This window comes from Pelagibius sp. (assembly GCF_028281305.1).
Classification (GTDB): Bacteria; Pseudomonadota; Alphaproteobacteria; order Kiloniellales; family Kiloniellaceae; genus Pelagibius.
Genome location: NZ_JANQKD010000096.1, coordinates 1 through 113,427 on the forward strand (window position 1 = coordinate 1; position 113,427 = coordinate 113,427).

Here is a 113,427-nt window from a genome sequence, read left to right on the forward strand (position 1 = left end):
GCCGCCGTAGCTCAGGGGTAGAGCACACCCTTGGTAAGGGTGGGGTCGGGTGTTCAATTCACCCCGGCGGCACCATTCTCCTTCAAAGCATCGCGCTCAGACAGCACCCGCAGCGGCCGGGCCGACTGACGGCATTGCGCGCCCATCGACCCGGCCCGGCAACTCGTTTGAGCCTTTAGCGGTTGAACTCGATCTCCACGCGGCGGTTGCGGATCTCGGGTGTTTCGACCGGCACCACGGGATCGGCCTTGCCGAAACCCTGGCCGAAGATCTTCTCCCGTTCGACTCCGCTTTCGACCAGGAAGTCGATCACCGCGTTGGCCCGCTGTTCGGACAGCACTTCGTTGTAGGCATCACCGCCGACCAGATCGGTGAAGCCGCTGACGTTGATCATGTCATAGTCCGACTTGTTGGCGGCTGAGATCATGTCCGCCAGCACCGTGCGCGCATCGACTGTCAGATCAGACTTGTCGAAGTCGAAGAGCACCGTGACCGGCCCCGGCACGGGGTCCGGCGCCGCCGGAGGCGGCGGGGCCGCTGCGACCGGGGGCTGTTCCTCCAGCGCGGCCATCGCCGTCATGAAGCGATCCCGGCAGCCGGCGATATCGTTCGGCTGGCGGTTTTCTTCCTGCTCCTGCATCCAACAGTCAAAGGCGATCTGCGCTGCGACCGCGTCCTGCGGCTTGCGCGCGGTGGCTCCGGTTGCCTGGGCCGCGACCAGACGGTCGCGCGCGGCAGAGAGCTCAGGCACCGACTCGTCCGGCAGGTTGCGGGCGCTGATCAGTTCCGGCTCGACGCCGTCGCCCTGGGCAGCCTCCATTGCCCGCATGGCGAAGGTGTCGGAATCCCTGTAGTCGCCCTCTTCGTACTCGTTCTGCGAAAGACCGACGTAACCGGCGTAGAGATCGCGGTCGTAAGCCGTGCCCCCCGGCGTTGTCCGCTCGGCCTGGTCCAGCTGGGTACCCGCGCAGGCCGCCAGCACCATCAGCCCCAACGACGACATGGCAATGCGCAACGTTCCTCTCATGGCCTCATACTCCCTTGTGTCTCGGGTTCTCGGCCGGGCTTCGGCCATTCCTGTCACCGACCACGGCGCCCGGCCACTTGTTGCGAGAAGCGAAGGGCCCTTCCCGGCCAGTCGCCGCCCAAGCTCGAAAACTTGCCAGCAATCCAAGAGCAAAAACCTTCAGGCAGCCGGCCCCTGTGTCTGGCCGCTGCCCTGCAACTTTGTCGAGAAGACAATTCTCTGCCAACCGGTAACACTGCTGCCCTCCCAGCCCTGAGGTGCTGGATCGGCGCGAGCATCTGCGGTTCTCGTTTTCGCTATGCCGAGATGCTCTCTCGCCTGCTGACTGACCGTTTTATCTATTCAATTTCAAATTATTATAGGAACTCTTTCACTCAGCCAGGGGTTCATTATGTGCCTAGGACAGCAGTCTGCAAGGGACGAAAAAAGGACACGGCAGGCTTCGGGAGGCCACACCCGCCCACCTTGCTCACTTCCCCTCATGATTGAGCATAAGATCTCTACCAGGGGGCGGGCGGAAGCACGGCAGGTTGTCGTTTGACGTTGGGTCGTCAGGCATCCGTCGGTCAAGCGGGGTGTACCTAGGCCGACAGCCGCGGCCACCAGCGGCCGGCGGCGCGGAAGACGCGGCGGCGCAGCACCAGATCCGGACGGCTGCGCAGGAAGGCCCGGTCCGGCGGATTGAAGGGCAGGCTCAGCAGGGCCGGCAGCGCCGTGGCGATGAGGTCCCGCTGCAGCTCTGAGCCCCGGCGCGCGGCCACATCGATGCCAAGGATGAGGGCGTAAAGCCGGGCAGAGTTGAGAATGGGAAAGCGCTCCACCGCGTTCAGGTCCGACACCTGCTCCTTGGCGGCCAGCCATCCGGCCTGGCGCTGCTCCAGGTAGAGGCGGTCGCGCCAGTCGAGGTGGGGCTGCGGCGTTTCCCGGATCCAGGCCAGCCACCCGGCGAGGCCGGCCGCGGCCGGCGATCCGGCGGGCTCGCCGGCACGCTGCAGAAACGCCTCCACGGCTGCGGCTGCAGGGACAGGTTCCGCCGGCAGCGCCCGCCAGTCGGCAAAGCCGCCGGCGATGGCGAAGCCATGGCCGCCGATGCTGATGCCGGTGAGGTCGTCGCGCTCGCCGCTGAGAACGGGGCGGGCGTCGCCCTTGGACACATGGTCTGCTGCATGGCGGCGCAGCAGGGCGCGCCGGTCCTCCCGCACCGCTGCCGGAAAGGTCAGACGGTGCGGATAGCCGGCGATCCGCGCCAGCGCCGGCGGGAGCACGCGGTCGGCCACCGTCATGCGCGGCGTTACCCGGGTGAAGGGTTGCAGCGGCAGGCCGGCCTGCGCTGCCAGGGCCAGCATAAGGCGCGAGTCGTAGCCGCCGGTAAGACCAAGCCAGGGCGGCTCCCCCGTCTCCGCTGCCAAGCGCCGCAGCACGGCCACCAGGCGTCGCGCAAGCTCGGCCCTGGCCGCCTCAGGTGGCCAGGCCGGATCGATCGGCGGCATCAGCGCGCGGGCTTCGACACGCCCCTCCAGCAAGCGCAGGGCCTGGCTCGGAAGCAGCCGGTGCATCGCGGCAAAGCGGGCCCGCGGCGGCGGGTACCACGACACACCGCGGTTGTAGGTCAGTGTCCGCGGGTCGCCCAGCGCCTGAGCCACGCCCGCCGCGTGCTCGGCCAGCAGCGCCGGGCTGCTCGACACCCAAAGCGCCCCCTCGGCGTCGCGGCAGTAGAGGCAGCCGAGCAGCGCCGAGGCATCGGGGAAGATCCGCCCGCCCTGACCCACCAGGGGACCGATCAGCAGCCAGCGCCCGGCCCAGTCATGGCTCAGCGCGGGAACCGCGGTGCTGGGAACTGCTGCCAGCGATGCCAGAGGCGCAGGGCGGTCAGGGTCGGTTTCGATAGCGCGGCCGAGCAGGAGCCAGCCGCGGCCCTCCGCGTCCGCGGTCCGTTCGACGCGCAGCTCCGGGCAGCGGTGGAGATGGAGCCCCGGGCCGAGCGCCTCGCTGACCCAGCCCTCGGCGACGGCGATTGGCCGCGGGGCCAGAAGGAACTGGCGCCTGTGAAGGCGCAGCGGGGTTTGGCGGGGGGGAGACGGCATGGCGCGCCGGGTTCCCTGCTCTGGAATGGATCTCGTAGGGAGTGGGCCTGCCGGCTGCGCGAAACGCCAGGGGCATTTGCCGGGCACGCGCGCCGTGCACACCCCGGTGCGCCACCAGCCCGCCGCCAGAAGCAGGGCAGCCCAGACGATTGAGCATCCCTCCCCCTGCAGGAGGGTGCTATGTCAGAGTCCCATGTCCGTCGCTTCCCTCTTCTCCTCTTGACCGGCACGGGCCGACCGCGACCGCCATGGCAAGCCTGCTGTCGTTCACCGCGCTGTTCCTGTCGATCTTCCTGGTTCAGATGGGCTCCGGTTCGCTCGGGCCGCTGGACGCGCTCTCCGGCGCGGCGATCGGCTTCAGTACCGAGGAAATCGGCCTGCTGGGCTCGGCGCACTTCCTGGGCTTTTTCTTCGGCTGCTATGTCACGCCACGGCTGATCGGCGATATCGGCCATTCCCGTACCTTCGCGGCGGCCGCCGCCATCGGCGCCATCGGCGCGCTTCTGCATCCGGTGCTGGAGGGGCCGCTTTACTGGGCGATGCTGCGGGTGCTGACCGGCTTTGCCATCGCCGGCGCCTACACGGTGGTGGAGAGCTGGCTCCAGGCCAAGACCGAAAACCAGTATCGCGGCCGCGTCTACGGCGTCTTCCGCGTGGTCGACCTGGTCGGCGCCATCACCGCCCAGGGGCTGATCGCCGTTCTCGAGCCGGGCAGCTACGTGGCCTACAACATCGTCGCCATGTTCTGCTGCATCTGTTTGCTGCCCCTGGCCCTGACCCAGCGCGCCGCCCCGCCGACGCCGGAGGCGCCGAGGCTGCAGCCCCTGAAGGCCTTCCGCCTTTCACCGACGGCAATCACCGGCATCCTGGTCGCCGGCGTCACCAGTGCCGGCTTCCGCATGGTGGGGCCGGTCTACGGCGTCGAAAACGACCTGACGCAAGGGCAGATCGCGGTCTTCCTCGCCTCCGGCATGCTGGGCGGCATCGCCGCGCAGTATCCCATCGGCTGGATCGCCGACAAGACCGACCGGCGCATGGTGCTGCTCGGCCTGTCCGTCATCGCCGCAGCCAGCTGCCTGGGGATCGCCTACTGGATCACGCCGGGCGCGGTCATGGCCATCTACCTGGCCGCCTTCGTCTTCGGGGTCACGGCCTTTCCGATCTATTCGGTCTCCGCCGCCTACGCCAACGACTTCGCCGATCCGGATTTCATTGTCGAGCTCAGCGCGGCGCTGATCTTCTTCTTCTCGCTGGGCGCCATCGTCAGCCCGCTGATCTCCGCCTGGCTGATTGCGCTGGCCGGCGCCAATGCCATGTTCGTCTTCATGGCGGTGGTGCACCTGGCGCTGGTCGCCTTCACCCTCTTCCGCATGACCCGCCGCCAGAGCGCCGAGCCGCGCGAGCCCTATCAGTACCTGCCCCGCACCTCGATGATCCTCGCCCGCCTGCGCCGCGCCGCCAACGGCGGCGACAGGGCGTAAAGAGACGGCAAGCGGTTGCGCCGATACGGTCAATCTGGCGGCACAGCGATTTCAGGTTCGCCCGCCCGGCCTTGCCGCTCTGCTCCCCGCATGGCAGCTTGCTGCGCCGTGCCGTCTCCGGCCCCCTGGACCCTTCGATGATCTCTGCCTCCCCCACGACCAAAGCGATTGCCTGGATGATGGGCGCCCTCACCTCCTTTGCGGTGATGACGGTCTCGGTGCGCGAACTGACCGGGGAGATGCATGCCTTCCAGATGCTGTTCATCCGCAGCGCCATCGGCATCCTGATCCTGCTGCCGTTTCTGCAGCGCGGCGGCTGGGGGCAGATCCGCCTGACCTACCTTGCCGGCCATACGGCGCGCAACGTCATCCACTTCACCGGCCAGGTCCTGTGGATCTTCGGCATCGGGCTGCTGCCGCTGGCCACGGTCTCGGCCCTGGAGTTCACCTCGCCGCTCTGGGGCGGGCTGCTGGCGGTGCTGTTCCTCGGCGAGAAGATGAACCGCGGACGCTGGACCGCCTTCGGGCTCGGCTTCCTCGGTGTCCTGGTGATCGTCCGGCCGGGCTTCGTCGAGGTCAGCGAGGGTATCCTTATCATGCTGGCCTGCGCCTTCTTCTTCGGCGCCACCGGTGTCGCGACGAAATGGCTGACCCGCCGCGAAAGCGCGCTTGCCATCGTTTTCATGATGGTGGTCATGCAGACCGTCTTCGGGGCCGTGGCCTCAAGTTTCGTCTGGGCGCCCCTGGCCTGGCACCAGACGCCCTGGCTGATCTTGCTGGCCGTCACCGGCCTGACCGCCCACTACAGCCTCACCCGGGCGCTGGCCGCCGCCGATGCCACCTTCATCATGCCGATGGAGTTCCTGCGGCTGCCCATCGTCGCCGTCGTCGGCTTCCTGCTCTACCAGGAAACCTTCGAGGCCATGACCCTGCTCGGCGCGGCCATCATCTTCTCCGGCAACTACGCCTCGATCCGCCACGAGACGCGCACGGTCGTGCGCTGAGGCCTGGTTGCATCGAAAACCGTCTTAAGGCTCAATCGGGCTCCCGGCCGAAGCGGAGGAGCAGCCCTTGACCTACGAGACCCTCACCTACGACGTCCGCGACGCCGTTGCCTGGATCACCTTCAACAGGCCGGAACGCTTCAATGCCATGAGCCCGCTGCTGGTGCGCGAGCTCTGCGACGTCGCCACCCGCTGCTCCAGCGACAAGACCGTGCGCGCCGCCGTTCTGACCGGTGCCGGCGACCAGGCTTTCTGCGCCGGGGGCGATGTTTCGGAATTCGCCAAGCGCCTCGACGACGTCGATCTTCTGGTGAAGGAGATGACGACCTACCTCCATGCCGCCGTCTCGCGCTTTGCCTGGATGCGCGCACCGCTGATCGGTGCCGTCAACGGCGTGGCCGCCGGCGCCGGCCTCAGCGCCGTCGCCTTCTGCGATCTCGTGATCGCCGCCGAGACCGCGACCTTCACATCCGCCTACACCCAGATTGGCCTGACGCCGGACGGCAGCTCGACCTTTTTCCTCAGCCGCATCCTCGGTCCGCGCCGTGCGATGGAACTCTATCTTACCAACCGTGTCCTCAGCGCGCAGGAGGCTCTGGACTGGGGCCTCGTGAACAGGGTGGTGCCCGCCGACCAGGTGCTGACGGAGGCGGAAGCCCTGGCCACGACCCTCGCCCAGGGCCCGACCGAGGCCCACGGCGGCGTCAAGAAGCTGCTCCAGACCGCGGCCACGGAAAGCCTGGAAAGCCAGATGGAGCGGGAAACCCGCTTCATCGCCCGGGCCGGCGCCAGCGCCGACGGCCAGGAGGGCATCCGGGCCTTTCTGGAGAAGCGGAGGCCGACCTTCTCCGGGACCTGAGAGACCGGCAAACCGGTCCCGCTGGGTTCCAGCCGGAGTCCCCGGTCAGGCGCTTCACCAGCCTCCCCAAAAGAACACGCACAAAAACTGTGGGCGTTCTTGACTGTTCAGAGAATGCGAGTCATTCTCATTCGCATCACGATCCGTCCCCGCCCTCGGCCGAAACCTCAGTGGATCTTCCCATGCAGCCTCTTCCCGACCAGCGGCACCGGTCCCATCGCCTGCCGCGTATCGTCGCCACCCTGACCTTTCCCGAGATCATCGTCATCTGGGCGCTGCGCCACGCCACGGCGGACGCCGGGGGAGGAGCCGACGCCTCCGGGCGCATTGCCAAGGAGTTCGCCCGCGCCCTGGGCCTCGCCCGGCTCGAGGACGCGCTGGCGGCGCTTGCAACGATGGTTGCCGCCCTCGCCGACGCCAGCCGCCTGCCCCAGGCGATGCCACCACTGGACGACGACCGCGTGTCGGCCCGGGAGGAAGCGCTCCTGGCGCTGCTGGGTGCGGCTCAGCGCAGCGATCCGAGCCTTTCGAAGCGGCTCGTCGAGTGGCTCGTTCTGCCCTCGGCACAGCGGGACTTTGCCGAAGCCGCCGCCAGCCTCGCGCGCATCATGAGTGAAGCCGGCCAGACCATTCCGCTGGATTCGCAGCGCCACCGGCCCCGGCTGCGCCTTGCCGCATGCTATGACGATGACGCTGCGCCTCACAAAGACCGGCTGCCCCCTGCGGCGGACTGGCAGACCCTCTCGCCGCCGGAACGCCATCTCACCGGCGGCGTCAGGCTCTGGGTTCAGGCCTTCCGCAGCGACCAGGACCCGCTGGCCGCCGTGCGGCTGCACTTCGGGAGCCGGGCCTCGGCCGATGCGGGCCTCAGTCTCCATGCCGTTTTGCGCAACACCACCCTGGCGGCAACGCGCGCCGTCGATGTCCGCTGCCTGCGCTGCCCCGGTCTCTCCCCTGACGAAGCCCGGCTTCTGGATGCGATCGCCTGGCTGCAGCGCGAGCAGACCGAGGCGGCCGCAGCGGCGCTTGCACACTGGCTGCCGGGAGCGGCCCTGCGCCTCTCGCTCGACGCGGCGCGGGGTCTCGGCGCCGCCCTGGCGCAGGACGGCTACATCCTGCCTTTGCGGGATTGGGATTACGCCGCGCTCGAAGCTGCGAGCCGGAGGCCCCATCGGCCCCATGCCAAAGAAGCGGCGCAGCAGGGCGCAGCCGGCCCCAACACCGATCCCCTGGAAAGCGCCTTTGCCGTTACCGGAGGCGACCGGACGGCCTCTCCCACTGTGCATTGAGCTCTTGGTAACACCTGCAAATAGATACGGAGGACAGCGATGCGGAGCGTCGGCGATTTGGTTCCCGAGGTCACGTTCAAACTTCGCACGGATGGAGAGTGGCGGGAGAAGACCAGCCGTGACTTCTTCAAGGGACGGCGCGTCATCGTCTTCGCACTGCCGGGCGCCTTCACGCCGACCTGTTCGTCCACCCACCTTCCCGGTTACATGACCCTGTCAAGGAGTCTGAAGACCATGGGGGTCGACGAGATCTTCTGTCTGTCCGTGAACGACGCCTTCGTCATGAACGCCTGGGCGAAAGACCAGGGCGTCGACGACGAGGTCACCATGCTGCCCGATGGCAGCGCGCACTTCACCCGGCAGATGGGCATGCTGGTGGATAAAGATGCGTTGGGCTTCGGGGAGCGTTCCTGGCGCTATGCCATGGTCGTCGACGACGGTGTCATCGAGAAGATCTTCGCCGAAGACCGCGCCGTTGCCGGCGACCCCTTTGCGGTCAGCGATGCGGTGACCATGTTGAGCTATCTCAGCGAGGCTGCCGCGAAAAAGGCGAGCGCGTAAGCCGCTCCAAAAAAGGGGGGCCGACGAAGGAAAACCGTCAGACGCGCTGGTTCTGCTGCATCACCGCCAGCATCTCCTGCAGCATGGCGTCCCGGCGCTTCCGAAGCGCCTCCCCGGCGTCCGGGCCGTTCGTGACCGCCACTTCCTCGAGGTGGCCCAGGCGCTCTTCAAGCTCGCAATACGCCCGGCAGAGCGCGCTGAAGGCGGTGTTCGAGGCGTAGAGTCGCTGCACCTCCTTCTCGCGGCCCGGAAAGCGCTCGTACACGGGCTGCAAGAGGTCGCTCATGGCAGCAGGTCGTTCATAAGGACATCTCCCATTAGGGCAGCTTTGGGTCACAGAGTTGTCATGATGGCGGCCCGGGCCTGCCGGGACATTGATCTGACCCCACCCCGGCGGCGCCGGGTCAGCCGGGTTGAGCCATCTCAATGCACCGGGGTACGGGCGGGCTAGGCTCACCCGGAACTTGGCCGGGTCAGGAGCGAGCGTTCCCCGCAATGACTGCTGCAGAGACGGCGGATTCCGCACCGCCCCAGGGCCCCGCGGCCGATCCACAGGAGGCCGCGCAAGGCTTCCTCGGCAATCCCCGCAGCTTCGGCCCGGGGGTTGCCGAGGTGCAGCGCATCGATACCCACGGCGCCATCGTCTTCCTGGCCGGCGATCGCGCCTACAAGATCAAGCGGGCGGTGCGCTATCCCTATATGGACTTCTCGACCCTGGAGAAGCGGCGCCGCGCCCTGGAGCGCGAACTCTCCCTCAACGTCCGAACCGCACCCTGCCTCTATCTCCGGGTCTCTCCGCTGACGCGGGAGGCGGACGGCCACCTGGCGCTCGACGGCACGGGCACGGTGGTGGAGTGGGTGCTGGTGATGAAACGTTTCTCGCAAGGCCAGCTCTTCGACCGCCTGGCCGAAGCCGGCGAGTTGAGCGACGCCACCATGCTGGCCTTGGCCGATGCGGTCGCTGTCTTCCACGATGCGGCCCCTGCCGTCGACACCCTCAGTGCTGCGAAGCTGCTGCGCGGAGCGGAGGCCATGGAGTGGGTCGTCGAAGAGAACAACGAAGAGATCCTGGCCCGGCCCGACCTCTTCGCCCCCGCGGAGGCGGCTCTGCTCGCCGAGCGCTCCCGCGCCGCGCTGGAACGCAGCCGTGGGCTGCTGGACCGGCGGAGCAGCGAAGGCCGGCAGCGGCTCTGTCACGGCGACCTTCACCTGCGCAACGTCGTGCTGCTGAACGGACGGCCGACCTTGTTCGACGCCATCGAGTTCAACGACTCCCTCGCCTGCATCGACGTTCTCTACGATCTCGCCTTTCTGTTGATGGACCTGGAGGAGCGCGGGTTCAAACCCTTCGCCAACCTGGTCCTGAACCGCTACCTCCAACGGCGCGGGGACCTGGACGCTCTCGCGTTGCTGCCGCTGTTTCTTTCCGCCCGCGCCGCGGTCAGGGCCAAGGTCGCCGCCAGTCTGGAGGGCGTCGAGCAATCACCGGAGGCCAAGGCCCGGCGGCGCGCGGAGGCTGCGGCCTACTTCGCCCAGGCGCTCCGGTTTCTGAAGCCGCCGGCGCCGCGCCTCGTCGCCGTGGGCGGTCTCTCCGGCACCGGCAAGACAAGCCTGGCCCGCCGGCTTGCGGTGGACCTGGGCCCTTCCCCCGGTGCGGTCCACCTGCGCAGCGACGTTCTGCGCAAAGCCCTTGCGGGCGTGGAGGAGCACGAGCGCCTTCCGCCGGACGCCTACGACCAGGCCTCAAACGACGCGGTCTACCGCCAGCTGCTGGACCGGGCACAGCGTGTTTTGACGGCCGGGCATGCGGTTGTCGTCGACGCCGTCTTCGCACAGCCCGCAGAGCGTGCAGCGGTCCGGGCCCTCGCCGAGACCTGCGGCGTCGCTTTCTGCGGGCTCTGGCTACAGGCGCAGCCGGCGACAATGATGACGCGCGTGGACCAGCGCCACGGCGACGCCTCGGATGCCACGGCTGCCGTGGTCCAGCGGCAACTCTCTTACGACATCGGTGTTGTCGACTGGCAGGTCGTCGAGACGGACGGGCCGCTCGACAGGATCACCGACAACGCCCGCATCGCCCTCGGGATCACAGCGTAAGCGCTGGCAATTCATTAACCTCTCCGCTTTGCCGCCCGTTAAGCAGCCCTGTGATAAATCCCGCATCACTTTGGGGCGGTTTCGCCATGATTGGACGCAGGCCACCTGAATCCTTTGCGCTTTTTCTTTGAACCCTGAAGCTTCCGGGCGCGACAGAACTGTATATCCCCAAGACGGGCGGAATAAGCGGCTCGCCGGAGCGTTCTTAGACTAGAACAGCACCGCTGACGCCCCGGAAGACAGGGCCGAGACAGATACGGAGGCCTGAGTACGATGACCGCAACCACAGTTGATCCCCGCAATGCCGTGACCATCCAGCGCGACCTTGCCGACCTGGCGCTGGAACTGGTCGACCGCGTCGGCGTCGAGGGCGCCATTCGCTACTGCCACAGCCTGGGGTGGGGCGGTGTCGCAGCCCAGATCGAGACCATGCGCGCCCGCCGCGAATTCCAAGACTGACGCCTTGCCCCTGACGTGAGGCGAACCTCCCGCCGGGCGACAGCCGCCCGCGACTTTACGAGGTGATTCAAAGCCTTCCCTCTCCCGGCCCGCCTGACCGGCGTTTACGCTAAATCCTAAGCGCCTGTTAAGGCCTCTCCGCCAGACTGATGCCCGGAACCTGAGCCGCGCTCTCCCCGCAGAGCGCGGCCCATTGGTCTTTGAGGAGCATGGACGATGGCGGACACGATTGGCCCGGATGGCAGCCGAAATGCCCCTGCCGCGCAGGAAAACGGCAATCAGGGCGGCGATCAGGGTGGCCAGGTGGTGAGCGTGGATGCACCGCCGGCCGGAGAAACAGTCACGCTGCCGGTCGGGACCGCCACACGGATTGAACTGCGGTTCGATCCGCAGGCCGTTCAGGTGGCCGCGCGGGACGGCGACCTCGTTCTCGAGTTTCCCAACGGCGGCCAGCTCGCCCTCAAGGACTTTGACGAAGACGACGGCGAAGCGCCGCAACTGCTGCTGCCCGACGGCAGCGCCGTTCCGGGCGAGGCTCTGCTGGGCCAGCTTGATTCGCTCCTCCCGCCCCCGCTGGAGACCACTGCCGGGCCGCAGCAGTCCGGACCGCAGCAGTCAGGCGGCGGGACTTCCGTCTATCAGAGCGATCTGGGCAGCCTGATTGCCGGCCTGCGCACGGCCGCAGCCGAAGGCGGCGCCGGCGGCGGTCCCGAAGGGATCGGCGACGGGGGCGTCACCACGCCCGGCTTCGGGCCGGCAACTCTGGGATTGGCGCCTCTCGGCGATGACGACGACCTGCCCGAACTGCCGCTTCAGACCGTGTCGACGCAGCCGGCCCAAACCCAGGCCGCTGTCTTCGTGCCGCCGGAAAACCCCGTCGGCCCCGGCGCCGATCAGGCGCTGTTCACGAAGAAAGCGGATAGCGTCGATCTGAACGCCATCGATGTCGGCGGCTACAGCGACGGCACGCAGTACGATGCCGGCAAGGGCAATGACGTGGTGATTCTTCCGGAAACCGCCCGCGAAGCTCTGGAGGCCGGCTTCACGGAAGGCAGCGCCTTCGACGCCGGCAAGGGCAACGACCAGGTGACCGGCGGCAGCCTCGCCGACCTGGTGGACGGCGCCCAGGGCCGTGACACCCTGCTGGGCGGCGCCGGCGACGACAGCCTGTTCGGCGCCCAGGGCAACGACAGCCTGGACGGCGGTGCCGACAACGACCTCCTGAACGGCGGCAGCGGCAACGACATGCTGGTCGGCGGCGAGGGCGACGACAGCCTGACCGGTGCCGGCGGCCGCGACACCCTGGAGGGCGGCGACGGCCTCGACCTGCTGATCGGCGGCAGCGGCAACGACAGCCTGCTGGGCGGCGGCGACAATGACCAACTGCTAGGCGAGCACGGCCGCGACACGCTGGACGGCGGCCTCGGCAACGATCTGCTGAACGGTGGCGGAAGCAACGATCTGCTGCTGGGCGGAATCGGCGACGACACGCTCACCGGCGGCTCCGGCCGCGACACGCTGGACGGCGGGCTGGGCGACGACGTGATGACCGGCGGCAACGGACGCGACGTCTTCACCTTCTCCCTGGCCGCTGATCAGGGCGACGACATGATCCTCGACTTCAAGACCGGCAACGGCGGCGACCGGCTCGAACTCACCGACCTGCTGGACGAGAACGGCGACAACAGCATCGACATCGCCGATCTCGATGCCGGCGGCCACACGGTGAGCGGCGGTGCCGATTCGGTCGTCATCACCTTTGCGCAGGGCGGCAGCCTGACCCTGGAGGGCATCGACGGCAGCGGCGTTGACTCCTTCGCCGACCTCCTGGACATCAAGGTGAACGTCGACATTTCCTAGGTTTTCTGAGGGTCGTCAGGGGTTCTTCAGAGAACGCCGAGCACGCTCTTTTTCGCTGCCTCAGTCAAAAGGGGCTACCCCCTCTGTACGCCTTGTGGCCGGCGCGCCCTGCAGGCAGTCTCTGCCCTGCGCCGAACATCGATGCAGCCATCGAACTCCCCCTTCGGCGCGTCCGATTTTTGCCTGACACTCCCTGTTTCAAACTCCCCCGGCGTTCTGCGCCGGGGGTTTTCTTTTGTGCGGCCAACGAACGAACTTCACCGCAGCAGAAATCCTTCTCCCAGCGGATCGTCGGGCTCCAGGGTAAAGCGGGCTTCGCCGGTGTAGTGGGCCTTGCCGGAAACCTCGACGACGACGGCGCGGTGACGGCCGGCGGCGGTCTCCTCCACCACGACCCCGGTGAAGACGGCACCGGTGACGCTTTCGAAGCGGCGCGCCTGGCCAAGGGCGATCTCGCCGCGAGCCCACTGCAAGGCGACACGCGCGGTGACGCCGGAACCGGTGGGGCTGCGGTCCACCTGGCGGCCGGCGAAGACGCAGAGGTTGCGCGTCGGCGCTTCTTCGAAGCGGTCGGCGCCGTCGGTGAAGATCGTGCCGTAGAGAAAGCCCAGGTCCGGATCGTCCGGATGCTGCAGGGCGATCTGTTCGGCGGCAGCGGCGGTGATCGCCTCTCCTGCGTCGGTCAGCGCCCTGACCGAGGCCGGCGAGAGATCGAGCCCGATGGAGGCCGCCGGCAAAACCGCATAGAAGGCCCCGCCGTAAGCGATGTCGAGTTCCAGCGGCCCCCAGTCCCGCGTCTCCACCATCGCCTGGCGCGCGAAAGCGAAGGCCGGCACGGAGCGGAAGCGGACCGCGCCTGCCCGGCCGTCCCGAACCTCGACCACCGTGCGCACCAGGCCACAGGGGCACTGGATGGCGACCGGCGTTTCCGGCTCGCGCGCCACGACCCGACCGTTGTCGACTGCCCAGCGGCCCAGCGCGATCACCGCATGGCCGCACATGGTGGAGTAGCCTTCGTTGTGCAGAAAGAGCACGGCCAGGTCCGCCTCCGGATGGTCGGGCTCCACCAGAACGGCGCCGTACATCTCCGCGTGGCCGCGCGGCTCGAACATCAACAGGCGGCGCAGGGCATCGTGACGCTCCCGCGCCTCGCGGCGCTTGTCCAGCAGCGTGGCGCCGGCGAGCGCGGGATAGCCCGATGTGACGATCCGCACCGGCTCGCCGCCAGTGTGCATCTCGACGGTGTGGATCTCCATGGTGTCGATATCGATGGAGGAAGCTGCGCCGGTCACTGGAACAGACTGAGCGGCCATGCCTTCCTCTGTTCCACCTTCACCGGTTGGTCATAAAAATCCACACGCCGGTTCTCTTCGCCCGGAAGCGGTGCGGCATGGCAGTCGACCTCAGCCAACGTGCGGTAACAGGGCCGCTCCGCGTAAGTCAGGCGCGGCAAGGGATCGGCCGCGCAGGCCGCGAGCACCAGCGGCAGCGCGAAGCCGAGGAGACAGCCGGTCCCACCCAGAAATCGCCGTTGCATCCCTTTATCTCCCTTGTTACCTCCATCCGGACGCCCAGTTTCTTCCGCAGGGCTCTTCGAGCATAGCCCTGTCCCCTCCCCCTCACAAAGCCGCAAAGGACGGGCAGCCATGGTCGATCGCCTGTTAACCAACATCATGGTGCAGAATCTGAAGGCTAGCAGAGACTTCTACGTCGGCCTTCTGGACCTGAAGGTCCATTTCGACAGCGACTGGTACGTGATCTTGACCGACCCGGCGGCAGAACGCTTCGAATTGGGGCTGATCGAAGAGAGCAACGACCTGATCCCCCCCGCTCTGCGGGGCCGCCCCTCGGGCCTCTATCTGACCTTTGTGGTGGCGGACGCCGATGCCGCCTTTGAGCGCGCCCGCGCGCAGGGCTGCCGCATCGTCCAGGAGCCTCAGGACACCTTCTACGGCCAGCGGCGCTTCATCACGGTCGACCCGGACGGCCTGATGGTCGACATCTCTGCGCCGACCGCGCCGCCGCCGCAATAAGGTTCAAACCCATGGCCGACGAGACCAAAGCCGCGCTGACGCGTTCGACGCCCGTGCTCAAGACCGGCGACTATCCGCGCGCGCGGGCGTTCTATGTCGAGACCCTGGGCTTTCGCATTCTCGAGGAAGGCGGCGACCCGGCCCGCTTCGGCATTTTCGAGCGGGACCGCGCGGTGGTCTTCGTCGATGCCTGGCACGGCCCCCCGCCGACCAGTCCCGGGGGTTGGGATGCCTACCTGCACTGCGCGGACGTCGATGTCCTCTGCCGCGAATTCGAAGCGGCCGGCGCCAGGATCACCCGCCCGCTGGAAAACGCGGTCTACGGCATGCGCGAGTTCGAGGTGACCGACCCCGACGGCAACGTCCTCTGCTTCGGCACCGACATGGACACGCTCCCCAAGTCCTAGCAGCCCTCCTCAGAAGCCGGTGAAGGGCGCCAGAGCAGCGATCGCGTTGGTGCCTGTCTTGCCGTTCCGGCCTTTGTCTGCACCGGAAGTTTCCGGCAGCCCGAGCCGCAGGTTGGCCGGAAGCGCGACATCCATCATCTTGGGCGGTGCCAGGTTGAGCTTGCCCATGAGGTTCACATAGTCGTCCCGCGTGGGCGCCTGCAGGCGCGGATTCAGGGCTTTCTCTTCACCGAGGCTGCTGACCCAGCGGCCCTTGTAGTCGTGGCCGGGATAGACCAGCGTTTCGTCCGGCATGGTCAGGATTCGCCCGAAGAGCGCGTCGTACTGAGCACCGGCATCGCCACCCTGAAAGTCGGTGCGCCCGGTGCCGCCGATCAGCAGGGTGTCGCCGGTGAAGACCCGGTCGGTCATGACCACACAGAGAGAGTCGGGCGTGTGGCCCGGCGTGTGGATCGCCCGCAGGACAAGCTCGTCGGCCCGCAGCAGGTCGCCGTCACGCAACCGGATGTCGACCATCTCGCAGCGGGTCTCCGCGCTCATCGCCGTCAGGCAGCCTGTCGTCCGTTTCAGCGCGCCAAGCCCGGTCACGTGGTCGGCGTGAAGATGCGTGTCGACCGCCTGTACAAGCTGCAGGTCCAGGCTGATCAGCAGCCGCAGGTAACGCGGCACCAGATCGTTGACGGGGTCGATCAGGATCGCCTCGCCGCCGCGCCGGCTGGCGACCAGGTAGGTGAAGCTGCAGGACCGCGGATCGAAAAGCTGGCGGAAGATCATGAATCGCTCCTGTACGCTCGACGCTGGAAACCAGGCGACCTCCCCAGAGCAGGACTTGGGGACACCGTGACATCGGGAGAAGCCGCCTGGCCTCCGAGCGGTCAGCCGCCCAACTCGGCAGCAGACTTCGGCAGATCGTCGGCCTTGCCCCACTCCGCCCAGGAGCGGTCGTAGCTGCGCACCCGCGGATAGCCCAGCACCCGCAGCGTCAGGTAGGTATGCGCAGCAGCCTTACCCACCTGACAGTGCACCGCGACGTTCCTGTCCGGCGTCACGCCGTGGCTGGCGAAGTGCTTCAGCAGCTCCGCAGCGGGCTTCAAGGTGCCGTCCTCGGCCAGATTCTGTTTCCAGGGGATCGACTGCGCCCAGGGAATGTGGCCGTCGTTGTAGAGCTTGGACGGGCGCACATCGATCACCACCACCGAGTCGTCACCCTGGCGGTCCAGAAGCCAGTCCGCGGTGGCGTGGCGGCGCGGCGTCCGCGTATAGGCAAAGGAAGTCTCCTTCACCTTCGGTGCCCGGGTGCTGACCTTGCGGTCTTCTGCAACCCATTTCGGAAAGCCGCCGTTCAGAACGCTCGCCTGGCGATGGCCGAAGTACTCCACCATCCAGAACAGCCGCGCCGCGTGGAAGCCGCCCTTGTCGTCATAGAAAACGACGGGCGTGTCCTTGTCGATGCCGCGCTCGCCGAGCATCCGCACCAGGGTTGCGTGCGGCAGCAGATCGCCATCGACGTGGGCATCGGGGTCGACAACATCGTCGGCCCCAAGGTGTACCGCGCCCGGAATATGGCCCTTGTCGTAAGCCTCCTTCGGGCGGACGTCGACGATGTTCACCGGCCCGGTTTCGATCATCACATGAAGGGTTTCGGTATCTGTCAGAAGCTGCTTATTGGCATAGCCGTCATCAGCAGCGTGGCTGGCGCAGGCCGTGAGCCCGATCAGGGCAAGCGGCGCCAGAAAGCGGCTGATCCCTTGACTGAGTCCTATCATCTTTCGTTCCTTCTCTTCGCTTTGGCTTGGCGGCCCCACGCCGCCGGTTGGTTTTCTGATTGGCCGTCCTGGCCGCTGCCTGACGTACGCCCCCGCTTCCGCCCCTGATTCCAAGGTCTTGGCCTGTGCCCGTCATGCCTGAGGCTTGCGGGCCCTGGCGTAGAGAACGCTGGTGTCGAAGGAGGCGACGGCGCTGTCGCGCACCCACTTCACATTTGCCTGGTAAAGGGCCCGAGCCTCGTCCGGCGCCATCTGGTCGACGGTCCAGCACAGTCCGGAGCCCAGCACCACGGTCCACCAGTCTTCTGGACTGGCGAGGTGCTGGCGGTCCTGGTGTTCTTCGACCTCGATGTTGGAAAGACCGGCGGCCTGGAGCATCTGCAGTAGGCTGCCCCGGCTGTCGATACGCTCCCAGGGATTGAAGGCGCGGTGCAGGTCCGGACGCAGGGTTTCCACTTCGTCCCAGAAAGACTCCACACAGGGTTTCAGGAAACTGGAGCCCCAGGAGGTGATGGCAAGCTGACCGCCGGGCCGCACCATGCGCCAGAGCTCCGCTGTCAGCCGCTCCATATCCGGAACGAAGAAGACCGCGAACACGCAGACCACGGCATCGAAGTGCATATCCGGAAAGCCGAGGTCGGACATATCGCCACGGCGGAAATCGATGTTGGTCAGTCCGCGGCTCGCCGCCCGGGCGCGGCCCTGACCCAGCATGTTTTCGGCCAGGTCGACGGCAACGACGGTGCCGCGCGGGCCCACGCGCTCGGCTGCCGGAATGGCGGAAGCGCCGGTCCCGCAACCGGCGTCCAGCACCGTGGCACCGGGCAGAAGGTCGAGCCGTTCGACGGTTCCCTGCCCGTGCCGTGACCAGAAGGCGTTTGAACCCGCGTCGAAGAGGTCTGCGGCTGAGTTATAGGTCGCCTCGGCCTTCGCCTTGGCCGCTTCCAAGTCGTTCTGCATAGCAGCGCTTTCTTCGTTTGCGGCTCCGGGCCGGGACGGGAGAAGCCCGGCCCGGAACCAGCGCGGCGAGATGGGTGTTCTGCGTCTTCGCGCCCGATACTTCTGCTTGATCCCGGGCAACCTCAGTCGGGCTGGGCAACGATCCGCAGGTAAGGACGGGGCGCGCGCCAGCCGTCGGGAAACTTCTTGCGCGCTTCCTCATCGGCCAGGGCCGGAACGATGATCACATCCTCGCCCTGCTTCCAGTTCACCGGCGTCGCCACAGAGTGGTTGGCGGTAAGCTGCAGGGAGTCGATCACCCGGAGGATCTCGTCGAAGTTCCGCCCGGTGCTCATGGGATAGACCACCATCAGCTTGATCTTCTTGTCCGGGCCGACGACGTAGACCGTGCGAACGGTCGCATTGTCCATCGCGGTACGGCCGTTCGACGTATCGCCGGCAGTGGCCGGCAGCATGCCGTACAGCTTGGCGACCTTCAGTTCGGAGTCGCCGATGATGGGGAAGTTCGGGGCGTGGCCTTGCGTCTCCTCGATGTCCGAAGCCCAGCGCGCGTGGTCCTCGATGGGGTCGACGCTGAGGCCGACGACCTTGACGTTGCGCTTCTCGAACTCGGGCTTCATCTTGGCCATGTAGCCCAGCTCGGTGGTGCAGACCGGCGTGAAGTCCTTGGGGTGGGAAAACAGGACCGCCCAGCCGTCGCCGATCCAGTCGTGAAAGCTGATGGCTCCCTCGGTCGTCTGGGCCGTAAAGTCCGGGGCAGTATCGTTCAATTGCAGCGCCATGGTTCTACCTCTTCCTTGCTTCGTTCAGGTCATCGAAATGTCTTTGTGAGGCTCGACCAAGAGTTGCCGTCGCCAGCAGCGACCGTGGGACCGGCGCCTCCTATGGCTGCGGAGGTAGCGTCTCGGCTGGGGCAAAGACCTGAAGAAAAGAAAAGAAATATGTGAAAGATGCAGCTGGACGCCCCGCCTAGCCGGCCTGGACCGCAATGCCTAAGGCCCGCAGCCGCGAGGGTTCACGAACTTGTGATCCCCGGGCCGGGATCCGCTTTCAGGGGAAATGCAACTGAAACAAAGCCTCACCATGATCCCTGCCCCATTGAGGGACTTGGGAGAGTTCAGTGGGAGTATGTGTGGGAGACAGACCGAGTCTGCCTAAGGTAAGGGCTAAGGTAAGGGCCAAGCTAAGGGCGTCGGCGGCAGCGTTTCAGATCGGTGACTGGAGCATCGACCCGGCCTCACGGCGGATAACGCAGGGCGAGAAGACGCAGCGGATTTCACCGAAATCCGCCCTGGTCCTGACGGCTCTGGCGGAAGCCGAAGGCGAAGTGGTGTCGCGCGGAGACCTGCTCGACAGGGTCTGGCCCGAGGTGACGGTCGGCGAAGAGGTGCTCACCCAGGCCATCGCCGAGCTTCGCCGTGCCTTTCGCGACAGCGCCCGGGCGCCGCGTTACATCGAGACCGTGCCCAAGGCGGGCTATCGTCTGCTCGCGGAGGTGCGGACGCCTGCGCTCAGCGAAGGCGCACCCGAGGACGCCGACCCCGCTGCCGCAGCGACCCCATCAGAAGAAGGCCATAGCGAAGGAAACCCGGCCGAACAGCCGGCGATCTTCGTTCTCGGCCGCGAGCACAAACAGGTCACGGTGCTGGACTGTGCTCTTAACGATGCCGCCGCCCTCGCAGCCGAGGTCGATGCCGAAACCATCGCCGAAACGATCGACTTCCTTCATCAGATCGCACAGGAAGTGGTGACCCGGTACGACGGTACGATCGCCCAATGGCAGGGCGACGGCCTGGTGGCGCTTTTCGGCGCGCCGCAGGCGCTCGAGGATCATCCGCGCTGCGCTATCGGCGCAGCCCGGGAGCTCATGCGGCGCTTCGTGGGGGAGTGCCTGCGCCTCGGTGACGATCGCAAGGTGCCGCAGCTCAGTGTCGGCATTCACACAGGGCCTGCAGTGGTCGGCTTCCGCGGACCGGGCTCGCGCGAAATCTTCACGGCAATCGGCGTAACCACAGAGACCGCCAAACACCATCGTCTTGCGGCACCGGCCGGCGTGCTTCTGGCCAGCGCAGATACCTGCAGGATCGTCGGCTCGGAACTGATCACCTCGGTCTTCGAACCGAAGAGCGCGCCCGTCGGCGGGAACAAGGCGAAGGTATATCAGGTGCATGCCTTCACCAACCGGCGCTCCGGCGTGCCCCGCCGCGGACAGCCCTTTCTCAGCCGCTTCGTCGGGCGCGACCGGGAACTGGACATGCTGCTCGACCGCATCGACTCGCTGCGCACCGCCGGCGGGCAGGTCATCACGGTGACCGGCGACCCGGGAATCGGCAAATCCCGCCTGACCGCCGAGTTGGAAGCACGCCTCACCGACAGCGGGACACGGTTCCTGCGCGCCCACTGTCTGCCGCACGGCCGCAGCAGCCCCTACCTGCCGCTCGCCCGCCTGCTGCAAGAGCTGTGCAGCCTGGACCACGCCCCCGAGGAAGCCGATCCTGCTGAGGCGCTGGCGGACCGGCTTTGGAAGGCCGGTCTCGACAACGACGAAACCGCAGCGCTCTTCCAGCAGCTTCTCGGCCTGCCGTTCGACAGCGCCGTTCTGGAGCCACTGTCCGCGGACCAGAAGAAGCAACGCATCTTCGACGGTCTGCATCGCCTTGTCGCAGACGCGGCGAAACGGGCGCCGCTCGTCATCCTGATCGAAGACCTGCACTGGATCGACGCGACCTCTGAGGCCTGGCTGGCCCAACAGGCGATGCGTCTGACCGGCATCGCCGCGCTGCTCCTGGTCACACACCGGCCCGGCTACCGCGCACCCTGGCAGAGCCAATCCTCTGCGACGCAGATTGCTTTGCCGGCCCTGGGCGCCGGCGACAGCGGCGCCCTGATTCGTTCGGTGCCACGCAGGTCCGCGCTCACGCAGGATGCCATGGATCACGTTGTCCGGCGGGCGCAAGGCAACCCCTTCTTCCTCGAGGAACTGGCCTTCACCTACCCCGGCGATGGGCGCCACGTCGTTGCCATCCCGGACACCGTCCAGGCGGTGATCGCGGCGCGCGTCGACCGTTTGCCGGCCCGCGAGAAGCGGCTGTTGCAGATTGCAGCAGTTGTCGGGGCACGCATCCCGCTCGGCCTGCTGGAAAGGATCGATGGGCTGGATACGGCGGCGCGGCGCGACAGCCTGATGCATCTGCAGCAGACCGAGCTGCTCTATGAACGGCACGGCGCCCCGGATCACGTTTTCGCTTTCAAACACGCGCTGACACAAGACGTCGCCTATCTCGGCCTTGTCGCCAAAGCCCGGCGCACGATCCATCAGGATATCGCCGATGTGCTGGCGCGGGACTTCGCGAAGCTTGTCGATCAGCGCCCGGAGATCCTGGCCCGGCATCTGACGGAGGCCGGCCGCAAGCGCGAGGCCATCGCCCATTGGCGGGCCGCCGGCCGCCAGGCTGCAGCGCGGGCCACGGGCATCGAGGCGGTGGCGCACTACGAAACGGCCCTCAGCCTGATCGATAGCGAACCCGCCGAAGACGCCCTTGCCGAGATCAAGCTGGCCGTGCTGGTCGACCTCGGCGTCATTCTCCAGGCTCTCAAGGGCGCCGGCGCCGCCGAGGCCGGCGAGGTCTATCGCCAGGCCTGCGCGCTCAGCCGGCGCATTGCCCGATCGCGCAACGGCTTCGTGGCGCTCTGGGGCCTGTGGCGCTACACCGTCATGAACGCGCGCTTCGAAGCATCGGAAGCCCTTGCCGAGGACCTGCTGGCCCTCTCCAAGCAGGAGCCGGATGCGGAGCTGGATCTGCAGGCCCACCATGCGATCTGGACGACAGCGCGCTTCACAGGATCGCTGACCCGGGCGATCGAGCATGCCGAAGCCGGCCTGGCCCTGGACGATCCGCGCTTTCGCACCGCCCCCCACTACCCCTTCGGCGGCCACGACCCCATCTGCTGCGCGCGGGGGACGCGGGCCATTGCCCTGGGTCTGCAGGGAAAACCAGAGTCGGCAAACCACGAGATGGAGGCCGCCATCGCCCTGGCGGAAAACATCGGCCACCGCCCGACCATCGCCGGCGTCTTCCTCAATGCCACCGATCTTTATCTGGCGGGGCGGGACCGCGCGGCCCTCGGCCCGGCGGCCACCCGGCTGCGGCAATTGGGCGAAGACCTCGGCTTTGCCATGCACGCCAACATCGGCAGCTTTGCCCTCGCATGGTGCCGCTTCAAGGAACACCGGGATCCCCAGGCGCTGAACGACATGCGCCAGGTGCTCGACCGCGCGAAGCGCGCCGGAGGCACCGCCCGCGAACCCTATCATTACGCGCTCTTCGCGGACTGTCTGGCCGAGGCCGGGCAGTTCAACGAGGCGCGCTGCGTCATCAACGAAGTCTTCGAGGAAATCAGCGAGAAGCGCCAGAATCACTGGGCCAAGAGCGAGGCCCATCGGATGCTGGGGGAGATCCAGTTGCGCGCGCGCGGCGACCAGCACCGTGTTGCCGAGCACCACTTCAAACAGGCGCGCCGCGTTGCCGGCGAACAAGGCGCCCTGGCGCTGGAACTGCGCGCGACCTGCAGTCTTGCGCGCCTCTGGCAACGCCAGGGCCGGTCGGATGAAGCGACCACGCTGCTGCAGGCGGTTTGTAACCGCTTCACGGAAGGATTTGAGAGCACTGATCTGGTCTTCGCCCGCAACGTGATGGCTCAGAAGCCATAAGGGTTCAGTCGGAAACAGGGTCGATGCCGACCGCGCGGATCCGGATCAGCAGGCGACCGCAAAAGGGAGGGAGACTTGGGACCGTTTTGTCTGGGAGGTTGGGCTGTCAACCCCGCAACGCGGCAAATCAGCCAGGGCGAACGCTCGCGGCGGCTGTCGCCGAAAGCCCTTCATGTGCTGACGGTTCTGGTGGAGGCGCAGGGCAGCGTCCTTACCCGGGAAACGCTGCTGGATCGGGTCTGGCCGGAGGTGACCGTCGGCGAGGAGGTTCTGACCCAGGCGATTGCGGAACTGCGCCGTGCGTTCGGCGACGACGCGCGCAAACCGCAGTTCTTCGACACGGTGCACAAAGCAGGCTACCGCATACTGCAACCGGCACAGCCTCGTAGCGGAGCAGAGGCCCGTCAAGGCGTATCACCGACTGCCCCGGATTCGCGCGCAGAAGGTCGACCCATCGAACTGGATGCCTATGCCCGATTCCTGGAAGCAAGCCAGGCCTTCACCCACGGCGGTGCCCGCAACACCCAGGCCGCAATAGCCATGTTCGCCGAGGTGGTCGACTCTCATCCGGACTATGCGCCTGCCTATGCCGGCCTGGCCAGGGCCGAGGCCTTTGCCGACATGTACTACAGCGCCGGCGGCGATCATCTCTTCCGCGCCTACGACGCCTGCGAGCGCGGCCTGAACATCGACCCTCAGAGCCCAGAGCTGCACTCGGCGTTGGGGATCGTCTACTCCGCCTCCGGCGACGTAGAGCGCAGCTATGGCAGTTTCCAAACGGCCCTGCGGGGCCGCCCGGACTGCAGCCTCACGCACTACCTTCTGGGACGGGCCTGCTTTGCGGCAGGCGACTTCTCGCCGGCCGCTGCCATGCTGGAACAGGCGGCGCGACTGGATCCGGAAGACTTCCATTCGCTCCTGCTTGCGGGCAAGGCGCGGCGGCGGATTGGCGATCCGGCGCGTGCCCGAGCAAATCTCGCCCGCGCCAAGGTGCGAATCGAGCACTACCTGCTCGCCTATCCCGGCGACTTCCGGGCGCTCTGCGATCAGGTTTCCTGTCTGCTGGAGTTTGGCGAGAGGGACGAAGCCCTAGAGCAGGCGGACGCGCTGTTCGAACACAGCGATCCGATGTCTTACTATCTTGTCTGCTTCCTTGCGCGCGCCGGGGAGGTTACGCCAGCCTTGGCGCTGCTCGAGCGGGCTGTCGAGGAAGGCTGGTCCCATCTGCCGGTGCTCCAGCGCGATCCGGACATAGACCCACTGCGCGGCGAGGCCCTTTATCGCCGCATCGAACAGACCTTGGAAGCCAGATCAGCGAGCGGGGCTGCGCGCTAGAGCAGATCCGGATCTGATGGAATCGCGAGAGCGATTCATCACATCCGGTGAATCTGCTCTGAGTCTTGAGTGTAGAACGGATTCACATGTTTAGGCGCAAACACAAAGGCGTTTGCGCCTAAACATGATCCGCTCTAGAGCAGCTTCCACTCGCCCGCAGCCGTCTTGCAGCGGTCGAAGATGTAGCGGAATGTATTATCGACGTCGTTGACCTTGATGTCGTGCTGCAGGCGCCGGCAGGTCAGGCCCTGATGTTCAAAGATCTGGACCAGTTGAACAGCGCCGGTATTTCCGCTGGCCGCGTTCGACCATGTTTCCACCGTGCCCACCTCGGCCGTCTCTCCTTCGTAAAGGCGGGCGGCAGCGGTCTGCAGCAGTTGGATGTCTTCCGGCGTCAACTCAAAGCCGGACCGCTTGAAGGGATTGAGCTGGGCCTGGGCCGGCAGTGCCAGACCGGCAACAGTAACAGCGGCCACGAAAGCAACGGCGATTTTCCTAACCACGCAATTCCCCCTCGGTTGATAGCCCAGATCAGCGGCGGACGATGGAAATGCCTCACAGATCTACAACATAGCGTGGCATCAGCCGCCGGTCTATCCGCGCGGTCCCGCAAACAGCCAGATGATCAGGCCGATGAGCGGCAGAACCAGGATCAGGACGATCCAGAACACCTTGGCGCCCGTCGAGGCGCCGCTTTGTACGGTCTTGACGATCGCCCAGACATTGGCGATCAGCAGCAGCAGGCCGAAAAACCCGCCAACTTCGATTCCCATCTCCACACCTTTCGCAGTTCGCCTTGGTGCGGCCCTTATGGCATGCCCCGGGCCGCGCGGAAAGGCGGAGGAGCAGCCCGCCTCAGCCTCGTGCGCTGAAGAGGGCGACCCGGCCGTGCATGCTCAGTTCCACGTCCGTGAAGTGGTCAGACAAAGCTTGGCGCAGGCTCTCCGCATCGTCCTCCGCGTTGCCGAAGATGCCCTTAGCGTTGTAGAGCGCCATCACCCGGCGCCCCAGCGCATTGTGGGTCACGCCGCACCCCAGGACGGTCGCCCCGAAGAAGCGGCCTCCCGGCGCCAAGTGGGCCTTCAGATACCCGAAAGCCGCGGCCTTGCGGGCCATCGGTCCCGGCAGGCAGTGGAGCAGGTACATCATCGCGATAGATTGAAAGGGCGGCGCCTCGATGGGGATCGGCTGCAGCACATTGGCACGGTAGATCTCAGGGCTGAGGCGGGCCACTCGCCGCGCCGCCGTATCCAGGCAAGTCTGATTGAGATCCAGCAGGGCAAGCCGCGGCTGCGCGACCGGAAAACGGCAACGGTCCAGAAAGAAGCCGGTCGCAACCCCGACATCCAGATGGCTGGCGCTGACGTTGCCGTCGTAGAGTTTCAACAGTTCCCCTGTCGGGCAGCCCCAGAGAAAGCGGTTGGAAAACCCCAGCACCATGAGGTCGTAGATCCGCAGGCTGACTCTGGTGTAGGCCGCCTGGCCCGGCAGAGCCTCTACGACGGAGGTGACCGGCAGATCGATGTCAGGCTGCGGAGATGCGGTCATCTGTCTCTCTACGCATGGGTGTCCACCACCACGCGGCCGCGCACCTGACCCTTCAGGATCTCGCCGCCAAGCGTGAGCAGGTCCGACAGCTTTGCCTCGTTGATCATGCCGTCCAGCTTGTCCATCGGCAGGTCGCGCACCAGCCGCGCCCAGGCCGTCTTGCGCCGCGGCAGCGGGCACATGACCGAATCGATGCCCAGCAGGTTGACGCCGCGCAGCAGGAACGGCAGCACCGTCGTCTCCAGCGTGTTGCCGCCGGCCAGGCCGACGGCAGCGACCGAGCCGCCATAGGCGATCTGCGGCAGGACGCAGGCCAGGGTCTTGCCGCCGACGGAATCGATGCAGGCCTGCCAGCGCTCCCGGTCCAAAGGCCGCCCCGAGGGCTCGGCGATCTCCGAGCGCTCGATCAGGGTCGTCGCCCCCAGTCCGGTCAGGTAATCATGGGTCTCCGGCCGTCCCGTGGAGGCCGCCACCTGATAGCCCAGCTTGTGGAGGATCGCGACGGCAACGGAGCCGACGCCGCCGGCCGCCCCGGTCACCAGAACCTCGCCCTTGGCCGGGTCCAGGCCATGGTCCTCCAGCGCCATCACCGCCAGCATGGCGGTAAAGCCCGCGGTGCCGATCGCCATGGCGCGCTTGGCCGTCAGTCCCTCCGGCAGGGGGACCAGCCAGTCCCCCTTTACCCTGGCCTTCTCGGCATGGCCGCCCCAGTGCATCTCGCCAACCCGCCAGCCGGTCAGGACAACCGGGTCGCCGGCCTTGTAGTCCGGATGGCTGCTGTCGGCCACCGTGCCGGCGAAATCGATGCCCGGCACATGAGGATAGGTGCGCACCAGGCGTCCGATGCCGTTCAGAACCATGCCGTCCTTGTAGTTCAAGGTGGAGTAGTCCACGGCCACCGTTACGTCCCCTTCCGGCAGGCGGTCGTCGTCCAGCTCGGTCAGCCTGGCGGCCACCTTGCCGTCGCTTTCCTCCAAGAGTATCGCCTTGAACACGCCCGGCTCCTTTCCTTTGCTTTTCTTTGTCACCCATCGCCTTGGGGCAGCCATTCCTGAAGCACCAGCTCCAGGGTGATGCAGATGGGGTTTTCCCCGCGGCGGAACCGCCCCCCGTAGACCCGGGCATCGCTGTCGGACAGCGTCCCGCGCAGGTCGCTGGTCAGCGCCCCACCGGCGCCCGTGCGCAGCTCCCCGCCGAGGGTGAGGATCTCGATCCCGGGCCCTGTCACCGTGACGACCTTGCCGCCGGCATCCAGACGGGCGTCCACAAGGCTTCCGACGGCCGAGCGCACCAGCGCATGGCGTAGGCCGTGCTCGCGGCAGGCCGTCTCGATCCCCGTCACCAGGTCCTCGTTGGGGCGCAGGCGGATAACGGCCAGGCGGCCGAGAGTACCGTTCTCGATCTCCGCCGTGCCACTCACTCCCCGCCTCCTGAGGCTGCCAAACGAACCGGCTGGAACAGCGGATAGTTGGTTTCGCTGTCATAGGCCGCCGCAAAAGCCGCACCCCTGAGCGGTGCGGCGATCGCCGTCGCACCGCCGGGGCCGAGGCGGCAGTCGCCGGGCGGCAGGTGGCCGCCGTGCAGCCGTCCGGCGGCATCGACCACCACCGCGTGACAGTGCAGCAGGGTCGCGCGCCCCGGCCCCGGCCCGAGGATACCGTTGGCACCCAGCAGGGTGACCGGACCCTCCAGCCAGGTCGGTGCCCCATAGGTGGCCGCACGCTGACCGGAGGCGTCCGCCTGCCCGGTCAGGTAAGCCATCCGGGCAATGTCGGCGGCGAGCACCTGGACCGCGGCGTGGCGCACGCCTCGGGCCTCCAAGGCCTGCGTCACGCCAAGCAGCAGATCCTGGCCGCCGGCCAGCGTGATTCGCAGGTCGCCGCCCACGTCGGCCCATTCCAGAATGCGGCGCGGCTGTAGCGGCGTTCCGGGTTGAACCAGGGTTCTCACGGCCTCACCCTCATTGCGCCGCATCCCGGGTCAGATCGCCACGGGCATAGAGCTGATCGCGGATCAGGTGTTTGGGCACCTTGCCGTAGCCGGACTTCGGCAACTCGTCCCAAAAGAAGACGCGGCGCGGCTGCTTGTATCGCGCCAGCTTGTCCTTCAGGAAAGCCAGCAGCGTCGCTTCGTCGGTCCTCTGCTCAGCGGCAGTCACGACCACCGCCACACCGCTCTCGCCCCAATCCGGGTCGGGAACGCCGAGGACGGCGACCTCCGCCACTGCGGGGTGGGTGAGCAGAGCCTCCTCGGCCTCGCGGGGATAAACGTTGGAGCCACCGGAGATGTACATGTCGGAGGCGCGCCCGGTGATGGTGAGGAAACCCCGCGCATCCAGGCGGCCGAGGTCGCCGGTGTGAAACCAGCCGTCCTTCAGCGCCTTGGCATTGGCTTCCGGATTGTCGTGATAGCCGGCGAAGACGGCGGGGCCGCGCACGCAGATCTCGCCCTGCTTTCCCTCCGCCAGGCGCTTGCCGTCCGGATCCATGATGGCGATCTCCATGCCCGTGCGCGCGTAGCCGCAGGAGCCGACCGGCATGGCCGCGTCGTCCAGGCTGTGCAGCTCGGCGGGCAGGACGGTGATATTCCCCGTCACCTCGCCCAGGCCGTAGTACTGCACGATCACCTTGCCGAGTTTCTCCAGAGCCTGCTTCTGGTCGGCGCGGTACATCGGTGCGCCGGCGTAGATCACGTAGCGCAGCGAGGAATGATCGACCTGGTCGACCGCCGCATGACGCACCATGCGGGTGAGGATGGTCGGCACGGTGAACATGTTGGTGATGCGGTGGTCCTCGACAAGCTTCCAGACCTCCGCCTCGTCGAAGCGCTCGCCCGCCAGCAGGACCGACTTTACCCCGCGCGCCACCTGGGACAGTGCATGGGCGCCGGCCCCGTGGCTGAGCGGCGCCACCACCAGGGAAGCGTCGCCGGGCCCGGTGCCGGGCATGAGGTCGGCCAAATGATTGTTCACCACGAAGGCGAGCTGGCCGTGGGTCAGCACCGCGGCCTTCGGGCGCCCCGTGGTGCCGGAGGTAAAGAAGAACCAGCAGGGGTCGTGGTAGTCGACCTCGGCCTCCTCGTCGCCCGCGGCCTCACCCGCCGTTTCACCCTCTGTCACAAGGTCTTCATAGGCCACCTCGCCCGCGCCGGCCGTCCCGATCGCAACCGTCAGAACGAGGTCCGCAGAGGCTGCCTTCACCGCGGCGGCATGCTCGGTGAAGACGTCGTCGCAGATCAGCGCGCGGGCGCCTGAGGAGGTGGCGATGTAGGCGACCTCCGGCGGCGTCAGGCGGAAGTTGGTCGGGACCCAGATGCCGCCCAGCTTGAAGGCGGCCCAAAGGCTCTCGAACATCTGATGGGAGTTCCGGGCCTGCACCAGAATGGGGTCGCCCTTGCCGAGCCCGCGCCGCCGCAGCGCTGCTACCAGTGCATTCACCCGCGCATTGGTTTCGGCCCAGGTCCAGGAGCGGTCTCCCCAGACCAGCGCCGTCCCATCCGGGTCGCGGCGGGCGGTCTGCGACAGCAGCCCGCCCAGATTCATCACGTTACCCACGGCAGCCGGCCCTCGAAGATGTGCGTCGACTTCAGCGCAGGGGCTCGAGGATCGAAACGTAGTTGGCCACCGCGGCCCCGCCCATGTTGAAGACGCCGCCCAGCTTGGCATCCTTCACCTGCATGTCCCCCGCAGTGCCCGTCAACTGCATGGAGGTCATGACATGCATGGACACCCCCGTGGCGCCGATGGGGTGGCCCTTGGACTTCAGGCCGCCGGAGGGATTGACCGGCAGCTTGCCGTCCTTCTCCGTCCAGCCCTCGGCGATGGCCCGCGCGCCCTGCCCGCGCTTGGTCAGGCCCATGGCCTCGTATTCCAGCAGCTCGGCGATGGTGAAGCAGTCGTGGGTTTCGACGAAGCTGAGATCATCCAACGTCACCGCCCCGGCCTCCAGCGCCTGGTTCCAGGCCTGCTCGCAGCCCTCGAAGAGGGTGATGTCGCGCTTGCTCATGGGCAGGAAATCGTTCACCTGCTGGGCGGCGCGGAAAACCACCGCCTTGTTCATCGCCAGCGCCGTCTCGACGTCGGTCAGCACCAGGGCCGCGGCGCCGTCGGAAACCAGCGAGCAGTCCGTGCGCTTCAGCGGTCCGGCGACCAGCGGGTTTTTCTCCGAAACCTCGCGGCAGAAGTCGTAGCCCAGGTCCTTGCGCATCTGCGCCAGGGGGTTGGCAACGCCGTTGCTGTGGTTCTTGGCCGCAATACGCGCGAGAGCGTCCGACTGGTCGCCGTGCTTCTGGAAGTACTGCTGGGCGATGAGGCCGAAGACCCCGGCAAAGCCGCCCTCGATGTCGCCATCCTCCTTCAGGTAGGAGGCCTTGAGCAGCACATCGCCGATCTCCCGGCCGGAAATGCCGGTCATCTTCTCGACCCCGACCACCAGCACGAAGCGCGCGGAACGCGCCGCGATGGACTTCAGCCCCTGGTGGATCGCCGCGGAGCCGGTGGCACAGGCATTCTCGACCCGCGTTGCCGGCTTGAAGCGGAAGCGGTCGTCGAACTGCAGCACCAACGAAGAGGGAAAGGCCTGACGGGAAAAGCCCTCGTTGAAGTGGCCGACCACAATCTCGTCCACCTCGTCCGGGCCGATCCCGGCGTCTTCCAGCGCCTGGATCGCCACCTTGCCGATCAGCGACTCGACATCCTCGCCCTCGTGCTTGGCGAAAGGCGTGTGGCTCCAGCCGACGATGCAGGCGGTCATGGCAGATCTCCCTTAGAATTGCGCGGCGCACAATAGCAGAGCCGTTTTCCTACGTACAGGCGCAGAACCCGCCGACGGCGGCGGGAATCCGTGGTTTTCTTAGGATCATTGCCGTATGCAGGGCCGTATGCAGGACAGCAGGTGGAACATTCGGCCAAGCTGCCGGTCTCACCTAGGATGCCGGCGCCAAGCGCCGGCCGCAGTCAGCTTTTGGGGGCCGGGTCCGGTGATGAAGCGTTCTCTTGCAGCCGCGGCGGGGCTGCTCTGCCTGGCCTGGCCCATCATGGCGGCAGCGGATCAGGAGCGGTCGGCTCCTCTGGACCCCGACCCGGCCTGGATCGTCACGGTACAGTTCAGCAACGATATCTTCGGCGGTTCGGACCGGCACTTCACCCACGGCAGCCGCATTGCCGCCCTTTCGCCCGACGGTCAGGTGCCGGAGGCCGTCGAGGACGCGGCCAAGGCCCTGCCGCTGTTTCCGGACGACGGGCGGCTGCGCGTCACCTACAGCCTGGGCCAGGACATCTTCACGCCGGAGCGCATCGAGGAGCGCGCCCTTCAGGAAGACGACCGCCCCTATGCCGGCTGGCTCTTCGGCGGCATCGGCCTGGTTTCGGAGAACGGCCAGCGCCTGGACAACCTGGAGCTCAACATCGGGGTCGTCGGACCCGCGTCTTTGGCCGATAAGACGCAGATCGAATACCACAAGCTGATCAACGTGCAGATTCCCGAAGGCTGGGAGAACCAGCTCGAGAACGAGCCGGGGATCGTTCTCTACTACGAACGCAAATGGCGAAACCTCTGGGAGGCCAGGGTCAGCGATCTCGTTGTTCTGGACGAACTGGCGGTCGACGTCACGCCGCACCTGGGCGGCGCGCTCGGCAACGTCTACACCTACGGTGCCGGCGGCATGACCCTGCGCCTTGGCGAGGACCTGCCAAACGACTACGGGCCGCCGCGCCTGCGCCCCGCCCTGCCCGGCTCCGACTACTTCCGCCCGGACGACGACTTCGGCTGGTACCTCTTTGCTGGCGCAGAAGGCCGACTTGTCGTGCGAAACATCTTTCTGGACGGCAACACCTTCCGTGACAGCCACAGTGTCGACAAGCGCCCGCTGGTGCTGGACGTCCAGGCGGGCCTGGCGGTCACCCTGGGCCAGCGCATCCGACTGGCCTATACGCACCTCTGGCGCAGCAAGGAGTTTCGCGGCCAGGACGCCGGCAACCAGTTCGGGACTTTGAGTCTTTCAGTGCGGTTCTGACGGCGGCCGTGCTTTCTGCTTCTCAAGACTGCGGTTGCGGAATGCGGACCTGCATCGGCGTGATCTGGCGGAGCCCGCCGAAACCCAGCATCTGCGGCGGCGTCTCGAGCCTGATGTCCGGCGCGGCATCGAGGATGGCGGCCAGACTCTCCTCCATTTCGATCCGCGCCAGCATGTCCCCGACGCAGCGGTGCGGGCCGATACCGAAGACCAGGTGCAAGCGCGGATGATCGCCGCGGCGGATGTCGAAGCGGTCCGGATCGTCGAAGAGCGCGGGGTCGCGCATGGCCGACATGGTGCTGAGGCGCAGGACCGCGCCCGGGGGCAGGTCGATGCCGTCGAACCTGATTGGAGCCGTCGTCACCCGGGGGATCGACCCGACCGAGGGGTCGTAGCGCATGCCCTCGTTCACTGCGCCGGGTATCAGCGCCGGATCGGCCCGCAGCGCGGCCCAGTCATCCGGGCGCTGGAGAAGCAGCGCGACCAGCATGGCGAAAGCCGCGCGGGTGGTGTCGCTGCCGCCGATGATCACGCCGACGATCTGAAAGACGAGGCTTTCGAAGGGAATGTTCCGTTCTGCGTGCCAGTCGGTGACGAGGGCCGTGAGCAGATCGTCTCTCGGTGCGGCCACGCGCACGCAGAGCTGCTCTTCGACATAGTCGTAGAGTTCTCCGGCGGCATTCTCGATCTCCTGGTGGTGTTCGTGCGGATAGATCGGCGAGAACGCGCGGGCGAGGCTGTAGACGCGCTCGGCGAAGTACCGCGAGTCGCAGGCCGGCAGTCCCAGGATCGCGCCGATGATGTCGGCGGGAACGCGGGCAGCCATGGCGTCGACGAAGTCGAAGCTCCGGCCCCGCGGCAGACTGTCGACTATGCCGTCCGCGACCGCACGGATCTGGCCCCGCGCCTCGCGCATGATCCGGTGGGCGAAGCTGCGCGCGAAGAGGCTGCGCTTCGCGCGGTGTGCTGCACCGTTCGAGAACAGGAACAGATCCGACAGAAAGCGGGCCAGGTTTCCGTCGGGAATCTGGTGGATCGCCACGAACTCCGGGCCCTCGATCTGGCGCGTCCTCGGATCGGTGAAGAGCGGCACCACGTGTTCGGCGCGAAGCACGAGATACTGATTGGGTTTGAGCTGTACCAGCGACGTCTCTTCACGCAGTTCGGCGAGGCGTGCGTGCGGCCGGCTGTACAGAGTGGTCGGGTCGATGCTGCGAGGTTGAGCCGCGACACTCAGGGCATGGTCGTTCATGAGCCTGCTCGAGTCTATGATTGCAGAGGTCGATGGGATCCGGCCGCCGCTTCCCCGCGGTACGGGATGGGGGTAGAGGGTCGGCGACGGCCGGTGCGGTGCGGCTGAGGCACCCAATGTACACCGAAGCGTTGTGGTGAGCGTTGCAAGGGTGGTGGTAATTGCCACAGTGCGGCGTTGTTTTTTTGTAGCTTCCGACGCCGCTTGGCCCTGACTCCGCGTATGTCGGATGTAGGGGAAAGCCGCAGGGAGACTTCGCGACGTCCGCGCAGTGGAAGTGCCTTGAAATGACTATATTGCGCTGAAGCCCGGCTTCTCTGTGGCCGGCTCTCCTTTGATTGGTCAATTTTTAGGACGAACTGTATTCATGCAAACAAAACCACCCGCTTCCTGCTCGGAAGCGAAGGCGGCCACGGGCTTGGAGATTCTGCTTCTGGGAGAACTGCGGGTAGTCCGGCAAGGGTCCGAGATCCCGCTCCCGGCGTCGCGCAAGGCCCGGGGCCTGCTGGCCTACCTCGTCGCCACGGGGCGCCCCCACCGCAGAGAGCGGCTCTGCGAGCTGTTCTGGGATATGCCCGACGACCCCAAGGCGGCCCTGCGTTGGTCGCTGTCCAAGCTGCGCAAGGTGGTCGACGGTCCCGACCGGATCCGGATCATTGCGGATCGCGAGCGCGTCACCTTGGATACCGCAGGAGCCCGCATCGACATTCGCGATGCCCACAAGCAGCTGCACCAGGATGCCGAAGCGCTCACGGTCCCCGAGCTCGAGAACTTGGCACGGCAGTTGGATGCCGTCCTGCTCGACGGTCTCGACGGCGTGGGCGACGAGGCCTTCGACTGCTGGTTGGCGGCCGAACGGGAGGATGCCCGCGCGGCGCGGGTCAGGGTTCTCCGCCTGCTGGCCACGCACCCCAACATGACATCCGTCTCCGCGCCGAAGTGGATGCGCCTATGGCGGGTTGCCGATCCCGAGGGCGTGGCTGCCTTTGAGCAGTCCGCGATCGGGCATGGACAAGGCGCGGAGCTTTGCCCGTCACTGGGCAAGGCTTCCGCTCCACGCGCGGTGTCGAAACCGGCCCTCATGACCGATGCGGGTCTCTCCACGCGCTCCGGCGGCGCACGGGCGCTGCGCGTGCAACGCATTGGCTTCTGCGAGGTGCCGGACGGGACCAAGATTGCTTACGCGACTGTCGGTTCCGGGCGCCCGCTGCTGAAAGCCGCCAACTGGCTGACCCATCTCGAGTTTGATTGGACGAGCCCGATCTGGGGCGAGTGCTTCGCAGAAATCGCGCGCACGCGGACCCTGATCCGCTATGACGAGCGCGGCTGCGGGCTGTCGGACTGGGAGGTGAAGGACCTGAACTTCCGCGCTTTCGTCGAGGACCTTGAAACGGTGGCCGACACGCTGACGCTGGAGCGCGTCCCGCTGCTCGGCATATCCCAGGGGGCCGCCGTGTGCATCGAATACGCCGTGCGGCATCCCGAGCGGGTCTCGGGGCTGATCCTGATCGGGGGCTACGCCGCTGGGTGGCGCCACATCGCGAGCCCGGAGGAACAGGCTCGGCGCGAAGCCGTTCGCACACTCACAGAACTTGGATGGGGAACGGACAACCCGGCCTATCGGCATATCTTCTCACAAACCTTCATGCCCGATGCCGGGCCTGACGAACTCGCCTGGTTCGACGAGTTCCAGCGCGTGACCACCTCGCCGCGCAACGCCGCCCGCTTCCAGGACGCGTTCGGTGAGATCGATGTGCGCGACCGGCTCGGCCTCGTCAGTGTACCGACGATCGTGCTCCATTCGAAAGACGACCAGCGCATTCCCCTCGAACAAGGGCGGGCCCTGGCTTCAGGAATACCCGGCGCCCGTTTCGTGCCGCTGGAGAGCCGCAACCATGTTCTCGTGGACTATGAGCCGGCCTGGCGGACCTGCATGGACGCCGTGCAGAGCTTCATGGCGGAGAACAATCTCTAAACGCTATCCATGAGCGCATTTGCGGCTGGGGACAGCAATGGCTTGCGCGCGCCGCTCCGGCAGTCCGCGAGCTTACGCAGCGATCGTCGGAAGCGGTCCTCTGCGAAGCACGACCAGGGGCGCAGCACGGCCAGGCGCACCGCTTCTGTCTTAAAAAAACCACGGCGTTCAAACGCCAATACAACCCTCCGCACAACGCTGAAACCAACGCTCGCATAACTATATCGCGGCCTGAAGGGCGCCCAGCAAGCCGAAGCGGGGCCATCCGGAAAGGATGGCGCCGCTTCAGCTTCAGGCGCCCCTCTTTCTTGTACCCGCGGAGCCCGACTGTGACCGAGCAACCCGTTCCCATTGGCAGGCTTCGGCGCGAGCCGGCCGCCAGAACCTACGGGGTCACCGACAGGCATCAGCCGGGCGCAACCACAGGCGTCGCGCATCTCTCTCCGCGCTCCACCGGGCAGTCGGCCCCGTGGCGCAACCGATCAACCTAAGGCATTCAAAGGAATCAGCAGATGTTCGGAACACGCAGGAATCCCTTCGAAACTTTCCGCACCAGGGAGAGCGACCCAGAGGAAAGCAATACCGGGATCAGCGGCCGATTCGGCCATGGTCTGAGGATCGGCACTTTCGGCGACGACAACATCGAAGGTGGCGAAGGCCGCGACATCATGCTCGGCCTGCGCGGCGACGATACCCTAGATGGTGGGAACGGCGACGATGTCATGTTGGGTGGTTTCGGTGACGACAGCATGTCAGGCGGCAACGGCGACGACATCATGCTCGGCGGTTTCGGCGACGACACCGTGATCGGCAACAGGGGCGAAGACCTCATGCGCGGCGGCTTCGGCGACGATAAGCTCGTGTGGAACAACGGCGACGGCTCCGACCGGATGGACGGTGGCCGGGGCTACGACACGACCGAGGTCAACTTCTTCACCGATCTGGTCAACAACGACCTGCAGAACGACGACACGGCCCGTATTGAGACCGCGGGACGAGGCGTGCAGTTCGCCCGCACCGAAGTGAACGGGCAAACTCAATTTGGGCTCTTCGAACTCGACATCGACGACGTTGAGGCGCTGGAAGTGAACTTCGGCGGCGGCGACGACACGGCAGAGCTGGTCGGCGACGTGGCCGAGGAGATCGCCATTTCCCTAGACGGCGGCGCGGAAGACGAGAATGGCGACACCTTGGATCTGAGCGAACTCGACAGCGCGGCGACAGTCTTTCTGGACATCGAAAGCGCCATAGGGCGCGGTCCCGTTCAGAACGGGCCGGCTCAGAACAGTCTGGCACAGATCGGCTTGGGCCAAAAGGGTGTCGTCCTGACCGGCGGCGCAGAGGTCGCCGCCAATGACTTCGAGAACGTCATCGGAACGAATTTCGACGATAACATCGTCGGCAACTTCGAGGAGAACCGCCTCGACGGCAGGGACGGCAACGACGATATCTTCGGCAGTTTCGGCGACGACACGGTCTTCGGCGGCAACGGCAACGACACGCTCGACGGCGGCGAGGGCAACGACCTCCTCGTCGGTAACAGAGGCGACGACACCATGCTCGGCGGGTTCGGCAACGACCGGATGGTCTGGAACAACGGCGACGGCACCGACCTGATGGACGGCGGCGCCGGGGTCGACACGGCCGAGGTCAACTTCTTCACAGATCTCGTCAATAACGACTTGCAGAACGACGACAGGGCGCGCATCCAAACGGCTGCGAACGGTGTACTCTTCGCGCGCACCGAGGTGAACGGGCAGACCCAATTCGGGCTCTTCGAGATCGACATCCAGGACACCGAGGCGCTGGAGGTGAACTTCGGCGGCGGCGACGACACTGCCGAGCTGGTCGGCGACGTGGCCGACCAGATCGCCATCGCCCTCGAAGGCGGCGCAGAGGACGAGAACGGCGACACCTTGGATCTGAGCGAACTCGACAGCGCGGCCGTGGTCGCTCTCGACCTCGATGGCGCCGAAGGCGGCAGCCCGTCCCAGAACGGCATCGTCCAGAGCGGCGGTGGGACGGTCGCCGCCAACGACTTTGAGAACGTCATCGGAACGTCTTTCGACGATACCATCATCGGCAATGTCGAGGACAACCGCCTCGAGGGCGGTGACGGCAACGACTTCATCCTCGGCGACTTCGGCGACGATACGATGTCCGGCGGCAACGGTGACGACACGCTTGAAGGCGGCCAGGGCAATGACGTCCTCGTCGGCAACAGGGGTGACGACACCATGCGCGGCGGGTTCGGCAACGACCGGATGGTCTGGAACAACGGTGACGGCACCGACCTGATGGACGGCGGCGCTGGGTTCGACACCGCCGAAGTCAACTTCTTCACCGATCTGGTCAACAACGACCTGCAGAACGACGACAGGGCGCGCATCCAGACGGCCGGGAACGGTGTACTCTTCGCGCGCACCGAGGTGAACGGACAGACGCAGTTCGGGCTCTTCGAGATTGACATCCAGGACACCGAGGTGCTGGAGGTGAACTTCGGTGGCGGCGACGACACGGCCGAGCTGGTCGGCGACGTGGCCGATCAGATCATCATGAGACTTGAAGGCGGCGCAGAGGACGAGAACGGCGACACGCTTGACCTTTCTGAGCTCGCCGCCGCCGCGATCGTCCAACTCGACGTCCCCGACGAGGGAGAATCCTCCCAGGACGGCTTTGTCCAGACCAACGATAGGGAAGTCATCGCAAACGACTTCGAGAACGTGATCGGGTCGGATTTCGACGACCAGATCCTTGGCAACGCAGAGGATAACCGTCTCGAGGGCGGCAGCGGTAACGACACCCTCTCGGGTTTGGGCGGCGCCGACAGCATCTTCGGCGGCGGTGGTGACGACACCATCTTCTTCGAGGATGGTGCCATACTGGACGGTGGCGAAACCGACGAAGTGGGCGGCGACGTGCTGCTGGTCAACGGCACGGTCGACTTCGGCGCGGTGACCACGACCCTCGACAACTTCGAAGTCGTCTCGACGGAAGACGGCAGCACCGACGATGAGATCACCCTCGGCCTGACCGACATCCTGGACATCATCAGCGGCGACACCGGCGGCGATATCGATCTGACGATCCTCGGCGACGGAGACGGCAACGCCGGGACCAGCGACCAGGTGAACTTCTCCGCCGGCGATCTGCTGGGCGGCACCGGCAACCCCCAGGCTGGCGCCGACTTCACGACCTTCACCTTCAACGACGGCACCACCGTGAACGTGGACAACGACGTCTTCGTGAACGTCAGCTAAGCGCATTGAACCCTTTGCGGTTGTTTGCCGCTGCAAAGGCCGATGGAACTCGGTGGAGACTGGCTTGTCGGGCTACTCCTCGCTCTCAAGCCTTCTCCACCGGGTTCCAACCGCGCGCAAAGGTGCACTCATCTGCAGCGAAGTCCTGTTCCGAGGAGTCACGGCCCATGGCCTGAAGCCGCGCGCCAGGCAGATCTCGTAAGTCAAAGAAAGAACCAACGGCAATCGGGTGGTCGTCGGCAAGACGCGACAAACAAGCGAACCGACAACAGCCCCTCAAGTGACCAATCACGCCAGCGGAGGAACGGCCCAAGCACGGAAACGATCTGGATAAAACGCGCAAAGGACCGAACGGATGACCGCACTCCCGCAGCTCCTCGTCGACCCCGCCGTCGCCGACACGGCTGACATAGCGGCGAACCTGAAATTCATCACCCTGCCCAATGGCAACTCCCTTGTTATCCACGCCACCAAGGACGCTGCCGATCACAGATTTATCGTTCGAGGACAGCAGTTCGACCCGTCAGGCAGTCTGATCGGCGAAGAAGTCACGTTTCATTTCCCGCGTGCATGGGGGGGCGAGCCTCCGGAGTTCGACGCCGTCGCGTTCGGCGGCAATCGGGTCGCCATCGTGAGCCTGAACCCCTTCGATATCCTCACAATCCGGGATTTCGAGGCGCGCGAAGACGGCACGGAGGTCTTCAGGAGAAAGACCGCTGCGGACGCGGGGCGGATGTCGGGCGAGGACTGCATGGCGATCACGGTCTCCGCGCTCGGTGACGGCGGCGACAGTCTTGATCGAACGAGCCCGGCGGAGGAGAGAGACGGGCCGGAAGTCGAATGGCCCGATGGGACCGGCGACCGACCCGCCGCGCCCGGGATCACAGTCTCGCGGTATGGCGACTCGCCCGGCGCCGGGCGCGATCCTGACTACTTGGCGAATGGGCGACGCCTTCGGGTCCTGGAGCGGTACGGCGTCAATGTCTTTGGCGACAACGTCACAGACAGTGGCCCTGACTCCAACACCGATCCCAGGGGCGTTGCGCTCGACGACGGCGGCCTTGAGTTTGCTGGCGGCCGCCATGAGATCACGCCGAAGGTGAGACCGTGAAGACCCTGAACGTTCCCTCGTGCCCCTTGAGAACCTCGTCAGCCACAACGGCACTCGGTTCTGCCAGCCGCTCGGCAAAGGCCTCGGAAAAGAGGATCGGCTCTCCAAGCGGGCTGCAGAGACCCTCGATGCGCGACGCGATGTTCACGGCCTGGCCAAGTACGGTGAAGTCTATGCGGGTTGTGGAGCCGATGTTTCCATAGAGGACCTCGCCGAAGTGCAGGCCCGTGCCAAATCGCAGGCTCGAAGCTTTGCTATGGGTATCGGCCGTCTGCAAGGCCTGGCGGGCAGCAGACAGCGCACTCCGGCAGGCAGCTTCGGCAGACATGCTTCCCTCATCAGCGGGAAAGATAGCCAGAACGCCATCGCCGATGAGCTTCAGGATTTCTCCGCCATGGCCCTCAACCGCCCGGGCGACAATCTCGAAGTAGCGGTTCGCCAAGGCCAGGGCCTCTTCGGCCGGCAGGCGATTGCTCAGTCCGGACCAGTCCCTGATATCGCTGACAAGGATGGCGGCATTGATTGTCTCGACGTCGCCTCTGGTGATCTGACCCTCCAGCACACGGCGCCCGGTCCGGGGACCGAGGTAGGCTTCGGCAACGGCGAGCGCAATGCGCCGGGTGCTGAACACCTCCGCGATCGGCGCCACCACCGATGCAATCTCGGTGAAGCACGCGATGTCATGATCGGAGAAGCCGCCGGCTGCGTCGGTCGTAAAAACAAGGCTGGCGGTCGTACCACTGGAATACAGGAGCGGCAGGCCGAAGTAGTCCGTGGCGCCACGGGCCTTCAATTCGTGCAGAACGGTATGGTCGGCCGATGTCAGCGTGGCTGAAAGCCGCTTTCTGAACGCCTGCCCGGTACGGCCGATGATCTCGAGCGGACTGCCGATGTAGCCGGAACGGCCCTCCAGCCCGTGGGGCGTTTCTATGCGCTCGGTGTCGCCGGCTTCGCGTTCCCAGACCGAGCTGAAGGCGGCAATGAGGGGATGCAGGGTGCGCATGGAAAGGCGAAGCCGCCAGAGCGGCGCGCCGGCGGACAGCATTCTTTGCCCAAGCTGCTCGACGGTTTCGTCGACATTGTCCGTCAGACGCCCTTCGTCCAGCAGCCACCGAATGATCGGACCCGAGCGCCATGGGACCGGCTCTGTCCTATGAGGCGTGTCAGTCATCGATCATGGGTTCAGGCAGCCGCAGCTTCGCGCATTCAGCCCCGCGGCAGCGTCTCCATGAACTGCACCGGCTCACCCAGCGGATCGCCGGGCAGTTCGTCCTCGCGCATGACGATCCGGCCGCGGATGATGGTCGCCTTGGGCCAGCCGGTGACGGTCATCCCTTCGAAGGGCGACCAGCCGCATTGGGAAGCCAGCCAGTCGCCGGTGATCTCCCGCCGCGCCTTCAGGTCCACCACCGTGAAGTCGGCGTCATAGCCGACAGCGATGCGACCCTTGCGGGCGATGTTGTAGATCCGCTGCGCCCCGGCCGAGGTGAGGTCGACCAGCCGCGGCAGGGTGAGCCGCCCGGCATTCAGATGATCCAGCAGCAACGGCAGCAGCGTCTGCACGCCCGGCATGCCCGACGGCGTGCGCGGATAGTCGGCCGCCTTCTCCTCCCGGCTGTGGGGTGCGTGATCGGAGCCGACGACGTCCACGATGCCGCGGCGGACGCCCTCCCACAGGCCGGCGCGGTGGCGCTCGTCGCGGATCGGCGGGTTCATCTGCGCCAGGGTGCCGAGCCGCTCGTAGCAGTCCGGGGCCGCCAGGGTCAGGTGCTGGGGCGTCACCTCGACGGTGGTCAAGTCCTTGTTGGCGGCGAGGATCGGCATCTCGTCGGCGGTGGTGATGTGCAGCACATGAAGGCGGCGCCCCGCCTTGCGGGCCAGCTTCAGTATACGCCGGGTGGAGCGCAGCGCGGTTTCCTCGTCGCGCCAGACCGGGTGCTGGTCGACGTTCGCGCCGTCGCGCACCAGATCGAAGCGCTCGCGCAGGCGCTCCTCGTCCTCAGAATGCACTGCAACCCGGCGCGTGCCACTGCTCAGCGCCGCCAGCAGGGTGTCGTCGTCGGCCACCAGCAGGGAGCCGGTGGACGAGCCCATGAAGATCTTGACCCCGCAACAGCCGGGCAGGCGCTCCAGCTCACCCAGCTTGTCGGCGTTCTCCGCCGCCGCCCCGATGAAAAAGGCATGGTCGCACCAGGCCCGGCCCCGGGCGCGGGACAGCTTGTCGTTCAGCGCCGCTGCGTCAATGGTGGCCGGGTTGGTATTGGGCATCTCAAAGACCGCGGTGACCCCGCCCAGCACCGCCGCCCGTGTGCCGCTCTCCAGATTTTCCTTGTGATCCAGCCCGGGTTCGCGGAAGTGCACCTGTGTGTCGATCACCCCCGGCAGAACCGTCAGGCCCGAGGCGTCGAAAACCTCCGCGGCCCCTCCAGGGTTGAGGTCACCGATGTCGACTATGCGGCCGTCCTTGACCGCAACGGCCGCCGGAGCCAGTCCGGCAGGGGTAAAAACCTCGCCGCCGGTGATAAGGAGATCCCAATCTTCAGCCATCTGTACCGTCCTTTGTTGAGCCCACTCCCAATCGCGCTTGTGCCCCTCTTGGCCGCCTAACCTGCAGATCGTGCCGGCGCGGCGCTGCCATTCAGCAGGCGGGCAAAGAGATCGAGGTAGCGCGCGACAGCCACCTCTTCCGTGAATCCTTCTTCGAAGCGGCGGCGCCCGGCCTGGACCAGGCGCTCCGCCGTCTGCGGCTCGGCGATCAAACGCGCGACCGCCGCGGTCATGGCCTCTGCGTCGTCGACGGGCACCAGCAGGCCGTCCTCCTGGTCCCCGATCAGCCAGGAGGGCCCCTGGCTGGCCGCGGCCACCATCGGCACGCGGTACATCCAGCCTTCCAGCACCACGGAGCCCAGCGGTTCGTGGCGCGACGGCACAATGTAGACGTCAGCGGCGGCGAAATAGGGTGCCGGATCCTGCTGCCAACCGAGGAAGCGCACCCGCTCTGCAATCCCCAGGTCCTCGGCCTGGCGCTCCAGGGCCTGCCGCAGCGGCCCGTCGCCGGCCAGCCAGAGGTATGCGCCGGGAAGCCGCGCGACAGACTGCAGAAGGATGTCGAAAGCCTTGTTCTCGTGCAGCCGGCCGAGGGCGAAGAGCAGCGGCGCATCGGCCGGCGTGTCGAGCGCGCCGCGGTCCTGCGGATCGGCGCGACGGTCCTCGACGAAATTCGGGATCACGTGGATCCTGTCCTCGGGAAAACCTTCGCGCGCGCAGTAGGCCTTGATGTCGGGTGTGATGCAGACCAGATGGTCGCAGCGGCGGTAGTACTTCAGGTCATAGTAGCCGCCGAGGCGCGCCAGATGCAGGAAGTCGCCCTTGGGCATGGCGGCCGAGGCCCGGCTCATGTAGGTCAGCGCCAGCTCCGGGCGAAAGGCGGCGATCTCTCTTTTCAGGATGCGCCCGGTGCGACGATCGAAGAAGCCGCCGAAGGGCGCCGTCACCGGCTCGATGCCGCCCGCCCTCAGGATCGCCAGGCTTTCCGGATGCGGCCGGATGACCACCCGCTGTTCCACGCCCGCCCGTTTCAAAGCCAGACAGAGCCGCAGGAAATGCATCTCCGCGCCACCTTGCGGCGCACCGGCCAGGGCCTGCAGCAAGCGCGGCATGGACTGCGGTCACCCCTCTGGTTTGTCGGCCCGGCCAAGGCCGCGCTCCGGCGGCCTCGACACGGCGGTTGCGGTGAGTCGCTTCAGCTCGGCCCAGCCAGCCGCTGGGCAAGCAGGCGTTTGCGGAACACGACGAGATAGAAAAGGATGAAAAGAACGAAGTAGAGTTCCTGGATCTCGCTGGCGCGCTGGAAGATAACGATGTCCCAGAGGCCTTCGCTCTGCAGCCGCTCCCAGGTCTTCGCGAACTCCGCGATGACCGCGACCGGCAGGCAGACCAGCGGCGGCAGGAAGACCGCAAAGCGCCCCTGGCGGATCTGCGGACGCTTCAACGCCAGCAGCGGAATGATGATACCGCCGACGATGACGCCGATCTCCAGCAGGCTGCGCGGCTTCTGATCAAACCACGAACTGGTGTTGTGGAGATTGGTCTCGCCCTGGTCGTTCAGCGCCTGCCAGCCCTCCGGCGTCACCCAGCCTACGTAGTGCTGGCCCCAGCTTGCCTCTTCACCGGCCAGGTAGATGCTGCCGAGCATGCCGAGCAGGATCCAGATGAAAATCAGCCTGTCACGCCGCGCCTCTGGCAGCGCGAGGATGCGCAGACAATAGACCACACTGATCAGCGGAATGATTACGTGGCTGCCCTCCAGAACGCCGACTTCGCTGCCGATGTAGGCTTCGTAGAACTTCAGGTCGGCATGGCCCGCCACAATCAGAACCAGAGCGACGGCGAGCGGCAGCCAGAGGAATAGCCAGACGGGCAGCCGCTCCGCCTCTTGCAGGGGATGCCTGTCCGCCGCGCTGGCGGCCGAACCGATATGACTGCCTTGCTGGACCACAGTTCCCGCTCACTGCGCCGGGCCGACCGAACCATCAGCCCGCGCAAAGGTGCTTTGGAGCAAAAGTGACTTGGATATGTCATGGACGGCCCGACGATTCAATAGCGAGTCGATGCGGGGCAGTAGCAAGCTGCCTCAGCCAAGCGGAGCGAGGTAGCGGTCCCAGAGCGCGTTCCTGAACAGCACGTCCGGGTCCAGGCGGCGTTTCGCAGCCGCAAAGGCGGCGGCGGAGGGATAACCGCGCCCGAACTGCTCTGCAGTGGCATGCAGGCGATATGGCAGATAGTAGGTCCCGCCAAGGTCGAGGACACGATCGATCAGACCGCGGGTCATGCGCGCCATGTCGGCCTCTGCGCGCTCCGACATTTCCTGGGAGAACAGCATCACGGCGGCAATGCGCGGCCCCGCCGCATAGGCAAGCCGGCTGTCCGAGTCGGCGTCCACGAAGCGCAGGGTGATGTTGAGAAGCTCCTGAAAGGACGACGGGATGACGTCCCGGCAAGCGTCGACAAAGGCAGCAAAGCGGTCCGGCGCCACGAAGTATTCATGCAGAATATCCGTGCGCCCGGGGTCGCTGTCCCGCAACGTGGCGACGGGGACGTTCACCAGGGCATTGCGGGTGATCGCAGCGCTGCCGAGTTGCGGGGCGAGCTCGGTCTCCAGAAACCAGCGCAGGCTTTTTACGCGCTCCGACCCGACCTGGCCGCGCAGCACCGGGCGGGAGGCGCGGCTGAGAAAACCGGGGCCGGCTCCGTCAGGCAGATCCTCCTGATCCGCTGTCGGACGGTAGCTCACCAGGAGCCCTTCCTCGAAGAAGCGCTTGATCGAAACGTCGAGGCGGCCATAGGCCATCTGAACCGCCCCATCGCCTGAAAGCATCTCGGCAAAGCGCTTACCCAGGTCGCCCGCCGGCATGACTTCGAAGGCCGGGGCGAGTCGGGCGTTGGGAACCATGTCCAGTTCCAGATCGATGATCGCCCCGGTCAGCCCGTAGCCGCCGAGGGTCATGGCAAAGAGATCCGGGTTCTCGTCGCGGGCGCAGCGCACCACATCCCCGTCCGGCAGCATCAGCCGCAGCGAGCGCAAGCTGCTGCCGAAGGGGCCGAAGGGCACCGGCCAGCCGTGTGCGTTGACGGCGCAGGTTCCCGCGACGGCAAAGTCGTTGTTCGACTGCAGGATCTTCGGCGAGAAGCCGAGCGTGTCCAAAGCGGCGATCACCCGGTTCCATCGGGTTCCCGCAGCGACCCGATAAACGCCCGCCGCGCTGTCCGCCTCCAGCCAGTTCTGGTCCAGCGTCACCGCCGTGCCGCCCCGGGCCAGGCTCTGCCCGCCCATGGAGTGTCGGGCCCCGCCGAGAGCGAAGGGCCGACCCGCCGCCCGTGCCGTGCCGAGTTCCGCGCGCAAGGCCGTGACGAAGGCTTCCTCCGGATCGGCCTCCATGACCAGGTGTTTGGCCACCGGGGTGGGATTGAGCAGGCTGGCGTCGTTCAGCAGGGTTGCGCCGGACGATTCGGAAGCCGCCGCATCCGGGTAGGGCCGGCCGAAGGGAGCCTTGGGTTCCGATGCGTATTGCGCACCCGCAACGCCGATGGCCGCCCCGGAACCAGCCAGAAAGGCCCGGCGTGTCCACTTGCCCATTACCCCTCCCTTTCCTTCCCAGTCGATTGAGGGCGGCGGATTGAAGGCCGCGGAAGCGCGGCTGCAGGTCAGTCTCGCGGGCGGCTCCTGGGGTTCACTGCGGCAGCAGGCGGAGCGCCGCTTTGCCGACCAGACCAGCCGCTGCGGTTGGATCGTGGGATTGAGTGAGGAGGATTCCACGATTCTCCCGCCGGTGACAACGCGGGTCCCCCGCCGGTGACAACGCGGGCGGCGCGGCTGCACGCACGAAGCTTTTGTTGCGTGCCCGATGCTCAGCGGGCTAGATGCGCGGCGAGCCATTCCATGACCACCATGCCCGCCGAGCCTTCAGACCAGAGTCCAGAGCAGATCCTCGTCATCAAGCTTTCCGCTTTCGGCGACTTCGTGCTCTCCATCGCCAGTTTTCAGGCGATCCGCGCCCACCACCGGAGCGCGCGGATCACCCTGATGACGACCGCGCCCTTCCGCGCGATGGCGGAAGCCAGCGGCTGCTTCGACCGGATCTGGATCGACCGCCGCCCGAAGTGGTGGCAGGCCGGAGTCTGGCTGACCCTGCGCCAGCGCCTGAACGAGGCCGGCTTCGCCCGGGTCTACGACCTGCAGCGCTCCGACCGCAGCGGAGCCTACTTCCGACTGCTGAAGGCCCCCAAGCCCGAGTGGGTCGGCATCGTTCCGGGCGCCTCCCACCGCTATGTCATGCCGGCGGGGCCTGCGACCCACATCTGCGCGCGGGAGGCCGACCAACTCGCGCTGGCGGGCGTGCCGCATCCGGGCCTGCCTGACCTCTCGTTCATGACCGCCGACCTGTCGGCGCTGGACCTGCCGCCGCGTTATGCCCTGCTGGTGCCCGGCGGCGCGGCACACAGGCCTGGAAAGCGCTGGCCTGCGGAGCGCTATGCCGCCCTGGCCCGTCACCTGCTCGACCGCGGCCTCACGCCGCTGTTGCTCGGGGCAGAGCCAGAGCGGACCGAGATCGCGCGAATTGCCGAAGCAGTGCCCGGGGCCCGCGACCTCTGCGGCCGGACCCCGATGATGGCGCTGGCCGCGCTCGGCCGGGGCGCCGCTCTTGCAGTCGGCAACGACACCGGCCCCATGCACCTGATCGCCGCCGCCGGCGCACCCTCACTGGTGCTCTACTCCCACGACTCCGATCCGGCGAAGATCGCGCCGCGCGGACCCAGCGTGGCAACGCTCAGGCGCCCGTCGCTGACGGATCTCAGCCTCGAAGAGGTGCTGGCTGCCTTGCCACCGGCGCGCTAACCGCCCGTCGTCCTGGACCAGAGGTCCCGGGCTGCCATCTCGGCGGCATCGACGGTGAGGCTCTCCATGAAACAGGCCTTGGCGGCGAAGTCGAAGCCCGGCACGCCGGTCAGCGCCTCGAAGCTTTCGGGCGTGCGCACGAAGGCCGCCTTCGGCCCCCAGGGGCGGTAGCGCGCTTCCGGGCTTGGGCCGAAGAGACCCAGCGTCGGCACCCCCGCCGCCGCGGCCAGATGCATGAGGCCGGAGTCGTTGCCGATGAAGAGATCGGCGCGGCGGAGACAGGCAGCGACTTGCAGCAGGTCGCCGCAGTCGATCAGATCGACGCCGCGCCCCCCGGCCGCAGCCAGCACCGGCGCCGCCTGGGCACGCTCATGGGGTGCGGCGAAGACCGCAACCCGCGCCCCGGGCAGCGGTCCCTGCGGCTCCGTCAGGCGCGCGGCCAGTTCGGCAAAGCGCTCGCCCGGCCACTGCTTGCCCATCCAGTTGGCCGCCGGGGCGACCGCGAGTACCGGCCCGCCCGCCGGCAGCAGCGCGGCGGCGCGCGCCTCGGCCTCCGGCGACAGCCAGACGGTGGGGGCCGGCGGCGGCGAGAGGCCGAGCAGATCGCCCAGTTCCTCCACCCGGTGGCGCCCGCGCCGGCGCTTGCCGATGACGATGCGCTGTCCCGTCCAGAGCAGATACGCGGTGGCCGAGCCGCGCAGGTCGACGACGATGCCCCAGCGCCTGGGCACCGCCTGCCCCCAGAGCTTCAGCCAGTGGCGGCTGTAGCTCTGCTTGTCGATGGCGATGATCCGTTCCAGCCCCGGCAACGCTTGAAACAGCGGTGCCGACAGGCGGCCCACCGCCACGGTGACCCGGATGCCCGGATGCCGGGTGAGCAGGTGGTCCAAGAGGCCGGTGGACAGCACCGCATCGCCGATGCGGGTGGCGGTGATGAAAAGCAGGCGCATGGCGCCGCTTATAGAGGCGCGGTCTCAGCTTGGCAAAGGGCCTTGCGCCGGGCAGCAGGGGATGCCACCTCTAGGGGATCGGACACCCCGAAAGGAACTGAACCCTCATGAGCGACGCCAAGGCGGTCATTCTCGACCATCGCGGTCTGCTGCGCATCGGCGGCGCCGACCGGGTCGACTTCCTGCAGGGTATCGTCTCCAACGACGTGGCGCAGGTCTCGGCCGGCCGGACCGTCTGGTCAGCCTTCCTCACGCCGCAGGGCAAGTTCCTGCACGAGTTCTTCCTGGCAGCAGAGGGGGCCGCAGGAGGAGCCGCAGAGGGGACTGCTGAAGGCGAAACCTTCCTGCTGGACTGCGAGGCCGAGCGCCGCGCTGATCTCGCCCGGCGGCTGAAGCTCTACAAGCTGCGCTCTCAGGTCACGGTCGAGGACGCCAGCGAGGACTACGCGGTCGCCGCGCTGTTCGGCGACGACGCTCTGGCAAAGCTCGGGCTGGCCGAGGAGCCCGGCACCACTGCCTCCTTCGGCGGCGGCCTGGCCTTCGTCGACCCGCGCCTGGCCCGGCTCGGCGCCCGCGCCATCCTGCCCAAGGCCGGCGCTGCGGCGGCTCTAACGGAGGCCGGGTTCACCGAAGCCAGCCTTGAAGACTACGACCGCCGGCGCATTGCCGCGGGCGCGCCCGACGGCAGCCGCGACATGGAGGTCGAGCGGTCCATCCTTCTGGAAAACGGCTTCGACGAGCTGCACGGCGTCGACTGGGACAAGGGCTGTTTCATGGGCCAGGAGCTGACCGCGCGCACCAAGTACCGCGCCCTCATCAAGAAGCGCCTGCTGCCGGTGGAGATCGAAGGCCCCCTGCCCGAGACCGGCAGCGCCGTCACCCGCGACGGCAAGAACGCCGGCGTGCTGCGCTCGGTGGTGGCCGGGGAAGGCGGCACGGCCCTCGGCCTCGCCCTCCTGCGCCTGGACTCCCTCGGCGAACGCTACGACGCGCCGCTGATGGCCGGCGACGCCAAGGTCACCGCCCGGAAACCCGACTGGGCGGAGTTTTAGGCTGTACTTGTCGGCATTCGGTCTTGAGGTCCATGCTTCGAGACGCGGCTTCGCCGCTCCTCAGCATGAGGAATTCAAAGCCGCCTCACCCTGAGGAGGACGCGAAGCGGCCGTCTCGAAGGGTGGATGCTCGGGTCGAGCCCGAGCATGACCTCGAAACGGCGTCCCTAATCCGCGATTGCCGCCGAGAGGTCGGCGAGGCGTTCGTAGGGGGAGTCGCCGCGGTCGAGGTTGAGGCGGCAGCCGATGATTTCGGCCCGCTTCACCCCTTCCCGCCCGAAGCGGGTGCGCAGGGCCTCGGCGAACCAGATCCGCGCGTTGGTGTGTCGGCGCTTCTCCAGGCGCCCGGCATCGGCCAGCCAGGCGGCGTGACGGTCGACGGCGGCGACCAGGGGCGCGATGCCGTCGCCACGCTGGGCGGCCACCGGCAGGATCGGCACTTTCCAGCCATTGGGACGGCGCTGATGGGTCAGCGCGGCGCGCAGATCCGCCTGGCTGCGCTGCGCGGCTTCCATGTCCGCCTTGGTGACCACCGCCAGGTCCGGAATCTCCATGATCCCGGCCTTCATGAACTGCAGGGAGTCGCCGGAGCCGGGTTGCACGCAGAAGACCACGGTGTCGGCGACCCAGGCCACGTCGGTCTCCGACTGGCCGACGCCGACGGTTTCGATCAGCACCACGTCGTAGACCGCGCGCATCAGCAACATGCCGGCGACGGTGAGTTCCGCCAGACCGCCCAGGCGGTCGCGCGCCGCCATGGAGCGCACGAAGACCCCGCCATCCTCCGGATCGGTCATGAGCCTGAGGCGGTCGCCCAGCAGGGCCCCGCCGCTACGCCGCGACGAGGGATCGACGGCAATCACACCCACCGTCCGCCCGGCGCCGCGCAGCTCCGGCAGCAGCGCGCCCAGAAGGGTCGACTTGCCCACCCCCGGCGGCCCGGTGACCCCGATGACGTGACCCCTGGGCGCCGCAAAGGCGGCATCCAGCAGCGCCACCGTGTCCGGTGCCTCCGGCGCCGATTCGAGCACGGCCAGGGCCTCCGCCATGGCGGCTTTGCCGCCGGCGACGAGATCCTTCAGGGTCATGGCATGCCCGATGGTCATGACAGTTAGTTGGCCGTGTCGCGGCGACGCGGTCAAGGGCGAAGAGGAGTCTTGAAGCCTTCTTCACCGGGATTTGCGCGCCGGGATCTTAATGGCGGGGTTTGGGTGGCGGGATTTGAGTGCCGGCCTTTGCTTGATCTGTCTCAAGGCAAAAATCGCCGCACCTGCGTAATCTCCAGGCAAAAGGTCGCCACCCGGCGCACCCATCTCAGAAAGACAGGACCTGTCCTGCTTAGGAGGTTGTAATGGCCCTCAAAGATCTGACCCCCTGGCCGCACGGCAAGGCCGGTGCGGCATCCTCCCTCTCCGACCTGCACCGCGAAGTCGACCGCGTGTTCGACGACTTCTGGCGCGGCTTCGGGCGCCCCTCCCTCTTTGCCGGCAACGGCGAAAGTGCAAGCTTCGATATCCGTGTCGACACCAGCGAGGACGACAAGGCCTATCACGTCACCGCCGAAATGCCCGGCATGACCGAAAAGGACGTCGAGGTCACCTTCGCCGACAACCGGCTGACGATCTCCGGCGAGAAGAAGGAGGAAAAGGACGTCAAGGAGGAGAACTATCACCGCCGTGAGCGATCCTTCGGCAGCTTCCGCCGCTCCTTCACCCTGCCGGCCGACATCGACGAAGCGAAGATCGCCGCCACCTTCAAGGACGGCGTGATGACCGTCGATCTGCCGAAGACCAAGACCGCCCAGAAGAAGGCGAAGAAGATCACCATCTCGCGCGGCAAGTAAGCCGCCAAAGCTTCTCGATCCGTCCTGACCCGGGCCGCCCTCCAACGGCCCGGGTTCGTTTTTGGGCGCTTCAGGTCGCTTAAGCGAGCCTGGACTGCAGCTTCTTCAGGAAGATGTCACCGGGATAGCTGTGCGACTCCAGGGCCACGCCCGGAGGGAAGTCATCGAAAACAAGCTGCAGCGGTGTGGTCTCGATCTCCACGTCCCAGATATGCATGTCGGGGCCAGCGACCCTCTTCACCAGTCTGCCGTCGAGGCGATGCAGGAGCTCAGCGGCGTAGTCTTCAAAGCCTTCCCAACCGACGTGATCCGTCAGCAGCAGCGACAAGTGACCGGAAGCAAGCTGTGCGATCTTGAGCTTCTCCATTGGCAGCGCGATGACGCCTGGACCACAGTGCTCGTACCGGGCAAGCAAGGCGCGGACGCGCCGCTGCAGAAAGTAGATACAGAACGGCAGATAAAAGAGCTGCAACCAGGTCGTCACGGTGTGGAACACCGAATGGTAGGGCCCCCGTTCTGCCTCGTTAAGCGCACGGGCTCCAGCGGCCTGCAGATAGAACACCGCAACAAAGCACAGAAGGGTAGCGGCTGCAGATGCCAATTCGGCGAGCCAGTGCCCAGCATCGGCAGCGTCAACGAGTCCTTGGCCAAAGAATGGCACACCGAACCCAAAGCAGGCAGGGGCTGCCAGAGCTGCCAGTGCGAGCCTTGGCCGCTGCTGTGTGCGCGATGCAAAGCGCCCGGAAAGGAAGAGCGACAGGAAAAGCGGGTAGCCCAGGTAGATCACGAAAACTGCAGAATTGAGGGTCCCAGCCAAAATCGCAAGGTTGAGAGGCCCACCCGACATTGCGGCCCGTGATGCTACATCGGCCATCGCCCAACCAAAAAGCACAAGCGGAAAGACAATCAGGAAAGCCAACAGCGGGGGCAAACCGGCAATCCGCGAAAGCAGTTTGTCTTGACCGCTTACCATGGCTCACTCTGAGTTGGTTGTCTGGGAGTTCCTGAACACCTCTACCATAGGCTGAAGAACAATGCATGACCGCTGACGCTTTCCGTCCGCTCGTTAACCCTTGTTAAGCATCTTACGGGGATACTGGCGCGGCCCGTTGACGGCAGACAAGGGAAGAGCCCCGATGAGCAAGCATCTGGTATCGGCCGACAATCCGAACGGCCAGCGCAGCGAGGAGCTGTTGGCGGAGATCCGCGCCGAGATCCTGAGCCGTATGGCCGCCTATGCCGAGGACCCGCGCCCGGAGGCCAAGACGGTGCTGGAGAACAACCTGGAGATCGCCCAGCTTCTGACCGACGCCATCCATCTGGCGGAGGTCAACTCTCAGACCCTGGCCGAAGACCTCTAGGAGCAGGCTCCATGCAACGCCGATCCGATCCGCGGAAAGCCTTGCGGGCTTATGCCCGCCGGTGCGATGCTCGCGATGCCTATGAGCCGGTCACCCAACGTCGCCTCGCACTACGCCCGGGAAGGCGCCCCGAGCGGGCGCATCCTCTCCGCGCTTACGGCCGCCGGTAAGGACCTCGCCCGCCTCAGCCCGGCGGATCTCATCCCCTACGATCAGTTTCACCTCCGCGGCCACGAGGCGACGGAGGAGCTGGCCCAGCTCCTCTCCCCACAGGCCGACGCCGTGGTGCTGGACCTGGGCTGCGGCATCGGCGGCCCGGCGCGCTGGCTGGCCGACCAGCGCGGCTGCCGCGTCGTCGGCATCGACCTCACCCCGGACTACTGCCTGGCGGCGCAGGAGCTGAGCGCCCAGGTCGGCCTCGCCGGACGGGCCGGCTTCGTCTGCGGCGACGGCCTCGCCCTGCCCTTCGCCGAGTCCAGCTTCGACCAGGTCTGGACCCAGCACGCGGCGATGAACATCGCCGACAAGGCACGGCTCTACCGGGAGGTGGCGCGGGTGCTGAAGCCCGGCGGCCGCTTCGGGCTCTACGACATCATGGCCGGCACCGCCGGCGACCCGCATTTCCCGGCACCCTGGTCCAACACACCGGAGTGGAGCCACCTGACGGCGCCGGAAGCGGTACGGGAAGCCCTGCTCGCCGCCGGCCTGAAGGAACGCCACTGGCGCGACCTCACCGCGGAGGCCAGGGTCTGGAGCGAAAAGGTCATCGCCGCCCAGCAAGCCGCCAAGGGCCACGCGCCGCAGCACCCTGTGGGCCCGGCCATCATCCTCGGCCCGGCCTTCGCCGAGATGTTCGCCAACCTCAGCCGCAGCCTCGCAGAGGAGCGGGTCACCGTGGTACAGGGCGTCTTCGACAAGCCGGGCTGAGACCAGCTCCTCCTTTCCGAGACCCGGCGGTCCCACCCTCCAGCGCTCACCGCGGCCAGGACGCATTCCCGAGGCGGCCGCAAGCACCCTCTCTCCTGCTTGGGCCGGGGATAACGACCCGGGAGGGGGGCGGCGTGAGCGGAATGCACCGGAGCCCGTGCCGCGCTTTGTAGACCTGTTCCTCATACCTGCCCCTATGGCCGCAGCATCAAGGGCAAAAGGGTTAGCAATCTCCATAATTGTAATACATTTGATTATATTCATTTTTCGGTTGCGCTTTTCCAGGTTCGAGCGCAAGTATCCCGAGTTGATGGGAAGCCACGGCATCGGACAATTGAGAGTTGAGAAATCAGGGCTGGCCCGAGGATCTGAACCTTATCGAAGTCGGCAGCAACATCTGCCTTGAATGCGGAGAGATTCTCACCAGGGAAGAACTGGACGAGGGCTGCTGCGGCCATGTCCCGGCACGCCGCTACTTCACCGAGTTCGAGCCCGGGCCTGAATGCCTGAGCCCCGATACTGCCTGACCGCAGTCAGAGTCCAGCCCAGCAAAGCGCGCAGTCTTCGGAGTTACAACGCTGCATGAGCGAGCCGTCGAAAGCCATCGGCCGGCAACTGGATGCCGGATACTACGATACGAAGTTTACCAGCGACGCCGGTTTCCAGCGCCACTATACGCAGACACAGTACTACGGTCTCTGGGCCGTGATCCTGGACCGCCTGAGACTTCAAAAGAAGCGGCGTATCCTGGAGATCGGCTGCGGGCCCGGCCAACTGGCAAATGCAATCCGCGACATGAACCTCGCCGAGAGCTACCTCGGCATCGACTTCAGCCAGGTCGCCATCGATCAGGCGCGTAAGACCAACCCCGGGCTGGCATTCCGCTGCGCCGATGTCTTTGAAGACGATTCGCTTGAGACGCATGACTACGACATCGTCTTGTCGACCGAGTTCCTGGAACACGTGCATGAGGATCTAGCGGTTCTCGAGCGTGTCCGTCCCAAGACGGTGATCCTCGCCTCCGTACCGAACTTTCCGTGGCGCGAGCACGTTCGCCACTTCGCATCCGCGCAAGAGGTCCACGACCGCTACAACCACTTCTTCGAGAAGCTCTACGTCGTGCCAATCCGCATGCAGGAAGGCGGCGCAACGCATTTCCTCATGCAAGGACCGCGGAAGACCTGACCGGGTGGCCGGGCGATCCGGACTGGATCCCGGCCTAATGGAACCGCCCCTATCCTCCCCTCCGTCCCCGGCGCAGGGCGCGGCGGCCGGCGGTCTGGACCTCCGTGCTGGCGTCCTCCTCGTCGCGGACGGCAAAGAGCCAGTCAATGAAGACGCTGGCGATGGGCGCCGCTTTCACCTCGTTGCGGCAGACCACGTAGAAGCTGTCGATGGCCGGCACCGCAAGGTCGAAGGGCGCGATCAGACTGCCACGGGCCATCAGGGTGCTGGCGGTCCGGCTGTCGCCGATGGCCACGCCGTTGCCTTGCAGCGCCGCCTCGACGGCAAGGCGGGCATCGCTCATGAAGTGATGCCGGCCCTTGCTGAGTTCCAGCGCCCGGGCCGCGGTCAGCCAGGTCTGCCATTCCCGCCCCTCGTCGGCATGCAACAGCACATGGTCGGCGAGGTCCTTCACCGAGCGTAGCGGCCGGCTGTTCAGCAGGGTCGGGCTGGCAACGGGAAACAGTTCGATGTCGGACCAGTGCCGCACCCAGCAGTCGCCCCAGGTGCCCTGCCCGTAGCGGATACAGACGTCGACATCGGGATCGAAGACCGCCTCCGGATCGTTGCCGCCGGTCAGCCGCAAGCGCACGCCGGGGAATTGCTCGGAGAAGCGGCTGAGACGGGGGATCAGCCAGAGCGACAGCAGGGCGGGCACGCAGCTCACCACCAGATCGCCGCCGGTCGAGGGCCGGGTCATCCGCGCCGTCGCCGTGGCGATGTCCTGAAACGCACTCGATAGGGTCGGCAGCAGGGCCGCGCCGTGGGGCGTCAGCTTGACCCGCCGCGCGCCGCGCTCCAGCAACGCCACGTTCAGCGCCGCCTCCAGGCTGCGGATCTGATGACTCACCGCCCCGTGTGTGACGTTGAGTTCCTTGGCGGCCCGCGAAACCGAACCATGGCGGGCGGCGGCCTCAAAGGCGCGCAAGGGATTGAGGGGCGGCAGGCGGGCGGAGATGGCGGCAATCCTATGTGATTTTTTCTCACATAAGACCGTACAACAATGTCAATTGCTCTCGCAATGGCCCTTCCGCGATACTGCCACCCAAGGAAAACAAAGGTTTTGCTTGGGGGACAGGCGGCGATCATGGCTTGGGATGCGGAGAAACTGGCGGCCCTGCGGGAAAAGTACGCGCAAGGCCACGGGGGCGATGTCTTCGACCCGGCCTACCGCAAGGTGGCCGACCAGATCTTCGATGCGAGCGGAACCCGCATGGCGCCCTATGCGGGCATCTCCACGCTGCTCGATGCGCCGCAGCGCGAGATCGACCCGCAGGACCCCGACTTCGGCGACCTTCAGGTCGCGCTGATCGGCGTGCCCATGGACCTCGGCGTGACCAACCGCCCGGGCGCGCGCTTCGGGCCGCGGGCGCTGCGCACCATCGAGCGCATCGGCCCCTACAACCATGTCATGGCCTGCGCGCCGACGTACGATCTGCGCGTCGCCGATGTCGGCGACGTGCCCTTCGCCAGCCGCTACCGGCTGGAGGGCAGCCTCGACGACATCGAGCGCTACTTCGAGAAAGTGCACGCCGCCGGCGTGGTGCCGCTCTCGGTCGGCGGCGATCACTCCGTCACCTACCCGATCATGAAAGCCATCGGCCGTGAGAGGCCGGTCGGGATGGTCCACATCGATGCCCACTGCGATACCGGCGGGGCCTTCGACCACAGCAAGTTCCACCACGGCGGACCGTTCCGCAACGCGGTGCTGGACGGCGTGCTCGATCCCACCCGGACGATCCAGATCGGCATCCGCGGCTCGGCGGAGTATCTCTGGGAGTTTTCCTTCGACAGCGGCATGACGGTCGTGCATGCCGAGGAAGTGCCGAAGCTGGGGATCGCCGCCGTGGTGGAAAAAGCCCTGGCGGTCGTCGGCGACGGGCCGACCTACATCTCCTTCGACATCGACGGCATCGATCCCGCCTTTGCGCCGGGCACCGGCACGCCGGAGGTCGGCGGCCTGACGACGCGGGAAGTGCTGGCGATCCTGCACGGCCTGAAGGGGGTCAACGTTGTCGGCGGCGACGTGGTGGAGGTGGCGCCGCAGTACGACACCACCACCAACACCGCCCATGTGGGGGCGCAGGTGCTGTTCGAGATTCTCAGTCTGATGGTTTACAGCCCGCGCTTCGCGTGACGGCTGGCGTCGGGGCAAACCCGACCGCAACAGGGGGGAAGGTCCAATCAATCAGGCCACGCCAAGTGGTCCCAGCAACGACAGTGGAGGTAGGTGAGAGATGAACAAGCGTATTGCCAAGAGCGGCATCAGCCGCCGAAGCCTGATGGCGGCGGGACTCGCGGGCGCGGGGCTCGCCGGAGCCGGCGCCCTCGCGATGCCGACGGTGCTGCGCGCGCAGGACCGCTCGCTGAAGGTCGGCGTCTACGGCGGCTACTTCAAGGACTCCTTCGACAAGCACATTTTCCCTGAGTTCACCAAGGCCACCGGCATCGCGGTGGAGTCGGTGGCGGAACCGACGGGCGAGGCCTGGCTGGTCCAGTTGGAGCAGGCGGCCAAGGCCGGCCGTGCGCCCGCCGACGTCTCCATGATGTCCCAGGTCGCCATGCTCAAGGGCCAGGCGATCAACCTTTGGACGGCGCTCGACCGGAACCGCATGCCGAACAGCGAAAACCTGATCGGCGAGTTCATCAACAGCTATCCCGACGGCCGGGTGGCGGGCATCGGCGCAGTGGCCTGGTACATCACTCTGGTGTCGAACACGGAAGCCTATCCCGAGGCACCGACCTCCTGGGCTGCGCTCTGGGACAGCGCCAATCAGGACAAGCTCGGCCTCCTGGCGCTGGTCTCCAACTCCTTCCTGCTGGAAGTGACCGCCAAGACCTACATGGGCGGCACCGATGCCCTCGACAGCGAAGAGGGGCTGTTGAAGGCCTTCGACAAGCTGGCAGAGGTGAAGGCCAACGTGCGGCTCTGGTACCGCGACGAGGCCCAGTTCGAACAGGCGCTCAAGTCCGGCGAGATCCCCATGGGCCAGTACTATCACGACGTCACGGGCCTGGCGGCGGCCGACGGCCATCCGGTGCGGTCCACCTTCCCCAAGGAGGGCGGCATCCTCGACAGCGGCTGCTGGGCGCTGTCGCGCGCTTCGAAGAAGTCCGACGAGGCGCATATCTTCATCGACTACATGAGCCAGCCGTCGATCCAGGCCACCATGTCCCGCAAGGTCGGCACGGCCCCGACGGTGAAGCGCAACCTGCTCGACCTGACGGGCGACGAGTTCGCTTCCGTCTCCTCGGAGATCGCTCCCATCGTCCCGCGCTACGACCTTTACCAGACCAAGTCCGACTGGCTTAATCAGAAGTGGACAGAGCTGATCGTCGGCTGAAGACCACGCCGGACGACACCGAGAGGGCCTAAGGCCGCCGCCGCTTCCGGCGGTGGCCGCCTGCCCTGTCGCCAATCAGCGCTGTCGACACGCAACGCGGGGACGCCATGTCGGGACTGGCCCTTGAGGGCATCGCAAAGCGCTTCGGCGCGCTGACGGCGGTCGACGATCTGTCGCTGACCGTGCCCCACGGCACCTTCGTCTGTCTGCTGGGCCCGTCGGGCTGCGGCAAGACGACTTTGCTGCGCATGATCGCGGGGCTGGAGACGCCCAGCGCCGGGCGCATCCTGCTGGACGGCGCGGAGATCACGGACCTGCCGACCCACAGACGCGATTTCGGCATGGTCTTCCAGTCGCTGGCGCTGTTTCCGCACCTCAATGTCCGCGACAACATCGCCTACGCGCTGCGCATTCGCGGCGTTCCCAAGGCCGAGCAGGAGGTGCGCGTCGCCGAGTTGCTCGACCTCGTCCATCTGCCGGACTTCGGCAGCCGGCCCGTCGGCCAGCTTTCCGGCGGACAGAAGCAGCGGGTGGCCATTGCGCGGGCGCTCGCGGTCTCGCCGCGGCTGTTCCTGCTCGACGAACCGCTCTCCGCCCTGGACGCCAAACTGCGCGAAGCCATGCAGGTGGAACTGCGCCAGTTGCAGCAGAAGCTGGGCATCACCACCGTCGTCGTCACCCACGACCAGCGCGAGGCCATGACCATGGCCGACCTGGTGGTGGTCATGGGCGAGGGGCGCATCCGCCAGGCGGCGGCGCCGGTGGAGATCTACCGCAGGCCGGCCGATGCCTTCGTCGCCGACTTCATCGGCTCGACCAACTTGCTCGATATCGCCGCCAACGGCAGCGGCGACGCGGTTGTCGACGGCGTCCCCCTGCCCGGTGTCGCCCTGCCCGCGGGCCTGCAACGGGCGCGCCTTTCCATCCGGCCGGAGGACGTGCGCCTGACCGCCCCGGCGGACGCACCGCTGACCGGGCGGGTGACCTTCCTGCGCGACCTCGGCGGCACCGTGGAGACCTTTGTCGAGGTGGCGGGCACCACCGTCATCGCCGTCTCCACGCCGCGCGAACGCCCCCAAGTTGCCGCCGGCGATGCCATCGGCATCCAGCTTCCCCCCGAGTCCTGCGTGGTGCTGCCGCAATGAGGCGGGAGCGGGCCAGGACCCTCTCCGACCATCTGCCGCTGGCCTTTCCGGCGGCCATGCTGGTGGTCTTCTTCGTCGTGCCCTTCGCCATCATGATCGCCGTCAGCTTCTTCCGGCGCCAGCAGGGCGGCTTCTACACCGTCGACTTCGTGCTCGCCAACTACGAGCGCTTTCTGACGCCCTTCTTCGGCAGTGTGCTCGGCTTCTCCCTGTTCCTGGCTGCGGCAGTGGCGGTCTGCTGCGTGGCCCTGTCCTTTCCCTTCACCAGTTTTCTTGCCGGGCGCAGCCGCCGCGTCCAGGTTTATTGGCTGGTCGGGCTGCTGGCCATTCTCTCCCTCTCCGAGGTGATCATCGGCTTTGCCTGGTCGACCCTGTTCTCGCGCACCGCCGGGGTCAGCAACCTGCTGGTCGCCCTCGGCCTGATGGCGGAGCCCAAGGCCCTGCTGCCGGGCTTCGGCGCGGTGCTGACGGGGATGGTCTATCAGGCCCTTCCCTATACGATCCTGCTGCTCTACCCCTCTTTCATGCGCCTCGACCCGACATTGCTGGAGGCCGCCCGCACCCTCGGCGCTTCCCCCCTGCGCGGTTTCGTCACCGTGGTCGTTCCGGCGCTGCGCAACACCATCGTCGCCACCCTGATCATGGTCTTCGTCTTCGCGCTCGGGTCCTACCTGCTGCCGCAGATTCTCGGGCGGCCGCAGCACTGGACCCTCTCGGTGCTGATCACGGATCAGGCGATCTACCAGTCCAACATGCCGTTCGCCGCGGCCATGGCGGTCTTCCTGGTGCTGATTTCGCTGGCGCTGGTGGGCCTGACGCTGCTGGTCGGCGGCCGGCGGGAAGCGGCGTAGTGAAGGACTGCAGACCATGACCGCACGCTGGCTGCGCCGCGGCTACATGGCCCTCATCGCGCTGTTCTTGGCCGCACCCCTCATAGTGGTGGCCGGGGTCTCGGTGAACGAGAAGCGGACGCTGCTGTTTCCGCCCGAGGGATTCTCTCTCGCCTGGTACGCCGACATCTTCGTCGAGCCGGAATGGCGCAGCGCCCTCATCGCCTCCCTTGGCCTCGCCGCTCTCTCGGCCGCGCTGGCGGTGCTCATCGCCCTGCCGCTGAGCTGGTTCTTCTGGCGCCGTGTCGCGCCCTGGGCCCGGATCTTCCAGTTCCTGGGCGTCGCCCCGTTCATGCTGCCGCCGGTGATCACCGCACTCGGGTTCCTCTCCTTCTGGGCGACCGGCGGCTTCTACGGGGCACCCTGGACGGCGGTCATCAGCCACGCGATCTTTTTCGTAACCCTGCCGCTGGTGACCCTCTCCCTTGGCTTCGCCTCCATAGACCGTTCCCTGGTCGAGGCGGCGGCCACCATGGGCGCCGACGACCGCCGGGTCTTCCGCACCGTCGTCGTGCCGCTGATCACGCCCTACATGATCTCCGGCTTTGCTTTCGCCTTCGTGCTGTCGCTGAACGAGTACATCGTCGCCTACATGACCGTCGGCTTCACGATGGAGACGCTGCCGATCAAAATCTTCAACGCCCTGCGCTACGGCTACACGCCGACCATGGCCTCTGTTTCCATCTTCTTCGTCGCCATCGCCGCCCTGGTGGTCGGGCTGATCGCACGCTACGGCGACCTGCCGAGGCTGCTGGGCGCCTGGACCGGCGAGGAGCGGTGATGCGCATCGCCGCCCTGCAGATGAAGGCCGCGGCAGGCGATGTCACAGCGAACCTCGCGCGCATCGACGCCGCCGCGCAAGAGGCGGCGGCGGGCGGCGCGCGGCTCTTGGTCGCGCCCGAACTGGCCACCACCGGCTATGGCGCCGGCGACGTCATTCGTGACCTGGCGGAGCCGCTGGACGGGCCGCAGGTGAACCAGCTGGCTGCGATCTCCCAAGCGCATGGCCTTGCGGTCGTCGCCGGCTTTGCCGAGCGCGACGGGTCCCAGGTCTTCAACAGCCTGGTTTTGGTCGACGGCACCGAGACGCCCCTCGCCTACAGAAAGATGCAGCTCTACGCGGACTACGAGCGGGCGCTCTTCTCCCCCGGCCCGCTTCAGACCACGCTCTGCAGGCTGGATAACCTGACTTTCGGCTTTCTGATCTGCTACGACGTCGAGTTTCCGGAGGCGGTGCGGGCACTGGCGCGGGCCGGCGCCGATGCCGTGCTGGTGCCCACGGCCCTGCCGCGGGGTCCCTTCGCGGACTTTATCGCAACATCAGTCGTTCCGGTGCGGGCCTTCGAGAACCAGCTCTTCGTCGCCTACGCCAACCACGCCGGGCAGGACGACGCCTTCACCTATGCCGGTCTGTCGCGCATCGTCGGCCCCGACGGCACCGCCCTCGCCGCCGCCGGCCCGGAGGAAGACTCTGTGATCTTCGCCGACATCGACCCAGCGGCCTTCGCGGAGAGCCGCACCGCCAACACCTACCTGACGGATTTGCGCAAGCACTGAGCGTCAGAGCCGTTGGTCCGGTGCTGCGTCACTCAACGAGGTTCGCCCGAAACTTGGTGAGCCCCGGAAAGGCGTGGTCGAAGTAGGCGGCGTGAAAAGTGGTGTAGGGGTCGAAGTACTTTTCGTAGAGAGCCTTCGCTGCGTCATTGCCGTGGATCACCATAATGCCGAGGCTGGCCGCGCCCTTCCCTTGCGCCTTGTCGAAGGCGGCCCGCATCAAGGCGTGACCGAGGCCCCGGCCGCGAAACTCCGGCGCGACCGCGACGGATTCGACGATCAGTTCCGCCTGAGGTTTCAGAAACTCCGCCCCGCCGCTCCAAATCCCCTGATAGGCGGCGCGGAACGCGGCGGCCGTCTCCGCCGTCCAGGACAGGGCCGCGGCAACCCGATCCAGCCTGTCGAGGTTCAACGGCCCTTGCTCTGCATGCTCATCCGCCGCGAAGACAGCACAAGCGGCAGCGGAAGTGCCCTCCACTTCCAGAACGATGAAATCCTCGACCGCGCCCCAGCTGGCCGCCTCCTCGCGCAGCTTTGACTCGAGGAACTCCAAGGTGCCCGTTCCGCTCTCCTTCAGAAGATCGTCCCAGAACGAACGGCCAAAAGGCGGCAGCGACGCTTCGAACTCCGCGCGCGCCAGAAAGGGCACGTCGGCTGCGGTCGCGGCGCGGATCGAGGGGGCCGAGTGCGGTTGCGCGGTCATGACACCTTCCTTTGCGGACGAGCTGTCTGTGAGAGCCGAAGCGCGGCGGTTCAACACATCAAGGCAGCACCGCGTCAGATGCTGACGGGACTTCGCAAGTCCTGAAGAAGCAACCCCTCGTCCGAAACCGGCCCTAACGCCCGACCGCGCCGATGGCGTGGCCGCTGAGCGCGGCCTGGGCGGCAGCGAGGCGGGCGATGGGCACCCGGTAGGGCGAGCAGGAGACGTAATCCAGCGGCACCTTCTGGCAGAAGGCGATGGAGGCGGGATCGCCGCCGTGCTCGCCGCAGATGCCAAGCTTGATGTCCGACCGGGTCCCCCGCCCGCGCTCGGCGGCGATCAACATCAGCTCGCCCACACCCTCGGGATCCAGCGAGATGAAGGGGTCCTGCTCGATCAGCTCGCGCTGCTCGTAGGCGCCGAGGAAGTTGCCGGCGTCGTCGCGCGACAGGCCGTAGGCGGTCTGGGTCAGGTCGTTGGTGCCGAAGGAGAAGAACTCCGCCCCCTCGGCGATCTGGCCGGCGCGCAGGCAGGCCCGCGGCAGCTCGATCATGGTGCCGACGAGGTAGCCGATCTCCACCCCCTGTGCGTTCCGCACCGCTTCGGCCACCTTGTCCACCAGCGTGCGCAGCACGGTGAACTCCTGCTCGATGGAGACCAGCGGGATCATCACTTCCGGCACTACGGTTTTGCCGGTCTCCTTCGCGACCGCGGCCACGGCCTCGAAGATGGCGCGGGCCTGCATCTCGTAGATCTCCGGGTAGGTGATACCCAAGCGGCAGCCGCGGTGGCCCAGCATGGGGTTGGTCTCGACCAGTTTCAGGGAGCGCGCGCGCACCTGCTCCTCCGAGAGGCCGGAGGCCTTGGCCACCTCGGCAACCGCCGCGTCCTCGTGCGGCAGAAATTCGTGCAGCGGCGGGTCCAGCAGGCGGATGGTGACCGGCCGGTCGCCCATTTCCTTGAAAAGGGCGATGAAATCGTCGCGCTGGAAGGGCAGCAGCTTCTCCAGCGCCTGACGGCGCTTCTCGCCAGAGTCCGCCAGGATCATCTCGCGCATGGCGACGATGCGCTGGGCATCGAAGAACATGTGCTCCGTGCGGCAGAGGCCGATGCCCTCGCAGCCGAAGGCCACGGCGACCTTGGCTTCCTGAGGTGTGTCGCAGTTCACCCGCACACCCATGCTGCGGTGCTGGTCGGCCCAGCCCATGACGGTGGCGAAGTCGCCGGAAAGCTCCGGCTGCACGGTGGGCACCGCGCCCTGCATCACCTCGCCGGTGGAGCCGTCGAGGGTGATGAGGTCGCCCTCGCGCAGTTCCAGGTCGCGCACCCGCATGACGCCGCTCTTGCGGTCGATACGCAGCTCGCCGGCACCGGCCACGCAGGCCCGGCCCATGCCCCGCGCGACCACCGCGGCATGGCTGGTCATGCCGCCGCGGGTGGTGAGGATGCCGACGGCGGCGTGCATGCCGTGAATGTCTTCCGGCGAGGTCTCGGTGCGGCAGAGAATGACGGTCTCGCCCGCCCCGGCCTGGGCCTCCGCCTCGTCGGCGGTGAACACGATCTTGCCGGAGGCCGCGCCCGGCGAAGCCGGCAGTCCGCGGGCGATCACTTTGCGCTCCGCCTTGGGGTCCAGGGTCGGATGCAGAAGCTGGTCCAGGCTCGACGGATCGATGCGCAGCAGCGCCTCCTTCTCGTCGATCAGGCCCTCGGCCACCATCTCGGCGGCGATCTTCAGGGCCGCGGAGGCGGTGCGCTTGCCGGTGCGGGTCTGCAGCATGTAGAGCGTGCCGCGCTGCACCGTGAACTCGATGTCCTGCATGTCCTTGTAGTGCTGCTCAAGGGTCAGGCGGACATCGTTCAACTGGCCGAAGACCTCCGGCATCACCTCTTCCATGGCCGGCAGCTTGGAGCCGTTCATCTTCTTGCCGTGGAGTGTGAGGTTCTGCGGCGTGCGTATGCCGGCCACCACGTCCTCGCCCTGGGCGTTCACCAGGTACTCGCCATAGAAGGTGTTGTCGCCGGTGGCGGGATTGCGCGTAAAGGCGACTCCCGTGGCGCAGTCGTCGCCCATGTTGCCGAAGACCATGGCCTGCAGGTTCACCGCCGTGCCCCAGCCCGCGGGGATGTCATGCAGACGGCGATAGGTGATGGCGCGCTGGTTCATCCAGGATCCGAAGACAGCGCCCACCGCCGCCCAGGCCTGATCGCCGGGCGACTGGGGAAAGGGCTCGCCGGTCTCCGCCAGGACCTTGGCCTTGTAGTCCTCGATCACCCGAGCCCAGTCCTCGGCCGTCAGCTCGGTATCGAGCATGTAGCCGTGGTCTTCTTTGGCCAGCTCCAGGATTTCCTCGAAGTGGTGGTGGTCAACGCCCAGCACCACGTCGCCGAACATTTGGATGAAGCGGCGGTAGCTGTCGTAGGCGAAGCGCCGGTCACCGGCATTGCGGGCCAGGCCCTCCACGGTCTCGTCGTTGAGGCCGAGGTTGAGGACGGTGTCCATCATGCCGGGCATGGAGGCCCGGGCGCCCGAGCGCACGGAAAGCAGCAGCGGGTTTTCCGGGTCGCCGAACCTGGCGCCGACGAGGTCCTCGATCTTCGTCAGCGCCGCATTCATCTGATCTCTCAGATCCTCAGGGTACTTGCGGTCGTGATCGTAAAAGTAGGTGCAGACCTCGGTGGTGATGGTGAAGCCGGGCGGCACCGGCAGGCCGATGGCCGACATCTCTGCCAGATTGGCACCCTTGCCGCCCAGGAGTTCCTTCATCTCGGCCCGGCCGTCGGCCGCGCCGCCGCCGAAGCTGTAGACCCAAGTCGTCATGATTTGCGATCCGTTTCCTGCCGGTTGCTGTCCATCTCAACTCGCACGCCCAGTTACCTTGCATGCAACGGGCGGCTGAACGCCGCCTCTGCTTTCTTCAGCCCTCGATCTTCGAGAAGTCGGCCACCTCCGAGAGCGTCGTTCCGATCGCGCTCAGAAGGTTCAGACGGTTCTCCCGCAGGGCAGCGTCTTCTGCGTTCACGGTCACTTGGTCGAAGAAGGCATCGACCGGTTGGCGCAACTGCGCCATCGCCTGCATCGCGAGCGTAAAGTTCTCTACTACGAGGGCCTCTCTCGCTCCACCTGCCGCTTCAGCAAGGTATTCCGCAAGTTGACCTTCTTCCTGCTGCACCACAATATCCGGCCTCACCTGGCCGTCGTAGCTGCGCTTGTCCTTCTTGGCCTCGATGCGCACGATGTTGGCGGCGCGGCGATAGGCGACCAGCAAGTTGGCGCCGTCGTCGCTGTCGAGGAAGGAGCGCAGCGCCTCCACCCGCGCCAGCAGGCGCACCAGATCGTCCTCGCCGCCACGCGCCATGACAGCGCTGATGAGGTCGTGGCGCACCCCCTGGTCCCGCAACACCACCTTCAGGCGCTCGCCGAAGAAATCCAGGAGGCTGAGTGCGCTTTTATCTATGCTCTGATCCCAGCCAGGGGCGACGCTGCGCACTCGAGCTCGCACCGACCCCAAGGACATGGAACCACCGCTTGGACCCAGAGCTCTCTTAGCTTGTTCTGCCCGCTGCCTGCTCTCGAACTGACCGACAGTTTGAGAGTCCAGTGCCCGTTCAAAAACAGTGATAAGTGGCACCCGGAGGTTATTCTCGACGATGAGCCGGATAGTACCCAAAGCCGCCCGACGTAGCGCGTAGGGGTCTTTTGAGCCCGTCGGCTTCTCGTCGATCGCCCAGAAGCCGGCCAGGGTGTCGATCTTGTCGGCCAGGGCGACGCAGAGGCTGACCGGCGCGGAGGGGCAGGCATCGTTGGGGCCGAGCGGGGCGTAGTGTTCGGCGATGGCCTCCGCCACCGCCGGGGCCTCGCCGTCGTTGAGGGCATAGTAGCGCCCCATGATGCCCTGCAGTTCCGGGAACTCGCCCACCATGCCGGTGACGAGGTCGGCCTTGGCGAGGCGCGCGGCGGAGCGGACCTGGTCGCGGTCCGCGCCGGGCACATACTGGCTGATCTCCGCGGCCAGGCTCTCCAGGCGCGAGACCTTCTCCGCCAGCGTGCCCAGCCTGGCGTGAAAAACGATGTCCTGCAGCGCCGTCACCCGTGCGGAGAGCGGCTCCTTGCGGTCCTGGTCCCAGAAGAACCGCGCATCGGCCAGGCGGGCGCGCAGCACCCGTTCGTTGCCAGCGACGATGGTCTTGGCGCGGTCGCTGCCCGGCGGCGCCTCCATGTTGGCGACCACCAGGAAGCGGTCCGCCAGCGCGCCCTCGGTGGTCTCGGTCGAGAAGTACTTCTGGTGGCTGCGCATGGAGGTGGACAGCACCTCCGCCGGCAGGTCCATGAAGCCCTCGTCGATGCGCCCCATCAGCACCTGCGGCCATTCGACCAGCCCGGTCACTTCGTCCAGCAGCGCGGGATCGTCTTTCAGCGTGACGCCCGCGTCGGCGGTCAGCTCCGCGGCCTGCCGCGCGATGGTCGCACGCCGCTCCGCCGGATCCAAAACCACCTTGGCCTGCAGCAACTTGTCCCGGTAGTCGGCAAAGCCAGTCACCGCAAAGCGGTCGGGGGCGAGAAAGCGGTGCCCCAGCGTCGCATTGCCGAACTCAACACGACGCCCTTCCCCCATCATCAATTCGCCGGTCAGGGCCTTGCCGTCGAAAACCGCGAGGATGTGGTGCAGCGGGCGCACCCAGCGCTGGCTGTCCTCTGCCCAGCGCATGGACTTCGGCCAGGGCAGGTCCGCAAAGGCCCTGCCCAGAACCTCCGGCAGGACCGCGTCGCTGGGCCGCCCGGCGACGTGGCGCACGGCGAAATAGAAGCTGCCCTTCGGGGTCTCGCGGACCTCCGCATCCTCCAGGGAGGCAAAGCCGTTGGCCTTCAGAAAGCCCTGGACCGCCTGCTCCGGCGCACCGACCTTGGGGCCCTTCTTCTCTTCCGAGAGGTCCGGCTGCTGAGCCGGAAGGCCGTCAACCACCAGCGCCAGGCGGCGCGGCGTGGCATAGGCCGACGCCGTTTCAAAGGTCAGATTGGCCGCCTTCAGCCCCTCGGTGACCAGACGCTTCAGATCCTCCGCCGCGCGGGCCTGCATGCGCGCCGGGATCTCCTCGGAAAACAGCTCGACCAGCAGTTCGGCCATCAGTCCGCTCCACCGCTCTCGCTAGGGCCTTGGCCGAGACTCTGGGTCGCGACCCAGGCCTCGCAGCAGGCCTTGGCCAGAGTGCGGACGCGGCCGATGTAGGCCTGGCGCTCGGTCACGGAGATCACCCCGCGCGCATCCAGGAGATTGAATACGTGGCTGGCCTTCATGCACTGGTCATAGGCCGGCAGCGGCATGGGCCGGCCGTTGCGGTCACCGAAGGCCAGGATCGACTGACACTCGGCCTCCGCGTCCTTGAAGTGCTGAAACAGGATGTCGGTGCTCGCGGCCTCGAAGTTGAAGGCGGAGAACTCCTGCTCGGCCTGCAGGAAGACATCGCCATAGGTCTTGCCGCCCCCATCCTCTCTATTGGGGTCCTTGGGCACGCCGTCCCAATCCAGGTCGTAGACGTTCTCGACGCCCTGGACGTACATGATCAGGCGCTCCAGCCCGTAGGTCAGCTCGGTGGAGACCGGGTTGCAGTCGATGCCGCCGACCTGCTGGAAGTAGGTGAACTGGCTGACCTCCATGCCATCGCACCAGACCTCCCAGCCCAGGCCCCAGGCGCCCAGCGTCGGGCTCTCCCAATCGTCCTCCACAAAACGGATGTCGTGGTTCATGGGATCGATGCCGATGGCGCGCAGGGAATCCAGGTAGAGCTCCTGGCTGTCGGCCGGCGAGGGCTTCAGGATGACCTGAAACTGGTAGTAGTGCTGCAGGCGGTTGGGATTCTCCCCGTAGCGCCCGTCGGTCGGGCGGCGCGAGGGCTGCACATAGGCCGCTTTCCAGCGTCCCGGCCCGAGTGCGCGCAGGGTGGTGGCCGGATGGAAGGTCCCCGCCCCCACCTCCAGATCGTAGGGCTGCAGGATGACGCAGCCCTGGCGGGCCCAGAAGTCCTGAAGACGCAGGATCAGCCGCTGGAAACAGGTGTCCGGATTGGCGTCAGACATGGCGTTGGGACTGTTTGCCCGGGGGTGGCGCCCCGGCAACCTTTACTCAGACCGTTGCTGAAGCGGTCCAGGATGCTGCACCGCGATAAAATGCCGGCGAACCTTAGCCGCGCGCCTGACCCGAATCAAGCGAAGCCATGGCGGAGACTGGGTACTGGGCGACCTAGCCCCTGACTGCGGCGATGTGCAGAACCAGGGCCGCATGGCGACGCCAGCGCCCCAGCCAGGGATGGGCCTCGACGGCCGCCTCGCTGGGCTGCGGTTCCTCCATGGCGGCGATCCGCAGACCGGCAGCGCAGATGGCATTGACATAATCCGAAACAGTGCGCGGGAAGCGCGGAACCGCAAAATCCTCAACGTCGCTCGGTGCCGCCCGCTTGCTGAAGTGCCAATGCTCCACGAAAGGCTGGCGGTCGAAGTAGCCGACCACCTGGCGGGCCCTCTTTGGGGTCCGGCGCGACGGGATCCACCGGCTGTGCCTTGTATTGAAACAAGGATGCAGAACGCTGAACCAGAGGCCGCCCCCGGGCCTGAGCACCCGGTGGACCTCGCGCATGGCACCGGCAACGTCCGGCCCGTCCATCAGGGCCATGGTGGAGAGGGCGAGATCGAAGCTGGCGTCCGCAAAGCGGTCCATCTGCGAGAACGAGCAGGCTTCGTAGCGGATTCCCAGAGGCGTTTCTTCCTCGACTGCCCGGGCACGCGCGATTTGCCCGGTGGAAAGATCGATGTCGGTGACTCGGGCGCCGCGTTCGGCGAACCGGCGGGTGTTGGAGCCCTCGCCGCACCCCAGATCGATCACTTCCCGGCCTGCAATCTCCGGCAGAAAAGCGAGAAAAGCCGGTAGTGTGAAATGCTCACGAAAAACATCGTAACCCGCACGGACCTCTTCCGCCCAAAGGTCCGCGTTGCGATCCCAGGCCGTAGCGACGCCGGCCTCGTCCAGGCTATCCTCCTGCATTTCTGCGGCGCCCTTCTTCCAGTCCGGCTACAAGCGCCGGGCGATATCCGTGACGGGCCAGTGCCAGCCACCTGAGCATGGGCCGCCCGCTGAATAAGGGCTGCGCGCCCGGACCGGCACCGAAGACACTCAATCCTTACGACCGCAGGAGCACTTGCTGCCAGCTTGAATGTAGGCGCCGCAGGTCGGGCACGGCACGAGGTCCGCAACCTCCTCGCCGTTGCCGGCTTCTGCGCTGCGCTCCGTTCTGGTCTTCTGCGGCTTCTTCGCCTCGCCGGCCCGCAGCTTGGCCTCGGCCTTTCGCGCCTGCTGCAGACGGCCGAGGAACTTGAACCCGTACCAGACCGCGGCGATGACCAGCCCGAGGACGATCAGCTTCTGAATCGAGGGCAATCCAAACATGGCGGCATTTAGCGATGCCACCGCCCCCGGGTCAAGCAGACCCGATCAGCGGCGTCCGATCACGAAGGGCTTGAGCAAGACCGGCCTGACGAGCGGTGCGGGGCCGGGGTACCCCTAGAGCCCGAAGCGGGACCAGAGAGCCCGCTCCTCGACGGCAGCGATGAGACCGGCGGCCCAGTCGTCCGGGCCCGGCAGACCGCCATGGAAGAGCGGCTCGTCGCCGCCACCCCGCCCGCGGCCCACGCCCAAACGCTTCAGAAGCCGCCTGGGGCCCTGGACACGGCGCAGCCGGACGCGCTTGCCAAAGCGGTCCCGCAACACCTGGCGCAGTTCGCCCTCGGAGTCGGCCAGGCCAAGCTCTATCGCCCGTCCGCCGGCCCAGAACTCACCGCTGAAAAGCTCCTCTTCCGGGGCCTTCAGGCGATGCCCGCGACGGTCGCGCACGGTCTGCTTGAAGACATCGTGCAGGTCCTGCTGCAGAGTTTTCAGGCGGGCGACGTCGTCGGCATTTTCCGGCCGGAAGGGATCAAGCGTCGACTTATGCTCGCCGGCCGTATAGACGCGGCGCTCGACGCCAACCCGATCCATCAACTCGGTGAACCCGAAGCCGGAGGTGATGACGCCGATCGAACCGACAATGGAGGTCGGCTGGACAAAGATCTCGTCGGCGGCACAGGCAAGCCAATACCCGCCCGAGGCCGCCACGTCCTCGCAGAACGCCAGAACCGGCTTTTCCTTCTCCCGCGCCAGATCGCGGATACGCTTGGCGATCAGGGCCGACTGAGAGGGCGAACCGCCGGGCGAGTTTATGATCAGGGCAACGGCGCTCAGCCGCGGCAGGGCAAAGGCCCGCTCGATCAGTGGCTCCATGCTGGCGAGGCTCATGCCGCTGCGCAGCGGGCCGAACCCGCCGATCACCCCGGACATGCGCAGAACAGCCACCTCGGGATGCCTGGGACGCAACCAACGGAACGTCAGAATATCGATGATGCTTCGTAGGGCCATGGCATGAACATAAGGCCTAAGGCTGCTTATTCCAAACCCCTGGCCCAAACATCCGGCCCAAACATCCGGCCCACCCCCCGGCCATCCGGCCGGCGCGGTTCGGGTCTAGAGTTCCAGCGGCTCTGCCGCCCGCAACACCGCCTCCGCAGCAGTCGAGTAGGCGCCGTCGTCCCGATGAAGCACCAAGCCTGGCAAAAGCCGCAGCGGCGCCCCGCTGCCCTTGCGGGCCTGCACGATCACGCGCTTGGCCGGCTCGCCAAGGCGCGGCCAGAGAGGCAGGACGGTGAGGCTGCCGCAGGCCGCGGCGCAGAGCGTGAGGACCTCCGCAAGGCGGTCGGCCCGGTGGATCAGCGTCAGGCTGCCCCTGGGCCGCAACAGCATGATCGCGCACCGCATCCAGTCGTCGAGCCCGGCCGCCCCCTCCACCGTCGCGATACGGCGGGCGGTATCGTGCGAAACACGGGCGGCCGCGGGGTCGAGGTAGGGCGGGTTCATCATCACGTGGTCGAAACGGCCGGTGGCGAAGCAGGCCGGCGGATCGCGCACATCGCCCAGATGGGCGGCCAGATCGGGACCGACATCGTTGAGGTCTCCGTTCTGCCGGGCAAGCGCGACAAGCCGGGGTTGAACCTCGAGACCGACCACGCGCACCCTGGGCAGCCGCCGCAGCAGGCAGAGGCCGGCCGAGGCGACACCGCATCCCAGATCGGCCACCGTCTCTCCGGGCTCTGCCGGCACCGCGGCGGCGAGCAGCACGGGGTCAATGGCGGCGCGGTAGCCGCCCGCGGGCTGGCGCAGCCGGACGCGGCCATCGAGGAGACTGTCTTCGGTGAGTGCGGGGCCTTCGCTCAAGAACTGGTCTCCTCCCCCGCGTCGGCCAGAACCTGCAGCGCCCTTTCGTAGTCCTGATCCCCCACCATGAGGCGCCGCGGCAGGATACCGATGGACCCTTCCATGATCGAGGTGTGGTGGTCCAGCACCAGGGTCTCGATCCCGGCATCGGCGAGCAGAGCCTCCAGCCAGGAGAGCTTGACCATGTCGTTGGTACGCAGCAGTTGTTTCATTGCCGGGCTGTTTTGCTGTTCCGGATGTTGACGGGTTCGGCTTAGGCCCTAGAGCTTGATGGTCTAGGCTTGATATGGGGACAAAGCGGTGGTTTCAGCCCCCCTTTCGCTCGATTCGCGCAGCGCGCCTTTCGTCGCACCAGAGGTATCGTGCTTGACCCCCCGGCGGTTAATCCTATGCTGCCTTCAGTGGCCCAAATCAAGCACTACGCCTGTCAAGGGACCGATTTGGGCAGCGCATCTAAGCCTCTCGGCGCATCTGAGCCCCTCAGCAACGCCACGAGGCCGCTGCCGGCCAACGAAGACGGCAGTGCCCAATGAGGACGGCGTGCAATGAGTATGGGGCGTTGGATAGGGGACGGCCAAAGGTGAGAGGGCGGTTGTGGCGCTAGTCGCCGAAGTCGGCAAAGAGCAAAAGGGTCAGGACCGGAACGGCCTCGAGCCTCTGATTGCGCTCGTCGCCGAGGACCTGCAGGCGGTCAACCGCCTCATCGTTACCCATATGGACTCGCCGGTGGCCCTGATTCCCCAGCTCGCCGGCCACATCGTCGCAGCGGGCGGCAAACGCCTGCGGCCGATGTTGACCCTGGCCTCGGCCAAGCTCTGCGGCTATCGCGGCGACCGCCACCTGGGGCTGGCCGCCTGCGTCGAGTTCATTCACACCGCGACCCTGCTCCACGACGACGTGGTCGACGCCAGCGACCTGCGCCGCGGCCTGGCAACGGCAAACGCCGTCTGGGGCAACAAGCCCAGCGTCCTGGTCGGCGACTTCCTGTTCAGCCGCGCCTTTCAGTTGATGGTGGCAGACGGCAGCCTGGACGTGCTGCGGATCCTCTCCAACGCCTCAGCGGTGATCGCCGAAGGCGAGGTTCTGCAGCTCATGACCGCCAACGATACGAGCTCTGACGAAAGCGCCTATATGGAGGTTGTCGAGGCCAAGACGGCCGCACTCTTTGCCGCGGCTTGCCGGGTCGGTGCCGTGGTCGCCGAGCAGGCCGAGGCCGAAGAACTGGCGCTGGAGCGCTTCGGGCGGGACCTGGGGATTGCCTTTCAGTTGGTCGACGATGTGCTGGACTACTCCGCTCTGCAGGCGGAGCTGGGCAAGTCCGTCGGCGACGACTTCCGCGACGGCAAGATCACGCTGCCGGTCGTTCTCGCAATTCAGCGCGGCAGCGACGAGGAACGCGCTTTCTGGCGCCGCTGCCTCGAGGACCAGGATTATCAGGACGGCGATCTTGAGCACGCCATCGCCCTGATGCAGCGCCACGGGACCCTGGAAGACGCCATGGCCCAAGCGCGCCGCTATGCCGCCTCGGCCAGCGCTGCGCTGGACCGTTTTCCCGAGAGCGCGATCAAAACAGCGCTGCGGGACATCGCCGGGTTCTGCGTCGACCGCGCCTACTGACCAGGATCGGGCCCTGCCCGGCCTGCTCTCTTGCCGTCAACTCTCCTATCGTCGACCACCCTCTGCTGAGGGCGTCGCCTCCGCGGTCTTGCAGGCCGGGGCCTAGGCGCTGCAGGGATGGCCCGCGGCGTTGGTCAGGCTTCCTCCTCCATGAGCTGACGCCATTCGCCCAGCCAGCTCAGTTCATCAAGAAAGGCCATGAGACGCACGCAAAGGGCCACTGGATGCGGTATCTGGGTGTTACCAGAGGCCCAGCGCCGCACCGTGCGGTCATTGACGCGCAACTCACGGGACAGCGCGGTTTGCCAGCGCGCGGTTCCGTAAAGCCGACTGCAAATGCGGTCCAGTTCAGCGGCGGTCATGCCGCCCTCTGCAGCTCTTTCCATCCACAGGCCCTCCCGCGACCCATCGATTCAGGACGCCGATCATAGGGCAATTCGTCCAGATATGCAATTCTGCCTTGGACAAATAGCCCTATAATAATCTCATACTGGCTAATATGCCCTAATAATGACGTTACATCTATGATATTTGGTGAGTTATTAGGCTATTTCGACCTATTTCTCAGTGAATTTTCTTCGTTTGACCAAATATTTTTCCAGTGCGGCGGGTTTCTTATTGACAAGAGTCGCCCTCGAGAATATAGTTTGTGCATATCAAGCACTGAAGAAAACACTGTTTCATTCCTGATCTGAAACATCCGCATCGCATCTTCAGTGTCTCGCGTGAAAGTGACCGCAGTCGCATATTCGTTGTTTGGGGGTCGACAGAGTTCGACCCCCTTTTTTTGTCCGAATTCCACCAAGCCCCGGCCCGAAGCGAGGTCGGCAAGAGACGCCGGACGGCGATAGAGATGCCAGGAGGCCAGGTCGATGAGTATCTTTCCGGAGTTCATTACCCGCGATCGTCCGCCGCAGTCGGTGCTGATCCGCCGGCGGGTGTCCGAACGCCAGTTGAACCGCCTGCTGCGCAGACATGCGCTCTACCGGACAGGCGCCCGCGACGGGCGCCGGGCGGTTCTGCTGCGCTGCGACCTTTCAGGCCTGGACCTGAAAGGCGTCGATCTGAGCGGTGCGGACATCCTGGAATGCGACTTCAGCGGCGCCGACCTCTCCGGGGCGCAGCTCCAGAACGCCACTTTGGCCGGATGCCGCTTTGAAAACAGCCGCCTGGACGCAGCCGATCTGTCCGGAGCGGATCTCTCTCGCTCGGACTTCGAAAACGCCGACCTGCGCGGCGCCGACCTGGGCGAAGCAACCCTCTGCGGGGCCCGGCTGGGCGGAGCCGAGCTTGGAGAAAGCCCCCAAACCGGGCTGACAACCAACATCGACACGCGGCAGCTCGACCGGCTGATGATGCAACTTAAGAGACAATAACTGCCCCAGATCCCCTGTCAGGTGCGGAACCTCGGCAAACCAGGAAAACATAATAGACATAATGAGTTCCTGGCTACCGGATGACGCTTCTTTCCCACTCTATTCCTCAACCATGCGGATCATTAACCGCAGGTTTTAATCTCACATCAGTTTCCAGTCACTAAATTGTGAGCTAGTATGGCTCGGTCCATGGGAGTGACTTGACATGGTGAGGGCGTTTACTGCCTTGCTTCTGGTATTGGGCATTTCCGCGCAGTCTTATGCTGCCGAAGAAACGCCCTTGGAGCTGTCTGGCGTCACGGTTGTCACGGCAGAGCAGCTTCAGCCGATTTTGGATCAGGGCATCTTCATCTACGACTTGCGCAAGAAAGCGTCCTTCGTCGATGGCCATGTGCCAAGCGCACAGTCGGCTGCTGCATTCTACGATGCGGCCCGCACGACCCTGGATACCAGTTTCCTCGGCCCCAACAAGTCTGACCGAATTCTCTTCTACAGCCATGGAACCACGGGCTGGAAGAGTTACTGGGCGGCAAAGCGGGCCGTCGAAGCGGGGTATGAGAACGTAATGTGGATGCGCGGCGGGTTTGCCGAGTGGGCAGGCAACGGATTTCCCATCGCGCGCTGAATCCGCATTCTGTTGACGCGGGGGGAGGGATTGCGTCCGTGGCTAGGTAAGAGGGCTCGCGCTTGACACGTCGGGCTCAATGGATCGGATGGTTCGGTAAGATCAGGACCCAGGCCCAGATGGCCATGGTCGTGTTCCTGCTCGTTCTTTTCGCGCAGTTTGCCGCCCTCTCCTACGCCCTTCACCGCGACCACGCCCTGATGCAGGGCATTGTCGAAGAGAACGAGTCCTCGCGCAAAGCGATCGACTCCCTCGCCGACAACCTTGCGCTGCTGAGCTACCGCATCATCGGGGTCAGCGGCGGCATCTACGCAGCCCAGAGCATCGCCTACGAATTGCCGGGGCTGGGCACCCGGATCATCGAAGGCTGGGACCTGGTCGACGAACGGCTTTCGGATTTCTCCGACGAGCAGACCAAACGCCGCGCCGCAGTGGCGATCAAAGGCCTGCCGGCATTCCTGGAAAAGACCCGCAGGCTGTTCGAAGAGACCGGCCCCCTGCCAACGGCCGAAGAACTGGATCGGCTGGAGCGCAATCACGATGAGTGGCTCGACTACCGCAGTGCGCTCAACGTTTTTGCCGACACGGTGCGCAGGCGTGTCGCCGAACACTCCGCGGAGAACTTCCAGGAACTGCAGCGCATCCAATCGAAGCTGTCCGCCTGGTCGGCGGCGGCCTTCGCCAGCGGCCTGATCGCCCTTGCGGTAACCTGGTATCTGCTCGTCTTTCGCATCGCCCGTCCGGTCACCAACCTGGTGACGGCGATGCGGCGTATCGCGACCGGAGAACTCTCCACCGCAGTCCCCAGCCTGAACCGCGCCAACGAAGTCGGCGATATGGCCCGCGCAGTGCAGGTCTTCAAAGCCAAGTCCGTCGAGAACCAGCGACTGCACGAAGAAGAAGCCAAGCGCAACGCCGAACTGGCGATGGCGCGCGACGATGCGCAAGCCGCCAACCGGGCGAAGTCAGAGTTCCTGGCCAACATGAGCCATGAACTGCGCACACCGCTGAACGCCATCATAGGGTTCTCGGAGATGATGCAGCGGGAACTGCACGGAACGCTCGGCAATCCGCGCTACAACGAGTATGTCCAGGACATCCATCATTCAGGCCGGCACCTGCTGGAAATCATCAACGACATACTCGACATCGCTAAGGTTGAATCCGGCAAGCTCGAGCTGCGGTACGAGACGATCAGCGTCGACGACCTGCTGAGTGCCTGCACCCGGCTGATGTCGGAACGCGCTTCCAGCGCCGGCGTGGCGCTGCGGATCGAGTCCGACACGCCTTCAGCCAAGCTGACCGCCGACAAGACGCGGCTCAGCCAGATCCTTCTGAACCTCGTGTCCAATGCCATCAAGTTCACGCCAAGCGGCGGAACTGTAACGCTAAAATCGAGCAGTCCGACACAGGGCACACGGCAGATCGATGTCATCGACAGCGGCATCGGCATGAGCGGCAAAGAGATTGCGCTGGCCATGCAGCCGTTCACCCAGATCGATCACGCCATGTCGCGGCGCTTCGAGGGCACCGGGCTGGGGCTGCCGCTGACAAAGGCCCTGGTGGAGCTTCACGATGGTGAGCTAAGGTTGAAAAGCGAACGGGGGGCCGGCACGACGGCGACGGTTGTTCTTCCGGCGCTGGCAGCCGCAGGAGCGACCGGGGACAGCTTGGCGGATGACGTCCCGGGGGACGCGGACTCGCCGGAACGGGAAGTGGTGCAGGTCAGCCGGTTTGGACGCTGAGGCCATAGCGGCAAAGCAGGGGGAGGGCGAGTGTGAAGAAGGTCGAGGCGCCGGGGCCGGCAACCCCTAACGCATGGCAACAGCGCCTGAGAAGCGACTTCGCCACCGCCATCCTCCACTGGGTCATTGTCGCCCTCTTCCTGCTCAGCCTGGCAACGGGCCTGAGAATTGCCAGCGACGCCCTGGACGCATCCTGGACCTCGGCCATCGCAGCGATCCTGCCGCAGGGCGATGTTTATGTGCTTCACATCTGGTCGGCCTGGGCCCTGACCGCCGCCTGCGGCGCTTACATCGTATTCCTGGCCGCCGCCCGGCTGGCGCCCCGGGTAGCCCTGGATACCAGCCGCATCAGAGCCCTCGCCTCTCACGACCGCCGCACGCGCTGGCAATCGATCAATGTGCTGATCTACTGGCTGGCCTTTCTGCTGGTCGCAGTCGCGACCGTCACCGGCAGCCTGATGTACTTCAATCTGCTTGCAGACAACCAGGCCCTTGTCACCACGCTCCACCGCATTGCCGCCTGGACCTTGCTGGCCTATGTTCTGCTGCACGTTCTGGCGCAATGGGCCATGGCCGGCTGGCGTGGGCTGTTGAAGATCCTCACGCCGCGCCTCGCCTATGCCGCGGCCGCGTTGGTGGCCCTGGGCGGCGCCGGCGCTCTTGCAGCAGGGGTCTTCACGCTCGACCGCATGACTTTGGAGAGCCTGGTGATCGCCAAGGCGGCCGAAGCGCCGCGCCTGGACGGCGATGTCGCGGATGCCGCATGGCAGGACGCAGCGCCGGTCACGGTCGAAACCCACAAGGGCGCGAACCTGCCGAACGGCACCATCCCCGTGCGCGTGCGCGGCGTTCACGACGGCGACAGCGCCTACCTGCTGTTCGAGTGGCCCGATGCGACCCGCAGCCAGAAACACCTGCCGCTGGAGAAGACCGCCCAGGGCTGGCGCGTCCTGCAGACAGCCTTCGACAAGGCCGACGAGAACGCCTTCTACGAGGACAAGTTCGCGGTCATGCTGTCGCGGGACTCCCGGCTGGCAGCCCTCAGCACCTCCCACCTCGGCGCCCGCCCCCTCAGCGGCCGTCCCGGCGCGAAGGGCGCGCGCGGCCTGCACTACACCACCGACGGATCGGTCGTCGACGTCTGGCATTGGAAATCCGTGCGCGTCGGCCCGCTGGGCCAGATCGACGACAACTACTTCGGCCCGCCGCGCAAGGCGCCGGACAACCCCGACGCACGCTACACCGGCGGCTACACACAGGACCCCAAGACCGGCGGCGGCTTCACGATGAACTGGGAGGCCTTCGATACCGGCACGGTTCAACCGCGCTGGCTGCCGCGCTCGCCTGAGGTGCTGGAAGAGCGCCTCGGCAGGGTCTCGCTCGATCCCGAGACCGGTGACGAGGGCCTCTGGTGGATGCCCCGCAGCCTTATGGTGCCGGCCACGCCGGAGGCCGACGCACAGTTCCCGGTCGGCACGGTGATGCCCAGCGTTATCGTCGAGGAGCCCTTTCAGGGTGATCGCGGCGACGTCGCCGCCGTCGCCCGCTGGGAGCAAGGCTGGTGGCGCATGGAGGTGCGCCGCAAGCTGACGGCGGACTCCCGCTATGACGTGACCATCGGCACGGACACTTATCTCTGGGTCTCGGTCTTCGACCACACCCAGACGCGGCACAGCTTTCATCTGCGGCCGTTGCGGATCGACCTGCGCTAGCAGGCATCGGGAAACAGCGGGAGAGTGTCGCCATGCCCAGACTGACCATCAGACAGTGGCCGCTACCGGTGGAAACAGGCCGCGCGACCATACTGGATGCGGCGCTGTCGTCGGGCGCACCCTTTCCGCACGGCTGCAGGACGGGGGAATGCGGAGCCTGCAAAAGCCTGCTGCTGAGCGGCGAGGTCACGATGTCCCACTACGATCGCGAGATCCTCACCGACACCGAGAAGAACGCGGGCTTTATCCTGGCCTGCCGGGCCAAACCCCAATGCGACGTCCACATCGCCTGGCTGGGCGGCTCGGCGACGCTAAAGCTGCCGGTCAGGCGTATGAGTGCCCAGGTCACCAATATCGAACGGGTGAGCCCGACGGTGCGCCGCCTCTACGTCTGGCCCGAGGAGACCCTGGAGTTCGCGGCCGGGCAGTTCGTCCGCCTGCGCTTCGGGGGTCTTCCCGCCAGGGCCTACTCGATGGCCAACACGCCGGGGGAGGAAGCGCTGGAGTTTCATGTCCGGGTGATCCCCGGCGGCGCGGTGAGCGAGCACATCGACAAGGTTCTGCGGGTCGGCGACCGGGTGCAGATCGAAGGGCCTTTCGGCAATGCCCATCTGCGCCCCGAGGACAGCAGCCCTCTTGTGCTGGTGGCAGGCAGTTCCGGCCTTGCGCCGGCAAAGTCCATCATGCGCACCGCCCTGCGCCAACAGCCGGACCGCCGGGTTCATCTCTACTTCGGCGTCCGCAGCGAGAACCATGTCTACGATGAAAGCGAACTGCAGGTCCTGGTCTCGCGCTACAGGAACCTGAAGGTCGACACCGTGCTGTCGGAACCGGAAGGACGCACCCGCCGCCGCACCGGCACGCTGGCGGATGTGGTGGCGCAGGATCTGGTGACCCACACCATGGCGCAGTTCTACATGGCCGGCCCGCCGTCGATGGTCAGTGCGGTCTCAAAAGTGGTCACCAACTTCGGCATCCGGCGCGACCAGATCCACGCGGATCCCTTCCACGCGGGCGGCGCACAGGAAAACGCGCAGCCGCCTGCTGGCGGCCGTCTGAGCCGCGTCCTCGCCGGGCTGCGCGGCCTGTTGCCGAGGCGCGCGAGCACGAACCCCACCGGTGGTGCCGCCGCCGCAGGAGATGCCGAGGTCCCCTCGCCCGATCAGTCCGCGGAGGCTGGGGAAGCAGCGCGCAGAGAAGGCCCGCAGCCCCCGGCCTGACAGCCGTAAAAAAGCAAGGCTGCTCGTCCGCCGCCGTCCGGCTGCCGGTCACTGCTTGCAATCAGGGCTGTCTGCTGTCTTTGCCGCGATGGGCTGGCCGGCACAGGCGAACCCGCTTTCGACCGCTCTTTCTGCTTGCTGCCGCCGATTCTGCGCGCTTGCCGGACCAATCTGCCGCCTGAGGCTTGCGCCCCCTTGAGAGGCTTTGGCCCCGGCGATTGGTCGGGGAGAGAGGATTCGAACCTCCGGCCCCTACGTCCCGAACGTAGTGCTCTACCAGGCTGAGCTACTCCCCGGCGCGGCGCGTTATAGCGGGTCCCCGGGGCCAATGCAATCCCGGCCCAATGCAATCCCGGCCCAATGCAATCCCGGCCCAATGCAATCCCGGGACGCACCGCCTGCGGGGACTGGGCCCGGGGGTTGGGTTCAAGAGCCGGGGGGCCGCACAGCCGGGCCCGTCAGGCTCGAAGCGCCTTTAACCGGAGCTTAACGAATCCGAGCCGACTCTGAAATAATCCGGAAAAAAATGGGGTTGACGGACAATCTCTGGTTGGGTCCAGTGCACCGCTCTCCCGGCTTCGCTCGCAGGTTAGCGATTGAGGGGCGCAGCTTGAGCGACGCGGGGAAGCGAAAGACCCTTGCCATTAGGAATGGATGACTGATGAAGCTGTTTTGGAAGGCTGCCGCAGTCTGGCTTATCGCCCTGGTGAGCACCCCTCTGGTCATCACCCCGCTGGTCATCACCCCTCTGGCGGCGGATCAACTGTCCCTCTTCCGGATCGGCACCGGCGGGATCGGGGCGACCTACTACCCCATAGCCGGTCTTGTCGCCCAGGCCATCAGCAACCCGGCAGGCCACTGCGAGCCGGACGAGATCTGTGGCGTTCCCGGGCTGGTGGCCGTCGCGCAATCCTCCAGCGGTTCCGTCGCCAATGTGCGTGACATCGCCGGCGGCCGCATCGAGTCCGGCTTCGTCCAGTCGGACGTCGCGTTCTGGGCCTACAGCGGCGTCGGCGCCTTTTCCGAAGAGGGCCGCCAGACCTCCCTGCGGGCCATCGCCAACCTCTATCCGGAATCCTTTCACATCGTCGTGCGCAAGGACAGCGGCATCGAAACCGTGCGCGACCTCTCCGGGCACCGGGTGGCCATCGACGAGGCCGGCTCCGGCACCCTGGTCGGCGCAAAGCTGGTGCTCGAGGCCTTCGGGCTCGACGGCGACGCCGTTTCCGTCACTTACCTGAAGTCGGACGACGCCATCGAAAAGCTCGTGGATGGTGAACTCGATGCCTTTTTCCTGATCGCCGGCTATCCGGCCAAGGTGATCGAATGGGCAAGCGAGCAGACCGCGATCCGCCTGCTGCCGATCGACGGTCCGGAGACCGAGGAGCTGGTCAGGCTGAATCCCTTTCTCCAGACCGACTTCATTCCTGCAGCCACCTACGACGGTATCAGCCAGGTGCCGACCTTGACGGTGGCCGCGCAGTGGGTGACCCGTGACGATATCAGCGACGAGACCATCTACGGCATCCTCGAAGCCTTGTGGCGCAGTGATGCCCGCCGCCTTCTCGACCGCGGTCACGCCCAGGGACGGGTGATCCGTCTGGAAACCGCGCTGGAGGGCGTGGGGATTCCTCTGCATGCCGGTGCCCTGCGCTTCTATCGCGACGTCGGGGTCCTTCAGCGCCAATCGGAGCGCCTCAAGACCACCAACTGACCACCAACCGGGCAGTGGATCGCAGCCCGGACCGGCGCTCCGGCCGCAGCCCTGGCCAGGGCCGATTTTCTCTTGTGTTCAGGGGCTTTGCAGCGATCGCTTGTAGACAGACAAGTTAATCTCTTTGTCTCGGCTTAGGGCTTGTTCGCGGGAGAGCCTTAAGCTAGCTTCACTTCACTTTGGGGGGCGCCCTTGTGAGGGACCTGGGCAGCCTTCCGACAGGGGATTTAAGCAGCGATTTAAGAATCATGGCCCGTCACATCATGGCGGGTGCGAACAGACGGGAGGACCAAATCGATATGCGCATCCGCGAAACCTTTACGCACGCCGTCTCGGCGCTGGCCATTGGCGCCCTTGTGGCCTTCACCTGGCCCGCCGACGCCGATGCCGAAGACAAGCGCGTCCGCTGGAACATGGGCAGCGCCTTCGGCAGCAAGCTCACCCAGCTCGGCACGCTGGGCGTCAGTCTTTCGGAGAAAGTGGAACGCTCCACCGGCGGCAACATCCGGCTGAAGTTTTTCGAGCCGGGCGCCCTTGTGCCGCCGCTCGAAATGTTCGACGCCATTTCGGCCGGCTCGCTGGACGCGGCCTGGTCGACCCCGGGCTACTGGGTCGGCAAGGACGAGACCTTTGCCATGTTCTCCGCGGTCCCCTTCGGCCCGCGTGCCGGCGAATACCTCGGCTGGATGTATTACGGCGGCGGCAAGGAGCTGATGGACGAGCTCTACGCCGAATTCAACATCAAGTCGATCACCTGCGGCGTGATCGCGCCGGAGGCCTCCGGCTGGTTCCGCAAGGAGATCAACTCGGTCGAGGACATGAAGGGCCTGAAAATGCGCTTCTTCGGTCTCGGCGCGAAGGTCATGGAGAAGATGGGCGTCTCGACCCAGCTCCTGGCCGGCGGTGACATCTTCCCGGCATTGGAACGCGGGTCCATCGACGCGACCGAGTTCTCCATGCCGGCCATCGACCTGAACCTCGGCTTCTATCAGGTGGCCAAGCACTACTACTTCCCGGGTTGGCATCAGCAGGCGACCCTGTTCGAGCTGATGATGAACAAGGACAAGTACGACGCGCTCTCCGAGACCCAAAAGGCCCAGCTTGAAATGGCCTGCGGCGACAACGTGCGCGAAGGCCTGGCCGAAGGTGAGGCGATTCAGGGTGCAGCGCTCGCCGAACTGCAGAGCAAGGGCGTGACCATCCATCGCTGGCCGCCGGAAGTCTTGGACACTCTCAACAACGCCTGGACCGAGGTCGCCAACGAACTGGCTGCCGAGAACCCGAACTTCAAGAAAGTCTGGGAGTCCTACAGCGCGTTCCGCGAGCAGTACAAGATCTGGGACGAACTGGGCTACCTGTAATCCGGACAACAGTTCCGGACGCCCAGGCGTCCCTGGCCCCACAGGGTAGGACCTAACGTAAACGGCGCCGGAGTTCTGGAAAAGGAACTCCGGCGTTGCTTTTACCAGCAAGGCCATGCGCCCCTTCGGCTCAGCCGCAGGAAACTCCAAGCAGCAGAGGGTGGGATGACATCATGGAACTGCTGATGCGCGTCAGCGAGGGCCTGGACCGCATCATCGTCAAGGTCGGCAAGATTGCCGCCTGGGCGGGACTGCTCCTGATCCTCGTCACCGTCTTTGACGTGGTGACCCGGCGCTTCTTCGTTCTCGGCTCGACGAAGCTGCAGGAACTTGAGTGGCACCTTCACACCATCCTCTTCGCCTTCTGCCTGGGCTTCGCCTATCTGAAAGACGCGCACGTGCGCATCGATCTGGTACGCGAAAATCTCAGCGAGCGGACTCAGTGGTGGATCGAGCTCGCAGGCTGCCTGCTCTTTCTCATCCCCTACTGTGTCTTGGTGATCTACTTCTCAATCGACTACACCTACAAGTCCTTCGTCTCCAACGAGGTCTCGGCTTCGGCCACCGGCCTCACCCATCGCTGGATCATCAAATCGGCGATTCCGCTGGGCTTCACCTTGCTGGCCCTCAGCGGGGTGGCCGTGGTGCTGCGCAAGATCGTCGAGCTCTTCGGGCCCGAGGACCTGCGCGAAAAGGTGCACGACATCGAGGAAGCAGAGGCCGAACACCTGGACCAGATGACCCCGGCCCAGTTCGGTGAGGACGAAAACGATAAAAGCAATAAAGAGGAGCGGCGCTGATGGACTTCTACATCGAAGACTACCTGCCGCTCTTCATGTTCGGCGCCCTGGCCATCCTGCTGTTCAGCGGCTATCCCGTTGCCTTCGTGCTCGGCGGTATCGGACTCGCGTTTGCCTTTGTAGGCATATTCTTCGAAACCTTCTCTTTTATTCAGTTGTTCAACATTCCACTGCGTATCTGGGGTGGCATCGCCGAGAACCTGGTGCTGACCGCCATTCCCATGTTCATTTTCATGGGCACCATGTTGGAGCGCAGCGGCGTGGCCAGCGACCTGCTGCACTGCCTGCAGGTCCTGCTGCGCCGGGTGCCGGGCGGCCTGGCCCTGTCGGTCACGCTGATGGGCACCATCATGGCGGCAACCACGGGCATCATCGGCGCCTCGGTGGTGATGATGACCCTGCTGGCCCTGCCGGTCATGATGAAACAGAGCTACAACAGCCCGCTTGCCACCGGCACGATCGCCGCATCGGGAACCCTGGGCATTCTCATTCCGCCCTCGATCATGCTGGTGATCATGGCCGATCTGCTGGCGCGCTCGGTCGGCAATCTATTCGTGGCCGCCATCATCCCGGGCTTCATGCTGGCCAGCTTCTACATGCTCTACATCCTGGTGCTCTGCCGCTTCAAGCCGCAGCTGGCCCCGCCGCTGTCAGCGGATGAAGGACCGGAGTCGCTGGCCGGCCTGCTGCTGCTGGTGCTGCGGTCTTTCATTCCGCCGCTGTTCCTGGTGTTTCTCGTGCTTGGATCCATCGTCTTCGGCTGGGCGACGCCGACGGAGGCGGCCGGCGTCGGCGGTGCCGGCGCGATCCTGCTGGCGATGCTGAACCGGCGGCTCAGCTTTGCCGTGCTCAAGGAGGTGCTTGAACGCGCGGCGCTGACCGGTGGCATGCTGTTCGGCATTTTCATCGGCGCCACCTGTTTTGCCCTGGTCTTCCGGCAATTGGGCGGAGAACATCTCGTCATAGAATTGGTCGAGAGTCTCGGCTTCGGCTCCTGGGGGCTGCTCTTCATCCTGATGGGGATCGTCTTCTTCCTCGGCTTTTTCTTCGACTGGATCGAGATCACGCTGATCGTGCTGCCGGTCTTCGCGCCGATCATCGCCGAACTCGACTTCGGCGAGCACGTGCAGGGCGTCGAGGTCATCTACTGGTTCGCCATCCTTCTGGCGGTGAACCTGCAGACTTCCTTCCTGACGCCGCCCTTCGGCTTTGCCCTGTTCTACATGAAGGGGGTGGCACCGCCCGAGGTGAAGATCCAACAGATCTACAAGGGCATCATCCCCTTCGTGCTGCTGCAGCTGACGGGGCTGGGCCTGGTGATCGCTTTTCCGGAGATTGCCCTCTGGCTGCCGCGCGTGCTGCTGGATTAGCGACGCCGGCTCATCGCCTGAAAACAGCGAACGGCGCCAACCCTCGCGGGCTGGCGCCGTTCTTCCTGCTCACGCCAGGTCTAAAGCGATAGATCCGGTCAGGCTGCCAGCTGGTGCAGCTTGGACATCAGGTAGTCGATGTCATCCTGGGTCATGGTCGAGGACGGGTCCTCGAACTGGGTCAGAAGGCGCTCGATAACGCGGCTCACGAAACGCTCGCGGTCGTTGCGCCCGCCGTCGTAGTCCTCTTCTTCCAGGATGGTGACCGCGGTGTTGACGGCGGCCAGCAGGCGCGGCGGCATCTTGGCCTTCTGGTAGATCGACCGCAGGCCAAGATCCCCCTCGTCATGGATCAGCATCCGCGCGTTCTTCAGGGGCACGTTGGCGAGACGGGCCATGGCCGCCTCAAAGAACGAGAGGTCGCCGACGCAAAGCGCCCGCATGATCAGGGAGGCCGTCAGACGGCCGTTCACGTGCAGTTGGAAGACCAGTTCCTCCAGCTCTTCGTCGGACGAGCCGCGGCTCAGCAGGCTGACCGTCGCGCGCTCGCGCGTCTGGAGGATCAGGTTGCTGGCGGCATCGCTGGAGAGATTGTGCTTGCTGACCAGGTAGTCCTGCAGCTTCTCCGACATCGCAGCCACCAGCTGCTCGGAAATACTGGCCGGAAGTTGCGAACGGCGCGCCAGCGAGTCCGACACGGCCTCGCTTTCATCGTAGTCGCTGAGAACGCGGCCAAGCGCGTCTTCGCTGAGCTGGGCACCTTCGTTTGCGACCAGCCGTGCCACGGCAGTCTCGTTGCCGGTATCAATCAGGGCATCGGCGACGGCGCCCGAAACGGTTTCCCGCTGGGCGATGGCGACCTGCTTGGCGTCAGCGTTCTCGCTGCGCAGGATGGCGATCAGATCGTCGTCGGTGAGAACCTCGGAAAACTTCAGAACCGGCAGCGCCACGCTGTCCACATCCTGGGCGAGGCTGAGGGCAATATCGTGGGGCAGGTCGGCCGTGGTCTTCAGGTTCGCGGCAAGGGCCTCGCGCACGCGGGTTTCCGCGTCCTGGGCCAGCTTGCGGAAGATCTCCTCGGCGATCTGGCGTTCCGCATCCGTCATGCGGGGATGCTTGCGGTCGTACTGCGCCGCGATCTTGGAGGTGGTCTGCGCCCGCACCGCCGGCGAGGGATCCGCCATCAGGCGTGCAACGTCGCTTTGGGAAAGATGTCCTGTCATGTGTCTCTCGATCAGCCCGCTTTTTTTGCTCGCCCGTAATGGTGAGGCGGCCCTGCAGCCTCCACTCGACCATAGGCGGCAGTCCCACCTCAGCAGTATGGGCGAGCGGCGTTAATTCATGCTTAAAATTTCCCGATATAGGCGGCCTCCGCCGCCAGCACCGTAGGCAGCGCAATCCGCCCCGCCGGGCGGCTGGGCCCTCGATTTTCAATCTGGGATTGAGCAAAAAGCGCGGCTTTATTGCCGGTCGAGCAGCACCTTCGCGACAGCCTGGATCTGCCGATCCAGATCGATGTCGAGGTAAGAGGTGACTTCCAGGTCTCGGTCCTCAAAGACGTCGCGATCCGCATAGAGCTGCTGCCACTGCGCGATCTTGCGGTCGCGGGCCTCCACGAGATCGATGATCTGCGGCTTGTAGAGCTGAACCATGCCGGTAATCCAGCGGTTCACGGGCCAGGAAGGCTGGGCGTGGTCGATCTTGAAGTAGTCCAGCAGGACAGAGACGTCCTCGGCGCTGTACCAGATCTCGCCGGTGACCCAGCGGTTCACGGTGAAGATGCGAAACGGCAGACCGGCGGGGGTCATGGAAACCGCGATCAGATGGCTGAGCGCGTCGTTGGGGTCTTTCGGAGCGACATAGCCCGCGATCTTTGCAGGCTTGATTCCCGGGGGCATGCCCTTGGGCCGGACAAAGGTATGGAAGTGGCCGTGCTCGCCCTCGAACCGCTGCTCGGGCGCATGGGCGTGATAGTAGAACTGCCCGTGGGTCTCATGGTCGTAGACATCACCCGGCGGGTAGTGGTCCCACTCGTAGAAGGTGCCGTTGTTTTTCAACAGCTCGCCGACGATGTTGTCGCCGGTCTTGGCGAGGATGCGATGAACCTCCGCGACCTCGCGTCCGGCCTCGGCCATGGCCTCCAGGGCCTCGGTGGAGAGCTGCTCCAGCGCGATACCGTCGTCGAGGGCGCTGTCCTTGATCTGTGCTTCGCTTCTCATCGCTTCTGATACCTACTGACCCCGGCCCGCCAATGCGAGCCCTCTGCGCATCACTTCGCCGTGAAGCCTCAGAACCCTAGGCACCGGCATATCACGATAACCTTAATCCACGATGAGACGAAAGCCGATGAGTATGTGTTTCAGGTCGCGGGGGCGGCCGTGCTGGGCCGCGGGCCGGCAGACCCCGCAGCCGCTGTCGTCCCAGGAGCCGCCCTTGACCAGGAAGCGCCCCTCCCCTTGTGGACTGGCGGTCCACTCGAAGACCTGGCCGGCCGCATCCAGCAAGCCATAGGGGCTGGCGCCGGCCGGGAAGCTGCCCGCCGGCAGCGTGTCGAAGGGGCCCTGGTCGTGACTGTTGAGGCGCGCCGGGTCCCAGTCATCGCCCCAGGGGAAGCGGCGGCCGTCGTCGCCGCGGGCGGCCTTCTCCCACTCCAGGGCGCTGGGCAGGCGCCAGCGCCGGCCGGTCTCGGCGCTCAGCCAGGCGGCAAAGGCCTCGGCATCGCCATGAGAGACCAGCACCACCGGGTGGTCCTCCCGCCCCGGCGGCGGCCGCCTGCCGCGCCAGGCATGGCGGCGGGTGCGCTCGTAAGGGTGGATCAGGCCGTAGCCGGCCCAGGTCTCAGGATCGACATCGGGCGCCGGATGCCCGCTGTCCGCGACGAAAGCGGCATAGAAGCGGTTGGTGACCAGTCCGCGGGCGATGGTAAAGGCCGGCAGCGTCACGGGCCCCCGCGCGCGCTCCCCCTCGTACCAGCGGCCCTCGCGGGTGCGGCTATGGCCGTAGGCGGCCTCGTCCAGCAGGTAGGCGGCTTCCCGCTCGGCCCGATCGGACCCGGCGATGAACGGCCCGGCAGGCACGGCGATCACTTCCGGCATCCGCCAGCCAGCAGCACCCGCCACGGCCGCCGTCGCAGGCAGGGCCGCCAGCGCAGTCAGCCCGCAGAGCAAGGCCCGTCTTGATGGAAGGATCGGAAGACCGCCAGCCATGGTACGAGCTTAGCCAGGTCTACCCCGGGCGATCCACCAACGGCTCATCACGATTTGGACAGGAGAGCCGGCCAACAGCGCCGTAGCTGCGCCCGCGTGCCCCTTGCGCTAATCCCGCACCACGGTGACCGAGCAGTTGGCGTGACGCACCACGCGGGCTGCGTTGGGGCCGAGGAGATAGTCCTGCAGCTCGGGCCGGTGGGAAGCCATGACGATCATGTCCACCGGGTGCTCCCGGGCGAAGCGCAGGATCTCCTCGTAGATGGTGCCGTGGGCAACCACGTGCTGCACCTCGATATCGCCGGGGATGGCCTCCTGCACGAAGGCATGGAGTTGGCTGTTGGCCTCCTCCAGCGCCTGTTCCTCGAAGTTGGCCGGAAAGAATCCGCTGACGATGCTCATGCCGAAGTCCGGCACGATGGTCATGACGTGAAGACGGCTGTGAAACGCCTTGGCCATCTCCACCGCCGCCGTCACCGCCTTTTGCTGGGTTTCCCGGTTGCCCAGGTCGACCGGCAGCAGAATATCCTTGAACATAACCTTCGATTCCCCCTTGGCGATGACTAGGCGGTGGCCTCGGCCAACTGTTTGCGCCGGCGCCCCCGCTGCATGACGATGATCAGCGCCAGCAGCAACAGTGCCGGGACGTACATCAGTTGCTTGGGCAGCTGGTCGGCAGGTTCTTCGACAACCACAATGATCTGGCCGAAGTCGAGACCGGTTGCCTGGGCCGGTGAGTCGAACTCTGCATTGTCGACCTCGACGACATCGCCATCGATGAACAAGAAGAGCCCCGCCGAGGTCAGGCGCTCCTCGCCCGTCTCGCCCTCGCCGAGCGGCAGAACGGCGACGAAACTGCGCGGGTTGCCGACCGCGTCCTCACCGTCGACCCGCAGACGCAACTGCTCGCCCGCCTCCATGCGGTCGGCGGCGGCGACGATCTGGTTCGGCGCCACCTCCTGGGTCGGCGGCGAGACCATGTCCATCCAGAAGCCGGGCCTGAAGAGGGTAAAGGCGATCAGCAGCAGCAGCACCGTCTCGTAAATGCGGTTGCGCGCCAGGAAGAAGCCCTGGGTCGCCGCGGCGAATATCAGCATCGCCGCCGTCGCCACGATAAAGACCAGGATGCCGCCGCCCCAGCCGACATTGATCAGCAGCAGATCGGTGTTGAAGATGAAGAGGAAGGGCAGCGCCGCCGTGCGGAGGCTGTAGAAGAAGGCGACGAAACCGGTCTTGATGGGATCGCCGCCGGACACCGCCGCCGCCGCGAAGGACGCGAGGCCGACCGGCGGCGTCACGTCGGCCATGATGCCGAAGTAGAAGACGAAGAGGTGCACGGCGATCAGCGGCACGATGAGGCCGGCGTCCTGGCCCAGCTGAACGATCACGGGCGCCAGCAGCGAGGACACCACGATGTAATTGGCCGTGGTCGGCAGCCCCATGCCGAGGATCAGGCTGAGCACCGCCGTCAGCAATAGGATGAGAACGATGTTCCCGAAGGAGAGGATCTCCACCATCTCCGCCAACACGAGGCCGACGCCGGTCTGCGACACCGCGCCGACGATGATGCCGGCGGTCGCCGTGGCGATGCCGATGCCGATCATGTTGCGGGCGCCGGTGATCAGACCGTCGATGAGCTCGTTCCAGCCCTGCCTGACCGCCGCCGAAAGATCGCCGACCTTTCTGAAAGCCGCGAACAGGGGACGCTGGGTCAGCAGGATGAACATCATGAAGGCGGTTGCCCAGAAGGCCGAGAGCGCCGGAGAGAGCCGCTCCACCATCAGGCACCAGACCAGCACGATCACCGGCAGAAGGAAGTGCAGGCCCGACTTCACCGTCGGCCCGGTCTTCGGCAGCGACACGACGGGCGCGTTGGGATCATCCAGTTCCAGCTCCGGATAGGTGGAGCAGAACCGCACGAGGCCGACGTAGACCGCGATCAGGAGGGCCGCAATGACAAAGCCCGCGGCATCGCCGAAGGCCGGTTTGATCCAACCCAGGCCATAGTAGACCGCGACCGCGACGGCAGCGGTGCCGAAAGCGCCGATCAGGAACCCGGTGATGGCCACCATCCAGGGCTTCGGCTCCGATGCCCGGGGCAGCCCCTTCATGTCCGCCTTCATCGCCTCCAGGTGCACGATGTAGACCAGCGCGATGTAGGAGATCAGAGCCGGGATGAAGGCGTGTTTGACCACCTCGAAGTAGGAAATGCCGACGTACTCGACCATAAGGAAGGCTGCTGCGCCCATCACCGGCGGCATGATCTGGCCGTTCACCGAGGAGCCCACCTCGACGGCGCCCGCCTTCTCCGGCGAGAAGCCGACCCGCTTCATCATCGGAATGGTGAAGGTGCCGGTGGTCACCACGTTGGCGATGGAGGAGCCGGAGATCAGGCCGGTCATGGCCGATGCGACGACCGCCGCCTTCGCAGGCCCGCCGCGGTAGTGGCCCAGCAGCGAGAAGGCGACCTTGATGAAGTAGTTGCCGGCGCCGGCCTTGTCGAGCAAGGCGCCGAAGAGGACGAAGAGGAAGACAAAGCCGGTGGATACGCCCAGCGCGATGCCGAAGACGCCCTCCGAAGAGATCCACTGGTGGTAGGCGACCGCGCCGAAGCTGGCGCCTTTCCAGGCCAGGATGCCCGGCATATTCGGGCCGCCGAAGGTGTAGAGCAGGAAGATGATGGCAACGATCATCAGCGGCGGCCCCAGAGCCCGCCGCGTCGCCTCCAGCAGGAGCAGGATGCCGAGGCAGAAGACGATGATGTCCACTGTGTTGGGGTTGTTGGGCCGGGCCGACAGCTCGGTATAGAACAGGAAGTTGTAGGCTGCGGTGAAGGCGCCGATCAGCGCCAACGCCCAATCCTGCATCGGAATGCGGTCGCGCGGCGAGCGCTTCAGGGCCGGATAGGCAAGAAAGGCCAGAAAGACCGAAAACGCGAGATGGATGGAGCGCGCCTCGGTGTCGTTGAAGACGCCGATGCCGATGGCGAAAGGCAGAGGCGATGCGATCCAGACCTGAAAGAGCGACCACAACAGCGCTGCACCGAGAATCACCTTACCGGTCGGCCCGATGGGATTGCGCGCTCCAGTATCGGTCGAGGCGACCAGATCCTGAAGTTCTTCATCCGACATAGGCGTGCCGGCTGGTTTTTGATCGCTCATGCTGTCCCCCTCGTCATGTCCCCGACGTCCGGCTTCCCCGCCGGATTATGATTGTTCGGGAAAAATTGAGGGCGGAGCCGAGGCCCCGCCCTGCATCGGCTGGATTACATCCAGCCGCGTTCCTTGTAGTACCGCACTGCGCCGTCATGCAGCGGGGCCGAGAGGTTGTTGGTGATCATCTTGCCTTCTTCGAGGTTCGCGAAAGCCGGATGCAACCTCTTGAACCGATCGAAGTTGTCGAACACCGCCTTCACCATCTGATACACGGTTTCCTCATCGACATTGGTCGAGGCGACGAAGGTCGCGCCGACGCCGAAGGTCTGCGTGTCGCTGTCGGTACCCGTGTACATGCCGCCGGGAATCGTCGCCGTTGCGTAGTAGGCGTTCTCGTTCACCAGCTTGTCGATGGCCGCACCGGTCACCGGAACCATCACGGCCTCACAGGAGGTGGTGGCTTCCTTGATCGAGCCGTTGGGATGTCCGACCGTGAACACGATGGCATCGATCTTGTTGTCGCAGAGGGCCTGCGACTGCTCGGCCGACTTCAGCTCGGAAGCGAGTTTGAAGTCGTCCATGGACCAGCCCATCTCCTTCATCACGACTTCCATCGTGCCGCGCTGACCGGAGCCGGGATTGCCGACGTTCACCCGCTTGCCCTTCAGGTCGTCGAAGGACGTGATGCCGGAGTCGGCGCGCGCAACAACGGTGAAGGGCTCCGGATGCACGGAGAAAACCGCCCGCAGCTCTTCGTAGGCGCCGTCCGGGAACTGATCCGGCGCGGTGCCGTTATAGGCATGGAACTGCCAGTCGGACTGTGCCACGCCGAGGTCCAGATCGCCCGAGCGGATGCCGTTGATGTTGGCCACGGAGCCGCCCGTGGTGTGGGTGCACTTGATGCCGTGGTCCTTGGTGCCGCGGTTCACCAGGCGGCAGATCGAACCGCCGACCTGATAGTAGACGCCGGTCTGTCCGCCGGTGCCGATGGTGACGAATTTCTCCTGCGCCTGCACGGTCGCGGGGGCCGCCGCCAGAAGGGCAGCCACCGAGACGCCCAGAACGGTAGACTTCAGAGTAAGATGCTTCATCAGTTCTTCGCTCCCGACCTTTTCGGTCTGAGTTGATAGTAGTGCCTGACAGGCCCGCCTCGGCGGACCGGCCGCTCTCCCCCCGATGTGACAATCAGGTGCACGCTCGGAACGAATTCTGAGGAACGACGCAGAGCCGCGCGTCCGGGCCTTTTGCGGTCCGGCCGGCTGTCTCCCGGCGGCGTAAGATTTAACGCTGCGCGTCGCAGAATCGCTGTTCCCTGTGCCATGGGCCGGTGATTGGCTCACCGTTCTTATGGGCCTATTCAACACAGTTCCGCTGCTCAATGTCCACCCCGTTGTTGTGGGCGTACAATCCGATTTACGAGAGAACAGATGTAGAATTCAACTTGCGGCGCTCTGTCGCAAGGCGGGCGCTGGCTTCGCTCGGAAATCTGCCCTATCGTCCGCATGTTATGGCAGGCAGGGCTGGTAAACTCGGGACGGTTGAGCGCGGGAAACCACAGGTTTTTCGCCGGGTCACCGCCGTTCTGGCCGTTGTTGCCCTCTGCGGGCACGGCCTGGCGATGCTGGTCACCGGGGCGCTTCTGCCCCACGCGCAGGCCCACGCCTCCGATTCGGCACTGTTCATCGAACTCTGCACGGCCGAGGGCGTGGTCCTGGTTCGGGTGGAGCAAGGGGTGGAACAGGAGGCAGACCCGGGTGCCGGCGACTCGCCGGACGGGCATGGCGGCCACCCAAACTGGCATGACTGCCCGATCTGCACGGTCTTCCTGCAGCAGGTGCTGGTGGCGCCGGCAAGCCAGGCCCTGGTGCTGGACGCGCCCGCCGATGCGGCCGTCAATCCGGCCGGCATCCTCCCCTCACCCCGGCTGACAATCGCCTACGACTGCCAGGCCAGAGCACCGCCGATCAGCGCCTGAGCGCAGCTTTCCAGATTCGCAACAGACCTCGTTTTCATTGCCCGGCCGCACCGCCAGCGCCTGGGCCGCCGGCAGGTCGCCGGCCCAAGTGTTTCAGGAGACACCTGACCCATGACCATGTTCAAGCTTTCCCTCTCGGCGTTTTCCGTCCCAGCCGCCGTCATCGCCGCGGGCGTGCTCTTCGGCGGCCCCCTGCCCGCCGCGGCGCACGACTTCAAGGTCGGCAGCCTGATGATCGACCACCCCTGGGCCCGTGCGACACCCGGCCAGGCCAGAAACGGCGCCGCCTATATGACCATTCACAACGGCGGAGCCGCCGGCGATCGCCTCGTCAGCGCAAGCGCCGAGGTGTCCCAACGCGTCGAACTGCACAACCACATCAACAAGGACGGCGTGATGCAAATGCGCGAAGTGGAGGCCATCGAGGTTCCGGCCTCCGGCATGACCGAGCTCAAGCCGGGCAGCTTCCACGTCATGTTCATGGGCCTGAGCGCACCCTTGAAGGAAGGCGACAGCTTCCCTCTGACGCTCACCTTCGAGCAGGCCGGCGACCTCACCGTGACCGTAAACGTCGAGAGCGTCGGCAGCATGGGCGGCATGGAGAAAATGGACCACGGAACCATGGACCACGGCGATATGCACCATGGCGAGGGCGCCAAAACCAACTAGCCGCTTAGGCCTCTCCCCGCATCAGGCGGCGCGCAGTCGCGGCATCGGCCAAGGGCCGGCCGATGATCCGCGCCGCCGCCGCGGCGGCGGTCACCAGTTCCGCGTTGTCGGCCGCCAGCGCGCCGGAGGCCAGATAGAGATTGTTCTCGAAGCCGATCCTGGCGTGGCCGCCCAAAGCGGCGGCTGTCGTCACACAGGCGTTCTCCCTCGGCCCGAACGCGCAGACCGCCCAGGGCAGCGCTGCTGCTTCCGGAGCCGCCTGCCTGGCCGTCATGAACGGCAGCAGGTCCGCCGGCTGCGAGCGCTGGCCCGGCGTGTAGCGCCCGAGAACGAAAAGAAGGAAAGCCGGCCCGGGCGGGACTACGCCGGCAGCCTTGAGAGCGGCAAAGCGGGCCAGATCGGCGGCGTCGTAGAGAATGTACTGCGGCAGGATGCCCGCCTCCGCGAGCCAGGCGAGGAAGGGCCCGGCCTCCGCCTCGCTTTCTGCATCGGGAACGATCTCGCGCACCGCCAGACTCACCGCCTCCGGCTGAAGGTCACGCACCATCGCCATCTGCTGCGCTGGCGTGTAGATTCCGACCGCCTCGCTGGTCACCTGGATAACCAGGTCGTCGCCCACCGCATCGCGCACGGCGGCGATCGCCTCGCGGTAGGCGCCCGGGTCCAGACTGTGCCTTTCTTTGTCGTCGCGGACGTGCAGATGGATCATCGCCGCCCCGGCCTTCAGCGCCGCGGCGGCGGTGTCCGCGATCTCCGCCGGGCGGATCGGAACCGCCGGATGGTCTTTCCGCGTTTTGCGCGCGCCGTTCGGCGCCACCGTCAGGATCAGCGGCGGCCAGTCGGCAGTCTCGGGCAGGCTCATGCCGGCCCCGCAGCCTGCAAGGCCGGCATCTCTTCCAGCGCCGCGTCGATGGCACTGCCCAGCTTGTCGACCAGTTCCTCAAGATGCTCCGGGCCGACAATGAAAGGCGGTGCCAGGAGTACGTGATCACCGCGCTGCCCATCGGCCGTTCCGCCGCCGGGATAGCAGACAAGTCCCTCCGCCATGGCCCGCTTCTTGATCCGGGCATTCAGCTTCAACGCCGGGTCGAAGGGCTCCTTCCCGGCACGGTCGGCGACCAGTTCCAGACCGATGAAGAGACCACGGCCGCGGATATCACCCACATGATGGTGGTTTCCGAAACGGGCCTCAAGCGCCGCGCGCAGGGCCGCGCCCTGGTCGCGCACATTGGCCAGGAGATCTTCCGATTCGATGGTCTGTTGAACCGCCAAAGCGGCGGCGCAGGCGGTGGCATGGCCGATGTAAGTGAAGCCATGCTCGAAGGCGCCCGAGCCGGCGGCAATGGTGTCGTAGATGCGCTGCGCGGCGAGCACTGCCCCGATCGGCTGATAACCGCCGCCCAGGCCCTTTGCGCAGGTCAGGATGTCCGGCGCAATGCCGTCCTGCTCGCAGGCATAGAGGCTGCCGGTGCGTCCCATGCCGCACATCACCTCGTCGAGGATCAGAAGTACGCCATGACGGTCGCAGATCTCTCGAACGCGTTTGAAGTAGCCGGGCACCGGCGGCACCACGCCTGCGGTCGCACCCACTACCGGCTCGGCAATGAAGGCCGCCACGGTTTCCGGCCCCAGGCGCTGGATCTCCGTCTCCAGCTCTGCGGCCGTCCGCTCCCCATAGTCCTCTGCCGTCTCGTCCGGACGCTGGTGGCGGTAGGCGTAGCAGGGCGCGATGTGGCTGGCCGGCATCAGCAGCGGGTCGAAAGCAGCGCGCCGGGCTGCGTTGCCGCCCACCGCAAGGGCACCCAGGGTGTTGCCGTGATAGCTCTGCCGGCGCGCGATGAAGCGGTGCCGTTCCGGCTGGCCGTTTTCCAGGTGGAACTGGCGGGCCAGCTTCAGGGCGGTCTCGTTGGCCTCCGACCCGCCGGAGACGAAGTAGACCCGGCCCAGTCCGTCCGGCGCCCGGGTGATCAGGTGCTCGGCCAGCGCTTCGGAGGCTTCATTGGTGAAGAAACCGCTGTGCGCGTAGGCGAGGCGGTCGACCTGCGCCTTGATCGCCGCCACCACAGCCGGGTGCCCGTGCCCCAGGCAGGAAACAGCCGCGCCACCGGAGGCGTCCAGGTATCGGCGGCCCGTCTGGTCGATCAGATAGGGCCCCTCTCCCGAAACAGCCACGGGATAGGACGCCTTGGTATGGCGCGGGAAAACGTAGCTCATGATCCGGAACTCGCATGTGGAGTGAGTCATATGGAGGCTCACAGTTGACACCCCTGATCGATTGCGGGCAAGCCTCCAAGGGTTGCGCTGGGCGCAAAGCTGCCCGGAACGCCAGTCGCGTGGACCGCGGGGATCTGACAGAGCAGGGCCGTGGAATCGCGTCCCGCGCGTTGTCTCGGCGCGGCCGGCACATTAGGATGCGCGCGCCCGGTGCCTCGGCGCGACCGGAGGATGCGCGCGCCCGATGTGTCGGGCAATGGGGGCAATCGACCCGCACACCGGGCCAAGCAGCAGGGCCAGGCAGCAGGGCAAGACACACGTCAAAAGGGGGCAGCAGGCAGCACCATGAATCTGAGAGAACACATCCGTCCGATTCCGGACTTTCCGACCCCCGGCATTCTGTTCTACGACATCTCCCCGCTGCTCGCGCATCCGGGCGCTTGGCAGGCCACGGTCGAGCGGCTTTCGGACATCGTTCGCGAACACAAGCCTGACGTCCTGGCCGGCATCGAATCCCGCGGCTTCCTGGTGGCGGCACCGCTTGCGCTTAAGTTGAATCTGGGCTTCGTCATGGTCCGAAAGAAGGGCAAGCTGCCCGGTGCGACGATCCCCTACACCTACGACCTTGAGTACGGCAGCGACACCATCGAGATCCAGTCCGATGCGGTCGCACGCGGCCAGCGCGTGTTCCTGCTGGACGATCTGCTGGCGACCGGCGGCACCATGAATGCGGCAGCAAAGCTGCTGGGCTCGGCAGGAGCTGTCGTCACCGGTGCGGCCTGCATCATCGAGCTTACCTTCCTCAAGGGCCGGGAGAACCTGGACATTCCGATCGACACCCTGCTGGCCTATGACAGCTAGAAGACGGGCTCACGCAGGCGCAAACTCTAGGTTGAGTTTTGTCAACGCCTTTAGGATCGCTTAACCACACTAGGGTATCAGTCTAGCCTCGCGCCCTCTCTCCGGCGCCGGCAGCGCGGGCAGCATCTGCCAGCGCCGCGCCAAGTCCGGTGAGAGCGCCTCGCAGTCGGGTTGATGCCTTCATGCCGTTTGGCGATACGCAGTTCTCTTTCGCAACGGTGATATTGGTCACCGCCATGGCGCCGGCCATGCTGGCCATCATGACGCTCACCCTGGCGCGCCGCGGCGACTCCGCGCCGGCGCTGACCTGGTGGTCGGCGGGCCTCGGCATCGAGGCTCTCGGCCTTGCCGCGCTCGCCGTTTCCGCCTGGTACTGGCCAGCCTGCGCAGTGGCCATTCACGAGGGCAGCCAGGCGGTGACCGCCGTGCTGCTGCTGGGCGGATCCCTCAGCTTCCTCGGCCACCGCATCTACCTGACCCCGCTGCTGCTGGCTGCTGCCGGCATTCTCGTCGTCACCGTTGGTTGCCTGATCCATTCCGACATGCCGCTGCCTGTGTTCCTGGCCCTGCGGCTGGGCGCCATCGCCGCTGTTGGTGCGGCCGGGCTGCTCTTCTGGCGCCGCTACCGCAGCGAGCAACGCCTCATATCGATCATCTGCGCAGGGCCGCTGCTGATCTTCGCCACATACCTGTTGACTGAACTGACGCAGATCTCCACCTCTCCTTCCTGGAACGCGGTTCAGATCGACAGCGAATGGCGGGTGATCCTGCACACCGGCATGACTCTTCTCTGTATGGTGTGCCTGATCTCCGCCGTGCAGGAAGCCCTGCAGAGTGCGAAGGCCTCGGCCGAAAAAGCCGCCGACAGCAAGTCGAAGCTGGTGCATGCGATCGTCGAAAGCCTTCCCGTCGGCGTCTGCATCTTCGATTCCGAGCTGCGCCTGGTCGTCTTTAACCGCGAACTGAGCAAGCTGCTCGGCATTCCCTATGACCTGTTGCGCAGAGGCATCACCTTCCAAGACCTCGTGCGCTTCAACGCCGAGCGCGGCGAGTACGGCGAGATCGACATCGAAGAGGAGATCCGCCGCCGCACCTCGATCCTGCTGGACAACCAGCAATCGCGCATGGAGCGCGTGCGCCCCGACGGCAGCGTGCTGGAGATGCGCACCCGGCGCCTCGCCAATGGTGCCTATGTGATGGTCTATACCGACATCACCGAGACCAAGAAAATCGAAGAAGCGCTGCGCAAGAGCGAGCAGCGCTACGCCCTGGCGCTGCAGGGCGCGAACGAAGGCATCTGGGAGTGGGGCGACGAGATCAACGGCATCTACGTTTCCCGCCGCCTGAGGGAGATAACCGGCATCGCAGGCATTGGCCCGACGGTGCCCGCCGCAGAATGGTTCGAACGGGTCCATCCTGAAGACCTGAGGACCGTACGCCAGCTGATCCGCGAACACCTGCGCGGCGACAGCGAATACTACGATCATGAATACCGGCTGCGCGGCGACGACGGGCAGTATCGATGGGTCAGGGCCAGAGGCCTCGGACAGCGGGGGCCGGACGGCCGCGTCTACCGCATGGCCGGCTCGCTCAGCGACGTGACGCAGCGCAAGATCGCAGAGCAGGAACTGATGAGTGCCAAGGAGGCCGCAGAGTTCGCCAACCGCACCAAGGGCGAATTCCTGGCGACGATGAGCCACGAACTGCGCACGCCCCTCAACGCCATCATCGGGTTTTCGGAGTTGATCGACAAGCAGGTCTTCGGACCGGTCGGGCACGACAACTACCGCGACTACATCCGCAACATCCACGAAAGCGGCAGTCACCTTCTGGCGATCATCAACGACATCCTGGATGTCTCCAAGGCCGAGGCGGGGATGATCGACCTGCATGAAGAAGAGGTCGATCTGCGTGACGTGGTCGCCTCCGGGCTGAGGCTGGTCGGCCCGCGTGCGCGCGACAACGGGGTTGCCCTTGAAAGCGAGTTTCACAGTCCCCTGGCCCTTGTCAGGGCCGACCAGCGCCGGCTGAAGCAGGTTCTGATCAATCTCCTGTCCAATGCCGTCAAATTCACGCCCGCCGGCGGGCGGGTGTTGGTGCGGGCCTGGGCGACGCCCGGGCAGGGCGCCGGCTTCGAAGTGGCCGACGACGGCATCGGCATCGCGCCGGCGGATCAGGACCGTGTGATGGAGCCCTTTACCCAGGTCGAATCGAGCCTCAGCCGCAAGCACGAAGGAACCGGCCTGGGTCTGCCGCTCTGCCATGCGCTGATGGAGGTCCACGGCGGCCGCATCACGCTTGAAAGCGAACTGGGCAAGGGCACGCGGATCTCCGCCCTGCTGCCGGCGGAGCGGGTCAGCAGCAAGACCGTCGACGCGGCCTGAGCCGCCCGGACGGCCGCCGCTACGACACCGGGTCTTCCTCGCCGCTGCGGCAGAGCGCTTCGGCAAAGGCCAGGAGGTCCTCGTCGGCGCCGTAAGGGGCAATGAGGGAAAGCCCCACGGGGCAGCCCTCGACCCGGGCCAACGGCAGCGTGACCTGCGGCAGGCACGAGAGGCCGGAGATACTGGTCAGGCATAGGACGGCGCTGCGGTGGGCACGCAAGGCCTCGGCATCGCCGTCATCGCGCGGAGCGATACCCGGAGCCGTCGGCAGCACCAAAAGGGCGTCGTCGCCCAGAAGCTCCGTCAAGCGGGCGGTAAAGACGTCCCGCAACGGCCGGGCGATCTTCGCCTGCTCTTCGGTAATGCTGTGCGCCCAGTCGAAGCGCTCCTGGACCTCGGGCCCGAACGCCGGTTTCGTCTCGGCAATCCAGCGTCCATGGGTGGCGACGATCTCGCGGGCCTGGAGATGGCGGAAGTGCCACATCCAGTCTTCCAGGCTGAGGTTCTCTCCTGCGGCCAGGACCACACTGCGCGATCCGATGCGCTGGTTCAGTCGCTCGATCAGCGGCACCAGCGCCGCCTGAACGGCCGACGTCGCCAGCGCCAGGGCGTCTTCGGCGACCAGCAGGCGCTTCCAGCGCTCAACCCGGCCACCGGAGGTCCCCAGCAGCACCAGACCGACGCGCCGCAGCAGCTCTGCATCGCGGGCAAACCACCCGACCGTGTCGAAGCTGGGTGCCAGAGGCATGACACCGGTCAGGGAGATGCGGTCGTGGCTGGGCCGCATGCCAAAGAGGCCGCAATAGCTGGCGGGAATGCGCACCGAGCCGCCGGTGTCGCTGCCCAGCGCCGTATCGGCCAAGCCGCCCGCCACCGCGGAGGCTGAACCGCAGGAGGAACCGCCGGGAATGCGCCCGGGCGCGTTCACATTGGTCGGCGTGCCGTAGTGATGGTTCTGACCGTTCAGGCTGAAGGCCAACTCATCCGTTACGGTCTTTCCGACCAGCCGGGCCCCGGCGTCCAAAAGGGCGCTCACCGTCGGCGCATGGGCCGTCGCGGGCCCGTGGGTGCGCATCCAGTCCGGATTGCCGCAGCCTGTCACGTAGCCGTCGATGTCGAAGATGTCCTTCGCCGCAAAACCGAGCCCGGCCAGAGGGCCAGTGCCGGCACCTTCTATCTCCGGCTGCGGTGCCGGTACGAAGGCGCCCAATGCGTCCCAGGGAGGTCGACCCTCGTCAAGGCCGGCAAACGGGTCCTGGTCGTTCATGCGCTCCCCTCTCAAGACGGATGGCTTCAAAGGCCGCCCGGGACGCCTTCGCGCCCCTGCCGTTCCACCAACTCCGGATTAAGCTGAATCGGCTCTGCGAACAACTGTGCTGTGCGGGGCCCCGGCATTCCCGGCGGCCCCGATGCCAGAGTCCCGATGCCAGAGTACCGGTGCCAGAGTCCCGGTGACAGAGTCCCGGAGCCGCAGTCTGGCCGTACTAGGTCGCCGTCTCGTCGATGTCCGGATCCTCCGGCTTGCGCGGGGCCTGCGGATCCTTGCGCCGGATGATGATGTCGCCGTTGTCGAGCATCTCCGGAAGCTCATACTGTGGTATGCTGTCGACCAGAAGCCGAAGCGCGCGCATCATCTGCTCCAGGCCTTCGCGCGCCAGTTCACCCGGTTCCTCGCTCTCGGTGAGCTGCCGGTCGGCGGCAAAGGCCGTGCAGCAGGGCGCCAGAGCGACACCCGCTCCGGACAACAGGGCCACCGCAAAAGCGGCAGGAATGAAGGCTTTTCGTGACGCGCGCATAGTCGTTCTCCGCTTCAAGAGGCTCGATCTCACAACGCGTGGGGCCGGACCCCTATTCCACCTTTATTCTAGCCTACACGCAGAAAGTGGCCAGTTTCGGGCAAACAGCCGCGGCGAAACGAAAATCGTCACGCCATGCATACGCCCGGGTCCCGCTTCTCGACAGACCCCGCTTCTCGACAGACCCCGCTTCTCGACAGACCCCGCTTCTCGACAGACTCTGGCCCGCCATGCCAGGAATCGCGTCCGGAGACGGCAGTTGCAGACAGGCAAGAGGGGCCCAGCCAGCCTATGAGCACCGAGATTGCAATGATGACGGCCAACGCGCTGTTGGCGGCCTACCGCGCCGCAGAGCTGTCGCCGGTAGAGGTCACCGAGGCGGTTCTCAAGAGGATCGAGACCGTCAACCCCGCCCTCAACGCCTTCAATGTGATCGATGCCGAGGGTGCCCTGGCGGCAGCGCGGGAGTCGGAGGAGCGCTGGCGCCTCGGTGCGCCGCGCGGCCGTCTGGACGGCTGCCCCGCGTCCGTGAAGGACATCCTGCTGACCCGCGGCTGGCCGACCTTGCGCGGCTCCAAGGCGATCGACCCTGCGCAGGACTGGGCGGAGGATGCCCCTGCGGTCGCCCGGCTGAAGGAGCACGGGGCCGTCATCCTGGGCAAGACGACGACGCCGGAGTTCGGTTGGAAGGGGGTGACCGACTCGCCGGTCACCGGCATCACCCGCAACCCCTGGAACCCCGAGACGACCCCGGGCGGCTCCAGCGGCGGCGCCGCAGCGGCCCTGGCGTCCGGCATGGGCGCCCTGGCGCTGGGCACCGATGGCGGCGGTTCCATCCGCATTCCGGCCGCCTTCACCGGAACCTACGGCATCAAGCCCTCCTTCGGGCGGGTACCGGCCTATCCGCTGAGCCCCTTCGGCACCGTCTCCCATGTCGGGCCGATGACCCGGAGCGTCGACGACGCGGCGCTGCTGCTGTCGGTGCTGGCCGAGCCCGACCCCCGCGACGCTTACAGCCTGCCTTACGATGCGACGGACTACATGAACGGCCTCAACGACGGCATCGAGGGGCTGAAGGTCGCCTATGCGCCGAGCCTCGGCGGTCATACCGTGGACCCGGAGGTGGCGGCGCTGGTGGCCAAGGCCGCCTGGAGCTTCGCCGACCTGGGGGCCGAGGTGGAGCTGGCCGAACCGGATTTCTCAGGCGCCGATGCCGTGTTCCGCTGCCTCTGGTATGCCGGTGCGGCGAACCTGATGCGCCGCTTCGATGCCGCGGCACAGGCGCAGATGGACCCGGGCTTCCGCGAGATCGCCGAAGACGGTGCCCGCTATGGCCTGCTCGACTATCTGGAGGCGGTTGCCCGCCGCGAAGCCTTCATCGTCGAGGCCAACCGCTTCCACAGCGACTACGACCTGCTGCTGACGCCGGCCCTGCCGCTTTCCGCTTTCGAGGCTGGCCTCGAGGTGCCGGCGGAGAGCGGTATGACCCGCTGGCCGGACTGGACGCCCTTCAGCTATCCCTTCAACCTGACGCAACAGCCCGCAGCCGCCCTGCCCTGCGGTCTTACCACCCAGGGCCTGCCGGTAGCCCTGCAGATTGTCGGGCCGCGCTATGCCGATGCTTTGGTGTTGAGGGCCTCACGCGCCTTCGAAGCGGCCCACCCCTGGCGCTTCCCCGACCTCGGCCAGACACTTGCAGCGTGAGGCGCTACCAGGTCAGAATCATCGTGTCGCCGCGGAACTCGTAGCTTTCAAAGCGTTTCAGGAAGCTCATCCCGAGGAGCGATATGGACCCCGGGGCTTCGCCGACCGACGCGGGCAGGTCGTAGAACTCCAACTGGCCGATGCGCACCGAACGCAGTTCCACCGGGGCGGCGCGGATCTCTCCATTGGCTGTCTCGTAGCGTTGACTGAAGGTCAGACGCTCTTTGGACCAGCCGAGAGTCTCCGCATCCTGGGGAGTCAGAAAGATCGAGCTGGCGCCGGTGTCCACCAGAAAGCGGATGACCTCTCCGTCCACGGTCGCGTCGACCATGAAGTGGCCGTGAGCGCCGGCCTTGAGGACGATCTCGCTGCCACCCTGAGAACCGGCTTGTGCGCCTGCACCGGGCACCGCCGAGACCTGCGCCGCAGGTTCTTCAGGATCGCCAAGATCGGCCATCCCGTCGTTGCGATCGATCAGCAGAACGACCACGAACCCGATGACCACGACAGCGGCGGCCAGCCGCAGGGTGTGGCCGAGCAAGCCGGTGGAAACGACCGCGCCCCCCTCGTCCCTGTAGTCTGCCATGACGGCTCCTCTCTGCCGCGATCCTGCCGAAGGCGGCTCGCGCCGGCCCCGTCATCCGGTGGCAGAATCCCGGTGGTCTCCCCCGAGAAGCGATCATCGTGGAGACTTCGGGTTAAGGCTTTTCTTATGGCCTTGGTTAACGAGCGGGCCGGGGCATGCTCACTTCAGCCTCAGTTTTCATTGCGACTTCAGTGGCTTAGCCATAGGAACCCCTAAACCGCCGTAAAACCGCCCTCCAGCATCACAATAGCCCCGTTCATCAGGTCCGAAGCGGGCGAGGCCATGTAGAGGGCGAGGTCGGCGACCTCCACCGGCTCGCCGAAGCGCCCCAGCGGGGTTCGGTCAAGCATGGGCTGGCCCTTGGCGGGATCGCCCCAGACCTCGCGGCCCATCGGGGTCAGGATGATCGTCGGGCAGATGGCGTTGACCTGAATGTTGTGTGGTGCCCACTCCACCATCATGGACTTGGTGAGGGCGTTGAGACCGCCCTTGGAGGAGGCATAGGCCGCGTGCTCCGGCAGCGCGATCACCCCGGTCTGGGAGGAGATGTTGATGATCTTGCCGCCGCCTTGCGCGATCATGCCGGGCGCGAAGGCTTTGCCCAGCAGGAAAGGCGCCCGCAGATTGATTGCCATGGTGCGGTCCCAGTCTTCGACGCTCGCCTCCAGCAATGGCGCGACCAGGGCGACCCCGGCGCTGTTCACCAGGATGTCGACGCTGCCGAAGTAATCGAGCGCCAGGGACGCCGCCTCGTCCACGCCCTCGATGCTGGCGAGGTCCGCCTTGACGCCGAGGCACCGCCGGCCCCTGGCTTCGATCACCTCGCAGACGGCGGAAAGCCCAGCCTGGTCGCGGCCCATGGCGACGATGTCGGCGCCCGCCTCCGCAAAGACCCGGCAGATCTCGTTGCCGATACCCTTGGTGGCACCGGTCACGACGGCCTTCTTGCCGTTGAGCGAAAAACGGTCGACCCAGGTCGTTCCCGCTTCTTGATCGGAAGCATCGGGCATGACGCCCTCCCTATTCCAGATTCGTATGCCGGGCCCGCATCGTCTCGGCGGTTTCGCCGAGACGGTCGCGCAGGCGCAGGACCAGCAGTTCAAAGGCGATGAACTGAACGCCTTCATAGAGCGAGCCCATCGGCAAGACCGAAGCCGCGGCGGGCTGCTGATCATCGGCCATGGTCTGCGCCGGCAGCAGTACCACGAGTTCGCAGGCTTTAGGAACGGCGCCGCCGGGCTGTGCGGTGAAACAGGCCGTAAGGGCACCGGCGGCGGACGCCGTCTCCACCAGGGCGGCCACCGTGCCGAAATGGCCCGGGCCGGCGGAGACCAACAAGAGGTCGCCCTTGCCGAGGGGCGGCGTCGTCATGTCGCCCACCACATGGGCCTGCAGGCCGAGATGGAAAAGGCGCATGGCGAGGGCCCTCATCATCAACCCTTCCCGTCCGACACCGTGCAGCGCAATCCGGTTTGCGGCGACGATGGCATCGATCAGGGATTCGACGGCGCCGTCGTCCACCGCCAGCACCGCCGCGCGGAGTTCCGCAACGCCCTGCTCGGCCAAACTCTGCCATGGCGCCATCAACCATTCCCCCCTCTTGTCGCTGCGGCCTTCCAGGGACCTCAGGGCGCCGCTGCGACCGCAAAGACCGTGTCCGTCGCCGCCGCCAGCAGGCCGGTTTCGGCCAGGAAGTCCAGCACGGTGTAGCGCCGCCGCATAAAGCGTGCCCTGAGCACTGTCGCCTTGGTGTGCGCCGGATCCAGGCCGATTCCACCGGCACTGGCCGGCGCACCCGCAGCGGCGAGCAGACGGCGCATCTCTGCAGCACTCAGCAACTGCGTCTTCAGCCTGCCACGGAGCGCCGGCCAAGTCTTCACAATGCGCTCCAACCGCTCGGCCTGGGTGTCCCGCGACGGCAGCTTGATCATGGTCTCGGCAAGCGCACGCTCCGCGACAGCGGGCTCGGGAAAGGCCTGCCGGATGGTGGCTTCAATCGCATCCGGGCCCGGCCTGCCAGCCAGGACCCGGTCCCTGTCCAGCCTGGTCAGGTCCTGATCCAACAGCCAGTCGAAAAGCGCGAGCGTGGCAAGGGTGCCGACGGCCACGCAGGCGCCGTGGGAAACCGGCTGCCCGCCATGACTGAGGTTCTCCATCTCCCAGAGGTGGGCGATCTGATGGTCGGCGCCGGAGGCCGGGCGCGAGGAGCCATGGAACTCCATGGCCAGCCCGGTCACCGTCAGCCCGGCGAAAAGACCCGCCGTCGCCGCAGGATCGCGCGCGGCCAGGGCCGCCGGATCGGCCAGCCAGTCGCGCAGCCGGTCCTGCACCAGCGGCCAGGCGACGCTATCCAAGGGCTCGATACCCAGCGCATCGGCCAGAATCCAGTCCCCGCCCGCCGGAACCTTGCCGGCAAGATCGCCGTATCCCCAGCCTGTCATTTCGGCCGGCGCGGCGGCAATGACGTCGAGGTCGGCCAGAATGGCGCGCGGCGGCGCGCAGGGAATGGTGTGCTTGAAGCCGTCCTCCACCAGCGGCGCGCCGGCGCTGGCATAGCCGTCCATGGAGGCCGCGGTCGCAACGCAGAAGAAGGGCTGGCCCTCCATAAAGGCTGCGTGTTTGACGAGATCGGTGAGGACCCCCGAGCCCACGGACACCGGAACCGCTTCGCCGTCGGCTGCCTGCCAGCGGGCGCGGACCTCCTGTGCCAAGGCGAGGGTTGGTTTCGGCCGTGGCCTGCTGGGAAGCACCATCCGCTCCACCGCGATGCCGCATGCCTGCAGAACGGCGTCAAGCCGCGCGCCCGCCGCGGCCATGGTGTTGTCGTCGGCAATCAGAAAAGCCCGCTCGGCCCCGAAACACTCCTTAAAGACTGCACCAGCCTGCGAAAGGGCGTCGCGGTCGACCAGGATGCGATCGATATGGCGCGACCGCGCCACCGCCGGCGCCACCAGATCCTCAAGCTGCTGTTTCCAGTCAGACATGCGCTTCCTTCGCTCCTGCCCGCACCAAAGCGCGCTCTCGGCGGCGCTCAGGCCAACAGGCTGCGCCCGTCGGCGCCAAAGAGATGCAGGCGTCTGGGCTCCAGCGCCAGCCCGACCGTCTTCCCGGGTGCCAGCGCCGTGTCACCGTCGGCCTTGATGACCAGCCGGTCGCCCTCCGCCGTCCGGCTGTAGAGATAGGTCTCTCCGCCCAGAGCCTCGGTGACCTCCACATCGACATCCAACGTCCCCGCGCCCGCGTCGGTGAGACGGAGATGCTCCGGGCGTATGCCAAGCCGCAGCGGCCCTTCATGATTCAGAGCCCGGCCGAGCGGAATCTGCGCCGCCCCATAGGTCAGGCGGTCGCCGTTCCCCCCCGCCGTCGACGTAACGGAGAGAAAGTTCATGCTGGGCGCGCCGATGAATCCGGCGACGAACTCCGTGGCCGGCGCGTTGTAAAGCTCCATGGGCGGGCCCACCTGTTCGACCCGCCCCTCGTTCAGCACCACGATCTTGTCGGCCATGGTCATGGCCTCCACCTGGTCGTGGGTCACGTAGATCATGGTGGCACCGAGTTGCTCGTGAAGGGCTTCCAGTTCGACGCGCATCTGGACGCGCAGCTTGGCATCCAGGTTGGAAAGCGGTTCGTCGAACAGAAAGACCTGCGGCTCCTTGACGATGGCGCGGCCGATGGCAACGCGCTGGCGCTGACCACCGGACAGCTGCGCGGGCCTGCGCTCCAGCAGGTCTTCCAACTGCAGCACCCGCGCCGCCTCCGCAACGCGTGCCGTACGCTCGGCGGTCCCGACGCCGTTGATCTTCATGCCGAACTCCATGTTGGCCCGCACCGTCATGTGCGGATAGAGCGCGTAGGACTGGAAGACCATGGCGACGCCGCGGTCGGAGGGCGCCACGTGGGTGACCTCGCGGTCGCCGATGGAAATGACGCCGCCGGAGATCGACTCAAGGCCGGCCACCGAACGCAGAAGCGTCGACTTGCCGCAGCCGGAGGGTCCCACGAAGACGACGAACTCTCCGTCTTCGATCTCCAGCGAAACGTCGGAGAGCGCCTGGACGGCGCCATAGAACTTGTCGACGTTGGCAAAGGCGACGCGCGCCACCTGGTCCTCCCCGCGCTTCAAATCCGGGTTTCGTTTCGCGGCCTTCTTGCGTGCTGCCCTTGTGCTGTGCGTGCCACCGAAGCGAACCCCCAAGCATCCTATGGCTAGCACGCAGAAAAACAATTGTAAATGATCAAAGACATTTGTATGGTTCCTCTAGAAAACAAACAAGGGAGGAAGTGGTCATGCTGAAATCGACACTGCGTGGCTTGGCGTTCGGCGCTGCAACGAGCGTGGCGCTGGGCGCGGGCCTGACGCTGGGGACCGGCCCGGCCTTCGGCTGGTCGCTCGAGGAGGCGGCGAAGCCCTACGCCGGGACGACGGTCGACGTCGTCTTTCTGCTGCGGCCCGGCTACGAAGCCGCCGAGGAAATGCTGCCGGAGTTCGAGGAAGCGACCGGCATCAAGGTCAACATCATCAAGCATCCCTACGAGAACGCGCTCGGCGAGCAGGTCCGCGACTTCGTGGCCGGCGGCGATCTCGACATCGCCCTCATCGATCTCGTGTGGATCGGCAACTTCGCCGAGAACGAGTGGATCGTGCCGCTGGAGAAGTTCACCTCCAACCCGGAGCTGGCCGATCCCGAGCTCGACATGGAGGACTTCTTCCCGCTGGTGCTGAACGCTTTCGGCGCCTGGAACGGCACGGTTTACGGCCTGCCCTTCGACAACTACTCCGGCCTGCTGTTCTACAATTCCTGCATGCTGAAGGAGGCCGGCTTCGACGGACCGCCGCAGACCTGGGACGAACTGAAGAACGTCTACGGGCCTGCGCTCACCAAGGACGGCAAGTACGCTTTCGCCCTGCAGTCCAAGCGCAACGAGACCCAGTCGGCCGACAGCTTCGCGCGCATGCTCTGGCCCTTCGGCGGTTCTTTCCTGGACGACAAGTTCAAGTCCAACCTGCTGAGCGCGGAGAGCCAGGCGGGCCTCAAGTTCCGCCAGGACCTGATGCAGTACATGCCTGAAGGCATCGTCGCTTACGACCATGCCGAGACCGTCAACGCCTTGGCCCAGGGTGACGTCGCCATGATCACCGAGTGGTCGGCCTTCTACTCGACCCTCACCAGCCCCGAGACCTCGACCCTAGGCGACTGCTTCGGCGTGGCGCCGGAGCCCATGGGCCCGGCCGGGCGCAAGCCGGCGCTGGGCGGCTTCTCCCTGGCGGTCGCGAGCCAGGCCGACGACGACGAGCAGGCCGCGGCCTATCTCTTCATCCAGTGGGTGACCTCCAAGGCCAACGCCAAGCGCTACCTCGAACTGGGCGGTGTGCCGGCGCGCCAGAGCGTCTACAAGCTGCCGGGTGTGGCCGAGCAGTACCAGTACGTCGACGCGCTGGTGGAGTCCTGGCAGGACGGCGTGCCGGAGTTCCGGCCGCGCTTCGCCGAATGGCCGGAGATCACCGAGATCGTGCAGGAATGGGGCACCCGGATCATGCTGGGTGACGTCAGCATCGAGGAAGGTGCCGAAGAACTCGGCAAGCGCATGGAAGCGGTGCTTGAAGACGCAGGCTACTACAGCGGCGAGAAGCCGTTGGCCCAGTAAGCTCAACCTCCCTGGGGGAAAGGGGGACGCCCGAAACCTGCGTCCCCCTTTCCTTTTCGCCCCATGAGCGCTGAAGACCAAGCTTCTGCTACAGTTCCCGCGCAGCCCCGAGTCCCGGCAGGATCAGGGCCGCAGGACAAGACAGGGCGAAGAACAAGACGTCATGACGGGGGGAGCATGAAAACGGGGGGCGTCAGCCGGCTTACGATCTTCGGCTTTCTCGGCCCCGCCATTCTCAGCCTGGCGCTGATCGGGATCGTGCCGCTGGCCTTCGCGGTCTACACCTCGCTGCACAAGTATCAGCTCACCAACCTGCGGCGCACGCCGTTCCTGGGGCTGGAGAATTACCAGACGGTCCTCACCGACCCGGTGTTCTGGGACGCCATGCAGCGCACCATGACGCTGCTGGTGATCGTGCTGCCGCTGCAGCTCATCCTCGGCATGGGCATCGCCCTGCTGCTGCACCGCCCCGGGCTCGGCTTCCTGAAGACCCTCACCCGGCTTTCGCTGGTGGTGCCGATGGCAACCACCTACGCCGTGGTCGGCCTGCTCGGCCAGATCATGTTCAATCTGAAGTACGGCGTCGTGAACCAGTTGATCGGCTTTCTCGGCTTCGATCCGGTGAACTGGATCGGCGATCCGACCAACGCCTTCATCGCCATCGCCTTCTGGGACGTCTGGCAATGGACGCCCTTCTGCGCCCTGGTGCTGCTGGCGGGCCTCACCACGGTGCCGGGCGAGATCGAGGAGGCGGCGCGCCTGGAAACCAAGAAGTGGTGGCTGGTGCTGCGCCATGTCCAACTGCCCTTCCTCATTCCCGGCCTCACGGCGATCCTGATCCTGCGCACCGCCGACACCCTGAAGCTCTTCGACATGGTCTTCACCATGACCCGCGGCGGGCCCGGGTCCTCCACCGAGCTGATCAGCCTGCTGATCCAGCGCGTCGGCTTCCGGGTCTTCGACCAGGGGCTGGCCTCGGCCCAGGCGATCATCCTGCTGATCATCACCATTGTCCTGAGCCAGCTCTACATCCGGCTGATCTACCGCGAGGTGCAGCAATGACCAACCGCAGCCTCATCGCCCAGGCGCTGCTGCTCATCGCCATCGTGCTCTGCTGCCTCTTCCCCTTCTATTGGATGGTCACCACCAGCCTGAAGGACCAGGTGGTCGCGCTTGCCTCCCCGCCGGTCTGGACGTTCACGCCGACCTTCGCCAACTACGTCGAGGTGCTGTTCGAGGACAAGGTGGGCGCCAGCCTCATCAACTCCCTCATCGTCGCGGTCTGCACCACCCTGCTCGCCCTCGTTCTGGGCGCGCCGGCGGCCTATGCCCTCGCTCGCTTCGAGTTCCGCGGCAAGCGCGATCTCTGGTTCTGGTTCATCACCAACCGCATGGTCAGCCCCATCGTCCTCGCGCTGCCGTTCTTCCTGATCGTGCGCTTCTTCGGACTGCTCGATACCCACATCGTGCTGATCCTGATCTACCTGACCTTCAACCTGCCCATCGTGATCTGGATCTGCACCGACCAGTTCCGCTCCATCCCGCGCGAACTGGACGAAGCCGCGGTGCTGGAGGGGGCCAGCCAGTTCCGCATCTTTCGCTCCATCTGCCTGCCGCTGGCTGCCCCCGGGGTTGCAGTCTCGGCGATCTTCTCCTTCATCTTCTCCTGGAACGAGCTGATGTTCGCGCTCGTCCTCACCCGCACCGCGGCGAAGACGGCGCCCGCCGTCGCGGTCGGCTTCATGGAGGGCTACAACCTGCCCTACGGCAAGAACATGGCGACCAGCACGCTGATCGTCATCCCGGTCATTGTCTTTGCGCTCATCGCCTCAAAGCAGCTCGTGCGCGGGCTCACCATGGGCGCGGTGAAATAGCCGCCATGCGCCCCCTGGCGGAGTTCCCGGCGGAAGCGCGCCGCGCCCTGCGCTTCCTGCTCACCGACATCGACGACACGGTGACCGACGAGGGGCGCCTGCCGGCGGCGAGCCTTGCCGCCATGGAGCGGCTCTCCGCAGCCGGTCTCAAGGTCATTCCGGTCACCGGGCGGCCGGCCGGCTGGTGCGACCACATCGCCCGCATGTGGCCCGTCGACGCCGTGGTCGGGGAGAACGGTGCCCTCTACTTCTCCTACGACCGAGAAGAACGGCGCATGCATCAGGGCTTTGCCAAGTCCGCCGAAGAACGCGCTGCCGACCGCCAACGCCTGGAGGCGCTGCGCCATGACATCCTGGCGGCGGTGCCGGGCAGCGGCATCGCCTCCGACCAGGACTATCGCCTCGCCGATCTGGCCATCGACTTCTGCGAGGACGTGGCGCCCCTTCCCGACAGCGCGGTGGCGCACATCGTCCGGCTTTTCGAGGAGGCCGGGGCCACCGCCAAGGTGAGCTCTATCCATGTGAACGGCTGGTTCGGGCAGTACGACAAGCTGACCATGACCCGGCGCTGCCTGGCCGAACGCTTCGGGCTCGACCTGGATGCCGCCAAGGCGGAGATCGCCTTCGCCGGGGATTCGCCCAACGACCAGCCCATGTTCGCCTTCTTCGAGCACTCCGTGGGTGTCGCCAACGTGCGCGACTTTGCCTTGGAGACGCCGCCGCGATGGGTTACGCAGGGCCGCAGCGCCGCCGGCTTCCAGGAACTTGCGGACGCGATTCTGGACGCCCGGGGGTAAGGAAAGGACGGCCGTGGCACGAGCGCCGAAGACGCTGCAGATCGACGAGGAGGAGCGTTTCCTCACCCGCGTCGCCTGGTTCTATCACGTCGAGGGCCTGACCCAGGGCGCGGTCGCTGAACGGCTGGGCGTCACCCGCCTGCGCGTTAACAAGGCGCTGGCCGATGCCCGGCGTCTCGGCATCGTGCGCATCTCCATCAATTCGGCCTTCGCCAGCAGCGTCGACCTCGATGCCCGCCTGCGCGAGCGCTTCGGCCTCGCGGAGGCCTATATCGTCCCCAGCCCTGCAGATCCCGGCAATGTACAGACCATCGTCGGCACCGCCCTGGGCCACCACCTGACGCGCATCCTGGCGGACCCGGCGATCACGCTTTTCGGCATGTCCTGGGGCAATACCCTGAACCTGGCGACGCGCTTCATGGAGCCTGTGCACCGCCCGGACCTGGAGATCGTCTCCATGATGGGCGGCATGACCAAGGGCTCCGACATCAACACCTTCGAGGTCACCACGCGGCTGGCCGATCTCTGCGCCGCGCAGCACAGTTACTTCACAGCCCCGCTCTATGCCGGCTCCAAGGAAAGCCGCGATACCCTGATGGGCCTCGACGTCTTCCGCGCGGTGCTGGACAAGATCCGCCGGGTCGACGCCGTCACCATGGCCGCCGGCGACACCAGCAAGCAATCGATCCTGGTGAAAGACGGCCTGCCCAGCGACATCGCCGTGGAGGAACTGATCGAGGCCGGCGCCGTCGGCGACATCCTCGGTCAGTTTCTCGACGCCGAAGGGCGGCTGGTCGACCACCCCATCAACGACCGGGTCATCGGTGTGGGCCTCGGCGACCTCTTCGAGATGAACTCGGTCATCCTCGCCGCCGGCGGTGCGAACAAGGTACCGATCCTGACGGCGGCGCTCGGCACTGGAGCGGTGGATGTCTTCATTTCCGACGAGGACACCGCCCAGGCTATCCTCGCCGCCGCCGGCGAACGCCCGCAGGGCAAGGCCCGCGCCTGAACATCAAGAAAACGGATCACCTGAGGGAGAACGCCATGTATCTGGGCATCGACATCGGCACCTCCGGCGTCAAGGTCGTGGTCGCCGACGCCGACGACCACATCCATGCCTCCGCCTCTTACCGGCTGGAGGTCTCGCGGCCGCACTCGGGGTGGAGCGAACAGCATCCGGACGACTGGTGGACGGCGACCCAGGGCTGTTTCGACGAACTTGCACGGCAACACCCCGGCCTCATGGCCCAGGTGCGCGGCATCGGCCTGTCAGGGCAGATGCTGGGGGCGGTGGTCGTCAACGATCAGGACCGGGCGCTGCGCAGCGGCATTCTCTGGAACGACGGCCGTGCCCTGGAGGAATGCAGCGAACTGCTGCGGCGTGCCCCCGACATCGGTCACCGCAGCGGCTGCACGCCGGACCCCGGGTTCACCGCGCCCAAGCTGCTGTGGCTCGCCAAACATGAACCGGAGGTCTTCGCGAAGACCGACTGCGTCATGCTGCCGAAGGATTTCGTACGCCTGCGCCTTACCGGCCAGCGCGCCACCGAGCCCTCCGACGGCTGCGGCATGCTGGTGATGGAAACCGAGAGCCGGCGCTGGAGCGATGAACTCTGCACGGCAGCCGGCTGGAGTGCCGACAGGCTGCCGCCGATCATCGACTCCTGGGCGTCGGGCGGCGACCTGCTGCCCGACCTGGCGGCACGCTGGAAGATCCCGGCGGGAACGCCGGTGGCCGCCGGCGCCGGCGACAACATGGCCGCCAGCGTCGGCGTCGGTGTCGCCCGGCCCGGCGATGCCATCATCACCATCGGCACCTCCGGCGTGGTCTGCATCGTCGACTCCCAGTACCGCCCGCTGCCCGACAAGGCGGTGCTGACCCATGCCCATGCCGCCCCCGACGCCTTCCTTTCCATGGGCTGCGTGATGGCGGCGACGGCCAGTGTCGACTGGGTGCTCGGCATCGGCGGCAAGAGCCTCTCCACGATGGCCGGCGAAGCCGACCGCCTCTGGACCGAAGGCCGCGCCGCCGAGGCACCGGTCATGCTGCCCTTTCTCAACGGCATCCGCACGCCCCACAACCGCCCGGCGACCCGCGGCCTCCTGGCCGGGCTCTCGCTCTCGACTGACCTCGGCATGCTCGGCTGGGCCGTCATGGAAGGCGTCAGCTTTCAGTTCATCGAGTGCCTGGAGGCGCAGGCCGAAGTCGGCCTCAAGCCGGAGAATCTTCAGATCGTCGGCGGC

At 66.2% G+C, this 113,427-nt stretch carries 102 protein-coding genes and 2 tRNA genes (1 of these 104 only partly in view); 51 read left to right on the forward strand and 53 right to left on the reverse strand.

The window, feature by feature from the left end:
- Window positions 1-75, forward strand: a tRNA-Thr gene (locus Q0982_RS18400).
- Window positions 76-175: 100 nt separating this feature from the next.
- Here the strand turns inward: Q0982_RS18400 and Q0982_RS18405 are convergent.
- Both Q0982_RS18405 and Q0982_RS18410 read right to left on the reverse strand, forming a co-directional pair.
- The gene (locus Q0982_RS18405; RefSeq protein ID WP_299397924.1) at window positions 176-1,027 is read right to left on the reverse strand and encodes an OmpA family protein; all 852 of its coding nucleotides are present in this window, start codon (window positions 1,025-1,027) and stop codon (window positions 176-178) included.
- A gap of 581 nt (window positions 1,028-1,608) precedes the next feature.
- Entirely contained in the window at window positions 1,609-3,111 is a 1,503-nt protein-coding gene (locus Q0982_RS18410; RefSeq protein ID WP_299397926.1) for a hypothetical protein, read from the reverse strand.
- 248 nt (window positions 3,112-3,359) lie between these two features.
- Between Q0982_RS18410 and Q0982_RS18415 the strand changes: the two genes are divergently transcribed.
- From Q0982_RS18415 to Q0982_RS18435, 5 genes are all read left to right on the forward strand, one after another.
- Complete coding sequence (locus Q0982_RS18415; protein WP_299397929.1) at window positions 3,360-4,592, forward strand: MFS transporter; 1,233 nt, start codon at window positions 3,360-3,362, stop codon at window positions 4,590-4,592.
- Between the two features lie 137 nt (window positions 4,593-4,729).
- A complete protein-coding gene (locus tag Q0982_RS18420) occupies window positions 4,730-5,596 on the forward strand; it encodes a DMT family transporter (RefSeq protein ID WP_299397931.1) in 867 nt (288 codons plus the stop codon).
- Between the two features lie 67 nt (window positions 5,597-5,663).
- Window positions 5,664-6,455: an enoyl-CoA hydratase/isomerase family protein gene (locus tag Q0982_RS18425; protein WP_299397934.1), complete on the forward strand. Its 792-nt coding sequence runs from the start codon at window positions 5,664-5,666 to the stop codon at window positions 6,453-6,455.
- A 182-nt stretch (window positions 6,456-6,637) separates the two neighbouring features.
- Window positions 6,638-7,744, forward strand: a complete 1,107-nt coding sequence (locus Q0982_RS18430) for a hypothetical protein (protein WP_299397937.1) — start codon at window positions 6,638-6,640, stop codon at window positions 7,742-7,744.
- A 39-nt stretch (window positions 7,745-7,783) separates the two neighbouring features.
- Entirely contained in the window at window positions 7,784-8,305 is a 522-nt protein-coding gene (locus tag Q0982_RS18435; RefSeq protein WP_299397939.1) for a peroxiredoxin, read from the forward strand.
- Window positions 8,306-8,342: 37 nt separating this feature from the next.
- On the opposite strand, the gene Q0982_RS18440 is transcribed toward Q0982_RS18435, so the two are convergent.
- A complete protein-coding gene (locus tag Q0982_RS18440) occupies window positions 8,343-8,591 on the reverse strand; it encodes a hypothetical protein (RefSeq protein WP_299397942.1) in 249 nt (82 codons plus the stop codon).
- Between the two features lie 209 nt (window positions 8,592-8,800).
- On the opposite strand from Q0982_RS18440, the gene Q0982_RS18445 reads away from it, so the two are divergent.
- The 3 genes from Q0982_RS18445 (at window position 8,801) to Q0982_RS18455 (ending at window position 12,721) form a co-directional block, all read left to right on the forward strand.
- Window positions 8,801-10,402 carry a bifunctional aminoglycoside phosphotransferase/ATP-binding protein gene (locus Q0982_RS18445; RefSeq protein WP_299397944.1) on the forward strand — a complete coding sequence of 534 codons (1,602 nt, stop codon included), beginning with the start codon at window positions 8,801-8,803 and terminating at the stop codon, window positions 10,400-10,402.
- Window positions 10,403-10,675: 273 nt separating this feature from the next.
- Window positions 10,676-10,861 carry a hypothetical protein gene (locus Q0982_RS18450; RefSeq protein ID WP_299397946.1) on the forward strand — a complete coding sequence of 62 codons (186 nt, stop codon included), beginning with the start codon at window positions 10,676-10,678 and terminating at the stop codon, window positions 10,859-10,861.
- A gap of 216 nt (window positions 10,862-11,077) precedes the next feature.
- Entirely contained in the window at window positions 11,078-12,721 is a 1,644-nt protein-coding gene (locus Q0982_RS18455; protein ID WP_299397948.1) for a calcium-binding protein, read from the forward strand.
- A 257-nt stretch (window positions 12,722-12,978) separates the two neighbouring features.
- Here the strand turns inward: Q0982_RS18455 and Q0982_RS18460 are convergent, their stop codons facing one another.
- Both Q0982_RS18460 and Q0982_RS18465 read right to left on the reverse strand, forming a co-directional pair.
- On the reverse strand, window positions 12,979-14,034 hold the full coding sequence (locus Q0982_RS18460; RefSeq protein WP_322097062.1) for a proline racemase family protein: 1,056 nt from the start codon (window positions 14,032-14,034) through the stop codon (window positions 12,979-12,981).
- Window positions 14,010-14,258 (reverse strand): hypothetical protein, encoded by a 249-nt coding sequence (locus Q0982_RS18465; RefSeq protein WP_299397951.1) that lies wholly within the window; start codon window positions 14,256-14,258, stop codon window positions 14,010-14,012. The genes Q0982_RS18460 and Q0982_RS18465 overlap by 25 nt, the downstream gene beginning before the upstream one ends.
- A 109-nt stretch (window positions 14,259-14,367) precedes the next feature.
- On the opposite strand from Q0982_RS18465, the gene Q0982_RS18470 reads away from it, so the two are divergent.
- Together Q0982_RS18470 and Q0982_RS18475 are read left to right on the forward strand one after the other, a co-directional pair.
- Window positions 14,368-14,754, forward strand: a complete 387-nt coding sequence (locus Q0982_RS18470; protein WP_299397953.1) for a VOC family protein — start codon at window positions 14,368-14,370, stop codon at window positions 14,752-14,754.
- A gap of 11 nt (window positions 14,755-14,765) precedes the next feature.
- A complete protein-coding gene (locus Q0982_RS18475) occupies window positions 14,766-15,161 on the forward strand; it encodes a glyoxalase superfamily protein (protein ID WP_299397956.1) in 396 nt (131 codons plus the stop codon).
- Window positions 15,162-15,170: 9 nt separating this feature from the next.
- Here Q0982_RS18475 and Q0982_RS18480 read toward each other — a convergent pair whose 3' ends face one another.
- The 4 genes from Q0982_RS18480 to Q0982_RS18495 form a co-directional block, all read right to left on the reverse strand.
- Window positions 15,171-15,935 carry an MBL fold metallo-hydrolase gene (locus Q0982_RS18480; protein ID WP_299397958.1) on the reverse strand — a complete coding sequence of 255 codons (765 nt, stop codon included), beginning with the start codon at window positions 15,933-15,935 and terminating at the stop codon, window positions 15,171-15,173.
- Window positions 15,936-16,036: 101 nt separating this feature from the next.
- The gene (locus Q0982_RS18485) at window positions 16,037-16,927 is read right to left on the reverse strand and encodes a sulfurtransferase (protein ID WP_299397960.1); all 891 of its coding nucleotides are present in this window, start codon (window positions 16,925-16,927) and stop codon (window positions 16,037-16,039) included.
- A 132-nt stretch (window positions 16,928-17,059) separates the two neighbouring features.
- The gene (locus Q0982_RS18490) at window positions 17,060-17,887 is read right to left on the reverse strand and encodes a class I SAM-dependent methyltransferase (RefSeq protein ID WP_299397962.1); all 828 of its coding nucleotides are present in this window, start codon (window positions 17,885-17,887) and stop codon (window positions 17,060-17,062) included.
- Window positions 17,888-18,009: 122 nt separating this feature from the next.
- The gene (locus Q0982_RS18495; RefSeq protein ID WP_299397965.1) at window positions 18,010-18,669 is read right to left on the reverse strand and encodes a peroxiredoxin; all 660 of its coding nucleotides are present in this window, start codon (window positions 18,667-18,669) and stop codon (window positions 18,010-18,012) included.
- Between the two features lie 350 nt (window positions 18,670-19,019).
- Between Q0982_RS18495 and Q0982_RS18500 the strand changes: the two genes are divergently transcribed.
- Both Q0982_RS18500 and Q0982_RS18505 read left to right on the forward strand, forming a co-directional pair.
- Complete coding sequence (locus Q0982_RS18500; protein WP_299397967.1) at window positions 19,020-22,598, forward strand: AAA family ATPase; 3,579 nt, start codon at window positions 19,020-19,022, stop codon at window positions 22,596-22,598.
- A 75-nt stretch (window positions 22,599-22,673) separates the two neighbouring features.
- On the forward strand, window positions 22,674-23,933 hold the full coding sequence (locus Q0982_RS18505) for a winged helix-turn-helix domain-containing protein (RefSeq protein ID WP_299397970.1): 1,260 nt from the start codon (window positions 22,674-22,676) through the stop codon (window positions 23,931-23,933).
- Between the two features lie 134 nt (window positions 23,934-24,067).
- On the opposite strand, the gene Q0982_RS18510 is transcribed toward Q0982_RS18505, so the two are convergent.
- The 8 genes from Q0982_RS18510 to Q0982_RS18545 all read right to left on the reverse strand — a co-directional run bounded on the left by Q0982_RS18510 (window position 24,068) and on the right by Q0982_RS18545 (window position 30,232).
- Window positions 24,068-24,436, reverse strand: coding sequence for a hypothetical protein (locus Q0982_RS18510; protein WP_299397973.1), 369 nt, complete (start codon window positions 24,434-24,436; stop codon window positions 24,068-24,070).
- 90 nt (window positions 24,437-24,526) lie between these two features.
- Window positions 24,527-24,706: a PLD nuclease N-terminal domain-containing protein gene (locus tag Q0982_RS18515; protein ID WP_299397975.1), complete on the reverse strand. Its 180-nt coding sequence runs from the start codon at window positions 24,704-24,706 to the stop codon at window positions 24,527-24,529.
- An 82-nt stretch (window positions 24,707-24,788) separates the two neighbouring features.
- The gene (locus tag Q0982_RS18520; protein ID WP_299397977.1) at window positions 24,789-25,481 is read right to left on the reverse strand and encodes a class I SAM-dependent methyltransferase; all 693 of its coding nucleotides are present in this window, start codon (window positions 25,479-25,481) and stop codon (window positions 24,789-24,791) included.
- 8 nt (window positions 25,482-25,489) lie between these two features.
- Window positions 25,490-26,476 carry an MDR family oxidoreductase gene (locus Q0982_RS18525; protein WP_322097063.1) on the reverse strand — a complete coding sequence of 329 codons (987 nt, stop codon included), beginning with the start codon at window positions 26,474-26,476 and terminating at the stop codon, window positions 25,490-25,492.
- A gap of 29 nt (window positions 26,477-26,505) precedes the next feature.
- Entirely contained in the window at window positions 26,506-26,901 is a 396-nt protein-coding gene (locus Q0982_RS18530) for a PPC domain-containing DNA-binding protein (protein WP_299397982.1), read from the reverse strand.
- On the reverse strand, window positions 26,898-27,431 hold the full coding sequence (locus tag Q0982_RS18535) for a DUF296 domain-containing protein (protein ID WP_299397983.1): 534 nt from the start codon (window positions 27,429-27,431) through the stop codon (window positions 26,898-26,900). Before Q0982_RS18535 ends, Q0982_RS18530 begins: the two co-directional genes overlap by 4 nt.
- Before the next feature lie 10 nt (window positions 27,432-27,441).
- Window positions 27,442-29,034 carry an acyl-CoA synthetase gene (locus Q0982_RS18540; RefSeq protein WP_322097064.1) on the reverse strand — a complete coding sequence of 531 codons (1,593 nt, stop codon included), beginning with the start codon at window positions 29,032-29,034 and terminating at the stop codon, window positions 27,442-27,444.
- A gap of 31 nt (window positions 29,035-29,065) precedes the next feature.
- A complete protein-coding gene (locus Q0982_RS18545; protein ID WP_299397985.1) occupies window positions 29,066-30,232 on the reverse strand; it encodes an acetyl-CoA acetyltransferase in 1,167 nt (388 codons plus the stop codon).
- Between the two features lie 229 nt (window positions 30,233-30,461).
- On the opposite strand from Q0982_RS18545, the gene Q0982_RS18550 reads away from it, so the two are divergent.
- A complete protein-coding gene (locus Q0982_RS18550; RefSeq protein ID WP_299397988.1) occupies window positions 30,462-31,493 on the forward strand; it encodes a lipid A deacylase LpxR family protein in 1,032 nt (343 codons plus the stop codon).
- A gap of 22 nt (window positions 31,494-31,515) precedes the next feature.
- On the opposite strand, the gene Q0982_RS18555 is transcribed toward Q0982_RS18550, so the two are convergent.
- A complete protein-coding gene (locus tag Q0982_RS18555; protein ID WP_299397989.1) occupies window positions 31,516-32,745 on the reverse strand; it encodes a cytochrome P450 in 1,230 nt (409 codons plus the stop codon).
- A gap of 418 nt (window positions 32,746-33,163) precedes the next feature.
- Here Q0982_RS18555 and Q0982_RS18560 point away from each other — a divergent pair, with 418 nt between their 5' ends.
- From Q0982_RS18560 to Q0982_RS18570, 3 genes are all read left to right on the forward strand, one after another.
- Window positions 33,164-34,720 (forward strand): alpha/beta hydrolase, encoded by a 1,557-nt coding sequence (locus Q0982_RS18560; RefSeq protein WP_299397992.1) that lies wholly within the window; start codon window positions 33,164-33,166, stop codon window positions 34,718-34,720.
- Between the two features lie 512 nt (window positions 34,721-35,232).
- Window positions 35,233-37,980, forward strand: a complete 2,748-nt coding sequence (locus Q0982_RS18565) for a calcium-binding protein (RefSeq protein ID WP_299397994.1) — start codon at window positions 35,233-35,235, stop codon at window positions 37,978-37,980.
- Between the two features lie 355 nt (window positions 37,981-38,335).
- Window positions 38,336-39,091, forward strand: coding sequence for a hypothetical protein (locus tag Q0982_RS18570; RefSeq protein WP_299397996.1), 756 nt, complete (start codon window positions 38,336-38,338; stop codon window positions 39,089-39,091).
- On the opposite strand, the gene Q0982_RS18575 is transcribed toward Q0982_RS18570, so the two are convergent.
- From Q0982_RS18575 to Q0982_RS18595, 5 genes are all read right to left on the reverse strand, one after another.
- Window positions 39,069-40,262 carry an adenylate/guanylate cyclase domain-containing protein gene (locus Q0982_RS18575; RefSeq protein WP_299397999.1) on the reverse strand — a complete coding sequence of 398 codons (1,194 nt, stop codon included), beginning with the start codon at window positions 40,260-40,262 and terminating at the stop codon, window positions 39,069-39,071. The genes Q0982_RS18570 and Q0982_RS18575 overlap by 23 nt on opposite strands.
- Before the next feature lie 35 nt (window positions 40,263-40,297).
- On the reverse strand, window positions 40,298-41,638 hold the full coding sequence (locus Q0982_RS18580) for a dihydroorotase (RefSeq protein WP_299398001.1): 1,341 nt from the start codon (window positions 41,636-41,638) through the stop codon (window positions 40,298-40,300).
- Between the two features lie 56 nt (window positions 41,639-41,694).
- A complete protein-coding gene (locus Q0982_RS18585; protein ID WP_299398004.1) occupies window positions 41,695-42,750 on the reverse strand; it encodes a glycosyltransferase in 1,056 nt (351 codons plus the stop codon).
- Window positions 42,751-42,833: 83 nt separating this feature from the next.
- Entirely contained in the window at window positions 42,834-43,589 is a 756-nt protein-coding gene (locus tag Q0982_RS18590) for a hypothetical protein (RefSeq protein ID WP_299398005.1), read from the reverse strand.
- Window positions 43,590-43,724: 135 nt separating this feature from the next.
- Window positions 43,725-45,227: an FAD-binding oxidoreductase gene (locus tag Q0982_RS18595; protein ID WP_299398007.1), complete on the reverse strand. Its 1,503-nt coding sequence runs from the start codon at window positions 45,225-45,227 to the stop codon at window positions 43,725-43,727.
- Window positions 45,228-45,530: 303 nt separating this feature from the next.
- On the opposite strand from Q0982_RS18595, the gene Q0982_RS18600 reads away from it, so the two are divergent.
- Window positions 45,531-46,487, forward strand: coding sequence for a glycosyltransferase family 9 protein (locus Q0982_RS18600; RefSeq protein ID WP_299398009.1), 957 nt, complete (start codon window positions 45,531-45,533; stop codon window positions 46,485-46,487).
- On the opposite strand, the gene Q0982_RS18605 is transcribed toward Q0982_RS18600, so the two are convergent.
- Window positions 46,484-47,437, reverse strand: a complete 954-nt coding sequence (locus Q0982_RS18605; RefSeq protein WP_299398012.1) for a glycosyltransferase family 9 protein — start codon at window positions 47,435-47,437, stop codon at window positions 46,484-46,486. The genes Q0982_RS18600 and Q0982_RS18605 overlap by 4 nt on opposite strands.
- Before the next feature lie 107 nt (window positions 47,438-47,544).
- Between Q0982_RS18605 and Q0982_RS18610 the strand changes: the two genes are divergently transcribed.
- Window positions 47,545-48,489 (forward strand): folate-binding protein YgfZ, encoded by a 945-nt coding sequence (locus Q0982_RS18610; protein WP_299398014.1) that lies wholly within the window; start codon window positions 47,545-47,547, stop codon window positions 48,487-48,489.
- 167 nt (window positions 48,490-48,656) lie between these two features.
- Here the strand turns inward: Q0982_RS18610 and meaB are convergent, their stop codons facing one another.
- Window positions 48,657-49,595 carry a methylmalonyl Co-A mutase-associated GTPase MeaB gene (gene meaB / locus Q0982_RS18615; RefSeq protein ID WP_299398017.1) on the reverse strand — a complete coding sequence of 313 codons (939 nt, stop codon included), beginning with the start codon at window positions 49,593-49,595 and terminating at the stop codon, window positions 48,657-48,659.
- 245 nt (window positions 49,596-49,840) lie between these two features.
- Between meaB and Q0982_RS18620 the strand changes: the two genes are divergently transcribed.
- Window positions 49,841-50,332 carry an Hsp20/alpha crystallin family protein gene (locus Q0982_RS18620; RefSeq protein WP_299398019.1) on the forward strand — a complete coding sequence of 164 codons (492 nt, stop codon included), beginning with the start codon at window positions 49,841-49,843 and terminating at the stop codon, window positions 50,330-50,332.
- A gap of 79 nt (window positions 50,333-50,411) precedes the next feature.
- On the opposite strand, the gene Q0982_RS18625 is transcribed toward Q0982_RS18620, so the two are convergent.
- Window positions 50,412-51,305: a DUF3630 family protein gene (locus tag Q0982_RS18625; protein ID WP_299398022.1), complete on the reverse strand. Its 894-nt coding sequence runs from the start codon at window positions 51,303-51,305 to the stop codon at window positions 50,412-50,414.
- A 163-nt stretch (window positions 51,306-51,468) separates the two neighbouring features.
- Here Q0982_RS18625 and Q0982_RS18630 point away from each other — a divergent pair, with 163 nt between their 5' ends.
- The 4 genes from Q0982_RS18630 to Q0982_RS18645 all read left to right on the forward strand — a co-directional run bounded on the left by Q0982_RS18630 (window position 51,469) and on the right by Q0982_RS18645 (window position 53,805).
- Window positions 51,469-51,693 carry a hypothetical protein gene (locus Q0982_RS18630; RefSeq protein WP_299398024.1) on the forward strand — a complete coding sequence of 75 codons (225 nt, stop codon included), beginning with the start codon at window positions 51,469-51,471 and terminating at the stop codon, window positions 51,691-51,693.
- Window positions 51,694-51,774: 81 nt separating this feature from the next.
- Window positions 51,775-52,620, forward strand: coding sequence for a class I SAM-dependent methyltransferase (locus Q0982_RS18635; protein WP_299398026.1), 846 nt, complete (start codon window positions 51,775-51,777; stop codon window positions 52,618-52,620).
- 341 nt (window positions 52,621-52,961) lie between these two features.
- Window positions 52,962-53,147, forward strand: a complete 186-nt coding sequence (locus Q0982_RS18640; RefSeq protein WP_299398027.1) for a hypothetical protein — start codon at window positions 52,962-52,964, stop codon at window positions 53,145-53,147.
- Between the two features lie 55 nt (window positions 53,148-53,202).
- Complete coding sequence (locus Q0982_RS18645) at window positions 53,203-53,805, forward strand: bifunctional 2-polyprenyl-6-hydroxyphenol methylase/3-demethylubiquinol 3-O-methyltransferase UbiG (RefSeq protein WP_299398030.1); 603 nt, start codon at window positions 53,203-53,205, stop codon at window positions 53,803-53,805.
- 49 nt (window positions 53,806-53,854) lie between these two features.
- Here Q0982_RS18645 and gcvA read toward each other — a convergent pair whose 3' ends face one another.
- Window positions 53,855-54,811, reverse strand: coding sequence for a transcriptional regulator GcvA (gcvA, locus tag Q0982_RS18650; RefSeq protein ID WP_322097070.1), 957 nt, complete (start codon window positions 54,809-54,811; stop codon window positions 53,855-53,857).
- A 120-nt stretch (window positions 54,812-54,931) separates the two neighbouring features.
- Between gcvA and speB the strand changes: the two genes are divergently transcribed.
- The 6 genes from speB to Q0982_RS18680 all read left to right on the forward strand — a co-directional run bounded on the left by speB (window position 54,932) and on the right by Q0982_RS18680 (window position 60,780).
- Window positions 54,932-55,981, forward strand: a complete 1,050-nt coding sequence (gene speB, locus Q0982_RS18655) for an agmatinase (protein ID WP_299398031.1) — start codon at window positions 54,932-54,934, stop codon at window positions 55,979-55,981.
- A 100-nt stretch (window positions 55,982-56,081) separates the two neighbouring features.
- Entirely contained in the window at window positions 56,082-57,188 is a 1,107-nt protein-coding gene (locus tag Q0982_RS18660) for an extracellular solute-binding protein (RefSeq protein WP_322097065.1), read from the forward strand.
- A 107-nt stretch (window positions 57,189-57,295) separates the two neighbouring features.
- On the forward strand, window positions 57,296-58,333 hold the full coding sequence (locus Q0982_RS18665) for an ABC transporter ATP-binding protein (protein ID WP_299398033.1): 1,038 nt from the start codon (window positions 57,296-57,298) through the stop codon (window positions 58,331-58,333).
- Window positions 58,330-59,184: an ABC transporter permease gene (locus Q0982_RS18670; protein WP_299398035.1), complete on the forward strand. Its 855-nt coding sequence runs from the start codon at window positions 58,330-58,332 to the stop codon at window positions 59,182-59,184. Before Q0982_RS18665 ends, Q0982_RS18670 begins: the two co-directional genes overlap by 4 nt.
- Window positions 59,185-59,200: 16 nt before the next feature.
- Window positions 59,201-60,004 (forward strand): ABC transporter permease, encoded by an 804-nt coding sequence (locus Q0982_RS18675; protein ID WP_299398037.1) that lies wholly within the window; start codon window positions 59,201-59,203, stop codon window positions 60,002-60,004.
- On the forward strand, window positions 60,004-60,780 hold the full coding sequence (locus tag Q0982_RS18680) for a carbon-nitrogen hydrolase family protein (RefSeq protein ID WP_322097066.1): 777 nt from the start codon (window positions 60,004-60,006) through the stop codon (window positions 60,778-60,780). Before Q0982_RS18675 ends, Q0982_RS18680 begins: the two co-directional genes overlap by 1 nt.
- 28 nt (window positions 60,781-60,808) lie before the next feature.
- Here Q0982_RS18680 and Q0982_RS18685 read toward each other — a convergent pair whose 3' ends face one another.
- From Q0982_RS18685 to Q0982_RS18725, 9 genes are all read right to left on the reverse strand, one after another.
- A complete protein-coding gene (locus tag Q0982_RS18685; RefSeq protein WP_299398042.1) occupies window positions 60,809-61,480 on the reverse strand; it encodes an N-acetyltransferase in 672 nt (223 codons plus the stop codon).
- Between the two features lie 133 nt (window positions 61,481-61,613).
- On the reverse strand, window positions 61,614-64,298 hold the full coding sequence (gene ppdK / locus Q0982_RS18690) for a pyruvate, phosphate dikinase (RefSeq protein WP_299398045.1): 2,685 nt from the start codon (window positions 64,296-64,298) through the stop codon (window positions 61,614-61,616).
- A 97-nt stretch (window positions 64,299-64,395) separates the two neighbouring features.
- Window positions 64,396-66,603 (reverse strand): glycine--tRNA ligase subunit beta, encoded by a 2,208-nt coding sequence (glyS, locus tag Q0982_RS18695; RefSeq protein ID WP_299398047.1) that lies wholly within the window; start codon window positions 66,601-66,603, stop codon window positions 64,396-64,398.
- On the reverse strand, window positions 66,603-67,553 hold the full coding sequence (locus Q0982_RS18700) for a glycine--tRNA ligase subunit alpha (protein WP_299398050.1): 951 nt from the start codon (window positions 67,551-67,553) through the stop codon (window positions 66,603-66,605). The genes glyS and Q0982_RS18700 overlap by 1 nt, the downstream gene beginning before the upstream one ends.
- Before the next feature lie 163 nt (window positions 67,554-67,716).
- Window positions 67,717-68,514 carry a class I SAM-dependent methyltransferase gene (locus Q0982_RS18705; RefSeq protein WP_299398052.1) on the reverse strand — a complete coding sequence of 266 codons (798 nt, stop codon included), beginning with the start codon at window positions 68,512-68,514 and terminating at the stop codon, window positions 67,717-67,719.
- A 129-nt stretch (window positions 68,515-68,643) separates the two neighbouring features.
- Window positions 68,644-68,916 (reverse strand): hypothetical protein, encoded by a 273-nt coding sequence (locus Q0982_RS18710; RefSeq protein ID WP_299398054.1) that lies wholly within the window; start codon window positions 68,914-68,916, stop codon window positions 68,644-68,646.
- A 114-nt stretch (window positions 68,917-69,030) separates the two neighbouring features.
- Window positions 69,031-69,858: a S49 family peptidase gene (locus tag Q0982_RS18715; RefSeq protein ID WP_322097067.1), complete on the reverse strand. Its 828-nt coding sequence runs from the start codon at window positions 69,856-69,858 to the stop codon at window positions 69,031-69,033.
- A gap of 168 nt (window positions 69,859-70,026) precedes the next feature.
- A complete protein-coding gene (locus Q0982_RS18720) occupies window positions 70,027-70,773 on the reverse strand; it encodes a tRNA1(Val) (adenine(37)-N6)-methyltransferase (RefSeq protein WP_299398059.1) in 747 nt (248 codons plus the stop codon).
- Window positions 70,770-70,985 (reverse strand): DUF2007 domain-containing protein, encoded by a 216-nt coding sequence (locus Q0982_RS18725; RefSeq protein ID WP_299398061.1) that lies wholly within the window; start codon window positions 70,983-70,985, stop codon window positions 70,770-70,772. Before Q0982_RS18725 ends, Q0982_RS18720 begins: the two co-directional genes overlap by 4 nt.
- A gap of 382 nt (window positions 70,986-71,367) precedes the next feature.
- On the opposite strand from Q0982_RS18725, the gene Q0982_RS18730 reads away from it, so the two are divergent.
- Window positions 71,368-72,390 carry a polyprenyl synthetase family protein gene (locus Q0982_RS18730; RefSeq protein ID WP_299398063.1) on the forward strand — a complete coding sequence of 341 codons (1,023 nt, stop codon included), beginning with the start codon at window positions 71,368-71,370 and terminating at the stop codon, window positions 72,388-72,390.
- 134 nt (window positions 72,391-72,524) lie between these two features.
- Here the strand turns inward: Q0982_RS18730 and Q0982_RS18735 are convergent, their stop codons facing one another.
- Window positions 72,525-72,776 carry a hypothetical protein gene (locus Q0982_RS18735; RefSeq protein WP_299398065.1) on the reverse strand — a complete coding sequence of 84 codons (252 nt, stop codon included), beginning with the start codon at window positions 72,774-72,776 and terminating at the stop codon, window positions 72,525-72,527.
- Window positions 72,777-73,262: 486 nt separating this feature from the next.
- On the opposite strand from Q0982_RS18735, the gene Q0982_RS18740 reads away from it, so the two are divergent.
- From Q0982_RS18740 to Q0982_RS18760, 5 genes are all read left to right on the forward strand, one after another.
- Window positions 73,263-73,766: a pentapeptide repeat-containing protein gene (locus Q0982_RS18740; RefSeq protein ID WP_299398067.1), complete on the forward strand. Its 504-nt coding sequence runs from the start codon at window positions 73,263-73,265 to the stop codon at window positions 73,764-73,766.
- A 205-nt stretch (window positions 73,767-73,971) separates the two neighbouring features.
- A complete protein-coding gene (locus Q0982_RS18745) occupies window positions 73,972-74,391 on the forward strand; it encodes a rhodanese-like domain-containing protein (protein ID WP_299398071.1) in 420 nt (139 codons plus the stop codon).
- Window positions 74,392-74,453: 62 nt separating this feature from the next.
- Window positions 74,454-76,136: an ATP-binding protein gene (locus Q0982_RS18750; RefSeq protein WP_299398074.1), complete on the forward strand. Its 1,683-nt coding sequence runs from the start codon at window positions 74,454-74,456 to the stop codon at window positions 76,134-76,136.
- A 32-nt stretch (window positions 76,137-76,168) separates the two neighbouring features.
- Window positions 76,169-77,848 carry an ethylbenzene dehydrogenase-related protein gene (locus Q0982_RS18755; protein ID WP_299398075.1) on the forward strand — a complete coding sequence of 560 codons (1,680 nt, stop codon included), beginning with the start codon at window positions 76,169-76,171 and terminating at the stop codon, window positions 77,846-77,848.
- A 32-nt stretch (window positions 77,849-77,880) separates the two neighbouring features.
- On the forward strand, window positions 77,881-79,068 hold the full coding sequence (locus Q0982_RS18760; RefSeq protein ID WP_299398077.1) for a 2Fe-2S iron-sulfur cluster-binding protein: 1,188 nt from the start codon (window positions 77,881-77,883) through the stop codon (window positions 79,066-79,068).
- Window positions 79,069-79,287: 219 nt separating this feature from the next.
- Here Q0982_RS18760 and Q0982_RS18765 read toward each other — a convergent pair.
- A tRNA-Pro gene (locus tag Q0982_RS18765) sits at window positions 79,288-79,364 on the reverse strand.
- Between the two features lie 365 nt (window positions 79,365-79,729).
- On the opposite strand from Q0982_RS18765, the gene Q0982_RS18770 reads away from it, so the two are divergent.
- The 4 genes from Q0982_RS18770 to Q0982_RS18785 all read left to right on the forward strand — a co-directional run bounded on the left by Q0982_RS18770 (window position 79,730) and on the right by Q0982_RS18785 (window position 84,313).
- Window positions 79,730-80,782: a TAXI family TRAP transporter solute-binding subunit gene (locus Q0982_RS18770; RefSeq protein ID WP_299398080.1), complete on the forward strand. Its 1,053-nt coding sequence runs from the start codon at window positions 79,730-79,732 to the stop codon at window positions 80,780-80,782.
- Window positions 80,783-81,081: 299 nt separating this feature from the next.
- Window positions 81,082-82,143: a TRAP transporter substrate-binding protein gene (locus Q0982_RS18775; RefSeq protein ID WP_299398082.1), complete on the forward strand. Its 1,062-nt coding sequence runs from the start codon at window positions 81,082-81,084 to the stop codon at window positions 82,141-82,143.
- A gap of 173 nt (window positions 82,144-82,316) precedes the next feature.
- Entirely contained in the window at window positions 82,317-82,943 is a 627-nt protein-coding gene (locus Q0982_RS18780) for a TRAP transporter small permease subunit (RefSeq protein ID WP_299398085.1), read from the forward strand.
- Window positions 82,943-84,313: a TRAP transporter large permease subunit gene (locus Q0982_RS18785; RefSeq protein ID WP_299398087.1), complete on the forward strand. Its 1,371-nt coding sequence runs from the start codon at window positions 82,943-82,945 to the stop codon at window positions 84,311-84,313. The genes Q0982_RS18780 and Q0982_RS18785 overlap by 1 nt, the downstream gene beginning before the upstream one ends.
- A gap of 98 nt (window positions 84,314-84,411) precedes the next feature.
- Here the strand turns inward: Q0982_RS18785 and Q0982_RS18790 are convergent, their stop codons facing one another.
- The 6 genes from Q0982_RS18790 to Q0982_RS18815 all read right to left on the reverse strand — a co-directional run bounded on the left by Q0982_RS18790 (window position 84,412) and on the right by Q0982_RS18815 (window position 91,765).
- Window positions 84,412-85,536 (reverse strand): DUF2336 domain-containing protein, encoded by a 1,125-nt coding sequence (locus Q0982_RS18790; RefSeq protein ID WP_299398090.1) that lies wholly within the window; start codon window positions 85,534-85,536, stop codon window positions 84,412-84,414.
- A 237-nt stretch (window positions 85,537-85,773) separates the two neighbouring features.
- Window positions 85,774-86,532 (reverse strand): hypothetical protein, encoded by a 759-nt coding sequence (locus Q0982_RS18795; protein ID WP_299398092.1) that lies wholly within the window; start codon window positions 86,530-86,532, stop codon window positions 85,774-85,776.
- A 102-nt stretch (window positions 86,533-86,634) separates the two neighbouring features.
- Window positions 86,635-87,519, reverse strand: a complete 885-nt coding sequence (locus Q0982_RS18800; protein ID WP_299398095.1) for an SUMF1/EgtB/PvdO family nonheme iron enzyme — start codon at window positions 87,517-87,519, stop codon at window positions 86,635-86,637.
- Between the two features lie 108 nt (window positions 87,520-87,627).
- Entirely contained in the window at window positions 87,628-88,056 is a 429-nt protein-coding gene (locus Q0982_RS18805; protein WP_299398097.1) for a universal stress protein, read from the reverse strand.
- A gap of 26 nt (window positions 88,057-88,082) precedes the next feature.
- Entirely contained in the window at window positions 88,083-90,680 is a 2,598-nt protein-coding gene (locus Q0982_RS18810; protein ID WP_299398099.1) for a TRAP transporter permease, read from the reverse strand.
- 104 nt (window positions 90,681-90,784) lie between these two features.
- Window positions 90,785-91,765 (reverse strand): TAXI family TRAP transporter solute-binding subunit, encoded by a 981-nt coding sequence (locus tag Q0982_RS18815; protein WP_299398101.1) that lies wholly within the window; start codon window positions 91,763-91,765, stop codon window positions 90,785-90,787.
- A 416-nt stretch (window positions 91,766-92,181) separates the two neighbouring features.
- On the opposite strand from Q0982_RS18815, the gene Q0982_RS18820 reads away from it, so the two are divergent.
- Window positions 92,182-92,649 (forward strand): DUF2946 family protein, encoded by a 468-nt coding sequence (locus Q0982_RS18820; protein ID WP_299398102.1) that lies wholly within the window; start codon window positions 92,182-92,184, stop codon window positions 92,647-92,649.
- A 111-nt stretch (window positions 92,650-92,760) separates the two neighbouring features.
- Complete coding sequence (locus Q0982_RS18825) at window positions 92,761-93,318, forward strand: copper chaperone PCu(A)C (RefSeq protein ID WP_299398104.1); 558 nt, start codon at window positions 92,761-92,763, stop codon at window positions 93,316-93,318.
- 4 nt (window positions 93,319-93,322) lie between these two features.
- On the opposite strand, the gene Q0982_RS18830 is transcribed toward Q0982_RS18825, so the two are convergent.
- Both Q0982_RS18830 and Q0982_RS18835 read right to left on the reverse strand, forming a co-directional pair.
- The gene (locus Q0982_RS18830; RefSeq protein WP_299398105.1) at window positions 93,323-94,180 is read right to left on the reverse strand and encodes a 3-keto-5-aminohexanoate cleavage protein; all 858 of its coding nucleotides are present in this window, start codon (window positions 94,178-94,180) and stop codon (window positions 93,323-93,325) included.
- On the reverse strand, window positions 94,177-95,532 hold the full coding sequence (locus Q0982_RS18835; protein ID WP_299398108.1) for an aspartate aminotransferase family protein: 1,356 nt from the start codon (window positions 95,530-95,532) through the stop codon (window positions 94,177-94,179). The genes Q0982_RS18830 and Q0982_RS18835 overlap by 4 nt, the downstream gene beginning before the upstream one ends.
- Before the next feature lie 345 nt (window positions 95,533-95,877).
- On the opposite strand from Q0982_RS18835, the gene Q0982_RS18840 reads away from it, so the two are divergent.
- Window positions 95,878-96,393, forward strand: coding sequence for an adenine phosphoribosyltransferase (locus tag Q0982_RS18840; RefSeq protein WP_299398110.1), 516 nt, complete (start codon window positions 95,878-95,880; stop codon window positions 96,391-96,393).
- A 182-nt stretch (window positions 96,394-96,575) separates the two neighbouring features.
- The gene (locus Q0982_RS18845) at window positions 96,576-98,777 is read left to right on the forward strand and encodes a PAS-domain containing protein (RefSeq protein ID WP_299398113.1); all 2,202 of its coding nucleotides are present in this window, start codon (window positions 96,576-96,578) and stop codon (window positions 98,775-98,777) included.
- Window positions 98,778-98,796: 19 nt separating this feature from the next.
- Here Q0982_RS18845 and Q0982_RS18850 read toward each other — a convergent pair whose 3' ends face one another.
- Window positions 98,797-100,044: an amidase gene (locus Q0982_RS18850; RefSeq protein WP_299398115.1), complete on the reverse strand. Its 1,248-nt coding sequence runs from the start codon at window positions 100,042-100,044 to the stop codon at window positions 98,797-98,799.
- Window positions 100,045-100,261: 217 nt separating this feature from the next.
- Window positions 100,262-100,573: a hypothetical protein gene (locus Q0982_RS18855; RefSeq protein ID WP_299398118.1), complete on the reverse strand. Its 312-nt coding sequence runs from the start codon at window positions 100,571-100,573 to the stop codon at window positions 100,262-100,264.
- A gap of 291 nt (window positions 100,574-100,864) precedes the next feature.
- On the opposite strand from Q0982_RS18855, the gene Q0982_RS18860 reads away from it, so the two are divergent.
- Window positions 100,865-102,277, forward strand: a complete 1,413-nt coding sequence (locus Q0982_RS18860; RefSeq protein WP_299398120.1) for an amidase — start codon at window positions 100,865-100,867, stop codon at window positions 102,275-102,277.
- A gap of 4 nt (window positions 102,278-102,281) precedes the next feature.
- Here Q0982_RS18860 and Q0982_RS18865 read toward each other — a convergent pair whose 3' ends face one another.
- From Q0982_RS18865 to Q0982_RS18885, 5 genes are all read right to left on the reverse strand, one after another.
- A complete protein-coding gene (locus tag Q0982_RS18865; RefSeq protein WP_299398123.1) occupies window positions 102,282-102,863 on the reverse strand; it encodes a TIGR02281 family clan AA aspartic protease in 582 nt (193 codons plus the stop codon).
- Between the two features lie 212 nt (window positions 102,864-103,075).
- The gene (locus Q0982_RS18870) at window positions 103,076-103,873 is read right to left on the reverse strand and encodes an SDR family NAD(P)-dependent oxidoreductase (protein ID WP_299398125.1); all 798 of its coding nucleotides are present in this window, start codon (window positions 103,871-103,873) and stop codon (window positions 103,076-103,078) included.
- A 10-nt stretch (window positions 103,874-103,883) separates the two neighbouring features.
- Entirely contained in the window at window positions 103,884-104,447 is a 564-nt protein-coding gene (locus tag Q0982_RS18875) for a 6-phospho-3-hexuloisomerase (protein ID WP_299398127.1), read from the reverse strand.
- 41 nt (window positions 104,448-104,488) lie between these two features.
- Window positions 104,489-105,847 carry a sn-glycerol-1-phosphate dehydrogenase gene (locus tag Q0982_RS18880; protein ID WP_299398128.1) on the reverse strand — a complete coding sequence of 453 codons (1,359 nt, stop codon included), beginning with the start codon at window positions 105,845-105,847 and terminating at the stop codon, window positions 104,489-104,491.
- Between the two features lie 47 nt (window positions 105,848-105,894).
- On the reverse strand, window positions 105,895-106,965 hold the full coding sequence (locus Q0982_RS18885; protein WP_299398131.1) for an ABC transporter ATP-binding protein: 1,071 nt from the start codon (window positions 106,963-106,965) through the stop codon (window positions 105,895-105,897).
- Between the two features lie 185 nt (window positions 106,966-107,150).
- Here Q0982_RS18885 and Q0982_RS18890 point away from each other — a divergent pair, with 185 nt between their 5' ends.
- From Q0982_RS18890 to xylB, 6 genes are all read left to right on the forward strand, one after another.
- On the forward strand, window positions 107,151-108,509 hold the full coding sequence (locus tag Q0982_RS18890; RefSeq protein WP_299398134.1) for an ABC transporter substrate-binding protein: 1,359 nt from the start codon (window positions 107,151-107,153) through the stop codon (window positions 108,507-108,509).
- 177 nt (window positions 108,510-108,686) lie between these two features.
- Window positions 108,687-109,571 (forward strand): carbohydrate ABC transporter permease, encoded by an 885-nt coding sequence (locus tag Q0982_RS18895; RefSeq protein WP_299398136.1) that lies wholly within the window; start codon window positions 108,687-108,689, stop codon window positions 109,569-109,571.
- Window positions 109,568-110,383, forward strand: a complete 816-nt coding sequence (locus Q0982_RS18900) for a carbohydrate ABC transporter permease (protein WP_299398139.1) — start codon at window positions 109,568-109,570, stop codon at window positions 110,381-110,383. Before Q0982_RS18895 ends, Q0982_RS18900 begins: the two co-directional genes overlap by 4 nt.
- A gap of 5 nt (window positions 110,384-110,388) precedes the next feature.
- The gene (locus Q0982_RS18905; protein ID WP_299398141.1) at window positions 110,389-111,180 is read left to right on the forward strand and encodes an HAD family hydrolase; all 792 of its coding nucleotides are present in this window, start codon (window positions 110,389-110,391) and stop codon (window positions 111,178-111,180) included.
- A 13-nt stretch (window positions 111,181-111,193) separates the two neighbouring features.
- Entirely contained in the window at window positions 111,194-112,192 is a 999-nt protein-coding gene (locus Q0982_RS18910; protein ID WP_299398144.1) for a sugar-binding transcriptional regulator, read from the forward strand.
- 35 nt (window positions 112,193-112,227) lie between these two features.
- Window positions 112,228-113,427, forward strand: partial view of a xylulokinase gene (gene xylB / locus Q0982_RS18915; RefSeq protein ID WP_299398145.1) — the 5' portion only. The gene runs 267 nt beyond the window's last position; only the first 1,200 of its 1,467 coding nucleotides appear in the window; the start codon lies at window positions 112,228-112,230; its stop codon lies off the right edge, out of view.

Excerpts from the sequence above, each read along its gene's own strand:
- Q0982_RS18405 (WP_299397924.1), bottom strand. The coding sequence starts at position 1,027 with ATGAGAGGAACGTTGCGCATTGCCATGTCGTCGTTGGGGCTGATGGTG.
- Q0982_RS18410 (WP_299397926.1), bottom strand. The coding sequence starts at position 3,111 with ATGCCGTCTCCCCCCCGCCAAACCCCGCTGCGCCTTCACAGGCGCCAG.
- Q0982_RS18415 (WP_299397929.1), top strand. The coding sequence starts at position 3,360 with ATGGCAAGCCTGCTGTCGTTCACCGCGCTGTTCCTGTCGATCTTCCTG.
- Q0982_RS18420 (WP_299397931.1), top strand. The coding sequence starts at position 4,730 with ATGATCTCTGCCTCCCCCACGACCAAAGCGATTGCCTGGATGATGGGC.
- Q0982_RS18430 (WP_299397937.1), top strand. The coding sequence starts at position 6,638 with ATGCAGCCTCTTCCCGACCAGCGGCACCGGTCCCATCGCCTGCCGCGT.
- Q0982_RS18435 (WP_299397939.1), top strand. The coding sequence starts at position 7,784 with ATGCGGAGCGTCGGCGATTTGGTTCCCGAGGTCACGTTCAAACTTCGC.
- Q0982_RS18440 (WP_299397942.1), bottom strand. The coding sequence starts at position 8,591 with ATGAGCGACCTCTTGCAGCCCGTGTACGAGCGCTTTCCGGGCCGCGAG.
- Q0982_RS18445 (WP_299397944.1), top strand. The coding sequence starts at position 8,801 with ATGACTGCTGCAGAGACGGCGGATTCCGCACCGCCCCAGGGCCCCGCG.
- Q0982_RS18450 (WP_299397946.1), top strand. The coding sequence starts at position 10,676 with ATGACCGCAACCACAGTTGATCCCCGCAATGCCGTGACCATCCAGCGC.
- Q0982_RS18455 (WP_299397948.1), top strand. The coding sequence starts at position 11,078 with ATGGCGGACACGATTGGCCCGGATGGCAGCCGAAATGCCCCTGCCGCG.
- Q0982_RS18460 (WP_322097062.1), bottom strand. The coding sequence starts at position 14,034 with ATGGCCGCTCAGTCTGTTCCAGTGACCGGCGCAGCTTCCTCCATCGAT.
- Q0982_RS18465 (WP_299397951.1), bottom strand. The coding sequence starts at position 14,258 with ATGCAACGGCGATTTCTGGGTGGGACCGGCTGTCTCCTCGGCTTCGCG.
- Q0982_RS18470 (WP_299397953.1), top strand. The coding sequence starts at position 14,368 with ATGGTCGATCGCCTGTTAACCAACATCATGGTGCAGAATCTGAAGGCT.
- Q0982_RS18475 (WP_299397956.1), top strand. The coding sequence starts at position 14,766 with ATGGCCGACGAGACCAAAGCCGCGCTGACGCGTTCGACGCCCGTGCTC.
- Q0982_RS18480 (WP_299397958.1), bottom strand. The coding sequence starts at position 15,935 with ATGATCTTCCGCCAGCTTTTCGATCCGCGGTCCTGCAGCTTCACCTAC.
- Q0982_RS18485 (WP_299397960.1), bottom strand. The coding sequence starts at position 16,927 with ATGATAGGACTCAGTCAAGGGATCAGCCGCTTTCTGGCGCCGCTTGCC.
- Q0982_RS18490 (WP_299397962.1), bottom strand. The coding sequence starts at position 17,887 with ATGCAGAACGACTTGGAAGCGGCCAAGGCGAAGGCCGAGGCGACCTAT.
- Q0982_RS18495 (WP_299397965.1), bottom strand. The coding sequence starts at position 18,669 with ATGGCGCTGCAATTGAACGATACTGCCCCGGACTTTACGGCCCAGACG.
- Q0982_RS18515 (WP_299397975.1), bottom strand. The coding sequence starts at position 24,706 with ATGGGAATCGAAGTTGGCGGGTTTTTCGGCCTGCTGCTGCTGATCGCC.
- Q0982_RS18520 (WP_299397977.1), bottom strand. The coding sequence starts at position 25,481 with ATGACCGCATCTCCGCAGCCTGACATCGATCTGCCGGTCACCTCCGTC.
- Q0982_RS18545 (WP_299397985.1), bottom strand. The coding sequence starts at position 30,232 with ATGACCGCCTGCATCGTCGGCTGGAGCCACACGCCTTTCGCCAAGCAC.
- Q0982_RS18550 (WP_299397988.1), top strand. The coding sequence starts at position 30,462 with ATGAAGCGTTCTCTTGCAGCCGCGGCGGGGCTGCTCTGCCTGGCCTGG.
- Q0982_RS18555 (WP_299397989.1), bottom strand. The coding sequence starts at position 32,745 with ATGAACGACCATGCCCTGAGTGTCGCGGCTCAACCTCGCAGCATCGAC.
- Q0982_RS18565 (WP_299397994.1), top strand. The coding sequence starts at position 35,233 with ATGTTCGGAACACGCAGGAATCCCTTCGAAACTTTCCGCACCAGGGAG.
- Q0982_RS18570 (WP_299397996.1), top strand. The coding sequence starts at position 38,336 with ATGACCGCACTCCCGCAGCTCCTCGTCGACCCCGCCGTCGCCGACACG.
- Q0982_RS18575 (WP_299397999.1), bottom strand. The coding sequence starts at position 40,262 with ATGACTGACACGCCTCATAGGACAGAGCCGGTCCCATGGCGCTCGGGT.
- Q0982_RS18580 (WP_299398001.1), bottom strand. The coding sequence starts at position 41,638 with ATGGCTGAAGATTGGGATCTCCTTATCACCGGCGGCGAGGTTTTTACC.
- Q0982_RS18585 (WP_299398004.1), bottom strand. The coding sequence starts at position 42,750 with ATGCCGCGCTTGCTGCAGGCCCTGGCCGGTGCGCCGCAAGGTGGCGCG.
- Q0982_RS18595 (WP_299398007.1), bottom strand. The coding sequence starts at position 45,227 with ATGGGCAAGTGGACACGCCGGGCCTTTCTGGCTGGTTCCGGGGCGGCC.
- Q0982_RS18600 (WP_299398009.1), top strand. The coding sequence starts at position 45,531 with ATGACCACCATGCCCGCCGAGCCTTCAGACCAGAGTCCAGAGCAGATC.
- Q0982_RS18605 (WP_299398012.1), bottom strand. The coding sequence starts at position 47,437 with ATGCGCCTGCTTTTCATCACCGCCACCCGCATCGGCGATGCGGTGCTG.
- Q0982_RS18610 (WP_299398014.1), top strand. The coding sequence starts at position 47,545 with ATGAGCGACGCCAAGGCGGTCATTCTCGACCATCGCGGTCTGCTGCGC.
- meaB (WP_299398017.1), bottom strand. The coding sequence starts at position 49,595 with ATGACCATCGGGCATGCCATGACCCTGAAGGATCTCGTCGCCGGCGGC.
- Q0982_RS18620 (WP_299398019.1), top strand. The coding sequence starts at position 49,841 with ATGGCCCTCAAAGATCTGACCCCCTGGCCGCACGGCAAGGCCGGTGCG.
- Q0982_RS18625 (WP_299398022.1), bottom strand. The coding sequence starts at position 51,305 with ATGGTAAGCGGTCAAGACAAACTGCTTTCGCGGATTGCCGGTTTGCCC.
- Q0982_RS18630 (WP_299398024.1), top strand. The coding sequence starts at position 51,469 with ATGAGCAAGCATCTGGTATCGGCCGACAATCCGAACGGCCAGCGCAGC.
- Q0982_RS18635 (WP_299398026.1), top strand. The coding sequence starts at position 51,775 with ATGAGCCGGTCACCCAACGTCGCCTCGCACTACGCCCGGGAAGGCGCC.
- Q0982_RS18645 (WP_299398030.1), top strand. The coding sequence starts at position 53,203 with ATGAGCGAGCCGTCGAAAGCCATCGGCCGGCAACTGGATGCCGGATAC.
- speB (WP_299398031.1), top strand. The coding sequence starts at position 54,932 with ATGGCTTGGGATGCGGAGAAACTGGCGGCCCTGCGGGAAAAGTACGCG.
- Q0982_RS18660 (WP_322097065.1), top strand. The coding sequence starts at position 56,082 with ATGAACAAGCGTATTGCCAAGAGCGGCATCAGCCGCCGAAGCCTGATG.
- Q0982_RS18665 (WP_299398033.1), top strand. The coding sequence starts at position 57,296 with ATGTCGGGACTGGCCCTTGAGGGCATCGCAAAGCGCTTCGGCGCGCTG.
- Q0982_RS18670 (WP_299398035.1), top strand. The coding sequence starts at position 58,330 with ATGAGGCGGGAGCGGGCCAGGACCCTCTCCGACCATCTGCCGCTGGCC.
- Q0982_RS18675 (WP_299398037.1), top strand. The coding sequence starts at position 59,201 with ATGACCGCACGCTGGCTGCGCCGCGGCTACATGGCCCTCATCGCGCTG.
- Q0982_RS18680 (WP_322097066.1), top strand. The coding sequence starts at position 60,004 with ATGCGCATCGCCGCCCTGCAGATGAAGGCCGCGGCAGGCGATGTCACA.
- Q0982_RS18685 (WP_299398042.1), bottom strand. The coding sequence starts at position 61,480 with ATGACCGCGCAACCGCACTCGGCCCCCTCGATCCGCGCCGCGACCGCA.
- ppdK (WP_299398045.1), bottom strand. The coding sequence starts at position 64,298 with ATGACGACTTGGGTCTACAGCTTCGGCGGCGGCGCGGCCGACGGCCGG.
- glyS (WP_299398047.1), bottom strand. The coding sequence starts at position 66,603 with ATGGCCGAACTGCTGGTCGAGCTGTTTTCCGAGGAGATCCCGGCGCGC.
- Q0982_RS18700 (WP_299398050.1), bottom strand. The coding sequence starts at position 67,553 with ATGTCTGACGCCAATCCGGACACCTGTTTCCAGCGGCTGATCCTGCGT.
- Q0982_RS18705 (WP_299398052.1), bottom strand. The coding sequence starts at position 68,514 with ATGCAGGAGGATAGCCTGGACGAGGCCGGCGTCGCTACGGCCTGGGAT.
- Q0982_RS18710 (WP_299398054.1), bottom strand. The coding sequence starts at position 68,916 with ATGTTTGGATTGCCCTCGATTCAGAAGCTGATCGTCCTCGGGCTGGTC.
- Q0982_RS18725 (WP_299398061.1), bottom strand. The coding sequence starts at position 70,985 with ATGAAACAACTGCTGCGTACCAACGACATGGTCAAGCTCTCCTGGCTG.
- Q0982_RS18735 (WP_299398065.1), bottom strand. The coding sequence starts at position 72,776 with ATGGAAAGAGCTGCAGAGGGCGGCATGACCGCCGCTGAACTGGACCGC.
- Q0982_RS18740 (WP_299398067.1), top strand. The coding sequence starts at position 73,263 with ATGAGTATCTTTCCGGAGTTCATTACCCGCGATCGTCCGCCGCAGTCG.
- Q0982_RS18745 (WP_299398071.1), top strand. The coding sequence starts at position 73,972 with ATGGTGAGGGCGTTTACTGCCTTGCTTCTGGTATTGGGCATTTCCGCG.
- Q0982_RS18760 (WP_299398077.1), top strand. The coding sequence starts at position 77,881 with ATGCCCAGACTGACCATCAGACAGTGGCCGCTACCGGTGGAAACAGGC.
- Q0982_RS18770 (WP_299398080.1), top strand. The coding sequence starts at position 79,730 with ATGAAGCTGTTTTGGAAGGCTGCCGCAGTCTGGCTTATCGCCCTGGTG.
- Q0982_RS18775 (WP_299398082.1), top strand. The coding sequence starts at position 81,082 with ATGCGCATCCGCGAAACCTTTACGCACGCCGTCTCGGCGCTGGCCATT.
- Q0982_RS18780 (WP_299398085.1), top strand. The coding sequence starts at position 82,317 with ATGGAACTGCTGATGCGCGTCAGCGAGGGCCTGGACCGCATCATCGTC.
- Q0982_RS18785 (WP_299398087.1), top strand. The coding sequence starts at position 82,943 with ATGGACTTCTACATCGAAGACTACCTGCCGCTCTTCATGTTCGGCGCC.
- Q0982_RS18790 (WP_299398090.1), bottom strand. The coding sequence starts at position 85,536 with ATGACAGGACATCTTTCCCAAAGCGACGTTGCACGCCTGATGGCGGAT.
- Q0982_RS18795 (WP_299398092.1), bottom strand. The coding sequence starts at position 86,532 with ATGAGAAGCGAAGCACAGATCAAGGACAGCGCCCTCGACGACGGTATC.
- Q0982_RS18800 (WP_299398095.1), bottom strand. The coding sequence starts at position 87,519 with ATGGCTGGCGGTCTTCCGATCCTTCCATCAAGACGGGCCTTGCTCTGC.
- Q0982_RS18805 (WP_299398097.1), bottom strand. The coding sequence starts at position 88,056 with ATGTTCAAGGATATTCTGCTGCCGGTCGACCTGGGCAACCGGGAAACC.
- Q0982_RS18810 (WP_299398099.1), bottom strand. The coding sequence starts at position 90,680 with ATGAGCGATCAAAAACCAGCCGGCACGCCTATGTCGGATGAAGAACTT.
- Q0982_RS18815 (WP_299398101.1), bottom strand. The coding sequence starts at position 91,765 with ATGAAGCATCTTACTCTGAAGTCTACCGTTCTGGGCGTCTCGGTGGCT.
- Q0982_RS18820 (WP_299398102.1), top strand. The coding sequence starts at position 92,182 with ATGGCAGGCAGGGCTGGTAAACTCGGGACGGTTGAGCGCGGGAAACCA.
- Q0982_RS18825 (WP_299398104.1), top strand. The coding sequence starts at position 92,761 with ATGACCATGTTCAAGCTTTCCCTCTCGGCGTTTTCCGTCCCAGCCGCC.
- Q0982_RS18830 (WP_299398105.1), bottom strand. The coding sequence starts at position 94,180 with ATGAGCCTGCCCGAGACTGCCGACTGGCCGCCGCTGATCCTGACGGTG.
- Q0982_RS18835 (WP_299398108.1), bottom strand. The coding sequence starts at position 95,532 with ATGAGCTACGTTTTCCCGCGCCATACCAAGGCGTCCTATCCCGTGGCT.
- Q0982_RS18840 (WP_299398110.1), top strand. The coding sequence starts at position 95,878 with ATGAATCTGAGAGAACACATCCGTCCGATTCCGGACTTTCCGACCCCC.
- Q0982_RS18845 (WP_299398113.1), top strand. The coding sequence starts at position 96,576 with ATGCCGTTTGGCGATACGCAGTTCTCTTTCGCAACGGTGATATTGGTC.
- Q0982_RS18850 (WP_299398115.1), bottom strand. The coding sequence starts at position 100,044 with ATGAACGACCAGGACCCGTTTGCCGGCCTTGACGAGGGTCGACCTCCC.
- Q0982_RS18855 (WP_299398118.1), bottom strand. The coding sequence starts at position 100,573 with ATGCGCGCGTCACGAAAAGCCTTCATTCCTGCCGCTTTTGCGGTGGCC.
- Q0982_RS18860 (WP_299398120.1), top strand. The coding sequence starts at position 100,865 with ATGAGCACCGAGATTGCAATGATGACGGCCAACGCGCTGTTGGCGGCC.
- Q0982_RS18865 (WP_299398123.1), bottom strand. The coding sequence starts at position 102,863 with ATGGCAGACTACAGGGACGAGGGGGGCGCGGTCGTTTCCACCGGCTTG.
- Q0982_RS18870 (WP_299398125.1), bottom strand. The coding sequence starts at position 103,873 with ATGCCCGATGCTTCCGATCAAGAAGCGGGAACGACCTGGGTCGACCGT.
- Q0982_RS18875 (WP_299398127.1), bottom strand. The coding sequence starts at position 104,447 with ATGGCGCCATGGCAGAGTTTGGCCGAGCAGGGCGTTGCGGAACTCCGC.
- Q0982_RS18880 (WP_299398128.1), bottom strand. The coding sequence starts at position 105,847 with ATGTCTGACTGGAAACAGCAGCTTGAGGATCTGGTGGCGCCGGCGGTG.
- Q0982_RS18890 (WP_299398134.1), top strand. The coding sequence starts at position 107,151 with ATGCTGAAATCGACACTGCGTGGCTTGGCGTTCGGCGCTGCAACGAGC.
- Q0982_RS18895 (WP_299398136.1), top strand. The coding sequence starts at position 108,687 with ATGAAAACGGGGGGCGTCAGCCGGCTTACGATCTTCGGCTTTCTCGGC.
- Q0982_RS18900 (WP_299398139.1), top strand. The coding sequence starts at position 109,568 with ATGACCAACCGCAGCCTCATCGCCCAGGCGCTGCTGCTCATCGCCATC.
- Q0982_RS18905 (WP_299398141.1), top strand. The coding sequence starts at position 110,389 with ATGCGCCCCCTGGCGGAGTTCCCGGCGGAAGCGCGCCGCGCCCTGCGC.